This is a genomic window from Plantimonas leprariae, from assembly GCF_008802405.1.
Lineage (GTDB): Bacteria > Pseudomonadota > Alphaproteobacteria > Rhizobiales > Rhizobiaceae > Plantimonas > Plantimonas leprariae.
This window is the reverse complement of record NZ_VZDO01000013.1, coordinates 57,672-163,004: the sequence shown is the minus strand read 5'-3', so window position 1 is coordinate 163,004 and position 105,333 is coordinate 57,672. Positions and strand designations below refer to the sequence as shown.

Sequence of the window (105,333 nt, the reverse complement as noted above, 5' to 3'; positions counted from 1 at the left end):
GGCCGCCGCCGACAGCTGGGAAGAGTTCTGACACGGGCAGCGACAGCACCAAGCCGCGGCCACCCGCCGTCGACACATCACCGCACCCAACCCGCGAAGGCCGGCCCCCAACGCCGGCCTTCGGCGTTTCGGACAGACCCCCCCGCACAGCGGCCTTCCGGCCGTCTTGCGACCGCGCTCGCCTGGCATCCTCGACGGCCGCCCTCCTCGCCTGATACGGGAGAGCCAAGGGGGAGGCACATGCTGATCGGCATCGACTGGGGCGGCACCAAGATCGAGGGCGTCGCGATGGAGCCGGACGGGCGCGAGCTCCTGCGCCGGCGGCGCGACACGCCCCGGCACGACTATCCCGGCTGCATCGCCACGATCGGCGACATGGTGGCGGAGCTCGAAGCCGAGACCGGCCGGACGGGCACGCTCGGGATCGGCATTCCCGGCTCGCTGGAGCCGCGCAGCCGCCTCGCCAAGGGCGCGAGTTCGACCTGGTTGCTCGGACGGCCGGTCGAGACCGACCTTCGCGAAGCGCTCGGCCGCGAGATCCGCGTCGAGAACGACGCCGACTGCTTCGCCGCCTCCGAAGCGCTGGACGGGGCCGGACGCGGCGCGAACGTCGTCTTCGCCGTGATCCTCGGCTCCGGCATCGGCGCAGGGATCGCGGTCGGCGGACGGGCGCATCACGGGCCGAACAACAGCGGCGGCGAATGGGGGCATAACCCCCTGCCCTTTCCAGACATCACCGAGCTTCCCGGCCGCCCCTGCTATTGCGGCCGGCACGGCTGCCTCGAAACCTGGGCGTCTGGCCGCGCCTTCGAGGCGGAATACGAGCGGCACACGGGGAAGATGGCGAAGGCCGCGGAGATCATGGCGCTGAAGCGCGGCGGCGACCGCCTTTGCGGCCTCATCTGGGACCGCTACGTCGATCGCGTCGCGCGGGGCCTCGCAACCGTCGTCAACACGCTCGACCCGGACGTCCTCGTGATGGGCGGCGGCATGTCGAACGTCGACGAGCTCTACGACGATCTGCCGCCGGCGCTGGCGAAGCGGACCTTCTCGCCGGTCTTCCACACGCCGATCCGCCGCGCGGCGCATGGCGATTCCAGCGGCGTTCGCGGCGCGGCCTGGCTTTGGAGGGATGCCTGATGGCGGAAAACGCTTCGACTGACAGAGCCGGGATCGCGCGGCGCTACGAGTTCGGCCTCGCCCTCGTGCGCGAGGCGGGCGAGCTGGCGCTCGGCTATTTCCGCCGGCGAGAGATGCTGACGATCCAGTCCAAGGGACTGCAGGACATGGCGAGCGAGGCCGATCTCGAGACCGAGCGGCTGATCCGCCGCCGGCTGGCGGAGGCCTTCCCCGACGACGCGTTCCTCGGCGAGGAGACCGGCGTCTCCGACCACCGGCCGGGCCAGGGCATCTGGGTCGTCGACCCGATCGACGGGACACAACCCTTCATCTCGGGCCTCTCCAGCTGGTGCGTCTCGATCGCCTTCGTCGCCGACGACGAGGTGCAGTTCGGCACGGTATTCGCGCCGGCGCGCGGCGAGCTCTTCGCCGGCGGCATCGACGTGCCGGCGACGCTGAACGGCCGGCCGATGGAGCGCCATCCCGGCCGCTCGGTGCGCGACGGCATCACGGCGACCGGCCACGCCCCGCGCGTGCCGCCGGAGCGGTTCCTGCCCGCCTTCGAGCGGCTGCTGAAGGCGGGCGGCATGTTCTACCGCGACGGATCGGGGGCGCTGATGCTCTGCGACGTCGCCTGCGGCCGGCTCCTCGGCTACATGGAACAGCACATCCATGCCTGGGACTGCCTCGGCGCTGTCGCCGTGGTCCGCGCCGCCGGCCTCAGGACCAACGACTTCCTCGCCGGCGACGGGCTCCGCAAGGGCAATCCGATCGTCGCCGGCAACGAAAGCGTCTTTCGTGAACTCGAAGCCATCATGCGGGGCTGACCGGCGCCGGCTCACCCCGATCGCCCGTCCGGGAGGGACCGGTTGATGCTCGATCCGACCGCAGAACAGGTTCTGGCGCTCGGCCGCTCGGCCGGCGGGCGGCCCTTCGAGGACGGCACGGCGGAAGAGGCGCGCGCCGCCTACGACGCCGCCTTTCCCGCCCTGCAAGGCCCGCTGGAAGCGGTGTCGGAGACGCGGGAGCTCCGGATCGAGGGACCGGGCGGGCCGATCCCGCTCCGGCTGCACCGTGGTCACGGCGCGCCGGCGGAAGCGGCGCCAGCGATCCTCTACTGTCATGGCGGCGGCTGGGTCATCGGCGGCCTCGATTCCCACGACGACATCTGCCGCTGGTTCGCCAACCTGGCGAAGGCCGTGGTGGTCTGCCCGGACTACCGCCTCGCGCCGGAGCATCCCTTTCCGGCCGGGCTGGAGGACTGCCTCGCGACCTTGCGGGCGCTGGCGGAGCGGCCGGCGGCGTTCGGCATCGACGCCGCGCGCATCGCGGTCGCCGGCGACAGCGCCGGCGGCAACCTCGCCGCCGTCCTCGCCCTCCATGGGCGCGACGGCCGCGCGCCGCACGTCGCGGTGCAGCTGCTGATCTATCCGAACACCGATGCGGGCCAGACCGCCGACAGCTACCGGCGCTTCGCGGACGGCTTCGGGCTGACCGCACGGACCATGCGCTGGTTCCGCGACCAGTACGTGCGAAGCGCCGCCGACATCGAGGACTGGCGCGTATCGCCGCTGCGCGCGGCCAGCCTCGCCGGTTCGCCGCCGGCTTATCTGGCGCTCGCCGGCTGCGACATCCTGCACGACGAGGGCGAAGCCTATGCCGAACGGCTCCACGCCGAGGGCGTGTCGACGCAGATCGGCCGCCGGGCCGGGCAGATTCACGGCTATGTCTCGGCCGGGCGCTTCGTTCCGGCGGCACGCGAGACCGTCGCCGAGGCGGTCGAGGCCTGGCGGCGCTTCGACGGCCGCTAGCCGCCGGGGCTCGCCGGAAGACGCCTCAGCCGCGCCGGCGGCGGAGCTGGTCGAAGTAGACGATCACGATGATCAGCACGCCGGTGATGATGCGCTGCCAGAACGAGTTGACGTTCATGAGGTTCGCGCCGTTGTTGATCGTCGCCAGGATGAAGGCGCCGATCAGCGGCCCCTGGACGGAACCGATCGCGCCGAACAGCGAGGTGCCGCCGATGACGGTCGAGGCGATCGCCTGCAGTTCCCAGCCTTCCGCCTGCGTCGCGTTGCCGACGCCGATGCGGGCGGCGAGAAGCACGCCGACAAAGGCGGCGCAGAGGGCCGACAGCGAATAGGCGAGATAGATCATCCGCGGCACGTTCACGCCGGACAGTCGCGCGGCTTCCGGGTTCGACCCGACCGCGAAGAGGTAGCGGCCGAGGCGGCTCATATGGAGAAAGACGAAGGACGGCACCGCGACGAGGATCACCATCCAGAAGAGGTTCGGGATGCCGAGGAAGCTCTCGCGCGAGAACTGGTTGAAGCCCTGGTTGGTGATCGAGATCGTCGAGCCGTTGGTGATCACGAGCCCGATGCCGCGCAACGCCGTCAGTGTCGCCAGCGTGATGATGAAGGGCGGCAGCCCCATCCGGACGATACCGAAGCCGTGGAAGAGGCCGATCGCGAGCCCCATCACGAGCGTCAGCCCGATCGCGAGCGGCACCGGCACGCCCTGCTGCAGGAGCCAGGCGATCACGGTGGTCGAGAAGCCGACGACCGCGCCGACCGAAAGGTCGATGCCGGCGGTGATGATGACGAAGGTCTGGCCGATCGCGAGGATCGCGATCATCGAGCCCTGCCGGAGGAGGTTCGCGATGTTGTTGCCGGTCGCGAAGGTCGACGTCGCGAAGGCGAGGAACACCCAGAGCGCGACGAGGAGGCCGAGCAGCGTCAGCGCGAACAGGAAGCCAAAGTTGCGCCGGGTGGTCGTGGTCGAAGCGACCGCGTCGGCGTTGGTGCTCCCGATCGTCATGCAGGTTTTCCCTTCACTCCTAGACGCCGATCGCCTGCGCGAGGATGTCCTCGTGCGTCGCCGCGCGGAAGCCCTTCGAATCGACGAGTCGGCCGCCCCGGAACACGTGCAGCGTGTCGGAAAGCTCGTAGACTTCCGGCAGGTAGGACGAGATCAAGAGGATACCGGCGCCGCCCTTCAGGAGCTTGCCGAACAGCCGGTAGATCTCGGCCTTGGTGCCGACGTCGACGCCGACCGTCGGCTCGTCGAAGATGAACAGCTCGGCCCCGTGGTTCAGCCACTTGCCGATCACGATCTTCTGCTGGTTGCCGCCGGACATCGCGGAGGCGAGCGTGCGCCGGCTCGGCGTCTTGATCTGGAGGTCGCGGATCTGCCGGTCGGCGTGCTCGGCCTCGCGGGTGCGCGAGATGGTGAGCCCACGCGTCAGCCGGTCGTAGACGGGCAGGTTGAGGTTCAGCCCGATCGGCAGGTTCAGCGCGAGCCCCTGGTCGCGGCGGCTTTCGGGCGCCAGCGCGATGCCGAGATCGATCGCCCGGCGTTCGCCGTCGATGGAGACCGGCCGGCCCTTCCAGAGGATCTCGCCGGCCGTCTTCGGGTTGCGGCCGAACAGGCTGAGGGCGAACTCGCTGCGGCCGGCGCCGATCAGGCCGTAGAGGCCGACGATCTCGCCGGCCCGGACGCTGAGCGAGACGTCGGCGAAGCCTTCGCCGGAAAGGTTCCGCGCCTCGATCAGCGGCGCGCCGAGCGGGATCGTCTCCTTGTGATAGATCTGCTCCAGCGAGCGGTTGATCATCATCGCGACGAGTTCGGCCTCGTCCGTCTCGCCGATCGGGCGCGTGCCGACGAGAAGGCCGTCGCGCAGCACCGAGACGCGGTCGGCAAGCTCGAACACCTCCTCCATGCGGTGGGAGATGTAGACGACGGTGACGCCTTCCGCCTTCAGCCGCCGGATGAGGGCGAAGAGCTGCGCAGCCTCGGCCCGCGTGAGGTAGGCGGTCGGCTCGTCGAAGATCAGGAAGCGGGTGCCGCGCAGCGAAGCGCGCGCCGTCGCGACGAGCTGCTGCTGCCCGATGGTGAGCGAGCCGAGCATGGCTTCCGCCGGAATCTGGAAGCCGAGGTCGTCCAGGATCGCCTGCGCGGCGCGGTTCATCTCGCGCTTGCGAAGCAGGCCGAACCGCGCGCTCTCGTCGCCGAGGAAGACGTTCGCCGCGACGGACAGGTGGCGGCAGAGCACGACCTCCTGGTGGACGGCGTTGATGCCGTGGTCGATCGCCTCCTGCGGCGTGGCGAGCGCCACCGGCTGCCCGCGCCAGTAGACCTCGCCGCCGGTGCGGCGGACGACCCCGGTGAGGAGCTTGATCAGCGTCGACTTGCCGGCGCCGTTCTCGCCGACGATGGCGTGGATCTCGCCCTCGACGAAGGCGAGGTCCGACGGGCGGAGGGCGAGCACCGGCCCATAGCGCTTCTCGAGATTGCGCAGTTCGAGGATCGGCGCGCCGGTGGCTTCCGGCGGCGGACCGTGCCTGGCGGCAAGCGCGTCGGTGGCGGTTACGGGCATGGTCGAGGGTTCCGAACGGCGGGTCGAACGGCAGCGGCGACAGGCGATGCCCGGCGAAGCGCGTTCGCCGCCGGACCCCGCCGACCTTCGGCTGCGGCCGGTGGCGGGCGCGGTGGTCCGCGCCCGCCGTTTGTCGCCCGAGGCTACTTCACCTTCGGGTTCAGGAGTTCCTGCGAGCGCGGCTCGTTCATGTTGGCGGTGGTGATCAGGTTCGCACCCGTGTCGACGTTTTTCTCGACCGTTTCCTTCTTGGAAGCGGCGAGCGCCGTCTTGATGCCGTCGTAGCCCATCCGGTACGGGTCCTGCACGACCAGCGCCGAGATCACGCCGTCCTTCAGGAAGCCGACGAGGCGGTCGTCGCTGTCGAAGCCGACCAGCGCGACCTTGTCCTTGGCGTTGTTCTCGGCGATCGACTGCCCGGCGCCCTGCGCCATGATCAGGTTCGAGGCGAAGATGCCGACGAGGTTCGGGTTGGCGGTCAGAAGGTCGGTCGTGATGTTGAGGCCGGTCGCGGCCTGGCCGTCGGCGTAGCGGTCGGCGACGAGCTTCAGGTCTGGATACTTGGCGGCGAGCTGCTCGGTGAAGCCCTTCTTGCGCTCCTCCAGCGAGCCGGCGTTCGGCGCGTTGGTGATGAGGGCGACGTCGCCCGCGACCTTGCCGGTCTTCGCCTTGATCGCCTCGGCGAGGCCGTCGGCCGCGATGCGCCCGCCCTGGACGTTGTCGGTGGTCAGGAACGAGGTGAAGGCCGTCGATTCGGCCGAGGAGTCGATGCCGATCACCGGCACCGACTGGGCGGCTTCTGTGATCGGGGCGCCGAGCGCCGTGCGCTCCGTCGGCGCGATGACCACGGCGGCGGGATTGCCGGAGACCGCGTTCTCGAGGATCGAGATCTGGCCGTTGATGTCGGTCTCGGCCTGCGCGCCGAGCTCGGGCACGTTGACGCCGAGGTCCTTGCCGGCCTGCCGCGCGCCGGCGAGCACGATCTGCCAGTAGAAGGACGTCGTGTCCTTGACGATGATCGGGATCGTCGGCTGCTGAGCCGAGGCCGACGCCATTCCGGCTGCCGCCACTCCCATCAGGACGGCCGCGCCGCCCAACATCGCCAGCACGCGACGCCGCGCATGGACCGCATAATTCATGGTCTCTCTCCCAACTCGACACGCACGCCCGGATCGGCGCGAGTCCTCCCGTCGATGGGGTGGAGCTTATGAACACATTCGCGGCTTGGCAAGCCATGCGAGGCCGGCAAAACTCAGCGTTCCTCGACCTCCGGCGCCTGCACGGGCGCGGCGGACGGCAGAGGTCCGGCCGGAGGAAGGCCGGTGGCCCGCCCGGCCGGCCGAACGATGGCACAGCCGAAGCGGCGCGAGCGGAGGGAGGGAGCGGAAAGATGAAGGCGATTCGCCTCGAAGGCTTGGGGAAACTGGCGGTCCGGGATGTGGCGAAGCCGGTGCCGAAGCCGGACGAGATCCTGGTGAAGGTGGCGGCCTGCGGCATCTGCGGGACCGACCGCCATCTCTTTCTCGGCGAGTTCCCGTCGCGGCCGCCGGTGACGCTCGGCCACGAGTTCGCTGGGACGGTCGAGGCCGCGGGCGCCGAGGTGGCCGGCTTCCGGCCGGGCATGAAGGTGACGGGCGATCCGAACATCGCCTGCGGGCGTTGTCCCGAATGCCATCGCGGCCGCGTCAATCTCTGCCGCGACCTCCAGGCGATCGGCATCCACCGCGACGGCGGCTTCGCGGACTACGTCTGCCTGCCCGAAACGCAGGCGCACCGGCTGCCGGACGATCTCGATCTCGTCCACGGCGCGTTCTGCGAACCCCTCGCCTGCTCCATCCACGGCCTGGACATCGCCGGGATCAGGCCGGGCGAGTCCGTCGTCGTGCTCGGCGGCGGCCTGATCGGCCTCCTCGTGGTCCAGCTCGCGCGCCTCGCCGGGGCGTCGCGCGTCGTGCTCGTCACCCGCAGCGCGGGCAAGCGGGCGCTCGGCGAACGGCTCGGAGCCACCGCCACCGTCGATCCCTCCGCCGGCGACGCCCATGCCGCGATCTGCGGCGAGAGCGGCCTCCTGCCCGGCGGCGCGGATAAGGTGATCGAGGCGGCCGGGGTTCGCGAAACCGTCGAACAGGCGCCGAAGCTCGCCTGCCGGGGCGGGACGGTGCTGGTGCTCGGCGTCCTGCCGCAGGGCGCGAGCGTCGCGATCGAGCCCTTCGACCTCCTGTTCCGGGAGGTGCAGCTTCTCAGCTCGTTCATCAATCCGTTCACGCACGCCCGGGCCGCCGACCTGATCGCGAGCGGCACGATCGAGGTCGAGCCGCTGATCACCCGCCGGGTCGACTTCGAGGACGCCGCGGCGGCGATCGCCGCTCCGGCGCCGGCGGGCGAGATCCGGGCGATGCTGGTGCCGCACGGCTGAACGCGGCCGGCGGCACGTGCGGCGTCAGAGCATCGGCATGCCGCCGGTGACGGGGATGAGCGCGCCCGAGATGTAGCTGCCCTCGCCGGACGCGAGCAGCACATAGGCCGGCGCGAGTTCTGCCGGCTGGCCGGCGCGGCCGAGCGGCGTCTTCTCGCCGATGGTCGCGAGTTCCTCCGGCGTCTTCACGATCGGCTGGATCGGCGTCCAGATCGGCCCCGGCGCGACGCAGTTCACCCGGATGCCCTGCGGCGCGAGAAGGTTCGAGAGCGAGATCGTCAGGCTGGCGATCGCGCCCTTCGTGGCGGAATAGATCAGCATCTTCTCGCCGGCGACCTTCGCCTGCACGCTCGTCGTGTTGATGATCGTCGAGCCCGGCTTCATCCGCGCCACCGCGGCCTGCGCGAGGTAGAACATCGCGAAGACGTTCACCCGGAACGAGTTCTCGAGGTCGGCCGCGTTCACGTCGCCCAGTTCGTTGTTGATCACCTGCGCGGCGGCGTTGTTGACGAGGATGTCGATGCCGCCGAGTTCCGCCACCGTCTGCGCGACGAGAGTGCGGCAGTGCCCCTCGTCGGCGAGATCGCCCGGCAGGAGCGCGCAGCGGCGTCCGGCCTGCCGCACCCAGCGCGCCGTTTCCTCGGCATCGGACTGCTCGACGGGCAGGTAGGAGATGGCGACGTCCGCCCCTTCCCGCGCATAGGCGATCGCCACGGCGCGGCCGATGCCGGAATCGCCGCCGGTGATCAGCGCGACGCGGTCGGCGAGGAGGCCCTTGCCGACATAGCTTTCCTCGCCGTGATCGGGCGGCGGCGTCATCTTCGAGGTCAGGCCCGGCTTTTCCTGCTGCTGGTCGCCGGGGAACGGCGGGCGCGGTCCGGCCTCGCGCGGATCGGTCGTCATGGGGCTTCTCCCTGCTGGTCCGGAAGCGAACTAGGCGGCGATCCGCGCCGGCCCAGCGCGGCGAAGCGCGCGGCGCCGGGATATGCCGATGCTGGCTATCCGGGCGAAGCTGCTATGGAGAGCGCTTCCTTGGATCGCATGACCCCGCCGATGACCGCTGCCGCCCTCGAAGTCCTGAAGTCCGTCTACGGCTACGATGCGTTCCGCGGTCCGCAGGCGGGCATCGTCGACCATGTCATCGCCGGCCGCAACGCCTTCGTCTTGATGCCGACGGGCGGCGGCAAGTCGCTCTGCTACCAGATCCCCGCCATCGTCCGGCCCGGCATGGGGCTGGTCGTCTCGCCGCTCCTGGCGCTGATGGCCGATCAGGTCGCGGCCCTCCGGCAGGCGGGCGTCAAGGCGGCGGCGCTGAATTCCGATCTCGACCCCGACGAGCGACGCGCGCTGTGGAGCGCCGTCGAGACCGGAGCGCTCGACCTTCTCTACGTCGCGCCCGAGACGCTGATGCGCCCCGACGTCCTGGAGCGGCTCCGCCGGGCCCGGCTGTCGCTGATCGCCATCGACGAGGCGCACTGCCTGTCGCAGTGGGGACACGACTTCCGCCCCTCCTACCGCCAGCTCGACGGGCTGGTCCGGCAGTTCCCTGCGACGCCGCGGATGGCGCTGACGGCGACGGCGGACGAGCCGACGCGCGCCGAGATCCTCGCCCATCTCGACATCGCGGTGGCCGACAGCTTCGTCGCCGGCTTCGACCGCCCCAACATCCGCTATGCGATCGAGGAAAAAGACAACCCGCGGGCGCAGCTGAAGGAATTCCTCGCCCGCCACGAAGGCGAGAGCGGCATCGTCTACTGCCTGTCGAAGCGCAAGACCGAGGAAACGGCCGCCTGGCTGCGCGGCGAGGGCACCGACGCGCTGAGCTACCACGCCGGCATGGACAAGGCGGCGCGGGAGGCCAGCCAGAGGCGCTTCCAGCGCGGCGAGGCGGTGGTGATGGTCGCGACGATCGCCTTCGGCATGGGCATCGACAAGCCGGACGTCCGCTTCGTCGCCCATGTCGACCTGCCGGGCAGTATCGAGGCCTACTATCAGGAAACCGGCCGCGCCGGACGCGACGGCCTCCCGTCCGACACGCTGATGCTCTACGGCCACGAGGACATCGCGCTGCGCAGCCGCTTCATCGAGGAATCGGACGCGCCGGACGAGCGCAAGCGGATGGAGCGCCAGAAGCTCGACGCGCTGCTGGGGCTGGCCGAGACGGCGAGCTGCCGCCGGCAGGTGCTCCTGTCGTATTTCGGCGACCGGTGCGAGCCGTGCGGCAACTGCGACACCTGCCTCGAACCGCCGAAGCTGTTCGACGGCACCGTCGCGGCGCAGAAGGCGCTGTCCTGCATCTATCGCACCGGCGAGCGCTTCGGGCAGGCCTATGTCGTCGACGTGCTGCTCGGCGCGGAAAACGACCGCATCCGGCAGTTCGGCCACGATCGGGTTTCCACCTTCGGCATCGGCACGGAGCACGACAACCGCGGCTGGCGGGCGATCCTGCGGCAGCTGATCGCGCTGCGCTTCGTCGACGTCGACCTCGCCGGTCACGGCGGCCTCTCGATCGCGCCCGCCGGCCGCGACTTCCTGCGCGACAAGCCGACATTGATGCTGCGCCAGCCGCGGGCCGCCCGCGCGCGGCGGCACAGGCTCGAGCGAGGCACGGCACAGTCGACGGTCCCGGAGGCCGACCGCGACCTGTTCCAGGCCCTGCGGCAGAAGCGGACGGAGATCGCGCGTCTCCAGAACCTGCCGCCCTACGTGATCTTCCACGACAGGACGCTGATCGAGCTCGCGGCGGCGCGCCCCGGGTCGCGGGCCGAGATGGGACGCGTCCCGGGGGTCGGCGAAGCCAAGCTCGACCGCTACGGCCCGGCCTTCCTGGCGGTGATCGCCGAGCACGGATGATGTCGCGGCGGCGGCGGAAAGGCACGTCGAACCACCGAGCATTGCGGACGATGCGGCAGCCGCCTTGCTGCCGTCACGGAACCCCTTCACGAACGAGCGAACGATTCGGGGGAATCCTTGGCATGTTTCACAGCTCGACCGCCCGGCTCGGCTTCATCCTGTCGACGCTTCTCTTCTCGACGCTCGCAGGCCCCGCGCCCGCCGGCATGCCGACGACGCTCGGCTCGATGCGCTTCGAAGCGCCGGACGCGGGCTCGGGCTGGGTCGCCAAGCCGGTGAAGGGCGGCACGCTCTACCAGAAGCAGTTCCCGCCGGACGAGAAGAACCGGCGCAAGGGCGCGGCGATCATCCAGATCCTCGGGCCCTTCGCCGGCACGCCCGCGACCCTCGACAAAGGCTTCGAGACGGTGGCCGCCGGGGTGAAAGGCCTCGAAAAGGAACGGCCCTATCTGAAGTCGGAAGGCGTCACCACCAACGGCCACCGCATCCGCACCGACTACCGCTGCTGCGCCGAGATGCAGGGGCTGTCGGTCGGCCAGCGCACGGTCGGCATCGCGTCGGCCAAGGCGCAGGTCGTCCTGGCGCTGGTCGGTCTCGAACTCCACGACGCGGCGAAGAGGAGCGCCGACGCCGATTTCGAGGCGCTGGTCCGCTCGGTGGCGCTGGAGGCGGGCGACAAGCCGTTCGCGCTGGAGCCGCGCCCGGGCGACGGCGGTCTCGACGGCGTCTACACCCATCTCGACACGGGAGTGCGCCCGAACGCCTTCGGCGGCATGGACTTCTATTCCGACAGCGAGATCACCGTGTTCGGCACGTCGGGCCTCTACGCGACCGAGTTGCCGCAGGACGGCGACCTCGCCGTCCACTGCCGCGCCGAGCCGACCGACTGCGGCCTCTACGCCTTGCAGGGCGGCGGCTTCTTCAGCGGGGCGAGCCGGATCGAGATGCGCGAGGTGTCCGACGCCTTCGGCACCATCGAGACCGAAGCGAAGCCCTTCGCCCGGAAAGGCGACGGTCTGGAGATCGACGGCGGCGCCTACAGCCGCATTCCGCCCTTCGCCGCCGGCACGACGTTCGATGGGACGTGGCGCTACTTCTACGCCGCCGTCGGATCGACCGCCTTCTCGTCGAACAGCGTGTCGTCCGAGCGGCTGCTGACGCTCCGGCGCGACGGGTCGTTCAGGCGGGACGGCTGGTCGGGCGCGAGCGGCACGAACGACACCGGCACCGGGACGGTCGGCTTCACGACGGGCGGCAACCGGCCGGCGGCGAGCGGGCGCTACAAGGTCGAGGGCTACGCGCTGGAACTCGCCGGCGACGACGGCCGGACGGAACGCCTGTCGATCTTCGCTCCCGACAAGGATTCCGACAAGCTTCTCGTCATCGGCGGCTCGAACTACCTCAAACGGGATTGACGGCAGGGTCGCGGAGCGCCGCGGCGACGGAACGGCCCGCGACGGCATCGGTTCGCGTGTCCGGCGCGGATCGACGTGGTTTCCCGGACGGCCGCCCCGTCCCCCGTCACTTGATCCCGGCGGTCGGGCGCATGCCGCCGACGATGTATTTCTGGCCGAGGAGGAAGATCAGGATCATCGGCAACGCCGTCAGGAACGAGGCCGCGAGGATCACGGTGTAGTTCAGGATCGCGCTGGTATCGGCCGACAGGTAGGCGATCGCGACCGGCACCGTCATCGAGGCCGGCGAGTTGGTGATGATCAGCGGCCAGAGGAAGTTGTTCCAGCTGTAGAGCGCGGTCAGCACCGACAGCGTCAGCACCGCCGGACGCGCCAGCGGCACCATCACGTGCCAGAAGATCTGGAAGCTGCCGGCCCCGTCCATGCGCGCGGCGTCCTCCATCTCCTTCGGCAATTCGCGGAAGAACTGCCGAAGGATGAAGATGCCGACGACCCGCGGCAGGCCCGGCAGGACGACGGCGTAGATCGTGTCGACGAGGCCGAAGCCGGACATGATCTCGTAGAGCGACAGGACTTCCAGGATGCCCGGCATCATCATGGTGAGGAGCACGAGCGCGAAGGCGAGATCGCGCCCCGGCCAGCGGAGGCGCCCGAACGCATAGGCGGCGGGGATGTCGAGAAGGAGGATGCCGGCGACCTGCATAGCCATGATGAGCGCGCTGTTCGCCATCGCCTGCGGGATGCTGACGCCGCGCCCGGCATCGGTCAGCGCGGTCACGTAGTTCGACAACGTGTAGCTCGACGGGATCAGCTTGCCGCCGAGGATCTGCGAGGACGGCGCGAAGGAGAACAGCACCAGCGAGACGATCGGCAGGAGCCACAGGCACGCGACCGCGAACAGGACGATCCAGCGCAGCCGGTCCCCACCCTTCATCGCCATAACTCCTATCGCTCGCGGAAGAGGCGGAACTGCACGAGCGAAAGCGCCGCGATCACCATCGTGATGACGACGCCGATCGCCGAGGCCCGGCCCAACGCGAAGTTCCGGAAACCCTCCTCGTAGAGCAGCATCGTCAGGACTTCCGTGCTCTGGAAGGGACCGCCGTCGGTCATGATCAGCACCTCGCCGAAGACCTGGAAAGCCTGGATCAGGCTGAGCACCAGGACGACGAGGAGGACCGGCCGGAGGAGCGGCAGCGTGATGTGGAAGAAGCTCCCGACCGGCGTCGAGCCGTCGAGGGTCGCCGCCTCGTAGAGATCGTCGGGAATGTTCTCGAGCCCGGCGAGGATGATGATCACCATGAAGCCGACATTGATCCACAGCGCGACGAGGCTGACCGCGAACAGCGCCCAGCCGGGCTGCGACAGGAAGGTCTGGTCGGGCAGGTGCAGGAGGCGCAGGAACTGGTTGATCGTCCCGGCCTCCGGCTCGAACAGCCATTTGAACGCGATCGAGGCGACCGCGACGTTCACCACCAGCGGAAAGAAGACGATGGTGCGGAAGGCGGCGATGCCGGGAAGCTTGCGATGCAGAAGCGCCGCCAGCACCGTCGAGATCACCATGATCATCGGCACGTAGATCAGCGCGAAGGCCGCGGTGGTGCGGAACGAGCGCCAGAAACGGCCGTCGCCGAAGAGCGAGAGGTAGTTCTCGGCGCCGACGAAGGCGTTGGGGCCGAAGATGCCCCAGTCGAACAGGCTGATCCAGAAGGCCCGCACGATCGGATAGCCGAGGAACACCGCGAACAGCGCGAGGTAGGGCGCGACGAGGAGATAGGGGAATGCCGAGACGCGGCGGCGCGGGACGGCCGCCTTCCGCCCGGCCGCCGCCGCGCGCCCACGCATGCACGCCTTGCCCGCGATGCTCATGGGTTCAGAGCGCGGAGCCGATGCCGGAGGCGAGCTCTTCGACCGCCTCGTCGACGTCGATGCGTCTGGCGAAGAACTGCTCCAGCACCTGCTGCACGGCCTTATCGACGGCCGGCTGCTTGACGATCGGCGGCGGAAAGCGCGCCGTGTCGATGGCGCCGGTGACGATCTCCTGCTCCGGCAGCGCCTTGTACTCGGCGCTGTCGATCACCGAGCGCTGCGGCGAGACCTTGCCGGTCTTCGCCCAGTCGACGCCGTGGGCGCCGAGCCATTTGATGAAGGTCAGGCCGTCCTTGCGGGCGGCTTCCGACGTGCCGCGCGGGATCAGGAACTCGTGCGCCAGCGCGAAGACGGCCGGCCGCTCCCCGATCTGCGGGAAGCCGGCGATGCCGTACTGCAGGCCCAAATCGCGCGCCGCCGCCTGAAACACCGGCAGGTCGGTGATCTGCATCACCGCCATGCCGATCTTGTTCTGGGCGAAGAGCTTGGTGACGTCCTGACTGACGTCCTTGTCCGGCACGACGCCGGCGTCCATGAACGTCTTGAAGTCGTTGAGGACCTTGGTCGCGGTTTCCTTGAAACCGTCCGACACGTCGCTCATGTCGTCGTTGTAGATGCTGTCGGCGTACTGCCAGTAGACGCTGTAGAAGTTGCGCACCGTGCCGATGCCGGTCGGGCTGAAGAACAGGCCGTAGACGCCGTTCGCCTTGTCGGTGGTCTTCTGCGCGTAGTCGAGCAGTTCCGCCTTCGTCGCCGGCGGCTTCATCGGGTCGAGGCCGGCCTTCTCGAGCAGCGCCTTGTTGAAGTAGAGCGAGCGCGGGAAGATCGAGATCGGGATGCCGTACTGCTTGTCCTTGAAGGTGCCGGCGTTCCAGGCGGCGGGAACGTAGTCGTCCTTGCGGATGCCGGCGGCGGCGAGTTCCTCGTCGGTGAACGGCTCCAAGGTGCCCTGGTTGGCGTAGAGCGCCACCTGATCCGAGTTGACGACGGTCAGCGCCGGCGCCTTGCGCGACGCCATCGCGACGGACAGCTTGGTGTTGAAGTCGTTCCACGGAATGATGAGCAGCTTCACCTGGACGTCGGTTTCCTTGCCGGCGGTCGAGTTGAACTCGTTCACGAGCTTCTCGATCGCCGCCCCGTCCGGACCGCTGAACAGCGTCCAGAAATCCACCGTCCCCGCACGCGCCGGCCCGGAAAGGCCGAGCGCGAGGACGGCGGCCGTCGCCGCGAGGGCGCCGCGGAGCCGTACCGGGAAACTGCGCCGTTGCAAGCCGAAAGCCATCGTTTCCGTCCTCCCATGGCCGCGCTGCGTCCGCGGCTGTCGCGTCACCGCCGTATGGCGTCCGAAGTCAGCGGCAAACCGAAGCCGGGACGCTCGGGCAGCGTGAGGATCCCGTCCTCGAAGCGGTAGGCGCTGGCGTCGATGCCGGTCGTGGTGCCGGGAACGCCCTCGACAATCGAGGCGCTGCCGAGTCCCGCGCCGATCTGCGCGGCGTAAAGCGTCTTCAGCGGCCATCCCCAGGCGTGCGGCGAGATCGCCGCGCCGGCCTCGATCACTGTCGGCATGATCCGCCGCCATGCCGTCAGCCCGTAGTCGAGGACGTCCATCAGGAGGACGTCGATCAGCCCCTGCGCGGCGAACTTCGTCACGACCGGGACGTTGGGTCGATATTCGCCGTCCGCGATCAGCGTCGACGGCGAATGTTCGTCGATCAACCGGCGCAGTTCGAGAAGGTCCTCCAGCCGCTCGGCGAAGGTCTCCTCCATCCAGTAGAGGCCGACGTCGGCGGTGGCCGCGATGTATTCGGCCGCGTCGTGGATCGAATAGCCGTCGTTCGCGTCGACGAGGATGCGGGCGTCGGGATAGCGCTCGCGCGTAAGCCGCGTCACCTCGATGTCGCGGGCGAGCCCTTCCGCGCGCGACATCCAGCGGTAGCCGCGGCCGAGCTTCAGCTTGAAGTCGCGATAGCCGGCGGCCGCATCCAGGGCGAGGTTCCGCTCCACGGCCGAGATCCCGGCCGGGGCCTCGGCGGGGTCGAGGTCGTCGAGATAGATCGCACCCGAATAGACCGGAAGCGCGGTCGAGCCCCTGGCCCCGAGCATCCGATGCACCGGCAGGTCGAGGATCACGCCCGCCAGATCGTGCAGCGCGCAGTCGAGCGGCAGCGCCTCCTCGGCGACGCCGAGGCCCGGATCGATCAGTTCCGCGACCGGGCGCCCGACGAAGCGCCGCGCGTCGCCGACGGGCCCGAGCGGCGGCCCCCAGCCGACATGGCCGCGATCGGTGGTCAGGACGATCACCTCGTGCCGGCCGCCGTTGCCGTGGCTGCCGCGGAACGAGTTGCGGCCGACGGTGCGCGGATAGACGCTCGCGATCGTCGCGGTGCCGACTTCGGCGATACGATGACGCTCTAACGCCGCGGCGTCGATTTTCGGTTCCAAACCCACCCGGCCTCCACCAGACGATGTTGGTATGGTAGATGCGATGCTAGTATGTTAGACCGGTTCGTGCAACAGGTTCGTTGGCGAGCCAAGTGGAAGAAGGCCGGTGAACTCCATCTCCGTCGAGCCGGGCGAGAGCGCCGCGAAGAGGATCGAGCGGGAAATCCGCAAGGCGATCATCACGCTCGAACTGCGCCCCGGCCTGCCGCTCTCGGAAAAGGAGCTGGCGGAACGGTACGGCGTGTCCCGCCAGCCGGTGCGCGAGGCCTTCATCAACCTCGCGCGGGCGGGGCTGGTTGAGATCTTCCCGCGCAGCGGCACGGTGGTCGCCAAGATCTCGATCGAGCGCATGCTGGAAGCGCGCTTCATCCGCGAATCGCTGGAGGTCGCCGTGGTGCGCCGGGCCTGCGAGCGTTTCGATGCGCGCGTGCGCAACCGCATCGACTACCTCCTCGACGTGCAGGAGGTGGCCGCCGAGGGCCGGAGGCACTACGAGTTCCAGCGCGCCGACGAACTGTTCCACTCAGCGCTCGCCGAGGGCGCGGGCTGCCCCTCGGCCTGGACCGTGATCGGCGACATCAAAGCCCATATGGACCGCGTCTGCCACCTGACGCTGCCGGCCGACTCGGCCCTCCCCGGCCTCATCGCGCAGCATCGCGCCATCGTCGCGGCCATCGACCGGCGCGACGCCGAGGCGGCGGAAGCCGAACTGCGCCGGCATCTCGGCGTCATCCTCGCGGCGCTTCCGGCGGTCGAGGCCGCGCACCGCGAGATATTCGCCTGAGCAATCCGAACGGGAAACGGAGAGAGCCGCCTTGCAGACGCACCATGCCGTCCACCCCGAACAGGCCGAAGCGCTCGACACGGCCGGCCTTAGGCGGCACTTCCTGATCGAGCGCGTCTTCGTGCCGGGCACGATCCAGGCGACCTATACGCACTACGACCGGATGATGGTGCTCGGCGTCGCGCCGACCGCCGAGCCGCTGCGCTTCGACTCGGAACTCGCCGCCGCGGCCGGCGTCGAATACCTGCTCGAGCGCCGCGAGCTGGCGGCGATCAACATCGGGCCGGGGGAGGCCGAGGTGGTCGCGGACGGCGAGGCGTTCCGCCTCCGCCCGGACGAGGCGCTCTACCTCGGCCGGGGCACGCGCGACGTTTCCTTCGCCTCGGCCGAGCCGGAGCGGCCGGCGCGGCTCTACGGCGTGTCCGCGCCGGCGCACGCCTCCCACCCATCCCGGAAGGTGACGGCGGCCGAGGCCTCGCCCCAGCCGCTCGGGAGCATCGAGACGTCCAACAAGCGAACGATCAACAAGTACATCCACGACGGCCTCTTGCCGACCTGCCAGCTGATGATGGGGCTCACCCGCCTCGAGGACGGCAGCGTCTGGAACACCATGCCGCCCCACACGCACGACCGCCGCATGGAGGTCTACCTCTACTTCGAGATGCCCGAGGACCGGGCGGTGCTGCACCTGATGGGCCGGCCGGAGGAGACGCGGCACATCGTGGTGCGGAACGAGCAGGCGGTGATCTCGCCGCCCTGGTCGATCCACTCCGGCGCCGGAACCGGCTCCTACGCCTTCATCTGGGCGATGGCCGGCGACAACCAGTCCTTCGCCGACATGGACGCCGTTCCGGTCGGCGCGCTCAGGTGACCGCCGAACCGGCACGCCTGTTCGACCTTTCGGCCAAGGTGGCGCTCGTCACCGGCGCCCGCACGGGGCTCGGGCAGGCGATCGCCCTCACGCTCGCCGCCGCCGGGGCCGACATCGTCGGCCTCGGCTCGGCGCCGATGCCGGAAACGGGCGGGCGCGTCGAAACGCTCGGACGGCGGTTCACCGAAGTCGTCCGCGATCTCGGCCGGTCCGACGGCCTCGCCGAACTCGTTGCCGACATCGAGAGGCACGCCGGCCCGGTCGACATCCTCGTCAACAATGCCGGCATCATCCGGCGCGCGGATGTCCTCGAATTCAGCGAAGCGGACTGGGACGCCGTCGCCAACGTCAACCTGAAGAGCCTGTTCTTCCTGTCCCAAGCCGTCGCACGCTCGCTGATCGGGCGCGGGGTTCCGGGGCGGATCATCAACATCGCCTCGCTGCTGGCGTTCCAGGGCGGCATCCGCGTCGCCTCCTACACGAGCGCGAAGCACGGGGTCGCCGGCCTCACCAAGCTGATGGCCAACGAACTCGGAGCCAAGGGCATCACCGTGAACGCGATCGCCCCCGGCTACATGGCGACCGACAACACCGCGGCGCTGCGCGCCGACCCCGCGCGCCGCCAGCAGATCCTCGACCGCATCCCCGCCGGCCGATGGGGCGAGCCGGAGGATCTTGCGACCGCCGTCCTGTTCCTCGCCTCGCCGGCGTCGGCCTACGTCAACGGCACGATCGTTCCGGTCGACGGTGGCTGGCTGGCGCGCTGAACGGACGGTTCGGCAGCCGGCCTCGGCGAGCGGCCGGCGTCGATCCGATCAGGTCGAGCGGCGCGGTTCCGTTCGGGCCCCGATCTTCACGCGCCGATTTCCGCCAGCCGCCTCGTCTGGCGTTCGAGCAGGCGCTCGACGTCGGCGATGTCGGCCGGCGACAGCGCCGCGCCCGGCTTGCGCAGGTGCGCCGAGGCGATGACGCCGCGCTTCGCCAGCACGTACTTGCGCACCGCCAGCCCGATGCCCTGCTGCTGCTCGTAGCGGGCGAGCGGCAGGTAGGCGTCGAAGATGTCCTGCGCCCGCTCCACCTCGCCCTTCGCATGAGCGTTCACGACGCCGACCATCATCTCCGGAAAGCCGAAGCCGGTCATCGCGCCGTCGGCGCCGCGCGCCATCTCCTCCGGCAGAAACAGCCCGCCGTTGCCGCAGAGGATCGAGATGCGGCGCATGCCGCCCGTCTCGCTCGCCCGGCGCAAGGCCGCGATCTTCGCCAGTCCCGGCCAGTCCTCGTGCTTCAGCATCACGCAAGTCGAAACGTCCCGGACGATCCGCTCGATCGCGGCCGCCGCGATCTGGACGTTGGTGGTCAGCGGGTAGTCCTGCAGCACGAACGGCGTGTCGCCCAGCGCCTCGCCGACGGAGCGGTAGAAGGCGTACACCTGATCGTCGGTCCGCAGCGTCCAGGGCGGCGCGACCATCACGCCCGCCGCGCCCTCTCCCATCACGGCGTCGCTGAGTTCGCGCATCGGCGCGAGCCCCGGCGCCGACACGCCGACCACCACCGGCAGCCGCCCGTCGAGGCGCTTCAGCACCCGCTCCACCACGGTCCGCGACTCCGCCGCCGTCAGTTTCGGCGCTTCGCCGAGTTGGCCGAGCACGGTCAGGCCCGTCGCGCCGGCACCCTCATAGAAGTCCACCATCCGGTCGATGCTGGCGAGATCGAGCCCGCCCGCGTCGGTGAACGGCGTCACCGCGATCACGTAGACGCCCTCCGCATCCTCCGTCAGCCTCGCCATCCGCATGTCTCCCCACGTCGATGCCCGAAGCACAGCGCTTCGACAGCGTCCGGCATCGAATCCAGGCGCTCCGTATGCGGCCGATAGCGGACCCGGAGCAACCTCCCGCGCTCGATCGATCGTCGACGGGAGGCGGCCCGGACACATGGTTCAGGCGGTCGCGGCTTTTTCCGAGCCGGCGATCCCCGCCGCGAAGTCGCGGTAGGCATGCAGCGGGCGGCCGAGAATCGTGGTCAGGCGCTCGGCGTCGCCGGTCTCGGGGATCATGCCGTCGCTTACCCACCGCTCGGCCATCAGGCGCATCTCGTAGGCCTGCCATTTCGGCATGAACGTCGCCATGTTCGCCTCGAACCCGCTCGGATCGTCGCCACCATAGGCGACCGGGCGGCCGAGGACGTCGGTCCAGATCGCGGCGACGTCCGCGCCGGTCAACGTGTCGGGGCCGACGACGTTGATGGTCTCGATCGGCAGCTTGCCCGGCGCCGCGTCGCGGCGGATCAGCTCGATCGCCGCGACTTCGGCGATGTCGCGCGCGTCGACCATGGCGACACCCTTCGAGCCGATCGGCATCGGGTAGACGCCGTGCTGGAGGATGACGTCCTTGATCATCGCCTCGTTGTCGATGAAGTAGCTAGGGCGCAGGATCGTGGCGCTGAAGTCCATCGCTTCCAGCATCCGCTCGGCGCCGAACTTCACCGCGAAGTGCGGCACGTTCACCGCGCGGTCGGCGTCGAACACCGACAGGTAGACGACGCGCTCGACGCCGGCCTTGCGGGCGACGTTCAGCGTGACGAGGCATTGCGTGAATTCGTCGCCCGTCACCGCGTTCAGGAGGAACAGCGTGCGGATGCCGGCGAAGGCTTTCCGCAGCGCGTCGATGTCGAGGAGGTCGCCCTGCACGACGTCGACGCCCGCCGGGAACCCGGCCTTCGAGGGATCGCGGGTCAGCACGCGGACCTTGGCATCGCGCTTGACGAATTGCTCGACGACATGGCGGCCGACACGGCCGGTGGCGCCGGTGACGAGGATGGTCATGGGAAAAACTCCTTCGGATCGAGCCTTTTGGCTGACCCGGAAGTTAGTGATCCACCCGAGCATCGATAGACGTTATGTCTGGACGCCTCGTCTCGCTGGTGGAACGACATGGACCTGCTCGCCCTTGCCGACTTCATCCTCGTCGCCCGCCACGGCGGGTTCGGCAAGGCTGCGCGTGCCGCCGGGCGACCGAAGGCGACCTTGTCGCGACGCGTCGCGGAACTGGAGGCGAGCCTGAAGCTGCGCCTGTTCGAACGCGGTTCGCGCCGGCTGAAGCCGACGGAGGAAGGACGGGCGCTGTTCGAGCGGGCCGGGGCGCTGCTCACCGAACTGGAGGCGACGACCGCGGCGATCGCGTCCGGCGGCGGAGAGGTGCGGGGCCGGCTGCGGATCAGCGCCCCGTTGCTGTTCTCGCAGATCGCGATGGGAAAGCTCGCGGCCGGCTTCGCCCTGAAGCACCCGGAGGTCCGGCTGGAAGTCACGACGGAGGACCGGGCCGTCGACATGATCGAGGAGGGCTTCGACCTGGTGATCCGGGTGAACCCGAAGCCCGACGAAAGCCTGGTCGGCCGCGCGTTCCTCCGCGACCGGCTGGTGGTCGTGGCGAGCCCCGGCCTCGCGCGACCGGCCGATGGCATGGCCGTTCCGGCGGTCGGGCGCGAAATCGGCGAGCGCTCGGCATGGCAGTTGAAGACGCCGGCCGGTCAGGCGACGATCGCGGTCGAGCCGGTTCTCGGCCTCGCGTCGCTCATGATGGTCCGTGACGCGGTACGGGCAGGCGTCGGCGCGGCACGGCTCCCCGTATCGCTGGTCGGCCATGACATCGCCGCCGGCACGCTTGCCCATTGGGGCGACGTCGACGCGCCGGACATCGCGCTCTGGGCCCTCTACCCGACGCGCCGGCTGCTCAGCGCCCGCGTCTCGGCCTTCCTCGACCATCTGAGGGAGGCGTTCCCCAACGGGACGCCGGACGAGCTCGCAGCCTATGTCGCGGGCTGACGGCGAACGCTCCCGTCACAGGGCCGAAGCGGCCGCGGATCGGCCCGGCGAGGTCATTCGCTCCCCTTGGCGGGTCGATGGCCGGAAACGTCGGATCCGGCGTCCGGCGCCAGCGCGAGGAACCGTAGGGCGGAGGCGATGCCGATGACGGCGAGCGCCAGGAACGCGAAGGCGAAGTCGGCGGGCACCGACGCCGTGCCGTTCCGCGCGAAGCGGCAGAGGTTGAGGATCGCGGCGGCGACGGCGACGCCGAGCAGCATCGAAAGCTGCTGCGCCATCGCCGAGATCGTCGAGGCCGACGCGCGCTGCTCGGGTCCGACATCCGCGAAGGCGATCGTATTCAGCGCGGTGAATTCCAGCGAGCGCGACAGGCCGGCGACGAGCAGCAGCGCCGCCAGCGCCGCCTCGCCGGTCGTCGCGGACACGAAGGCGAAGCCGCCGAGCGACGCCGCCGCGACGAGGCCGTTCGCCACGAGGATCGTCCGGAAGCCGAACATTCGGAGGAGCGGCGTCGTCACGACCTTCATGCCGAGGTTCCCGGCGAAATAGACGAGCACGAAGACGCCGGAGCGGACGGCGCTCCAGCCGAAGGCCGTCTGGAACAGGAGCGGCAGAAGGAAGGGCGCGGCGTTGATCGCCGCCCTCGTGCCCGTGCCCGCGCCGAGCGTCGCCAGCCGGAAGGTCGGCAGACGGAAGGCCGACAGGTCGAACAGCGGGTGCGGGGCTCGGCTGAGATGCCGGCGCGACAGGACCATGAGCGCGCCGCCGGCCGCGATCGAAGCCGCCGCGACGACCGGCTGAACCCTCTCACGCCCGACGGATTCGAGGCCGGTGAGCAGCAGGCCGAGCGCGCTCGCCGACAGGAGGAAGCCCGTGACGTCGAAGGGACCGGCCGCTTCCGCCCGCTCGTCCGGCACGAACCTCGACACCAGGAGGAGACCCGCCACGCCGATCGGCAGGTTCAGGAAAAAGTTCCAGCGCCAGTCCGCCCAAGTGACGATCACGCCGCCGACGAGCGGCCCCAGCACCGGCGCGATCAGCGCCGGCCAGGTGATCATCGCGATGGCGCGCACCAGCTCCGATTTCGGCGCGTTGCGCAGGACGATGGTGCGTCCGACCGGCGTCATCAGCGCGCCGCCGAACCCCTGGAGCGCGCGGGCGGCGACGAACTGCGGCAGGTCCGCCGCGAGGCCGCAGAGGAGCGAGGCGAACGTGAACACGGCGATCGCCGCCATGAAGACGCGGCGCGCCCCGAACCGGTCGCCCAGCCAGCCGGACAGCGGGATCAGCACCGCCATGGTCAGCATGTAGACGGTGACGCCGATGCTCATCGCGGCGGACGGCGTATCGAAGGCGAGCGCCATCTGCGGCAGGGACGTCGTGACGATCGTCCCGTCCAGCATCTGCATGAAGAAGGCCACCGCGACGACGAGCGCGACGAGGCGGGGCCTCGCGGCCGGCGCGGCGCCGGCCGCATCGATCGAACGGGATATCGTCATTCGAATGGAGGCGATACCCGTTCGATGCGTCGGCCGGCAACCTTATTGATTGGCGTCGGCCTGCCTTTCGGCGGCGTCGACGAAGCTCCTGTCCACCCACTTGTCGTAGTCGACGGAGCCCTTGAGGAGCTTGGCGTCGGCCATGAACTTCTCCTCGCCCTTCAACGCGGCGAGCGCCTCGTCGGTGATCCGCGGGTCCTGGTGGAAGACGCCGTCGGAATAGGTCCGGCGCACGGCGGCCTCGGACGACTTCGTCTCGGCGACGAAGGTGCGGATCGTCTCGTCCGGATGCGCGTCCGCCCAGCGCGCGATCGCGACGTCCACCTTGAGGAGTCGTCGGAGGATGTCCGGGTGATTGCGGGCGAAGTCGCCGTTCACCGAGATCACGTAGGGCGCCGCCCATTCCGGGTGATCGCGCGCGTCGAGCAGCACTCTCCCCTGCCCCGCCTCGACCAGCTTGGCGGCGGTGTTGTCGCTTTCGACGATCGCGTCGACGTCGCCGCGCGCCAGCGCCGGCCCGGAAGCCTCGAAGGCGAGGTTCAGCGACTCGACGTCGTCCGTGGTGAGCCCCACCGATTTCAGCGCCTTCGCGAAGACCGAATGGCGGACCGTGCCCTTGAGATACGCGACGCGCTTGCCCTTGAGGTCGGCGAGCGTCCTGATCGGCGAATCCTTCGCGACGATGATCGTCGAGCCGTCCGACTTCAGGAAGCTCGACAGGCCGATCATCTTCACGTCCGCGCCGGAGGCCGCGACGCGCAGCGCCGGGTTGTTGCCGGTATAAGTCACGTCGATCGCGCCGGTCGCCAGCGCCGTCGTCGCCTCCGAGCCGCCGTTGGTGAAGGTGACAAGATCGACCTTGATGCCGTCCCTGGCGAATTCCTTCTCGAACCAGCCGTCGTGCCGGGCGAGGATGAACTTCAGGTGCCCGGGCGCGGTGCTGCCGATGCGGATCACGTCCGGCTTGTCGGCCGCGAGGGCCGGCGCTCCGGCGACGAGCGCGAAGGCGGCGAGCGCTGCACCCTTGAGGATGGAACGGCGAGGAACGGTCATGCGGGCATCCTTTGAACGCGAGGGCAGGAAGGGTCAGAAGGAAGCGGCGTCCGCGCCGCGCTTCCAGGACGTCGCCCAGCGCTCGAACCAGACGAGGGCGTAGTTCACGAGGAGGCCGATCGCGGTCATGGTGAGGATGCCGGCATACATGTCCGCCGTTTCCATCATCAGCTGCGCCTGCTGGATCAGGTAGCCGAGGCCGGATTTCGCCGCGAGCATCTCGGCCCCGATCACGGCGAAGATCGAGGACTTCACCGCGAGCCGCGCGCCGGCGACGATGGAGGGCACGCTCGCCGGCAGGATCACCTTGCCAAAGAGGTCGAGGTCGGAGGTCCCCATCGAGCGGGCGGCCTTCAGGAGCACGGGATCGACCGACTTCACGCCGCTGATCGTGTTCACCAGCAGGAAGAACACGGAGGAATAGAAGGTGATCGCCACCTTGGAGGCCTCGCCGATGCCGAGCAGGAGGATGAACACCGGCAGGAGCGCGAACTGCGAGGTGTTGCGCAGCGTCTGGACGAGGAGGTCCGACACCCGCTCGAAACGCGGATAGCGCCCCATCAGCAGGCCGAGCGGGATCGCGACGACGGAAGCCAGCGCGAAGCCGAAGGCGGCGCGCTGCAGGCTGATGCCGATATGGAGGCCGAGCGTTCCGTCCCGGAGCATCGCGATCCATGCCGCGCCGACCTCGCTAAGCGGCGGGAAGAAGATCGGGTTCAGCCAGCCGAGCCGCGGCGCGATCTCCCACAGCGCGAAGAAGGCGACGAGCAGCGGCAACCCCTGCAGCGCACCCGCCAGCGCCGCCGGTGCCGACCATCTCGCGGCCGCGGGCCGCTCGGCCGTCGAAGTGCTGCCCTTCCGCCGGGTGCGAGCCGCCGGACGGCCGACCCGGATTTCGTCGCTGACCAGTGCCATCTCGTGCCTCCCGTTCAGTTGACCGCGGCCGACGCCCAGTCGCGCTGGGCGCGACCGACCTCGTCGCGCAGCGCTTCCCAGACGGCGGCGCGATGCTCGTTGAATTCCGCGCTCGCCCGGATGTCGGCCCCACGCGGGCGGGGCAGGTCGACGTCGATGACGGTCTTCACCCGGCCCGGCCGGGCGGTCATCACCACGACGCGGTCGGCGAGGAAGATCGCCTCGTCGATCGAGTGGGTGACGAAGACGACGGTCGTGTCGATCGTCTCCCAGATGCGCAGGAGCTCGCCCTGCAGGAGCTCGCGCGTCTGCGCGTCGAGCGCCGCGAAGGGCTCGTCCATCAGGAGCACTTCCGGGTCGGTCGACAGCGCTCGCGCGATCGCGACGCGCTGCTGCATGCCGCCGGAAAGCTGGTTCGGGTAGCGGTCCTCGAAGCCGCCGAGGCCGAACAGCGCGAGGAAGTGCCGGGCGCGCTCGCGCCGCTCCTTCGCCCTGACGCCGCGCACCTCGAGGGCGTATTCGACGTTGGCGAGCGCGGTCCGCCATGGAAACAGCGCGTATTGCTGGAAGACGTAGGCGGTGTTCGGATGCGGCTTGATGATCCGCCGCCCGTCAAGGCTGACCGCGCCGTCCGAAGCCTCGGTGAGCCCGCCGATGATGTCGAGCAGCACCGACTTGCCGCTGCCGCTCGGGCCGGCGAGCGTGATGAACTCGCCCTTGCGGATTCGGAGGTCGACGCCGTCCAGCACCAGCACCCGGTCGCTCGGGCGGCCGTCGACCTCGACATGCTGGCCGGGCTTCAACTGGAACACCTTGCGGACGTTCGAGACGTCGATGCGGTCCATGACGGCGTCCTTTCGGTTCATTGGTTCTGCGCGACGCGGATGCGGTGGGTCGGATCGAGCTCCGAGCCGCCCGCCTTGCCGCGCTTCCAGCCGAGCGCGCGGGCATAGGCGCCGAAAGCGCCCCGCCGCTCGACCTCGGCCTCGGTGATTCCGGTCGGGCCGTCCGCCCGCTCCGCGACGAACAGCGCGTCGGTCGGGCAGTAGATCTCGCACAGGAAGCAGGTCTGGCAGTCGTCCTGCCGGGCGATGCGCGGCGCGCCGTCCGTCATGTCGAAGACGTTCGCCGGACAGACCCGCACGCAGATGTCGCACTCGATGCAGCGCCGCTCGGAGACGATCTCGATCACGAGGCGAGCTCCCGCGCGGCGGGTTCGTCGCCGGAAAGACGGACCGCGTCGAGGCCGGAGACGAGGATGCTTCGTGCGAAACCCGGGCCTTGGCCGGGAAAGTCCTCGCGCCGGTGCATGCCGCGGCTTTCGCGACGCTCGAGAGCGCTCGCCAGCGACCAGCGAGCATTCGCCACGATCGATGCCGCCTCGCGGGCCCGCAGCCGATCGGTGCCGGAGGCGGCGAGATGGTCGCGCACCTCGCGCCAGACCGCTTCCACCCGCTCCCGGCTCGCCGCCAGCCGCACGCCCTCGCGGAAATAGTTGCGCTCGAGCGGCGTCACCTCGGCCCGCACCGCTGCCACGATCTCGGCGGGTTCGAGGCCGGCCGCCGATGGTCCGGCCGGACGCAGGCCCGCTCGCCCGAGCGGCCGCGACCGGCTGCGGAACGGCGAGGCGCGGCCGGTGCGCTTGGCGTGGGAGGCCGCGCCGTGCCCGGCCCACCAGCCGCTGGCGAGCGCCCAGGACGAGTTGATCGCGCCGCCGCCGGACGACGAGCCGGCGAGGTGCTCGCGGCTCGCCGCATCGCCGGCGACGAACAGCGCCGGCACGTCGGTACCGCAGGTCTCGGTCGCGACGCGGATGCCGCCGGTGCCGCGCACCGTGCCTTCCGCCTTCAGGGTGACGCGGAAGAGCTCGCGGAACGGATCGATGCCGGCCTTGTCGTAGGGCACGAAGCAGTTCGGTTGGCCGCGCCGGAGCCAGTCGGCGAGCGCGGGTTCCGCCTGGTCGAGCCGCGCATAGACCGGCCCCTCGATCAGCGCCGCGGCGACGTCCCGCTCGGCCGAGCCGATGCCGTTGCGCAGGGGTTCGCCGTCGACGCCGAGGAGCGGCTCGCCGTTCTCGCGGAAGAACGATGCCCAGCGGAACGGCAGGCCCTTGTTCAGCGAGGTGCCGTGCGGCGCCATCGTGTACTTGCCGGTGAACTCCATGCCGGAGAGCGAGGCGCCCGCTTCCGCTGCCATCAGCGCCCCGTCGCCGGTGAGGCCGGTCGCGCCGAGGATGCGCTCGCCGAAGGCGCAGCCGCCGGTCGCCAGCACCACGGCGCGCGCGTCGACGCGCCAGTCGCGGTGCCGTTGCCGGTCGAGCCCGGTCGCGCCCGTCACCGCCTCGCCGTCCGACAGGAGTTCCAGCGCCGGGTGATGATCGAGCACCGTGACGCCGGCGGTGAGCACCCGCCGGCGCATGAAGCGCATGTAGTCGGGGCCGCGGAGGTTGGCGATGTAGAGCCGGCCGTCGTCCTCGCTCGGGAACGGGTAGCCCCATTCGGCGAGTTGCAGAAGGTTTTCGTAGGCCTGATCGACGGTGCGCAGCATCCAGCGCCGGTCGGCGAGCCCGCCGGTGCGCTGCCAGCGCTTTTCCACGACCTCGGCGCGGTTATCGCCGGGCGGCACGCACCAGGTCCCGGTGTTCGACGGAGCGGTCGCGCCGCTGGTGCCGAGATACCCCTTGTCGGCGAGGACGACCCGCGCGCCGCCTTCCGCCGCCGCCAGCGCCGCCCAGGCGGCGGCAGGCCCGCCGCCGAGCACGAGCACGTCGGCTTCGAGATGCAAGGCGTCGGCCGACGCGCTGCCTGCGGTTCGGCGCATGAAACCCAAGCTCAGGCGGCGGTCGAGAAGGCGGCGGGCTCGTTGCCCGGCGTCCACTTGATGTTGCAGCCGATCGACGGGGTCTGCCGCACGCTCGGGACGCCGCCGGACAGCACGGCATCCACCGCGGCGCGCAGGTCCGCACCCGTCACCGGCTTGCCGTTGCCCGGCCGCGCCTCGTCGAACTGCCCGTGATAGGCGAGGCGACGGTCGCGATCGAACAGGAAGAAGTCCGGCGTGCAGGCGGCGCCGTAGGCTTTCGCCGCTTCCTGCCGCTCGTCCTTCAGGTACGGGAAGACGTAGCCGAAACGCTCGGCCTCCTCCGCGAGGCGCGCGGCGTGCTCCTCCGGATGCGCTTCCGCGTCGTTGCTGTTGATGCCGACGACCTGCAGGCCCCGCGCTTCGTACTCCGCCGCGAACGCGGCGAAAGCCTCGCGGATCAGGACGACGAACGGGCAGCGGTTCGACAGGAAGGCGACCAGCAGCGCATCGGGGCCTGCGAGCGAAGCCAGCGCATGCGTGCGCCCGTTACCGTCCGGCAGGGTGAAATCGGCCGCCGGCGTTCCGAGGGCGATCGGGTTCGATTGGGTCTTGGGCATCGACAACCTCCAATGCCCCAATTGTCTATCTATATAGTGTACTATTGAGAGGCATGAATTTGCGTTTGACGGTGGAAATCGGAACGAACGTTTCGGCGGAACCGGCGTCGGATGACGGTCAACTGTAATTGGCGCTACCTACAGCAGCGACGAGGAAAGACGAGTTGCGCCGACGCTCCGTGCCGGCCGCTTCATGTCATCTCGCTGCCCGAAATCGAGGGCGGCGCGGCTTGTGGAAGGCGGCATGACCGCCCCGGCCGTCCAGGCTGAACCATGCGCCATGACCGTCGTCGTAGACGGCTCGCGCGGCCGCCTCCTCGTTGCGGTGTTCGCAACGCCGCGACGAATCCTCGGCCGGCGCGGTGACGAAACGGCCGCGGCGGTTGCGCGCCAGCACGAGCGGACGACCTTTGTGCGGGCCGCGTGTGACCCGCGCAGAAAGAGTAAGCATTTTACCTCCTGGGAACACTCTCCATATGGTGATCGGGCGGCTATTCTTCCAGCACTTTCAGGATTTTACGGCGCATTTCCTGCCGCATCGACAGGCAGTGCGGCACGTTTCGAACGCTCCGCCGCTCAGCGCCATTTTCCACACCGCCGCCGGCGATCCATGGCCATCGCCGAATGCCCGAAAAGCGCGCGCTTCCTGGGCGCCCAGCAAGCGCCAGGGAAGGCTCGCGTGCTAGCTGAACGGTCGTCGCCGGAAATGACGTCCCGAAGCGACGAAACGCATGGCATCGCCGAGGCTTCCATCATGTTCCGTCGCTGTTCGATCGTCGCCGTTCCCCTGCTGCTGGCCGCATCGGCCACAATGGCGGAGGACTACCGCTCCCTCACCGGGGCGGAGATCTCGCAGATGATCTCTGGAAACACCGTGCAGGGCACAATGGCGGCCGCCGGGCCGTACCGCGAATTCTACCTGCCGAACGGGACGCTGCGCGGCTCGAACTACGACGGGCGCTGGAACGTGAAGGGCGACACGCTGTGCTTCAGCTACGATCCTTCGGCACCCGCGGAATGCTGGGGCGCGCGCGTCGCTCGATCCGGTGAGATTTCCTGGATGAAGAACGACGTCGTCGATGGAACCGGCGTGGTTCAGCCGGGAAATCCCGGGAATTTCTGAGGCGAAGTCGCCCGGCCCCCCTAGGCTGCCGCCGGAGCCGAGGGCCGAACGACCGTCGCGACGAGTTCGGTCAGTTGCGCGACGGGCACCGGCCGGCCGAAATGATAGCCCTGCACCTGCTGGCAGCCCTCGCGGCGCAGAAAGCTCGCCTGCTCGGCGGTTTCCACCCCTTCCGCGATGGTCACCATGTCGAGGCTCTGGCCGAGCCCGATCACCGAGCGCACGATGGCGTTCGACTTCTCCGCCGACAGATCGGAGATGAAGGACTTGTCGATCTTGATCTTGTCGAACGGGAAGGAGTTCAGGTAGCCGAGCGACGAATAGCCCGTGCCGAAATCGTCCATCGCGATGCGGACGCCGAGCGCCTTCAGGCGCGTCAGGGTGTCCCGCGCCGCCGCGCCGTCGTGCATCAGAACGCCTTCCGTGATCTCCAGTTCGAGCCTTTCCGGCCGAAGACCCGTTTCCTCGAGGATCTCGCCGACCATGGCGACGAGGTCCCGGTGCTTGAACTGCACCGGCGACAGGTTGACCGCGACCGTCAGCCCCGGCCACTGCATCCCCTGCCGGCATGCGGTGCGCAGGACCCATTCGCCGATGGGCAGGATCAGCCCGGTCTCTTCCGCCAGGGGAATGAAGTCGTTCGGCGGCACCAGGCCGCGGCTCGGATGCCGCCAGCGCACGAGCGCTTCGACGCCGATGATCCGCTCGTCCTCGAGCGCCACCAGCGGCTGGTAGTGCAGTTCGAATTCGCTTCCGGCCAACGCCTGCTTCAGGTCCTGCTCGAGCAGGCGGCGGGCTTCGCGTTCCATTCCCATATGGGCCTCGAAGACGCGCGCCACGCCCCGGCCGTTCTCCTTCGCGCTGTAGAGGGCGATGTCGGCGTTCTTCAGGACGCGGCTCGGCGTTTCGAACCCTTCCTCGACGAAGGCGATGCCGACGCTGGCTCCCAGAAGATTCTCGCGGCCTTCCAGGATGTACGGCGCGGTGAGGTCCGCGATCAGCCGGCGGGCGAGCGCCAGGGCGTCGAGCGGCTGGTTGAAGCCGTTCTGGATCACGGCGAATTCGTCGCCGCCGAGCCGCGCGACCGTGTCGCCCTCGCCGAGGCAGGCCTGCAGGCGTTCCGCCACCTCCAGGAGCAGGGCGTCGCCGGCCGCATGCCCGAGCGTGTCGTTCACTTCCTTGAAGTGGTCGAGATCGATGCTCAGCACCGCGAGGCGGCTCTGGCCGAGGCGGTCCCGCTCGAATGCCTCCTGCAGGCGCGTCTGGAAATGCGCCCGGTTGGGCAGGCCGGTCAGCGGATCATGGAGGGACAGGTGCGCCGCCTGCTCCTGCGCCTCCACCTCGCGGGTGATGTCGGTCGCCGTGCCGCGATAGCCCGTCCAGGCTCCGCCGTCGTCGAATACGGGCCGGGCCGCCAGCCGCGCGATCCGCCGGTGTCCTGCCGCGTCCGTATAGGTGCAGCGGAGCTCGCGGATGGACGCGACCGCCGGGTCGGCGGCATCCGGGCGGGGCCATTCTCCACCGGTCGAGCCGACTTGGAAGAATTCGTCCAGCGCCGTGCCGAGAACGGCCTCCTCGCTGAGGCTGGTCACCTGCGCGAACCGCGCCGAGACGAAGGTCAGCCGCATGGCGCTGTCGGATTCCCAGATCCAGTCCGACGACGCCTCGGCGACGTCGCGGAACCGGGCTTCGCTGCGCTTGAGCGTATCGGCATAGCTGTCGATGGTCCGGGCGGCGGCGTGCAACTCCCGATGCGAACGCCGCGAGGACCGCAGCGCGAAGGCGCCGATCACGCCGAACACGCCGAAGCTCGCAAGCATCGGCGGCAGGAGCGCATGCAGGGTCTGGCTACCGGGTCGTTCCGGGATCCACGTGACCTTGCCGATGAGCTTTGCCGATGGCGAGAAGAGCGGAAGCGCGGCGCCGAGATCGTCGTCGCCGTCCGTCACGAGGCGGAAGCGGTTCAGCAGATAGTCGCTGCCGATCCTCGCCAGGAGGCGCCCGTCGATCCGCTTGGCGAAAAGCAGCATCGCCGGGGACGGCGCCTGCGCGCCGCTCGGTTGGGCGTCGCCCGGGTGGATCGCCCCGGCCGCGACGAGCCAGATGGTGCGCCCGGACCGAAGCATCCCGACAGCTGGAAAAGTCTGCGCGGCGGCGCGCCGGAGGAGTTCGTTCAAGCCGTTGGGGATGATCCCGAAGGCGTTGGCGGCGACGTGCCTGCCGTCGATCATCGCGTATCGCGTCGTCAGGTCCGGCGTCAGGACGAACGCCATCTCGTAGCCGAGGCTGGCGAAGATGTTCGGGCCGAGATTGCCGTCCGCGGCCGCCCAGTCCAGATCGACCCGCTCGCTGAGGTGGGCGCGGATGTCGGCGCGCTCCGAATAGTCCTTCAGGTTGCGCGCGATCTCGCGCTGCTTCACGTCGAGCGCGGTTTCGGCGAGCTTGGTTGATGCCTCGACCGCGAGGCGGTTCTGGCTGCGGGCGTTGTAGAGGGCGAAGACGACGACGAGGACGCCCGCGGCGAGCAGCATCGCGACGAGCGAGCCGACGACGCGCCGCTGCCCACCCTTACCCAGAAACTCGCTGGCCGATTGACGCATGCGGTGCGAAGGCTCCGAAACCTCCGCAACAATCGCACAAGCCTCTGAATCAAAAGCGATCAAACGGCCTGATCGAACGGTTAATCCCGCGCGGTTTCGCGGTCATATCGCCGCGAGGCTACGGCATCCGGCCGTCAGATCGCCGGGCTGTGCTCCTGGAGAATGGCCGGGATCTCGCCCGGCAGCTCGCGGGCGAGGTAGCCGACCTTGCCGACCGTCCGCGCCAGCCGGCGCCCGGCCTCGGCGTGGAGGAAGACGCCCCATTGCGTCGCCAGCAGCGGCGTCGCGCCCCGCGCCAGGAGACCGGCGACGATGCCGGCGAGAACGTCGCCGGAGCCCGACGTCGCCAGGCCGATGCCGCCACCCTCGCAGAGCCAGGGACCTGCATCCGGGTCGCAGACGAAGGTGCTGGTCCCCTTCATCGCGACGACGCTGCCCGTGCTGTCGGCCGCCCGCTGGCCCGCCTCGACGGGGTTGGCGGATACTTCGTCCCGATCGATGCCGAGGAATGTCGCCATCTCCCCGGCATGCGGCGTCATCGCGATCCGTCCCTTGTGGGTCAGGAGCGTCGCCTTGTCGTCCTTGAAGCTCGTCACGGCCGCGGCGTCGAGAACGAACGAGGTTTCAGGCGAACAGGCCAGAAGCGCGAGCACGAGGCGGTGCGCCGACTCCTCGTCCGTCATCCCGGGTCCGACGAGAACGGCCCGCGCCTTCGAGGCATTGTCCTGAAGTTGCGGCGCGCATGCCGGATCGATCTCGCCGTCCGGCGTTTCGGGCAGCGCGAGGACAAGCGCTTCCGGTGCGGCGATCGCCAGATACGGCGCCACCGACCGGACGGCGGCGATCTGCAGCTTGCCGGCGCCGGCCCGCAGCGCCGCGGTCGCGGCCAGGAGCGCCGCCCCCGGAACCTCCGAGCTGCCGGCCACGACCAGCACCGAGCCGCGCGCGTTCTTGTCGTCCGCATCGGCATGGCTCGGCAGCGGCGAGGATCGTAGGAAGGCGTGATCGATCGGAAGGTGCGTCGTCATCGCGCGGCCACGTTCGCGTCGGGCTCGGCGGTCACGGGCGTATCCTGTTCCTCGAGCGGCGCGACGAAGTTGTAGCGCCGGAGAGCGAGACGCTCGATCTCGCCGCTCCGGTCCGCTTCGTATTCGGTGACGGCGCCGTTCGCGACGTCGCCTTCGCGGTCGATCGCGAGGATCCGCTCCTCGTCGAGGGTTTCCACGATGTAGCGCAGGCAGAGCACCACGACCTGGTGGCAGACGATCAGGACGCGCCGGTCGCCATAATGCAGGCCGATCGTGTCCATGAGACTGCGCAGGCGGAGAACCACGTCGCACCAGCTCTCGCCGCCCGGCGGCCGGTGGTAGAACTTGCCGAGCAGCCGGCGGAACTCGGCCTGCTCGGGGTGAAGCTCCAGGATGCCCCTCGTCGTGAGACGATCGAGGATGCCGAACTCCTTCTCGCGCAGCCGCTCGTCGATCGCGACGTCGTGCGGCAGCCCGGCTTGCCCGGCGATCAGTTCCGCGGTCTGGCGGGCGCGCCGGTAGGGCGACGACAGGACGTGCTCCGGCCGCCTATCGGCCGGGAGGGAGGCGAACCATCGGCCGACCGAGCGCGCCTGCTCCTCGCCGAGTGGGCTCAAGGGAACGTCGATGTCGCGCTCGGCGATGTCGATCCGGGCGAGATCGCCGGCCATCGCCGCTTCCCGCGCGACGTTGCCGAGGCTCTCGCCGTGCCTGACGATCCAGAGCCTCGAAGGCCATGCTGATTGCGCCGTCATCGCCGTCCCGCCTTTGATGGGACAAGGAATAGGGCGGCGCCGGGCCTGCTCCACCCCGGATCGTCGGCTTCCGGGCGTCGGGACGCCCCGACGCGTCAGACCGCCACGGCGTATCGCGGCGCCGGAGCGACGCAGTACCGGTTCCGCCCGGCGGCTTTCGCACCGTACATCGCAGCGTCGGCGCAGGAGATCAGTTCGTCGAGACCGTCGGCGCAGTCGGGCGCGACGGCGACCCCGATGCTGGCGCTGACCGGATAGGTGGAGGCCTGAACCTGCAGGCCCTTGGCGAACAGCGCGACGATCTCTCCCGCGAGGACGCTGGCCTCGTCCGCACCCGTCCGGTACAGGATCGCGAACTCGTCGCCCGCAAGCCGCGCCAGAAGCGCCTCCTCGCCGCGATCGCAGCGCTGCCGGATCAACGCACCGGCTTGCGCCGAGAAGGCCTTCAGCACGGCGTCGCCCGCCGCATGGCCGTAGGTGTCGTTGACCTGCTTGAAGTTGTCGAGATCGACGAACAGGAGCGCGAGATCGCCCTCGCCCTGGCGCATCGCGTCGACCCATTGTTCGGCGACCCGGTTGAAATGCGGCCGGTTGCTGATGCCCGTCAGCGGATCGGTCCAGTACATCCGCTGGACGCCGTGCAGCGCGTCGAGCGTCTTGTCGTGCAGCGACTTGATGTTCCGCGCTAGGCCGCCGATCTCGCCGCCCTGGCGAAGCGCCGCCAGCGTCTCGCGGCGGCCCTCGATCACCTCCTTGACCTCCCGTTCGAGCGCCACGATCGGCCCGGTCACGTTGCGACGGATCAGCCAGAGGAGGATCGCGATCGACAGGAGGCTGAGCGCAGCGCTGCCACCGGCGAGGATCAGCGCGAGACGACGGAGCCGGCCGTCGAGATAGGCGTCCGGCATCGAGCCGCTGAGAACGAGGCCGGACGTCAGATCCCGCGTCGCGGTTGCGTCGGCGGAGGCCGTCGGGGCGGTCGACGGCGCGACCTTCACGCGCGTGCCGTAGTCGGCCTCGATCTCCTGCCGGGCGGCGGCGAAGCCGGCCGGCCGCACGGCGGCCTGCAGCACGTAGGCGGCATCCCGCTGCGTCGCGATCGGCGCCTCGAACGTCGTCTTGTCCAGCAGTTGCGAATGAACGACCAGGGCGCCGTCCGCCGCTTCCAGGTAGTCGTCGGAGGTCGACCGGCCGGCCGCCCGTATCGCGTTCGCCAGCGCCAGTTGCTCGGGACGGATCTCGCTGAACGGGTCCTCGCCGTTCTCGAAGTAGTAGGCGACGTCGCCGCCGGGAGCGATGATCGCGAAGGAGACGAGGCGGTCCCGGCTGCCCGAGAAGAAGGCGATGCCGTCCTGCAGCTTCACGCCGATCCCGGCGATCTGGAACTCCGCGTTCGGCTCGCGCAGGTAGCTGCGCGCCGCGCCGCCGCTGATCATCGCGAAAACGAGGTTGCGGGTGAACTCCAGCTCCGACCCGAACGCCGTGGCGAGGGAGTCCATGCGGGTCTCGAAGCGGGTCGCCTCCGAGTCCTCGATCAATCGCTTCTGCGTCGAGTAGACGCCGAGGCCGACAGCCAGATTGCTGAGGAGGACGACCGGGAAGATGACGAGGAGCGCGCGTCTACCGAGCGTCATGGAAGCTGAGAAGCGAATGGAGCATGCGCTTGCGGGTCTGCACCACCGCCGCGCTGTTCTCCTCGTAGAAATGGCTGTTGTCGATCAGCGCCTGTTCCGGGAAGATCGCCGCATCCTCGCGCATGGCGGCGGGCAAGAGCGGCATGGCGGCGGCGTTCGTCGTCGGCATGGTGAGGTCGGCGGCGTTCATCGCCGAGATTTCGGGCCGGTTCAGGAAATCGAGAAAGCGGAGGGCGAGCGCGCGGCGCGGCGATGCGGCGGTGACCGCCATGCAGTCCACCCAGAGAACCGAGCCTTCCTTGGGTAGCGCATAGCGCCAGTCGTGCCCGTCCATGCCCTTCAGCACGAACTGGTCGCCGCTGTAGGCCAGGGCCATGAAGAGTTCGGGGCCGATCGCCTCGTTCTGCAGGGAGGTGACGACGTAATCGTAGGTGCGCACCGCGGGCGCCTGCTTGCGAAGGCTCGCATAGGCGGCCTTGAGATCGGCTTCGCTCTGGGTGTTGACCGACTTGCCCGCAAGGATCAGGGTCGGCGTGAGAAGATCGTCCGAACCGCCCATCATCGCGATGTGGCCGGCAAGCTCGGCGGCGGGCTGCATGAGATCCGCCCAGGACGTCGGAGGCGTCGCCGTCTTGTCCGCTCGGTAGACGATGCCGAGCGTTCCCCAGAAGTAGGGCATGCCGTAGCCCGAGCAGCGCTCGCGCCAGCGGGGCACGGAATAGCCGATCGCGGGAACGCTCGCCGCCGAGATTTCCTGCAGCATGCCCTTGTTGCGGAAAAGCTTCGTCGCGTTCTCGTTCAGGATCGCGAGATCGATCTCGCTGTTGCCGTCGGAAAGGATACGGTCGCGGCCTTCGGCGCTGTCGAAATAGATCTGCCGGATTTCGGAGTCCGTTTCCGTTCGCCAGGCGTCGAGAACGCGCGGCGAGATGTATTTCTCCCAGGTCAGGAGGTTCAGCGTTTCCGCCTTCGCGGCAAGCGGGGAGAGGACGAGAAGAACGATGGCGGAAAGGCGCAGGCGGTCCAGCATGGCGATCCTCGCTCCGGAGCGCCGCCATCTTGCGCATCAGGAATGAAGATTGGTTGAACCGCCCCTCGCCCGGCCTGCCGTCCGCAGCATCATCACCGATCCAGCATCCAAACGTCTGCGCCAGCGCATCGGTTCGCGGCATGGGGATCATTCCATGAGCGCGAGGTGATGCCGTTCGGTCGCCTCGTCCGCGGGGAACATGCATTCCAGGCGCAATTCCTGCGCCGTGACCGTCGTCGGCGTCCCGACGGTCGAGATCATCGAGAAATAGTTGAGGACGAGGCCGTCCCGCTCGAAACTCAGCGGGATCATCGGCAGGCTCTCGCCGCCGGTTTCCGGCCGGCCTTCCGCGGCCACCCCCGGATAGGCCATGAGCGCGTCGACGAGCTCGCGGGTGCGCTCGTCGGCGAAATGGCCGACGGCCTCGCGGCGCACCCGGCCGAGAAGGGCCTTTTCCGCGCGCTTCCAGTCGCGGACGAACGGGCGCATTCCGGCCGGGTCGAACATCAGGTGCAGGATGTTGCGCGGACCGGCCCTCGCAGCCAGATCGACGAACTTGCCGAAGAATTTCGGGGCCGCGTCGTTCGCGGCGACGACGTTCCAGTAGCGGTCCATCAAGACCGCGGGAAAGGGTTCCTGCTGCCTGAGCATGCGACCGACCGCAGCGGTGATGCTGCGCATCTGCGGCTCGTTCCAGCCGTCTTCGGGATAGACGGGTGCGTAGCCGGCGGCGACGAGCAGCGCGTTGCGTTCCCGGAAGGGGACGTCGAGCGCTTCGGCGATGGCCAGCAGCTTCTCGCGTCCCGGCGTGCTCCGGCCGCTTTCGATGAAGCTGACGTGCCGCTGCGAGGTGCCGGCATCGAGGGCGAGGTCGAGTTGGCTCTTGCCGCGAACCGAGCGCCAGTCGCGCAGCATCGCGCCGAGGTTGCCGCTCCCGTTCCCGCGATCCCGACCGACAAGCACAGCACTCCTCCCGCGCCGGAACGACGCCTCGTCATGCACGACCGCAGGCCGCGCGGATTGGCTTATGCAAGCGAGCGCCTCAGGACAATGACTTCCGAGGTAATTGCGATCATTCCCGCTCGGCGGTTCCGTGACCCTGCTCAGCGCTGGGATCGAACCGATCCACCGGCATCACATCGGGATACGGAACATGCACATCTTCCCCATCCATTCGCTCGACACCGCGCCGGAAAAGTCCAGGCCGGCGTTACAGGCCCTGCAATCGGCCTTCGGCTTCGTGCCCAACATAGCGGCGGCGATGTCGACCTCGCCGGTCCTGATCGACAGCCTCGTCGGCCTGTTCGACAACGTCCATGGCGGCAGCTTCAGCGAGCGGGAGATCCAGACGCTGCTTCTCACCAACGCCGTCACCAACCGGGCCGAATGGGCCGTCGCGTTCCACTCGTTCCTCGCGCTGCAGCAGGGCATCGACGCCGACGACGTTGAAGCCATCCGGAGCGGGCGGACGCCGAAGGATCCGAAGCTCGCGGCGCTCTCGCGGCTTGCGAAGACGCTGATCGAGAAGCGCGGCCGCATTTCCGGCGAGGATCGAGGGATGTTCCTGATCGAAGGTTTCGGACCGGAGCATCTTCTCGAGGTCGTCGCGGTGGTGGCGGCTTCCACGATCACGAACTACACCGCCAGCCTGACCGAGCCGCCGCTCGAAGCCGAGTTCCGGCCGCATGCCTGGAGCGCGGGAGGCGCGTGACGCCGGCGCGGCGCGGACGGCCGCGCAAGAACAGGAGCGACCCGGCCGGTCCGTTCCGAAGCGGGCTGGCCGGCTGGCGCCCGGCGGGTGAACGGTGGCAGAAGCGGCAGCCGTGACAGACCTCGGACCGAACGGGATTCGATTCATGCCGAACACGATGCGCCGCGGCGCGCTGGTTCTTCTCGCCTGCCTCGGGCTGTTCGTTGCGGAGCGGCCGGCCGCAGCCGAGCCGAAGCTCGGCGACGCGCTCGCCGGGACGGTCGCGGCGCTGGAGAAGCGGACCGGCGGCCGCCTCGGCGTCAGCGTCGTCGATACCGCGAGCGGCGCCGCCTGGTCGCATCGCGGCGGCGAACGCTTCCCGATCACCAGCACCTTCAAGGCCTTCGCCTGCGCCCACCTTCTCGATCTCGCCGACAAGGGAGAGGTCGACGCGAAGCAGCGCGTGCGCTTCGAGGCGCGCGACCTCGAGGAGTATTCGCCGATCACCAAGACCCGCACCGGCGGCGAAGGCATGTCGCTCCTAGAACTCTGCGACGCGGCGACGGCGACGAGCGACAACAGCGCCGGGAACTTCATTCTGGCGCACACCGGCGGCCCGGCGGCGCTGACCGGTTTCATGCGCCGCATCGGCGACGGGACGACGCGCCTCGACCGCACCGAGCCGGCGCTCAACGATGTCGGCCCCGGCGAAGTGCGCGACACGACGAGCCCGGATGCGGCCGCCGCCAGCCTCCGCAAGCTGATGCTCGGCGACGCGCTGTCGGAGCCCTCGCGACGGCAGCTCGAAACCTGGCTCGTCGCCGACAAGGTCGGCGGGCCGCTCCTGCGCGCCAGCCTGCCGGAAGGCTGGCGCATCGCCGACCGCACCGGTGCCGGCGCATACGGCTCGCGCAGCGTCATCGCGGTCGTCTGGCCGAAAACCGGTGAAGCCGCGACGCGGGGCCCGATCGTCGCCGCGGTCTACCTCACCGACACGACGCTCGACCTCGACGGGCGCAACGCCGTCGTCGCCGAAGTCGGTGCCGCGCTCGTGAAGGACCTGGCACCTTGAGCGGCTCGCACGGGAGTCGCCGCTCTGCCTATGCTGTCATCAGTGCTTAAAGAGTGAGCAGTGGTTCGTCCGAGAAGGGCGCAGGAGCACGTTCGCCGCCCTGCTGGCGATCTGTCGACCGAGCTTCGCCGCGGTTGGCATGAAGTTTGCTGCGATCTGTCCGGGAGCCGCGAGAGGCGGCTCGGCGAGCACGGAAAGGGGCACGGCGATGAAGTGGCGGCATCTCGGGATTCTCGGAGCGGCGGTGCTTTCGTCCATGATGGCGAGCGCGGCTTTCGCCGAGGACGCATCGGGCGACACGATCAAGGTCGGCATCCTTCATTCGCTGTCCGGCACGATGGCGATCTCCGAGACGACGCTGAAGGATGCCATGCTGATGCTCATCGACGAGCAGAACAAGAAGGGCGGTCTTCTCGGCAAGAAGCTCGAAGCCGTCGTGGTCGACCCGGCGTCCGACTGGCCGCTCTTCGCCGAGAAGGCCCGCCAGCTCGTCGCGCAGGACAAGGTCGCCGCCACGTTCGGCTGCTGGACGTCCGTTTCGCGGAAATCCGTCCTGCCCGTCTTCAAGGAGCTGAACTCGATCCTGTTCTACCCCGTCCAGTACGAGGGTGAGGAGTCGGAGCGCAACGTCTTCTACACCGGCGCCGCGCCGAACCAGCAGGCCATCCCGGCGGTCGACTACCTGATGAACGAGGGCGTCCAGCGCTGGGTGCTGGAAGGCACCGACTACGTCTATCCGCGGACCACCAACAAGATCCTCGAAGCGTATCTCAAGTCGAAGGGCGTCGCGGCGGCCGACATCAAGGTCAACTACACGCCGTTCGGATTCTCCGACTGGCAGACCGAGGTCTCCGCCATCAAGGACTTCGGCGCGGCCGGCAAGAAGACCGCCGTCGTCTCGACCGTCAACGGCGACGCCAACGTGCCCTTCTACAAGGAACTCGCCAACCAGGGCGTTTCGGCCGAGGACGTGCCCGTGATGGCCTTCTCGGTCGGCGAGGAGGAGCTGGCCGGCATCGACACCAAGCCGCTCGTCGGCCACCTCGCCGCCTGGAACTACTTCCAGTCGGTCGACACGCCGGAGAACGCGGAGTTCATCAAGACCTGGCACGCTTTCATCAAGAACGACAAGCGCGTCACCAACGACCCGATGGAGGCGCACTACATCGGCTTCAACATGTGGGTGAAGGCGGTCGAGAAGGCCGGCACCACCGATCCGGACGCGGTGATCGACGCGATGGTCGGCGTGTCGGTGCCGAACCTGTCCGGCGGCTATTCCTCGATGGGCGCCAACCACCACATCACCAAGCCCGTCCTGATCGGCGAGATCCAGGACGACGGCCAGTTCCAGACCGTCTACGAGACGCCCGGCCTCGTGCTCGGCGACGAGTGGTCCGACTACCTGCCGGAATCCGCGCCGCTGATCTCGGACTGGAGGAAGCCGATGAACTGCGGCAACTTCAACACGGCGACTGGCAAGTGCGGCGGCGCGGGCGAGAAGGCGGCCTCCTCGAACTGACCCGCGACGCCTGACAGCCATTGCCGCGCCGCCGCTCCTCCCCGGTGCCGGCATAGCGCGGGGCGGCTCCTCCTCCCGGCCGCCCCGCTTCCTTCCGATCGCGACGGAACCCATGCCCTCACGCCTGTCGACGCTTCTCCTGCGGCTTTTCGCCGGCCTGATCCTCCTCGCCGCGACGGCGCCGGCCGCCTTCGCGCAAGGCGGCGATCCGCGCGCGGTCGTCGCGGACTTCGCCGGCAAGAAGAGCTTCGATGAGACCGAGGCGACCGTGAAGGCTCTCGCCGCGACCGGCGACCCCAGCGCCGCGACGACGCTGCGCGCGCTCGCCGATGGCGAGCTCTACTTCCGCAAGACCGATGGGGCGGTGCTGATCGCGCGGGGCTCCGGCTCCGCGCTCCAGACCTTCGATCCGCTGACCGGCGAGGCGGCCGGCACGGAAGCGAAGGCGGCGCTGGAGAAGGTGCGGATCAAGAACTCGATCCGCACGAGCGTCAACGCGGCGCTCGGCAGCCTGACCCTGTCCTCGCCCGATCCCGCGCGCCGGCTGAGCGCCGCGACCGGCCTCTTCGCCAACGCCGCGCCCGAGCAGATCGAGATGCTGGACGGCATGATCGCCAAGGAAGGCGATCCGGCGATCAGGTCGCGTCTGGAAGAGGCCCGCGCCGGCGCGATGCTGAAATCCGACCGGCCGCCGGGCGAGAAGCTCGCGGCCGCGAAGACCGTCGCGGCACGCGGCGACCGGGCGGCGCTGGTCGCCCTCACCGCGCTTGCCGCCTCCCCCGATCCCGCCCTCGCCAAGGCCGCGAATGACGGTGCCGCCGCGATTCAGCAGCGCATCGCGCTGTGGGGTGCGGGCCAGAACGTCTGGTACGGCCTGTCGCTCGGCTCGGTGCTGCTTCTCGCCGCGATCGGCCTCGCGATCACCTTCGGCGTCATGGGCGTCATCAACATGGCGCATGGCGAGATGGTGATGCTCGGCGCCTACACGACCTTCGCGGTGCAGGAGCTGATCCGCACGCACGCCCCGCAGCTCTTCGACTGGTCGCTGGCGATCACGCTGCCACTCGCCTTTCTCGTGGCGGGCTTCGCCGGCCTCGTGATCGAGCGCGGCCTGATCCGCTTCCTCTACGGGCGGCCGCTGGAAACGCTGCTCGCCACCTATGGCGTGTCGCTGATCCTGCAGCAGGCGGTCCGCACCCTGTTTGGCCCGACCAACCGCGAGGTCGGCAACCCGGCCTGGATGAGCGGCGCCTTCGAGGTCGGCATGATGCAGGTGACCTGGAACCGGCTCTGGATCATCGTCTTCGCGCTCGGCCTGTTCGCCGGGCTCCTCGCCGTCCTGAACCGCACCTCGCTCGGCCTCCGCATGCGGGCGGTGACGCAGAACCGGCGGATGGCCGCCGCGATGGGCATCCGCACGCCCTGGGTCGACGCGATGACCTTCGCCCTCGGATCGGGCATCGCCGGCATCGCCGGCGTCGCGCTCAGCCAGATCGACAACGTCTCGCCGGACCTCGGCCAGGGTTACATCATCGACTCATTCATGGTCGTGGTGTTCGGCGGCGTTGGCAACCTCTGGGGCACGCTCGTCGGCGCGATGACGCTCGGCGTCGTCAACAAGTTCCTGGAGCCCTTCGCCGGCGCGGTCATCGGCAAGATCGCCGTGCTCGTCCTCATCATCCTCTTCATCCAGAAGCGGCCGCGCGGCCTCTTCGCCCTGAAAGGGAGGTTCGTCGAGGCATGATCTTCGCGAAGCACCTCGGGCACCGCGTCTGGTGGATCGTCGCCGCGATTCTCCTCGCGGCGGTGCTGGTGCCGTTCCTCAACGGTCTCGATCCCGCCAGCCCGTTCCATCTGCCGGACTATGCGGTGCCGCTCTTCGGCAAGTATCTTGCCTACGCCCTCCTGGCGCTCAGCCTCGACCTCGTCTGGGGCACCATCGGCATCCTCAGCCTCGGCCACGGCGCGTTCTTCGCGCTCGGTGGCTATGCGATGGGCATGTACCTGATGCGCCAGATCGGCGGGCGCGGCGTCTACGGCAATCCGGTGCTGCCGGACTTCATGGTGTTCCTGAACTGGCACGAGCTGCCCTGGTTCTGGCAGGGCCTCGACCGCTTCCCCGTCGCCGCCCTGATGGTGCTCGCCGCGCCCGGCCTGCTCGCGCTGGTCTTCGGCTGGTTCGCGTTCCGCTCCCGCGTCACCGGCGTCTATCTCTCGATCATCACCCAGGCGATGACCTACGCGCTGATGCTCGCCTTCTTCCAGAACGACCTCGGCTTCGGCGGCAACAACGGCCTCACCGACTTCAAGGACATCCTCGGGTTCCCGATCGCCAGCGGCTCGACGCGCCGCGCCCTCTTCGCCGCGACCTGCGTGGCGCTCGCCCTCGGCGTCGTCGTGGTCGGCGCGATCACGCGCTCGCGGCTGGGGCTGTTGATGATCGCGGTGCGCGATGCTGAGAGCCGCACGCGCTTCCTCGGCTGGCGGCCCGAGCACGTGAAGCTCTTCGCCTTCACCGTCTCGGCGATGATGGCGGGCGTCGCCGGGGCGCTCTATGTGCCGCAGGTCGGCATCATCAATCCGGGCGAGTTCGCGCCGGTGAACTCGATCGAGATCGTGATCTGGGCCGCGGTCGGCGGGCGCGGCACGCTGCTCGGCCCGATCGTCGGCGCGCTCGTCGTCAACGCCGGCAAGAGCGTCTTCACGGCCGCCGCGCCGGAATACTGGCTCTTCGCGCTCGGCGCCCTCTTCGTGCTCGTCACCCTGTTCCTGCCGCGCGGCATCGTCGGCACGCTCGGGTACGGCTGGGGCGTGCTTCGCGAGCGGCGCTTCGCGCGAGCCGCCGAGAAGGGCATCGGCGACGGCCCGGGCGCAGCGGCCGCGAACCCGGCGGAGTGAAGGCGGTGCACGGAACGCAAGCCCTCGAACGCCCGATCGTCTCGCCGCACCCTTGGGCGACCGCGATGGCGGAGCGCGAGCGGAACCGCGCGGCGGCCCCCTCCCCGCGGCGCGACACGCTCCTCTACCTCGACGGTGTCACCAAGAGCTTCGACGGGTTCAAGGCGATCGACAATCTCAGCCTCGTCCTCCAGCGCGGCGAGATGCGGGCGATCATCGGCCCGAACGGCGCCGGCAAGACCACGATGATGGACATCATCACCGGCAAGACCCGGCCGGACGCGGGCGAGGTGTATTTCGCCGGCGAGACCGACCTGACGCGCCACGACGAGGCGGCCATCGCCTCGATGGGCATCGGCCGGAAGTTCCAGAAGCCGACGGTCTTCGAGAGCCACACCGTGGAGGACAATCTCCGCCTCGCGCTCGCCGGTTCGCGCAGCGTCTTCGGTGCGCTGTTCCATCGCCGCACCTCGGACGAGCGCCGGCGGCGCGACGACATCCTCACCGCCACGCGCCTCACCCACCGGCGGAACGCGCGAGCCGCCGACCTCAGCCACGGCCAGAAGCAATGGCTGGAGATCGCGATGCTCCTCGCGCAGGACCCGCAGCTCCTCCTGATCGACGAGCCGGTGGCGGGCATGACGGACGCAGAAACCGAAGAGACCGCACGGCTCCTCGGCGAGATCGCCGAGACACGGTCGGTCGTGGTCGTCGAGCACGACATGCATTTCGTCCGCGCGCTCGGCGTCAAGGTGACCTGCCTGCACGAGGGCGCCGTGCTGGCGGAAGGCCCGCTCGACGCGGTCAGCGCCGACCCGCGCGTCGTCGAGGTCTATCTCGGGAGATGAGCCGGTGCTGAACGTCTCGGGAATCGATCTCTTCTACGGCGCGGCGCAGGCGCTGCGCGGCGTCTCGATGGAAACGCGGAAGGGCGAGATCACCTGCGTCCTCGGGCGGAACGGCGTCGGCAAGACCAGCCTGATGCGCGCCGTCGTCGGACAGGCGCCGATCCGCGCCGGCGAGATCGCGCTGGACGGCCGGGCGCTCGGCCGCGAGGCGCCCTATGCGCGCGCCCGGCGCGGCATCGGCTTCGTGCCGCAGGGGCGGGAAATCTTCCCGCTCCTCACCGTCAAGGAGAACCTCCAGACCGGCTTCGCGCCGCTGAAGGCGGCGGACAGGACGATCCCCGACCACGTGTTCGAACTGTTTCCGGTGCTGAGAAACATGCTCGGGCGGCGCGGCGGCGACCTTTCCGGCGGCCAGCAGCAGCAGCTCGCGATCGGCCGCGCCCTCGTCACGCGTCCGCGCCTCCTCGTCCTCGACGAGCCGACCGAGGGCATCCAGCCCTCGATCATCAAGGATATCGGCCGCGCCATCCGCTTCCTGAAGGAGGAGGCCGGCATGGCGATCCTCCTCGTCGAGCAATATCTCGATTTCTGCCGCGAGCTCGCCGACCGGGTCTACGTCATGGACCGCGGCGAGATCGTCTTCTCCGGCGCGGCCGCGGACCTCGACCGGCCGGAGGTGCGCCGCCACCTGACGGTGTGATGGTGCGGCACGCCGGCCCCTGTCGGACCGGGACGCCGACTCCATCTGTCAGGCGAAGGAGACGTCGCCGCCGGCGCACGTGACGAGAAATTGCCGATGCCCGAGAAGACGCTGTTCATCGTCCAGCAGTTCGAGCGGCGCGGCAGGAAGCTGACCGCCGGCCGCTCCGTCGAGTACCGGACGGAAGCCGAGGCGGTGGCGCGGGCCGAACGCGATGCCGAGAAGTTCGCCGGCGTCGTCGCGCTGACCATGGCGGTCGACACCGACACCGGCGAGGTCGTTCAGGAGCCGAAGCTGCTCGCCAGGTTCGGCGAAGTCGGCAAGGAGTTCCAGGACGAGTGACGGGGCGTCCGTCTCGGCCCGGTTCGGGAGACTGCCTCAGCCGGGCCGGTAGACGCGCGACGCTTCCGGATCCTCCTTGCTGAACGGCAGCGCCATCAGCTCGTCCCAGGCTTCCGCCGGTATCTCCGCCTCGGCCCAGGCGTTGGTTTCCGCCACGCGCTCGGGCTTGGTCACGCCGCAGATCGTGCTCGTGACGCGGCTGTCGCGCATCGAGAACTGCAGGGCCGCGGCACCCATCGCGATGCCGTGACGCTCGCAGATCGCCTCGATCCGGCGCACGACCTCCAACTGCGCCTCGCTCGCTTCGTGATAGGCGATGAGCCTGGTCTGGCCGGATCCTTTCGCCAGGATGCCGCTGCTGTAGGGCGCGGCGTTGAACACGGCGGTGCCTTGGCCGTGCGCCTCGTCGAACAGCTCGTCGGCCTCGCGGTTCAGAAGCGTGAAGCGGTTGTGGCTGATGATCGCGTCGAACTCCCAATCGCCGAGGAGCCGGCGCATCAGCGGCACCTTGCCCATCGCCAGACCGATGGCCTCGACGAGACCTTCCTCCTTCATCCGGACGAGGGCCTCCAGCGCCCCGCCCTTGCCCGTCACCTCGCCGAGATCCCAGCAATGTTCCGGATCGTGGAGATGCATGATCTGGATCCGGTCGAGACCGAGCGCCGTCAGGCTTTCCTCGAGCGAGCGCCGGGCCCGCTCGCCGTCGAACCGCCCGGTCTCGAAGTCGCGGTCGAGCTTCGTCGAGATGATGCTTCCCTCTGGCAGGCCGCCGAGCGACTTGATCGCCTTGCCGATCCGCTCCTCGCTCCGGCCCATGCCGTAGATGCGCGACGTGTCGAGGAAGGCGGGCCGCTCGGCGAAGATCGCCGCCAGCGTCGCATCGGCCCGCGCCTCGCCGACCGCGTATCCATAGGTGTCCGGCATGTCGCCGAGACCCGAGGTTCCAAAGCACAAGGCGGGAACCGCGAAGGGCAAGCGGGGCGCCGTCTTCATGGCTGTCATCGGGTCGTCCTGTGGAAACGTGGCTCTGAGGCGGAGCGAGGCGTGCCGGCCCCGGTGAAGTGATAGGGCGCCGGAAACGAACGTCAGCCTCGCCGGACGGAGAAGTGCCGGTTCCGGCACCGCCGAACGGCGGCAGGGGTGCGAGAGGATCGGGCCCGAGCGAACGGGCGTCGTTCAGGAAATTCGAACGCTCATTCGCCGCCGGCCGATGTTATGCGGAAGGGCTCGACGTCGTATCTCCGGGCCAGGCAAGCGGACGAGTTCCGAACGGGAGATGCTCCATGAAGAAGATCGGCTTCCTGTCGTTCGGGCATTGGTCGCCCTCGCGGCGCTCGGGCACCCGCTCGGCGGCGGACGTACTGCTCCAATCGATCGATCTCGCCGTCGCGGCCGAGGAGCTCGGGGCGGACGGCGCCTACTTCCGCGTCCACCATTTCGCCCAGCAGCTCGCCTCGCCGTTTCCGCTGCTGGCCGCGGTCGGCGCGAAGACGGACCGGATCGAGATCGGCACCGGCGTCATCGACATGCGCTACGAGAACCCGCTCTACATGGCCGAGGATGCGGGCGCGGCCGACCTCATCTCGGGCGGGCGGCTGCAGCTCGGCATCAGCCGCGGCTCCCCTGAGCAGGTGATCGAGGGCTGGCGCTATTTCGGCTACGCGCCGGCCGAGGGAGAGTCCGACGCCGACATGGGCCGCCGTCACGCCGAGGTGTTCCTCGACGTCCTCAAGGGCGAGGGCTTCGCGGAGCCGAACCCGCGCCCGATGTTCCCGAACCCGCCGGGCCTGCTTCGCATCGAGCCGCACTCGGAGGGACTTCGGGACCGCATCTGGTGGGGCTCGGCCTCGAACGCCACCGCGGTCTGGGCGGCGAAAGCGGGCATGAACCTGCAGAGCTCGACCTTGAAGGCCGACGAAAGCGGCGAGCCGTTCCATGTCCAGCAGGCGAAGCAGATCCGCGCCTATCGCGACGCGTGGCGGGAGGCCGGCCACGCGAGGGAGCCGCGCGTGTCGGTGTCGCGCTCGATCTTCGCGCTCGTGAACGACGAGGACCGGGCCTATTTCGGCGGCGGCGACGGCGGCGACCAGATCGGGATCATCGACAACATGCGCGCCGTGTTCGGCCGCTCCTACGCCGCCGAGCCCGACCGGCTGGTGGAGCAGCTCAAGGCCGACGAGGCGATCAGGGAAGCCGACACGCTGCTGTTGACGGTGCCGAACCAGCTCGGCGTCGCCTACAACGCCCATGTCATCGACGCCGTCCTGAAACACGTCGCGCCCGCACTCGGCTGGCGGCGCGAAACCGACCGGCAGCTCCCGGCTCGCGGCTAGCCTGCCTCCTTCAGCGGCGCTCCCGACCGTTCCGGCGTCCCGGCTTCGAACGGCGCGCAGCTGTCGCCGACCATCAGGGCGGGCTGGAAGATGACGTTGCGCGGCGGGGCCGACTTGTTGCGCGTGATCCGGTCGACCAAGAGCCGCACGGCCTCGTTCGTCATCTCGGCCGCCGGGTGCTCGGTCCGCGTCAGCCGCGGACGCAGGCCCCCGATGCCGGGAATCGTGTCGGTCGAGACGATCGAGATGTCGGTCGGACATCTGAGACCGAGATCCGCCAGCGCCCGCATGACGCCGAGCGCCATCAGTCCGTTGGCGACGTAGAGGCCGCTCGGCCGATCCGGCGCGCCGAGAAGTTGCAGGGCCGCGGAATAGGCGGCGTCCTCGCGGAACTCGCCCGAGCGCAGCCGGGCGGGATCGAGGGAAAGCCGGCGCGCGCCGAGAGCCTGCCGCATACCTTCCAGCCGTTCCCGCGCGGTCGTCAGGTGGAGCGGCCCGGTGATCGAGCCGATCCGGCGGTGGCCGAGGTCGAGCAGATAGTTCGTGACCTCGCGGCCCGCGGCGAGATTGTCGATCGTCACCGTGTCGAACGTGTCGTCGCTGACGATCCGCCCGAACAGCAGCGTCGGCATCCGCTTGGCGTCGTTCCGCCGCCGCCGGTACTGGCTCGGCTCCCCGACCGGCACCAGGATCATGCCGTCGCAGCCGAGCGCGTGCACGCGCTCGATGATGCGCCGCTCGGCGTCCGGCTTCTCGTCGCTGTTGAAGACGACGAGCGAGAAGCCCCAGGCGGCGACGGCCGCCTCCGCCACGCAGACGATGCGGTGGAAGAAGGGGTTGGCGAGATCGGCGACCACCATCGCGATCAGCTGGCTGCGGCCGCGCTTCAAGCTCTGCGCCGCGGACGAAGGCGCGTATTCGAGCGCTTCGATCGCCGCGACGACGCGGGCGCGCAATTCGTCGCTGACGAAAGCCGAACTGTTGACCACCGCCGACACGGTGGCGGTCGACACGCCGGCCGCCTTTGCGACGTCCCGAATGGTTGTCATGGGTTCGCACCGAACCGATTAGCCGACCGCATCCGACAGAACACCCCCAAACGAGCCGGCAGCGTAGCGCTTTCGTGCTTGCTTTCGCAAACGTTCCGTTCGATGTTGGCGAAACGGTTAGCCGTGTTCGCTGGAGGAAGCGAGCGGGTTTCGGGAGGGTTCGGGATGAATAGGCTGCTCGGTTGCGCTCTCGGCACGGCGCTGCTTGCCGCCGGCGCGGTTCAGGCGCAGGAGAAACCGCTCGTCGGCATCGTGTCGATCTCGGCCAACGAGGCCAACAACGCCCGATACATCAAGGGCGCGGAGAAGGCCGCGGCGGAACTCGGCTGGCAGGTCTCCGTCATCGATGCGGCCGGCAGCGCCGATCAGGCCAATGCCGCCATCCAGAACTTCGCCCAGCGCGATGCGCACGCCATCGTCGACATGGTGTTTCCGTTCTCGTCGATCGGCGCGGGGCTCGAAGCCGCCAAGGCGAAGGACATCCCCGTCGTCACCTGGGGCGGCGGGCTCGGCAGCTCGGTCGCGGCCACCAACGGCTCGGGCGGCCCGATGGCGGTTCCGGTGATCGAGAAGATGATCGCCGACATGGGCGGCAAGGGCAGCCTGCTCGCCCTCACCTACCGAACGGGCGAGGTCTGCCGCAACCGCGAGGTGGCGCTGGACGAGATCGTCGCCAAGCATCCAGAGATCACGGTGACGAAGAACGAGGTGCGGATTCCCGGCTACTTCGAGGACGGCGGCCAGTACGCCAACGCCTGGCTCGCCTCGCACCCGGTCGGCGACGGCAGCCTGGCGATATGGGGCTGCTGGGACGACCCGGCGATCGGCGCGATCGGCTCGCTCCGCTCGCAAGGGCGGGACGACGTCAAGGTCTACGGCGTGAACGGCAACGCGCAGGCGCTGGAGAACATCAGGAACGGCCACATGGATGCGACCGCCTGGCAGGACAGCTTCACCGAAGGCTACAACATGGTGAAGATGCTGAAGGACGTCGCCGACGCCGGCGGCAACTGGCAGCCGAAGGCGGCGGAGGTTCCCGCCGTGCTCGTGACGCATGACAATGTCGAGCAGTTCCTCAAAGACCATCCGGAAGCCGTCCAGTAGCCATGTCCGGTGAGGTGCAGGAGCGCAGAATGCCGGTCGTGACCGATGGTCCGGCCGGCGCGCCGCGCCGCCTTCTCGAAGCCGGAGGCATCGCCAAGTCCTTCGGCGGCGCCCGCGCCCTCGTCGACGCCTCGCTGACGATCGAGGCGGGCGAGGTGCACGGCCTCGTCGGCGCGAACGGCGCCGGCAAGTCCACCCTCATCAAGGTGCTGGCCGGCCTCGTGCGCCCCGACGCCGGCGAGGTGCGCATCGACGGCGAGCCCGTCAGGCTCGACCATCCGAACCGGGCGGCCAAGCTCGGCCTCGGCTTCATCCATCAGGAACTCGCCCTCGTTCCCGACATGACGGTCATGGAGAACGTCATGCTCGGCGCGCCGAAGCCGGCGCGCTTCGGCATCGTCGACTGGCGCGCGGTGGAGCGGACCGTCGCGCCGCTCGCGCACCGCGTCGGCCTGACGGTGCCGCTGCGCTCGGACGTGCGGCGCCTTTCCACCGCCGACCAGTGGCTCGTCTCGATCTGCCGGGCGCTGGTGCGCGACGCCCGGCTGATCGTGATGGACGAGCCGACGGCATCCTTGTCCGCGGCGGAGGCCGAGAAACTCTTCGGCATCGTCCGGAGCCTCGCCGCTTCCGGCGTCGCCGTTCTCTACGTGTCGCATCGCCTCGACGAGATCATGAGCCTCTGCCGCCGCGTGACGACGTTCCGGGACGGCCGGAGCGTCGCGGTCCTCGAAGGCCGGGCTCTGACGAAACCAGCGCTGATCGAGGCGATCGTCGGCCACGCCGTGACGGAGGTCGCGCGGCCGCCGACGCGCGCGAAGCGCGGGGAAGTCGTCCTGTCGGCGGCGGGGCTGGAGCGCCTGCCGCGCGTCCGGTCCGCGAGCTTCGCTCTCCACCGCGGCGAGGTGCTGGGTCTCGGCGGCCTCGTCGGCGCCGGGCGCAGCGAACTGGCGCGTCTCGTCTTCGGCGCGGACCGTGCCCGCGCCGGCCGGATGCTGCTCGGCGGCCGCCCGTTCGCGCCGCGCTCGCCCGCGGACGCCGTCCGGGCCGGAATCGGCTTCGTGCCGGAGGAGCGCCGAGCCGAGGGACTGGTGCTCGGCAAATCGGTCGCCTTCAACCTCGGCCTCGGCGACCTCGCCGGACTGGTGCGCGGCCCCGCGCTGCCGCTCGTCGACCTCAAGCGGCAACGCCGGCGCGCCGCGGATACCGCCGAGCGGCTGTCCGTGAAGATGCAAGGGCCGAACCAGCCGGTCGGGCGCCTCAGCGGCGGCAACCAGCAGAAGGTGCTGATCGGCCGCTGGCTGCAGAAGCGCCGCGACGTCCTCATCCTCGACGAGCCGACGCGCGGCGTCGACATCGGCGCGCGCGGCGAGATCCATCGCCTCGTCCGCGGCCTCGCCGCCGAAGGGCTGGCGGTGCTGGTGATCTCGTCGGAGCCGGACGAACTGCCGGAACTCTGCGACCGCGTCCTGGTGATGAACGAGGGGACGATCATCGCCGAACTCGAAGGCGAGGCGATCTCGCGCGCCGCCATCATCGCGGCGAGCTACCGAACCGGCGAGGCGGCGCCCGAGGCCCGAGGAGAAGCGGCATGAGCGACGCGACGCTGCGTCCGATCTCCGGCATGGATCGCAACAAGGCGATCCTCGCCTTTCTGGCGCGCTACGGCACGATCATCGGCCTTCTCGCGATGGTGCTGGCCTTCTCGTTCCTGTCGCCCCGCGCGTTTCCGACGCTGAACAATTTCACCAACGTCCTGAACCAGGCCTCGCTCTCCATGATCATCGCGGGCGGGCTGACCGTCGCGGTGATCGTCGGCGAGCTCGACCTGTCGATCGGTTTCGCCGCGAGCCTGCACGGCATCCTCGTCGTCGGCCTCGTGGTGCGGTTCGGCCTGCCGGTGCCGCTGGCGATCCTCGCCGTCTGCCTGCTCGGTGCGCTGATCGGCCTCGTCAACGGCTTCATCGTCACCAAGATGAAGGTGAACTCGGTGATCGCGACGCTCGGCGTCGGCACGATCCTGACCGGCCTCGCCTTCGCCTATTCCGCCGGCATGCCGATCGTGTCCGGCGTGCCGGAAGCCTTCCTGCAGGTCTCGCTCGGCCGCTGGCTCTGGGGGGTGCCGAACAACATCGTCATCATGGCGCTGGTGCTCGGCTTCCTCTGGCTCGTCGTGGAGCGCTCGCGCGTCGGCCAGGAGATCCAGGCCGTCGGCGGCAATCCCACCGCCGCCTTCCTCTCCGGCATCGACGTCGACCGCGTGAAGACGCTTGGTTTCGTCGTCTCGGGCGTCTGCGCGGCGCTGACCGGCGTCCTCCTCGCCTCCCGGCTCGGCAGCGGCACGCCGAGCGCGGCGGACGGCTACCTCCTCACCGCTTTCGCCGCGGTGTTCCTCGGATCGGCGACCCTGCGCGACGGCGAGTTCCACGTGTTCGGCACCTTCGTCGGTGCGCTGATCATCGCCGTCTGCTTCAATGGTCTCAACATCTTCGGCGCCCCGACCTTCTCGCAGTACATCCTCCAGGGCGCGATCCTGATCCTGGCGGTCGGGCTGTCGAGCCTCGGCCGCGTGATCGCCGAACGCTAAGGACACTCGAATGGCCGATCCCACCCCCTCCCCCGCCTGGGACGTCTTCGTCATCGAATATGCGCGCTCGCGCGACCAGCCGGTGGTCGATCTCGTCAACGGGGCCTACGGCAAGGGCGTCGTCGACGTGCCCTTCTCCTTCGTGCTCGCCCGGCGCGGCGACGACGTGGTGCTGGTCGACACCGGCTTCATGAACGAGGGCAGCGGCGCCGGCATGAGCGAGCGGTTCGGCATCCCCGAATGGATTTCGCCGCTCCGCATGCTGGCCGAGCTCGGCGTCGCGCCGGACGACGTGACGCACATCCTCCTCAGCCACGCCCACTTCGACCACATGGGCTCGATCGGCGAGTTTCGCCGGGCGAAGCTGTTCATCCAGAAGCGCGAGCTCCTGTCCTGGCACGAGGCGATGGCGCTGCCGGCGCGCTTCGGCTACCTCACCGCCATCATCAATCCCGACGACCTGCGCGCTGCCTTCGACGCCTCGGTCGAGCACCGCCTGACGCTGGTCGACGGCGACCGGAACGACGTCCTGCCGGGCATCCACCTCCGGCTCGGCGAGGGGCATACGATCGGGCAGCAGTTCGTGGTGATCGAGACGGCGCGCGGCCCGACGGTCGTTTCCGGCGACTGCGTCTATTCCTCGACGAACATCCTCGGCCACAACCACGACGGCGTCTACGCGCCGCTCAACAACGCGATCGGCAGCGTCTGGGATCAACTGAAGACCATCGACCGCATCAACGACGCGATCGCGGGCGACCTCACCCGACTGATCATCCTGCACGACACCGAGCACTGGCGGCATTTCACCCTGCACGCGACGGTCGACGGCTTCCGCATCATGCGGGTCTGACATTCGCCGCGTCGAACCGCGGCGTCCTCCGACAGTGACGGTCGAGCCGGCCACGAAAGCGGCCAGGGTGGCCAAGCCGCGCGCCGCGGCGTATTCGCTCCGCATCGGAGTTCATCGGCTCGCTTGCGAAGGATCAACCGCCTTCAGGCGAGCGGCGCTGGGGTGACGAGCATGGACGAGAACGCACCGCGGACGCCGGCCGACGATCAATCGCGGCCGATGCGGGTCTGTTTCTTCTTCAACGCTCAGCGGCACCAGCTCCTGCACGGGATCGCGACCGCCGCGGCGCTCGCCCGCCGCTCCGGTTTCGAGGTTCACGTCCTTTCGCCCAGTCCCGAGCACATCGAGTACGCGAAGCGCGCCGTCGAGCGGTTGGGCGGCGCGCCGATCGTCTTCTCCGTCGCCGCGCCGATGCTCGCCTATGCGATCCGGCAGATGACCGGAGCGGCGGTTCCGCCGAAGGTGCTGAGCCTCGGCCTTCTCGCCCGGCATCTCGATCGGTTCGATGCCATCGCCGTGCCGGAGCGGACCTCGCTCGTTCTGAAGCGCATCGGCGCACCCAGCCCCCGCTACATCCATCTCGATCATGGCGCCGGCGACCGTGCCGCCGGCTTCGATCCGCGCATCGCCCGGTTCGACATAGCGTTGATGGCCGGCCGGAAACACCACGAGCGGCTGCTGCGCCACGGGCTGATCCGCCCCGAGAACTGCGCCATCGTCGGCTATCCGAAGTTCGAGGCCGCCGACGCCGTCCGCGATCCCGACTGGTCGCCGTTCGACGGGACCAGGCCGATCGTGCTCTACAACCCGCACTTCACCCGGCTCGGCTCCTGGCAGGAGTTCGGTTTGCCGCTTCTACGGGCCTTTGCCGAGCAGGACCGTTACGACCTCGTCGTCGCCCCGCACGTGCGGATGCTGGACGGCCGGCGGAAACGCCGGCAGTGGGCCGCGATGACCGAGGAATTCGCCCGGAACCCGCACATCCATCTCGATCCCGGCAGCGACCGCTCCATCGACATGACGTACACGATGCTCGCCGACGTCTATGTCGGCGACGTCTCGAGCCAGATCTACGAGTTCCTGCGCACCCCGAGGCCATGCCTATTCCTCGACCCGCACGCGGTCGCGTGGGAAGCCGACGAGAACTACGCCCATTGGCGGTTCGGCCCGGTGGTTCGCTCGACGCTGGCGCTCGTCGCCGCGGTCGACGAGGCTCGTGCGACCCATCCGGAGTTCGTCGAGGTTCAACAGCGGGGTTTCGACACGACCTTCGAGCGGAGTGGTCTGCCGGCATCCGAGCGGGCCGCCACCGCGATCGCCGAACATCTCGACGACGCGCGTCGGCACCGGGCGGCGCCGTCCCGCGCCGTTCCGGCATGGCGACGCATGCAGCGGGTGGCCGCGATCGTGCTTGCGCTCGGCACGGGCTGGCTCGCGCACGACATCGCCGGCCCGCTGGCCACTCCCGCCAACGCGTCCGATTTCATCGACGACGCGGTGATGTCGCACCGCGCCACGCTGATCCGGGCGGACATGATCTCCCAGCCCGAGGTGACGGACTACGACCGCGCGGAACTGGAGAAGGCGACCGGCGTCGCGATGCCGGGGCTGCCGGCGGATTGGAAAGTGCTGGACGTGCAGGTGTATCCCTCCGACGCCGGCCCGAGCGTTCAGGTTTCCGCCGAAACGACGAAGGGCGAGCGGTTCTCGGTCTTCGGGATGAAGGCGGACACGCCCGGCGGCACGAAACCGAGCCTGGATCGGCGCCAGGCCGACAGCGTGGCCTACTGGGAAGAAGGCGATCTCGCCTTCGCGATCGTGGGTTCGATGGACGCCAAACGCCTGCTGCAACTCGCCGCCGACCTCGATCCCGACGACGCGTCGTAGGCGAGAGGCCATCCGGAACGGCGCTTGGAACTCGCCGCGTCGCGGGACTGCGCCGAGGCCGAAACGACGATCTCCACCTTTCGGAGGAGTTGCCCCGTTCCTAGTCCGATCGACCGAGTCTCGGCGCCATCGCGTCGAACACGTCGTCGCGGCGGACGAGCGCGTGGAACAGCGCCGCGGCGATATGGGCGAGGATCACTGCGAAGAAGACGAAGGCGAGCGCCCGGTGAGCGTTCCAGAGCAGGGTGTGCAATGCGTCGCTCTGCGGCAGGATCGCCGGCAGATGGTAGCCGCCGAAGAGCTCCACCGGATAGGCCGCCGCCGACAGCATGCCCCAGCCGAGCAGCGGCATCGCGATCATCAGGGCGTAGAGCAGCACGTGACTGAGCCTGGCCGCGAGCTTCATCGGCTCCGGCAGGTCGCGCGGCAGGGCCGGCGCGCCGTCCTTGACCCGGAGCGCCAGGCGCAGCACCGCCAGCACCAGGATCGCGATCCCGAGCGGCTTGTGGATCGAGACCAGCGTCAGGTACCTGGCCGTCACCGTCGAGACCATGCCGACGCCGATGAAGAGCATCGCGAGGATCGCCACCGCCATCAGCCAGTGCAGGGCACGCTGCGCCGGCGTGAAGCGGCCGTGGGAAACGTCACCGGCCACGCTCATTTCGAAGCCTCCTCGGGCTCGCGCGGATAATGGTCGGCCTCGGCCGCGCGGCGGTTGAACGACACCGAATAGGCGGCCGAGCGCGCCGCCGGGAACGGATCGTCCGAGGTGCGCATGCCGGCCGGCAGCACGGTCGGGTCGAAGTTGATGTCGCGGCAGGGCCCGTCCGGCTCCGGCACGATCCGATCCACCACGAGCGTGCCCGCATCCACGGTGCGGCGCTCGTCCGGCCACGCCTGGCTGGGATCGGCGGTCGGATCGCCGGCGTCGGCGACGGTGATCGCCAGCGTCCAGCGCTGCGCGCCGGCGGCGACGCGGGCTCCGATCTCCTCTTCCAGGAAGTTGGGCCCCTTCGCCTGCATCTCGTCGGCGGACAGGGCGGTCGGCGGCGCGGCTGGCAACAGCGACCAGCGGACGACGTGGTCGGCGCCCGACGCGTCGGTGAAGACGAAGCTGTCGAGGCTGTTGAAACGCTCCTCGGCGTAGCTTTGCAGGAAGGGCGCCGATTTCGCCCAGGCTCCGAAGGCGGCGATCTCCGGGTGGGCGGCCGCGAAATCCTTCATCGCGTCCGGATCGTCCTTCTTCGCCGAAGCCTGCTGCAGTTCGTAGAAGGCCTGCGGGCTGGCCACCGGGAAGAACGGCGGGTCGATCATGGCGGCGCGCCATTCCTGACCGTCCGGCGTCCGGATCCTGTAGCTGAGCCCACGCACCCGCGCGCTCGCGTCGGCAGCCGTCGGATCCGGCCCGGCAAAGTTGAACCGTCCGACCACCGGATAGCGGCCGCTTGCCAGGACCTGCGCCTTCGAGAGCGCCGCGCCGGCGCCGTTCGCCTCGAACGTACCGGTGAAGCAGATGCCCTTGGCATGGTTGCGGCGATGACCGAGCGCCGGCCCGCCGGGCGGCGCCAGCGTATCGACGAGCCTCGCCGGGGTCAGCCGCTCCGGCGACAACCAGCCCGCCGTATAGGCGAAGGCCGCGGCACCACCACCGACCACGGCCGCAATGACGACGAGCGACCCGACGGCGGAACGCCTTGAAGACGGACGGGACATGGACGCTTCCTCGTTCCTGCCGGCGCGCCGACTGCTCGGGGTTCCGGATACGCTCGGGCGACATTCTGGCATCGGCTTTGGCGGCGTCCAGTGAGGAGTCAGCCTCCTCCCCGCTCGCCTGCCTTGCCGGCACCTGTGGCGTCTAGTTCGTCGCCTTCGCCGCAAAGGTCACAGGGATAGACGGAAAATTGTTCCCCAGCGTCACGCTGGTGCCGTGGCGGTATGCAGCGCAAGGGGACCCATCGGCTGGAATTCAGAGGCAGGGATCGGCGGCCGCCTCCAACCGGCCATCGGCGATCGCCTCGACGAAGCGCGCATGGTCGCTCTCGTTTTGGTCGGCGTAGTGTTCGGCCCAAGCCGTCAGAGCCTCGCCGAGCGTCGTGTTGTGGTTGCCGCCGCAATAGCCGGAGATCGCGGCGGCGTCGCCGGTCCGAGCATGGGCGCGCGCCAGAAGCGCGCCGTAGGCGAACGAGAAGAACTGCAGCGGCTGGCCGCTCATGCAGCTCGCCGGGATGTCGCCCTTCATGTTCTTCATCTGCCGGACGTAGAACGGCCGCTCGTCGATCGTCGTCCAGCCGAGCAGCGGATCGCCCACCGCCTGCAGGAGGCGCTGCCCGTAGATGACGCGCTCGCCCTCGTGCTCGTCGTAGGGCTCGGGCATGCCGGGCAGGTAGGGCGCCAGCGCCGGCGTCACGGCCTCCTTCACCTGCAGGAACAGCACGTCCTGGTCCGAGTTGCCGCAGAGCAGCGCCAGATAGGCGCGCGTCCCGACGCTGCCGACGCCGACGACGCGGTGCGCGACGTCGACGACGTGGTAGCGGTTCAGCATGAAGCGGCGCTCGCGCGGCAACGTGTCCGCGTAGCGCTCCAGCCCGCCCGTGACCGCCAGGCGCGTCGCCTGGTCGACCCGCGTCAGGATCGGCGCGTCGTCCCGGAACCGCCAGCCGCCGTGCACCTGCCGCTCGACCACCTGATCGAGCAGGCTGCGGTTGTTGCGACGGCGCGCCTTCTCGACGGCCTTGGCGACGATCGCCTGCGAGGCGGCATCCATCGAGACGCCGGCGAAGTTCGGATCGGTCGCGAGCGTCGTTCGCCCCCAGACCTCGAGCGAGCCGCAAGGCGCGAGTTCCGTCATGGTGCGCCGGTAGCCGGCGACCGCCGCCTCGACCGCCCTGCGGCGCTCGCCCCTGTGCGATTTCGACGCCCGCGCCGCGACGACGATGCTGGCGACGAGGCGTTTCAGGTCCCATTCCCACGGGCCGATCGTCACCTCGTCGAAGTCGTTGAGGTCGAGCACGACATCACCCTGCGGCGTGCCGAACAGCCCGAAGTTCGCGATATGGGCGTCGCCGTCGAGGACGACGTTGATGCCGGTCGTCGGCATTTGCGCCAGGTCCCACGCCATGACGTGCGCGGCGCCGCGCAGGAAGGCGAAGGGCGAGCTCGCCATCCGGGCGACGCGCAGCGGGATCAGCGCTTCCTGCCGCCCCTTGTGAGCCCGCTGGATCAGCCGGACCGGGTCCGGCCGCCTTTTCGCCGGCTCGGCGGGCGCGTGCGCCGCATGCGGCACCGCCTTGCGCAGGAGCTTGCCGGCGGCGCGGCGCTTGTCCCAGGGCTCGCCGGGCGTACGCAGGTCGATATGCGGAAAGTCGGCCAGCGGGGCGAGAACAAGCGCCTCGGCCGCTTCGAATTCGTCGCTGAGGTCGTTCAATGCCGTTCCCTACGGTGGCCGGCCCGGGCCGGCCGCCCGGTCGGGACCGTACGCCCGGAAGGGTTAAAAGGGGACAGCGCAGGCCGAGGTATTTCGCCTCATCCGCTCGACATGGACACGGCATAGGACTCCTCGGCATAGCGCAGCGACGGAATCGAGAGCAGAAGCCGATCGGCGGATTACCCCTTCGCGATCGACGGCGGAGCGAGGAAGCGGTAGCACGGCGATGGTCGAGGCTTCGCGACGGAGCAGCCGGCAAGCCCGGGCCGCCATCGGCGCAAGGATGCGAAGGGGAACGCGATGGTGGACGCCGAACGCGCCGATGCGGTTTCCGCGGACGCTTCCCCGCGTCTCCGGGAGATGGCGCGCATCGCCCTGGAAGCGGGTTCGATCGCAATGCGCGGGTTGAAGCGGCGCGATGCCGGCGAGCGGCGGGCCAAGGCGCCGCGCGACTACGTCACCGATGCCGATGTCGCGGTCGAGGCAGCGGTGGCGCGGGGGCTGGCGGCCGCGTTCCCGGACGTCGCGATCTCCGGCGAGGAAGGCGCGGCGGACCGCGCAGGCGGACCGGGAGGCCTGCGGTTCCTGATCGACCCGATCGACGGCACCACGAACTACGCCTTCGGCATCCCGCATTTCGGCTTGACGATCGCGCTGTTCGACGCGGACGAGATCCTCGCCGGCATCGTCCTGGATCCGAGCCGGGGCGAGCTTTTCGCGGCCGAGCGCGGCAAGGGCGCCACCCTGAACGGCCGGCCGATCGGGGTGGCGACGACGGATGCCGTCGCGGACACGCTGATCGGCGCGGGCCTGCCGATCCCCGGCCAGGTCCGCTCCGTGTCCGAGGAAACCTATCACCGGGCACTCAGGCGGCTGATGGACGAGACCGCCGGCGTCCGCCGGCTGGGTTCCGCGGCGCTGTCGATCGCCTATGTCGCCTGCGGCAGGCTGGACGGCTTCTTCGAGGACGGGCTTTCGCCGCACGACTATGCCGCCGCGGCGCTGATCGTTCGGGAAGCGGGCGGCGTCACCTCCGGTTTCCGGGGCGGCCCTGTCGGCTCGCACGGCGACGTCCTCGTCGCGGGTCCTGCTCTGCACCCCTGGCTAGTCGAAGGTTTCTGCGCCTAACCGAACCTTGCGGCCAGCCCTTCGGCGTCGTCGGTGGTGATCTGGTCGACGCGGAGTTCGAGGAGACGCGGCACGATCATGTCCGCTGCTCCGTCGGCGGCGGCGACGGTATAGGCGTCCACTTCGCGGCCCGCGGCATGGAACGGCGCCACGAGGTCGAAGCCGTGGTCGGCCGCCAGCAGCACGAGTTCCTTGGCGAGATAGAAGAGCGCGGCATCGGGCGCTTCGGCGAGCGCGCCCGCCGCGAAGCTCGCGAAATCGAGGCTTTCGCGCAGCCGCTCCGATGCGCCGAAATGGCAGGGATCATGGCCGATGGCGAGGCCGGGCACCGCGCCTGCCAGCCGACGCACCGCGCCGGCATCGCCGCCGCTGAGGATCATCCGGCGAGCAGCCGGGCGGGCCGCCGCGGCGAAAGCGGCGACGCGGGCGTCGGAGAGCACGTCCGCGCCGTTCTTCAGGTCGAGCTGCAGCCGTCCCGCGCCGCCGGCCTCTCCGACGATGCGGCAGAGGTCGGAGAACAGGAGCACCGGCAGCTCGGTCGGGCGGCCGTCCGCGTCGCGAAGCCGGCATGCCCGAAGCGCGCCGGCCTCCGCATCCGCGACCGGGCCGCTGCCGGTCGTGGCGTCGTCGAGCCGCTCGTCGTGGAGCACCGCGAAGCCGTCGCCCGCATGGGCGAGCAGATCGATCTCCACCTCGGCGCCGCCGGCGAGGCCCGCCGCGACGTTCGCCGCCCCGAACGGCGTGTCGCCCGGGCGTCGGCGCGCCCGGTGCCACTTCAGCCGGACACGGCGGCCACCCCGATCGAGCGCGACGGGCAGCTCACGCATGGACGGGTGTCGCGACGATGCCCGGCACGGGCGCATCGCCCTCCCCCCGGAACACGAGGCAGCCGGCGACCGCGGGCAGCGCCGCCTCGCCGGCCGCCCATCGCTCGCCGGGCGGCACGGTCGCCTTGAACCGCGTTCCGTCTGCAAGCTCGAGATCGATCGCGAGATGGGTGCCGAAATCCACCGCGCGGTGGACGCGCGCGTGCCCGGGCGCGTCGGAGCGGCGGAGCGTGACGGCTTCCGGGCGGATCGCGAGGCTCGCCGGACCGTCCGGCACCGCCGCCGAAACCGGGAAGTCGGGGCGCTCCGCCCGCCCGTTCCGGAACTCGGCCGGCACGAAGTTCATCTGCCCGATGAAGCCCGCGACGAAGCGGGTCGCCGGCTGCCGGTAGATCCGGTCCGGCCGGTCCACCTGTTCGACCCGGCCGCCTTCGAGGACGACGATGCGGTCGGCGAGCGCCAGCGCCTCGTCCTGCCCGTGCGTAACGAACAGCGTCGTGATGCCGAGGCGCTGCTGGATGTCGCGGACCTCCTCGCGCAGCCGCTCGCGCAGGTGCTGGTCGAGGCTGGCGAAGGGCTCGTCGAGGAGCAGGATTTTCGGCTCGAGCACGAGGGACCTCGCGATGGCGACGCGCTGCTGCTGGCCGCCGCTGAGCTGCCAGACGCGGCGACCGCCGAAGCCGGCGAGCCCGACCAGCGCCAGCGCCACGTCGACGCGCCGCCGGATTTCGGGCTTCGGCAGCCGCCTGAGTTTGAGGCCGAAGGCGACGTTCTCGAACAACGACATGTGCGTCCACAGGGCATGGCTCTGGAAGACCATGCCGGTCGGGCGCCGCTCCGGCGGAACGCCGGTCACGTCCTGGCCGTCGATCAGGATGCGGCCGGCGCTCGGCCGCTCGAACCCGCCGACCATCCGAAGGATCGTCGACTTGCCGGATCCGGATGGCCCGAGCAGGCAGACCAGCTCGCCGTCGGCGACGTCGAGCGAGACATCCCGCACCGCCCAGCCGGTACCGAAGCTCTTGGCCAGCGCCTCGATCGTCAGCCGGGCCATCGGCAACTCCGCTCGGTCGGGTGCGCCGTCGCCGCCGTCATGCGCCGAGACCCCGCGCGAAGGCACCCGACCCGATCGCCCGGCGCGCGAAGACCAGCGCGAGGAAGGACGGCACCCAGAGCATCACGGACAGGACCGCGCCGTATTGCACGACGATCTGGTTGTTGATGAAGCTGATCATCAGCACCGGCATGGTGCGGATCTGCGGCGCGCCGATCAGCCAGGCGCCTTCCGTTTCGTAGAAGGTCGAGACGAAGGTGAGGAGCACGGCCGCGGCGATCGTGGGCGCCGCCTGCGGCAGGCTGATCGACCAGAAGACCCGCAAAGGCCCGGCGCCCGCGTCGCGCGCCGCCTCCTCCATGCGCCGATCCACCGCCTGGAAGGCGGCGACGGGAATCCAGATCATCAGCATCAGCGTGCCGACGAGCTGGATCAGGACGACGCCCCAGAAGGTCGACACCAGACCGAGGCCGAGGAAGATGCCGGCGACCGCGACGAGGAGGCCGAACTTCGGGAAGGCGTGCGAGGCGAGAAACGACAGGAACAGGAGGTTGCGGCCGGGAAAGTCGAGCCGGGCGAAGGCGTAGGCCGCCGGCAGGCAGATCAGCGCCGATAGAGCCGTGACGGTGGTGGCGAGCGTCAGGGACAGGGTCAGGGCGTTCCAGACGTCGGAGCGCGCGAGCGTCGCGCGCCAGAAGCGCAGGCCGAACTGCTGCGGCACGACCGCCGGATAGCGCCAGACTTCCGTGAAGGCCCAGGTCACCACGACGAGAAGCGGCAGGACGATGACGACGGCGAGGATCGCGGCGATCAGCAGTCCCGTCCAGTCGAGCCGGCGCGCCACGCGGGCCGCATGCGGCACCGCGCTGTCGAGGCCGGTCCCCGGTCCGGCGGCGCTCACGACGGCCCCGAGCGGTTGCGGGCGATGGCGCGGACGTAGAACAGGCCGAAGGCGAGACAAAAGCCGAAGGTGATGACCGCCTGCGTCACCGCCATGCGCGGATCGTTGAGATCGGCGAAGGTCCGCTGCATGAACGGCCCCATCATCTCCGGCGAGGCGGGCCCGAGCACGTAGGGCAGCGTGAAGGCGGAGAAGATGCCGAGGACCGAGAAGGACAGCGCGACCAGGATCGAGATGCGGATGCGCGGCAGGATGATATGGCGGAATACCGCCCAGCGGCCGGCGCCGACGTCCCGGGCGGCTTCCACGGCGCTGTCGGACACCGCGCCGAGCCCGGCGGCAAGCATCAGCACCGTCAGCGGCAGGTTGTCCCAGACGAGGCCGATCGTCGGGCCCCAGGGCGTCAGGTAGGGCGTCGGCAGCTTCGGCAGGCCGACGGCGTTGAGCAGGATGTCCACCGTGCCGTTCGGTCCGATCGTGCGGATGAGCGCATAGGCAAGGATCACCGACGGCACGAACAGCGGGAAGATCGCCAGCGCCTGCACAAGCGCCGCGATGCGCGAGCGCGAGAAGCGGAGATACAGCGCGATCGGCAGGCCGATGACGAGGAGCAGACCGGCGCAGGTCGCCGTGACGCGCAGCGTCAGCCAGAGGTTGCGCCGGCTGTAGGGGTCCGAGAAGAACGTCTCGTAGGTGTCGGTGCTGAGGTGGAGCGTTCCGCCGGCGTTGCTGACGACCAGCGTCCGCCAGACCGCGTCGGCGATCGGGTAGAGCACCAGCCAGCCCATCAGGAGCACCGGCAGCGCCACGAGGAGCAGCCCGACGAGGCCCGAGCGGCGGTGCGGGCGTTCGGCTGCCGGAACCGGAACCGCCTCGAGCGTCATCCGCGCTGAACGCCTGGGGCGACCTCGCGATACCAGGCGTCGTTGATCGCCTTTTCCCAGTCTCCCGTGGGGAAGGTCGGAATGCTCTTCGGGATCACCGCCTCGTACTTCTCGCGCAACGCCGGATCGACGTTGTCCCAGGCGACGGCGGGGAAGCCGCCGATCTCGGAGATGATCTGCGACTGCATCTTCTCGGTGAGCAGGAAGTCGGCGAGCTTCAGCGCGACGTCACGATTGGCGCCGTTCGCGAAGACGGTGACGTAGGAGAACCCGCCCGGCAGCGCGAGGTCCTGCAGCTGCACGATGCCCGTCGTATCCGGCAGCACGCCTTGCGCGATCGCCTGCAGCACCTGATCCGACCATGTCGGCACCATCGTCACGACGCCTTGCGCGAGAAGCTGGATCGACTGGGTGTTGCCGGAGGTGTAGGCGCCCTTCTCGTAGAGCGAGGGGGCGAGATCCTTGAGGATGTCCCAGGCGCCCGGCAGCGTCCGTGCGGCGCGCTCGGTCGAATAGTTGTCGACGGTGAAGGCGGCAGGATCGCTGCCGTTCGCCTGGTAGATGGCGCGGCGCACGAAGTTGAGGCCGGAGCCGCCCTTGTCGGGACGGTTGTAGATGAACTGGCCGGGATGGGCCTTGATCCAGCTCGCGAGGTCGTTCCAGGTGCGCGGCGCCTCGTTCTGCGGCAGCTTGGCGGTGTCGAAGGCGAGAACCACCTGCGAGCCGCGATACGGCAGCCCGAAGGGCGACTGGATCGCGGCGGGGTTCAGCTTGGCGTAGTTCGACAGGCCGGCCTTCGTGAAGTCGACCCACAGGCCCGCGTCCCTTCCCCCGGCGGGAAGATTCGGGTCGAAGGCCTCGAACAGGTCGGCCTGCGGATCGGTCTTGGTCCGCATCGCCGCCATGGCTCGCTCGGCGATGGCGCGCAGGCCCGCACTGTCGCCGGCGTCCGTCATGCGCAGCTCGGCGTCCGGCTGCGCTTCCCCGAAGGCCGGGATGACGACGTTGTTCCAGAAGTCGAGGACGTTGCTGTCGGAGTCGGTATAGAGGTTCGTCGGGCCGGCGGCGAAACCGCGGCCGGGGAGCGCAAGCGTGCCGGCAAGGGTGGCGCAGCTCGCGAGGAAGGTCCGTCGTTTCATGAAAGCTCGTCCTTGCGTGCGGAAGGTTCCGGAACCCCTGCGCTAGGCCGACAGCATGACGGCGGCGCGACGACTACTTGAACCTTCCACGACCCGCTTCGAGGAATGATCCCGGCTTGCGATCGGCTGGAACTCGCGGAAAATCCGGAAGGTCGCAGCCGAACGACGAGCCGAGCCTAGCAACCGCGTAGCGGGACGCACAAGCCTTTCGCGGCCGTCGAGACCTCCTTGCCCCCGACGCATCGGCAAGTCTGTTCCCCGGCATCCTCGACGAACCGTCGCCGAAACGGAGCGGCGGCTTCTTCGCCCATGACGGATCGGCGGTCGAATGGCGGGAGCGCGGGCGGTCCGGTGTCAGGCCGCGGGCGCGATCGGCAAGGCGACATTCACGGCAAGTCCGCCGATGTCGCTCCGCCCGAGCGAGATGCCGCCCCCGTAGAGTTCGGCGATCTCGCCGGCGATCGGCAGGCCGAAGCCGAAGCCGGGCATGCCCTCGTCGAGCCGCCGTCCCGGACGCAGCGCTTCCGCGACCCGTTCGTCGGGCAGTCCGGGTCCGTCGTCCTCGACGGCGATCCACGCCTCGCCATCGCGAACCGCCAGTTCCATCCGGACGCGGGACGCCGCGTGCCGGAAGGCGTTGTCGAGGAGGTTGCCGAACAGTTCGTCGCAGTCTTCCGCCTCGCAGGCGACGAAGAGTTCCCGGGGTCCCCGGCGCTCGAAGGCGATCCGCCGATCCGCATGGATCCGGCCGACCACCAGCGCGAGGTCGTCGAGGCGGGGGACGAGGTCGAGCCGCCGGCGCTCCGGCCCTCCAAGCGCGGCCGTTCTGGCGCGCGCGAGGTGATGCCGGATCAGCCGGTCCATCGACCCGACCAGCGAGGCGATCTCGCCGTTCGGGTCGCGGTCCGATTCCTGCAGAAGCACCGACACGGTCGCGAGCGGCGTCTTCAGGCCGTGCGCCAGGTTCGCGACGTGCCGCCGGGCCCGTTCGAGCCCCGCCTCGTTCTTGTCGAGAAGCGCGTTGATCTCCGCGGCCAACGGCGCGACCTCGGCCGGCTGTCGCTCCGCCAGCCTCGCCGCCTCGCCGCGACGGATCGCTTCGACGTCGGCCCGCAGACGGCCGAGCGGCCGGAGGCCCAGCCGTACCTGCAGCACCAGCATGCCGAACAGCACGACCCCGAGAGCCGCCATCGCGGCCATCACCGGCAGGAGGGCATCGAGTAGCGGGCCGACGAAGGCGGCGCGCGGCGCGGTCGCTACGATCCGCACCGGCCGGCCGTCGACGATCCGGTTCGCGATCCGTGCGACCAGCGGTTCGCGCCGCGGACCTTCGAGCTCGGCCGGCCACGGGCGAAGGTAGTCGAGGAGGAAGCGGTCCGGCGGATCGGCGGGGAACCGCAGGCGTTCGCTCCGGAGCGACGGCGAGGCGATGGTGGTGCCGCCCTCGGCGAACGCCTGCCAGTACCAGCCGCGATCGGGGCGATCGAACGGCGGGCCGTCGGCACGCGGCAACGTGACCAGGCGTCCTGCCGGATCGAGGCGCAGGGAGGCGGCGACGACCTCGATCTGCGCGTCGAGGCGGCTGTCGAGCTGCAGGCGGACGAAGTGCCCGAGGATGCCGGCGATGACGATGCCGGCGACCGCCACGGCGAGCAGGACGAAGAGCGCGGCGGCGGCCAGCAGGCGCCCGCCGAGCGAAAGCGGGACGAGCCTCACGCCGAGCCGGCCGTCAGGCGATAGCCGCGTCCCCGCACGGTTTCGATCAGCGAAGCGCCGATCTTGCGGCGCAGGCGCGCGACGATGACCTCGATCGAATTGGAGTCGACGTCGGCGTCGAACTCGTAGACGCGCTCGATCAGTTCGCCCCTGTCCACGACGCTTTCGAGCCTGAGCGCCAGCACCGACAGGACGCGCCATTCGAAGGCGGTCAGCTTCAGCGGCAGGCCGTCGAGCTCGAAGCTGCCGAGCTGCGCGTCGAAGCACAAGGGGCCGCAGACGATGCGGTTGTTCGCATGCCCTGCGGCGCGGCGGACGAGCGCGCGCAGCCGCATCACCACTTCCTCAACCCGGAACGGCTTGGTGAGGTAGTCGTCCGCCCCGGCCTTGAAGCCCTCGACCTTTTCCGACCAGCCGTCGCGGGCGGTGAGAATCAGCACTGGAAGCTGCCGGCCGGCCGCGCGCCAGCCGCGCAGCACCGACACGCCGTCGCGCTTCGGCAGGCCGAGATCGAGGATCGCGGCATCGTAGCGTTCGGTCTCGCCGAGATGGGCGCCGTCCTCGCCGTTCGCCGCGACGTCGACCGCGAAGTTCTCGGTCCTCAGCCGCTTGGCGATGCCCTCGGCAAGCGCCGCGTCGTCCTCGACGAGCAGTATTCGCATGGTTCCGCTTCCCGCCGGATCGATGGCGCTTGCCTGCAGCCCTCCGGGCGTCTCCGAAGATAGGGCGCCGGCCGACGAACCGGCGCCCACGGAATCGGCGCCCGTTACGGGCGCGGCGCGATGCGGTCGAGCATCGCCTGGGCGATGTCGGCGCAGGCCTTCATCGGTTCGTCGTCGGCGCACTTGACGTCGAGGCGGCGGTTCTCGCCGAGGTCGATGCGGAAATGCGCGGCCTTGCTCGGCGGCGGCGGCGGAGGCGGGGCGAACCGGTCGCCGTGCGGGCCGCCGGGGCCGCGGCGCATCTCCTTCGGCCCCATGCCGGGCGGCGGCGGGGGCGGCGCGGCGGACGCGTCCGGTCCGGCATCCGCGGCCGGCGGCGGGGGTGGGGCCGCAGGGTCCTCCTGTGCGATGGCGACACCGCCGAGGATGCCGAGCGCGGCGGCGGTCAGGATGGCGAGTTTCAAGGGGAACACTCCTGTTGGCTCGACGCGCCGGCAACGGAAGCCCGAGGCGGGTCGAAGAAAGGCGGTCGGGCTCCGTCGAGGCGGGACGCCGCTTCGCGGCGGGCGTCCCGATGGAAGGTTGCGTGGTTCAAGGGCGCGGCGGGTGCGGCGGCGGGGGCGGCGCGAGTTCGTCCACCGAGCCGTCGGCCCGCTGCAGCGCGCCGGCGTGGAGGAAGCCGTTCTCGAAGCGGCCCTGCACGGTCACCGTCTCGTTCGCGGCGACGAGCCTGCCGCCTTCGCCGGCCCGCCCGGTTTCCACGAGGGCGCGGCCCGTGCCGTCGTCGACGACGAACCTGTTGCCGAAGATCTCGACGACCTTGCCTGCCAGTTCGGTCTGTGTCCCGTCCGCCAGCTTGGCGATCGGCGTGGTCGGCATGGTGGGGTCGAAGGCCGCCCGATCACGGTGCAGCGCGCCGTAGCCGACCGCACCGGCCCCGGCGCCGACCGCCAGCAGGCAGATGCCGGCGAGCCCGAAGATCAGCGCCCGGTTGCGCCTGCCGCCGTTGTGGAGCGGAACGCTGCCGGCGGGTCGTTCCGGCAGGGGTCGGTTGGTTTGTTGTTCGTCCGTCATGGCCGTCGTCGGCTCCTTTGCGATGTCCGATGACGACCTTCTACGCCGGGGTGCCCCGTTGCTGGCTGAACGGCGCCGTTCAGCTTCGGTTCAACTGCTCGACACCCGCGAAACGCCCCTCCTACAGCGATGCCGCCTGCGACCGGCGAACGCCGCCGATGTCGTCGCGACAGCGCGGATCGGCTGCATAGCTTCCATGCGTCCGCGTCACTCCCGCCAGCGTTCGCGAAACCCCATCTCAACGACATCGAACAGAAACAGCCGGCTTCCACCGACGAGGAGCCGATAGGAAAATCCCAGTGAACATCGCCCGCACCATCCGCACCTGGCGTCGCGTCCGCGAAACCCGGCACGGTCTGAGCCGCCTGCCGAACCGCTTTCTTGCCGACCTCGGCATCACCCGCGCCGATATCCCCGCCGTGGCTCGACGTCTGGCGCGCTGAGGGTTCCGAGGTCCGCTCCCATCGGTCCTTCCCGCCGACGGCCGCTTTTTCCAGCTCGGGCATCACCGGACGTCGTGTCTCGAGCGACAAAAAATTTAGCCGGCCCTGCATCCATTCGTTGTGACGCTCATTCGTCGTTCGGTGTGAATGGCGTGGCAGAGGCAGGCATGGTCAGGGCGGGATTGGCGGACGTGTTTCATCGCCGCGTCTTGATCGTCGAGGACGACGCGGAGACTGCCGACCGGCTGGTCCACTTCGTCCAGAGCAATGGCGGCGAAGCCGTCGGACCGTTCGCTTGCACGAGGGAAGCCCTGGCGGTCGTCCGGGAACACCCGGATGTCGACAGCGTGATGGTCGGAGCGGATCTCCAGGGAGATCTGGCGCTTCCGCTCGTGCGTCAGCTCGAACGTCGGCACGTATCGATCATCTGGATCATCGGCCACGACGGCCGGTTCGTGGCGGCGGATGGAGAGGGCGACGCGCTGGTCTATCGGCTCGCCGGCGATCCCCATAACGTCATGCGGGTCAGCCTGGCGCATTGATCCCGTCGCCCTCCGCAGGCAGCACGTATCCGATGCAGGCACGCTCGTTCGGAATGGTCGTTTCTGTCGTCCTGATCGCGATGGCGGGATGCACCGCGACCGGGCAACAGGCCCCACTGGAAGGCATTGGCCATACCGGTGCGAACACGGCCAAGCGAGGCACGCCCGAATTCTGTCGCTACTATGCCGGTCAGGCTTTCACCGAAAAGTATCGGCAGACGGCGAGCACCGAAGAACCGGACACGACCTCGGCCCGCTCGAGCGGCGACGATGCCTATCGGCGCCGCCTCGCCGGCCGGACGAACTGAAGCGTACGGTTCAAGCTTTCCGTTACCATGCGGCCCGCGCCCTATGGACGCGCGACGGCGATCCGAATAGGCACGACGCAGGCTTGGTCGAGCGCAAGTTCCCAAGCTCCGCGGGGTCGCCTTCTGGGAGGATGGCGGCCCCGCACTTCATCGAGCCGCAAACGGACATCGGCCGACCCTGCACGTTTTTGCGTAGCTGCCATGAGATTTCGGGAATGGCGCTCAGGTCCGCTTGGGCCTAAGTTCTGTGGCAGAGAGTTCGCCAAGCCCATCCTCCTCCCAGGGCAGACGCGAACGCCGACGGCTCCTCCCGCCCGAGGCAACTCTGCATCTTCGGGCTTCCTCCCAGACCCGAAGACCTCATAAGCGCCCACCGGTTCCTCCCCCGGTGGGCGTTTTGCGTTTCAGACGACGCATATCGCCCCACCCGAGCCCCGCCCCTCGCTCTTTCGGGGTTGGTGCAGCGGCGATGACGGCGACCGGTGCCAGCGGACGCTCAATCGAAACCAGGTTCGACCAGCCGGTGGCCGTCCGGGTCTTCGCGGGCTTCCTTCATCCCCCAAACGACGAGGCGGGTCGCCGCGACGCCGTCCGGTGCGGCGACGCCCGAAGACCGGGCCGAAGGGCGCAGATAGCATAGCAGTTCCAGATGCGGCGGCGCCCCGCCGGGCGGGTTCAGCGCCGTGACCTCGACGACCGGCTCACCGCCGACGCCGTCGAGCCGTCCCTGCTCGGCGCCGCGGTTCGTCTGCCGGGCGGCAACGGCGAAGCCGAGCCCCTCGTAGAAGCCGATGCTCGCTTCCGTGTTCGCGACGCCGATCGCCGAATGGTCGATGCCGAGATGGAGGCCGGGACGGGCATCCCAAGGATCGGGTGCCCGGCCCGACGGAAATTGCAGCAGTTCCAGCGGATGCCCCTCGGGCGAGCGGAACTTGAAAGCCGACGCTCCGCCCGAGGCTTCCGGCAGCCGCTCGGGACCTGCCGTCGAGATAGCCGTCCAGCCGGCGACGGCTCGGAGTCGTCGCAAGGCGGCGTCCATGTCCGAGACGATCACCGCGAAATGCTGGAAGCGCGTGTCGTTCGAGACGATGTCGGCCGGATATGGCGCGCCGTCCGCCCGCGCGATCTCGACGAACTCGTCCCCGAGCTGCAGCCGGCCGGGGCCCGCGCCGGCGAAGCCGAGCGCCTCGCGCAGGAACGCCGCCAACCCGGCGGGGTCGCGGGCAAGCAGCCGGATCGCCTCGATCCTCATCCCGGCCATCGCGCCCCCCGCCGGTTCAGGAAGACGGCGTAGAGCGAATGCGACACGCCGATGAAAAGCCGGTTCAGGTGGGGCGAGCCGCCGAAGCAGAGGTTCGACACGAGCGCCGGCGTGCGGATCCTGCCCAGGAACTCGCCTTCCGGCGAGATGCAGTGGACGCCGTCCGCCGCGCTCGACCAGACGTTGCCGTCCACGTCGACCGCCAAGCCGTCCGTATAGCCGGGCGAGACCTTGAAGAAGTCGCGCCCGTTCGAGAGGCGCGTCCCGTCCTCCGACACGTCGAAGACGCGGAGCACCTGCGTCGGGTTCGGATGCCGCTGATCGCCCGTTTCGGCGACGTAGAGCCGGCGCTCGTCCGGCGAGAAGGCGAGACCGTTCGGACCGTCGAAGTCGCGCGACACGACAGACGATTCGCCGCTTCGCGGATCGAAGCGGTAGACCGCGGGCGGCTGCTCGGACACCTGGATGCCGCCCTCGTAGTCGTTGGAAATGCCGTAGACCGGGTCGGTGAACCAGACGGCGCCGTCGGACTTCACCACGACGTCGTTCGGCGCGTTCAGGCGCATGTCGTCGTGCTGGGACACCAGCACCGTCACCCGCCCGTCGTGCTCGATGCGGTGAAGGCAGCGCCGCTGGTGCGAGCCGGCGATCACGCGCCCCTGCCGGTCCCGCGCCTGGCCGTTGGCGTAGCCCGAGGGCTCGCGCCAGACCGAGACGCCCTGCCCTTCCCGCCACATCATCGTGCGGTTGCGGGGGAGGTCCTGGAACAGGAGGCAGTTCCAGTCGCCCATCCAGACGAGGCCCTCGATCCAGCGGAAGCCCGTGCCGAGGCATTCCATCTCCGCATTGCCGAGGATGTAGGAGCAGAAGCGCGGGTCCGCCGCCTCGAACTCCACCTCGGCCGGCGGCGGCAGTTCGCGCATCAGGCGAAGCGGCAGGGCGTCTTCGCGTCCCGCTTCCCGTCGAACTGCACCACCATGAGAACGGCCGGCTGGTTACCCACCGTGCCGGACAGGTGGCCTTTCTTCCCCTCGGCGGTTTCGACGCAGTCCTGATCCTCGCCGAACGAGATCTCGCCGGGGCCCATCTCGACGCGGGTGCCGTCCATCGATTCGACGAACCAGCGGCCCGACAAGGGGATGATCCACTGCGGCGCTGGGTTCTCGTGCCAAGTGCCCGTCCAGCCGACGGGCTGCACCGTCACCATCACCGTCATACCGTCGTGATGCTTGTTCCCCTGCCATTGCGGCGCGGCCGGCGGCTGCATGCTCTTTGATTCGAACTCGGTCATCGCGCAGCGGGTCTGCCGGCTGACGCCGTCGGCGTCCGTATGGAGATGCCAGTAGGGAACGGTGGGTTTCGCGCCGGCATCGTCGCTCATGGGGCAGGCTCCGTCACGGCGTAGGGATGGGTCGAGCCGAGCGGATCGGCGAAGAAGGCATCGACGCTTCGGGCGGTCGTGCCGAAGGCGACGAGGAGGAAGCCGCCGGCGAGCGCGAGGTTCTTCCAGAAATCCCACATCAGTTCGCGACCCTTGCTCGGGCCGGTCAGCGCGAAGTCGCCCTGCACCCAGAACCGCTTCCAGAGCACCGCCGTCACGATGCAGTAGAGCGCGAGGATCATGGTTGCGGCGCGATCGGCGATGCCGGTGAGAACGCCGAGCGACATGAATATCTCGACCCCGAGACCAGCGAGGATCATCAGCCGCGCGAGCGTCCGGTTCGGAAACATCTCGCTCGCCTGACCGACCGCGCCGGAGAAGTTCACGATCTTGTCCATCGCGCTGAAGGGCAGGAACAGGAGTACGAGAAGCAGGCGAACCAGGAACGCGACGACGATCTCCATGCCCGGCAGCTTTCCCCTCTCGTTGTGCAGTGCGAGGAACGCGGCTGCACCGGCTTTCGTTCACGGCGCGGCAGACGCGAGGAATGGAACATGCAGGATGATCGCTGGGACGTCATCGTGATCGGTTCGGGACCCGGCGGCGGCTCGCTGGCGGCGAAGCTCGCGGAGGCCGGCAGGCGCGTCCTTCTCGTCGAGCGCGGCGACTACCTGAAGCGCGAGCGCGAGAACTGGGACACCGACGAGGTCTTCCGGAAGGGCCGCTACCAGGCGAAGGAGACGTGGGTCTCGTCGGCCGGCGAAAGCTTCGCGCCGGGCCTGCACTACTTCATCGGCGGCAATTCCAAGGTCTACGGCGCGGTGCTGTTCCGCCTGCGCGAGGAGGACTTCCACGCCGTCCGGCATCCGGACGGCGTCGCGCCGGAATGGGCGGTCAAGTACGACGAGTTCGAACCCTACTACCAAGCGGCGGAAGAGCTCTTCCGGGTGCGCGGGCAGCGCGGCGAGGACCCGACCGAGCCGTGGTCGAGGAAGGGTTACAGCTACCCCGCCATCCGGCACGAGCCGCGCATCCAGAAACTGTCGGACGACCTCCGGCGCGAGGGGCTCCACCCGTTCCACCTGCCAATGGGGGGGCTCCTCGACCAGGACGAGAACGGCGACGCCACGCCGGATTCGCCGCTGCTGCGCTGCGATCCCTTCGACGGCTATCCGAGCCTCACCAACGGCAAGGCGGATGCGCAGGTGATCGCGGTCGATCCGGCGCTGAAGCGGCATTCGAACCTGACGCTCCTGAAGCGCGCCTACGCCGAGAGACTCCTGACAGACGCTTCGGGCCGCACGGTCACCGGCGTCGAGGTCATGATCGACGGCGCGCGGCACGTCCTGAAGGGCGACATCGTCGTCGCGGCCTGCGGCGCCCTTTCGACCGCCCTCCTGTTCCTGCGCTCCGTCGGCGACACGCATCCGAACGGGCTCGCCAACGGCTCGGGCCAGGTCGGGCGCAACTACATGCGCCACAACAACGCGACCGTGCTCGCGATCTCGAAGGAGCCGAATCCGACTGAGTTCCAGAAGACGCTCGGGCTCAACGACTTCTACTTCGGTCGCGACAGGAGCCCGGCCAACGACTGGGAGTTTCCGCTCGGCCACATCCAGATGGTCGGGAAATCCGACGGGGTGCAGATCGAGGCGGAAGGGCTGCCGAGCTTCCTGCAATGGTTCCCGAACAAGCCGTTCGAGTGGATGGCGAAGCACTCCATCGACTTCTGGCTGACGTCCGAGGACCTGCCGAAACCGGAGAACCGCATCTTCTACCGGGACGGCAAGGTCCACCTCGACCTGACGCCGACCAACATGGAGGGCCACCGGCGGCTCCGGCAGAAGCTGCGCGACATCTGCGACAAGGCCGACATCCACCCGCACCTGATGGATCGCGCGCTCTATCTCGGCAAGGACACGCCGATCGGCGGCACGGCCCACCAGGCCGGCACGCTGCGCTTCGGCGAGGACGCAGGCACGTCCGTGCTCGACCGGAACTGCAAGGCGCACGAGCTCGACAACCTCTACGTCGCGGACGCGAGCTTCTTTCCCTCGATCGGCGCGGTGAACCCGACGCTGACCATCATCGCCAACGCGCTGCGCGTCGCCGACATCGTCGCGGCGCGCCTCGGCTGACGGCCGCGATCGATCCGAACTTCCCGAAGGAGTCGCCATGACCTCGCCCATCGCACCCACCGGCCGTTCCGAAAGCGGCGTCGAGCCGGCGCCCGCCTGCACCCTCGTCATCTTCGGCGCGGGCGGCGATCTGACCAAGCGCCTCTTGATGCCGGCACTCTACAATCTCACCGGCAGCGGCCTTCTGGACGAAGCAACGACCATCCTCGGCATCGATCGCCAGAAGCAGACGAGCGAGGCATGGCGCGCCGGCCTCGGCGAGACGATGCAGTCCTTCACGAAGGACCAGAGCGCCGAGTTCCACGTCCCCTCGATCGATGCCGACGTGTGGAACCGGGTCGCCGAGCGGCTCCACTACGTCGAGGGCGATTTCCTCTCGCCCGACACGCACCGGGCGCTCGCCGGGAGGATCAAGGGCAACGCCCTCTTCTATCTCGCGGTCGCGTCGCGCTTCTTCGCGCCGATCGCGGAAGCGCTCGGCGCGGCCGGCCTTCTGAAGGAGGACGGGAACAGCTTCCGCCGTCTCGTGGTGGAGAAGCCGTTCGGCAGCGACCTCGCCTCGGCCAAGGAACTGAACGCCCGGCTCCTCGCCGTGGCCGCCGAGGAGCAGATCTACCGGATCGACCATTTCCTCGGCAAGGAGACCGTCCAGAGCATCATGGCCGTGCGCTTCGCCAACGGCATGTTCGAGCCGGTCTGGCGGCGCGAGCACGTCGAATACGTCGAGATCACCGCGGCGGAGACGATCGGCGTCGAGGGCCGCGGCGCCTTCTACGAGCCGACCGGGGCGCTCCGCGACATGGTGCCGAACCATCTCTTCCAGTTGCTCTGCATGACGGCGATGGAGCCGCCGGTGTCGTTCGACGCCGAGGCGGTGCGCGACGAGAAGGCCAAGCTCATCGCGGCGATCCGGCCGGTGGAGCCGGGCGACGCGGTGCGCGGCCAGTACGAGGCCGGGTCGCTGGACGGATCGGACCTTCCCGCCTACAGGCATGAGCCGAACGTCGCCGCCGACAGCCGGACCGAAACCTACGCGGCGCTGAAGCTCACGATCGACAACTGGCGCTGGGCCGGAGTTCCCTTCTACCTGCGCACAGGCAAGCGCATGGCGGCGCGGCGGACCGAGATCGCCCTGCATTTCCGTCCCGCGCCGACGCGCATCTTCAAGGACACGCCGGTTTCCGACACCGTGCCGAACGTCTTGCGGCTGCAGATGGACCCCGAACAGGGCATCCGGACCGAGTTCAGCGCGAAGATCCCCGGCCCGGCGATGCGTCTCGGCGCGGTGGCGACGACGTTCCGCTACGGCGACTTCTTCGAGGAGCGGCCCAATGTCGGCTACGAGACGCTGCTCTACGACTGCATGATGGGCGACGCGACGCTGTTCCAGCGCGCCGACGCGATCGAAGGCGCATGGCGCGTGGTCGAGCCGCTGATCGAGAGCTGGGGAGCGGGCGGCGAACCGGACGGTTACGCGGTCGGCAGCCAAGGCCCCGCAGCGGCGGACCGGTTGCTCGGGCGCGACGGCCACGGCTGGTCCCCGCTCGCCGCGAGCTGATCCGCAACGCCGTCTCGCGAGAGGTATTCATGGCATCCACCGGGCCATCGCCGCTGTTCGACACCGCGGAAGGGCGACGGCTCCTCGCGGCCGACCGGGACGGCTGGCGACGCTGGGGACCCTATCTCAGCGAGCGGCAATGGGGCACGGTGCGGGAGGACTACAGCGCCAACGGCGACGCCTGGGAATACTTCCCGCACGACCACGCCCGCTCCCGCGCCTATCGCTGGGGCGAGGACGGGATTGCGGGCTTCTGCGACGACACGCAGCGCTGGTGCCTGTCGCTGGCGCTCTGGAACGGTGCCGATCCGATCCTGAAGGAGCGGATGTTCGGGCTGTCGAACCCGGAAGGCAACCACGGCGAGGACGTCAAGGAGCTCTGGTGGTACCTCGACGGCACTCCGACGCATTCGTACGGGCGCATGCTCTACAGGTACCCGCACGCGGCCTTTCCGTATGACGATCTCGTCGCGGAGAACAGGCGGCGCAAGGGGCGGGACCTGCCGGAATACGAGCTGATCGACACCGGCGTCCTCGACGCGAACCGCTACTTCGACGTCGAAGTCGAGTATGCCAAGGCCGGGCCGGACGACGTGCTGATGCGCGTCGCCGCGACCAATCGCGGCGGCGAGGCCGCGCCGCTCCACATCCTGCCGCAGCTCGCGGCGCGCAACACCTGGAGCTGGACCGAAGGGGCCGAGCGCCCGACGATCGGGCCGGTTTCGGCGAACGCGGCCGAGGCGGCGCGGCACGGCGCGCCGACGCTGCGGTTCGAGGCGCTGCAGCCGGCCGAACTCCTGTTCTGCCGGAACGAGACCAATCCGCGCCGCTTCGGCGGCACCGACGACGGGGGCGCCTTCAAGGACGCGATCAACGACCGGATCGTTGCCGGCGATCCGCGGCCGCTGCCGCCGGAAGGCACCAAATGCGCCGCCGTTTCGCGTCACACGCTGCAACCCGGCGAAACGCTCGTGCTGCGCTACCGCCTGTGCAGGGCGGACGCGGACGCGCTCGACGCGGCGGGTTTCGAGGCCGTCTGCACCGGGCGGCGGCAGGAGGCGGACGAGTTCTACGCCGTCCTGCAGGGAAGCATCGCCGACCCGGACGCGCGCCTCGTGCAGCGGCAGGCGCTGGCCGGGCTCCTCTGGTCGAAACAGTTCTACCGCTACGGCGTGAAGCGCTGGCTCGACGGCGATCCGACGCAGGCTCCTCCGCCGGCCGGGCGGCGGCGGGGGCGCAACGCCGACTGGACCCATCTCGACAATGCCGACATCGTCCTGATGCCGGACAAGTGGGAGTATCCCTGGTACGCCTCCTGGGACCTCGCCTTCCACGCCGTCGCGATGGCGCTGGTCGATCCCGGCTTCGCCAAGGGCCAACTCCTGCTGCTCACCTGCGAATGGTACATGCATCCGAGCGGGCAGTTGCCGGCCTACGAATGGGCGTTCGGCGACGCCAACCCGCCGATCCAGGCCTTCGCGGCGCTCCGCGTCTACCGGATGGACGCGGCGATGAGCGGCACGCCGGACCGCGCCTTCCTGGAGCGCATGTTCCACAAGCTCATGCTGAACTTCACCTGGTGGGTGAACCGCAAGGACGCCAGGGGGCGCAACCTCTACCAGGGCGGCTTCCTCGGCCTCGACAACATCGGCGTCTTCGACCGCTCGCAGCCGGTGCCCGGCGGCGGCACGATCGACCAGGCGGACGGCACCGCCTGGATGGCGATGTACGCGCTGAACCTCATGCGCATGGCGCTGGAACTGGCGGCGGACGATCCGGTCTACGAGGACATCGCGACGAAATTCTTCGAGCACTTCCTCTATATCGCCTCGGCGATGACCCATGTCGGCGGCACGGAAGCCGAAAAGAACGAAGGCGGTGCGGACGGCCGGGGCCTGTGGGACGAGACGGACGGCTTCTTCTACGACGTCCTGGAACTGCCCGACGGCGGCCAGACGACGCTGCGCGTTCGCTCGCTGGTCGGGCTGATCCCGCTCTGCGCGGTGGAGGTGCTGGGCGCCGACCTTTGGACCCGGTTCCCGGATTTCGCCAGGCGGACGCAGTGGATGTTGCGCCACCGCCCGGACCTCACGGAACAGGTGTCGCGCTTCGGCGAGCCGGGAAAGGACGAGCGGCTGCTCCTGTCGCTGCTGCGGCGCTACCGGATGACGGCGCTTCTGGCGCGCATGCTGGACGAGAACGAGTTCCTGTCGCCGCACGGGCTGCGCTCGCTGTCGAAGGCGCATGGGGAGCACCCGTTCGCGTTCGAATGCAACGGCCGGCGCTTCGCGGTCGACTACGAGCCGGGCAATTCGACGTCCGCGATCTTCGGCGGCAACTCGAACTGGCGGGGTCCGGTCTGGATGCCGTTGAACTACATGCTGATCGAGGGGCTTCGCGAGTTCGAGCGCTTCTACGGCGCCGAATTCCGAACCGAATGTCCGACAGGCTCCGGCAAGGCGATGGGGCTGGGGGAGATCGCCGACGAGCTTTCGCGGCGCGCCGCCTCGCTGTTCCTGCGCGATGCGCACGGCCGCCGTCCGGTGTTCGGCGGCGACGCGCGCTTCGACGACGATCCGCTGTTCCGCGACCTCGTGCCGTTCCACGAGTTCTTCGACGGCGAAACCGGCCAGGGTCTCGGCGCCGCCCATCAGACCGGCTGGACGAGCCTCGTCGCGCTCCTGATCGGGGCCGACGCCGAACCGCGCCCTACATCGCGGGAAAGCTGAAACTTGGAGCATGCAGTCGTGGAAGAGGGACCATCGGCATCGTTCCGGACGCCGCGGCAGGACGAACTCGGTCTCCTCCGGCTTGCCAACGGCGGCGGCCTGACCTGCGATCTGCTGCCGAACGGCACCGTCTTCGCGCTCACGCACGAAGCCGAGGGGCGCCGGATCCTCATCGGGCAGGTCCTCGGCTCGCCGCTCGGCTGCGGCCTCGCGCGGATCGTGTTGCGCATCGGCGGTGCCGAACCACGGCAGCTCGACCTTCATGGGTCCCGCGCGCGGGTGCGGTTCGGGGCGGATCGCGACCGGGCCGTCTGGGAGGGCAAGGACGGGGGCGTCTGTCACCGCCTGACCCTGTCGCTCGACCCGTCGGGCGCGCTCTGGCTCTGGCGGGTGGAGATCGAGAACAGCTCGGCGGAGCCCCTCCCCTGCGACGTCGTCCTGATCCAGGACCTCGGCCTCGGCGACCAGGGCTTCCTGATGGGCAACGAGGCCTATGCCTCGCAGTACCTCGACCACCACGTCGCTCGGGGCCAGCGCATCGGGCCGGTTCTGATGACCAGGCAGAACCTCGCGCAAGGCGCGGCCCACCCCTGGGCGGCCCATGGCTGCCTCGACGGCGCGGCGGCGTTCGCCACCGATTTCGCCCAAGTGATGGGACCGGCGTTCCGCGATGCCGACGAACTCGACGCCGGCTTCGGCGCCGACCTGCCCTCCGTCCGGCTGCAGGCCGAGACGGCGTGCGCGGCGCTGCAGTCGAACGCCGAGACCGTGGCGCCCGGGGACAGTGCGGCTTGGACCTTCTTCGGCAGCTACCAGCCCGATCACCCCGCGGCCTCCGGGGATGCGGATCTCGCCGTCGTGACGGCGGCCGAGCGGGCGCGCGCGGCCTTCGTTCCGCGCGACGTCGCGGTCTCGATGCCCGTCCGCAGCCTCGTTCAGGATGCTTCGGCGCTCGTTTCGGAAGCCTTGGATAGCGAAGCCATCGCGGCGCTTTATCCCGAAAGGCGGCACGAGGAGCACCGCGACGGGCGCCTCCTGTCCTTCTTCGTTCCGGGCGACGGTCACAGCCGGCACGTGGTGCTGCGAGACAAGGAGCGCCTGGTGGCGCGGCGGCACGGCGCGATACTGCGCAGCGGGCGCGCCATGTTGCCGGACGACGCCACCCTCAGCGTGACCGCCTGGATGCACGGGGTGTTCGGCGCTCAAGCGACGATCGGCAACACCTCGTTCCACCAGCTCTTCTCGGTCTCGCGCGATCCGTTCAACGTCGTCCGGGACAGCGGGCTGCGGATCATGGTGGAACTGGGCGAAGGCTGGCGCCTGCTGGCAATCCCCTCCGCCTTCGAGATCGGTCTCGGGGACTGCCGGTGGCTCTACCGGCTGCCCGGTCGCACGGTCACGGTCTCGGCCGTGGTGTCGGACGACGAGCCAGCGCTGCAATGGCGCGTCGCCGTCCAAGGGGCGGCGTGCCGCGTCATCGTCCTCGGCCGGCTCGTGCTGGGATCGCGGGAGTTCGCGCAAGGTGGGCGCGTCGCCGTCGACCGGCCGGCCGAGCGCTTCACGTTCCGGCCCGACCCGGAGGATCTGTGGGGCCGCACCTGTCCGGAGGCCAGCTATCATCTGGTCGTCGCCGACCGGACTTGCGTGGAAGCGCTGGGCGGAGACGAGCTGCTGTATCCGGACGGCGTCCGGCGCAGTGGCGGCTATGCAGTGATCCGGACGGTGCCGACGCACGAACTCACCTTCGCCGTCGTGGGCTCGATGACGGACGGGGCGGCGGCGGAAACGCTCGCCGAGCGCTTCGCGCGAGGTCGCGACGAGGCCGCGATGCGCCGCGAGACGGCCGGCTTCTGGCGGCGGCTGACACGTGACCTCCGCCTCGGCGGCGCGCCCGGGAGCGCCGATGTCGAGGCCGTCAACACCGCCTTCCCCTGGCTCGTGCACGACGCGATGGTGCACCTCACCGTGCCGCGTGGACTGGAGCAGTACACCGCGGCCGCCTGGGGCACGCGCGATGTCTGCCAGGGGCCGGTCGAGCTTCTCCTGTCGCTGGAGCACGATAGGCCGGTCAGGGAAATCCTGCGCATGCTCTTCGCCGAGCAGGACGAGGCGGCCGGCGACTGGCCACAATGGTTCATGCTGGAGCCCTACGCCGCCATCCGGGGTCGGGAGGCGCATGGCGACGTCATCGTCTGGCCGCTGAAGGCGCTATGCGACTACATCGAGGCCACGGGCGATCTCACGATCCTGAGCGAGCCCGTCGCCTGGCGGCGCGAGGACGCGACGGTCGGAGCCGCCACGCCCATCGCGGCGCATGTCGAGGCGCTCCTCGCGGCCGTCGAGAAGCGCTTCGTCGCCGGCACGAACCTGATCCGCTACGGCCACGGCGACTGGAACGACTCCCTCCAGCCCGTCGATCCTGCCTTGAGCGACCGGATGGTGAGCAGCTGGACCGTGGCGCTGCTCCACGAGCAGGTCCGGCGCTATGCCGAGATCCAGCGCCGCGCCGGCAACCCGAGCCAGGCGTCGGGCCTCGACGCGCTGGCGGACCGAATGCGCGCCGACTTCGAGCGGTTCCTGATGCGCAGCGGCACCGTGGCGGGTTACGCGGTCTTCTCGCCCGGGGGCGGCGAGCCGGAACTCCTGCTGCATCCGGCCGACCGGCGGACGCGGCTGCATTATTCCCTGCTGCCGATGACGCAAGCCATCATCGGCGGCCTGTTCACGCCGGAACAGGCGCGCCATCATCTCCACCTGATCCGCCGGCACCTCGCTTTTCCGGACGGCGTGCGGCTCATGGAGCGTCCGCTCGCCTATCATGGCGGCCCGGAGACGATCTTCCGGCGCGCCGAGTCCGCGGCCTTCTTCGGCCGGGAGATCGGGCTGATGTATACGCACTCGCACCTGCGCTATGCCGAGGCCATGGCGGTGCTCGGGGAAGGTGAAGCGCTGTGGGATGCGCTGGCGGTGGTCAACCCGGTCTCCGTGACCGACCGGCTGGACCACGCCAGCCTTCGGCAGCGCAACAGCTACTTCTCCTCGAGCGACGCCGCCTTCCCCGACCGCTATCGGGCGAGCGCCGAGTGGGAGCGCGTCCGGGACGGCACGATCGCGGTGGACGGCGGCTGGCGCATCTATTCGAGCGGGCCGGGGCTCTACGTGAACATGCTCGTCCGTCACGCCATCGGCGCTCGCCGGGTGTTCGGGCGGCGCGAGTGGGTGCCATGCCTGCCCTTGTCCCTGCCGGGCCTCAGGCTCGAAGGCGGCCTGTCGCAGCCGACCGCGCCGCCGCCGCCGTGACGAAGGCGGCGTAGCTCCAGGTGAGGTGCTTGGCCGAGGTCTGCTCGCCCGTCGTCTGATCGAACTGTTCGGACAGCGCTCCGCAGGCCGGGGTGAAAGCCCGGACCGTGTGCAGGATGGCATCGCCCCGGCGCAAGGCTGCGGCGGCGCTTGACCGCCGGTCGCGGCCAGCAGGCAGACGGGCGCGGAAGCAAGCGTTCTCAGGGGCGGCGGGCAGTTCCGCGCCGTCGGAGAGCGCCACGGCCAGCCGATAGTAGAACTCCGCCGCGCCGAGCGTCGAGAAATAGTAGGCGCCGCCGCTGTAATAGGTGTCGCCGGCATAGCGGCCGAGCGCCGGCCCCCGGCCGGCCGGCCGGTCGCGGTTGATCGCGTACTCGGCCTCGAACAGGGTTTCGAACGCGGCGAGGCTCGCCTGCACGCGGGGATCGAGAACGCTGTGCGGCCCTGAAGCACGGCCGGCGTGGATCACGGCCAGGAGGTTGGCTGCGTCGAGCGCCTTTCGATCCGAACCATCCGCGACGCCCTGCCGCGAGCGGATGAAGCCGAGCCCGGCATCCCAGAAGCGTTCGAGCCGGGTCGCGAGTTCGCTGGCTCCTGCCGCGCAGGCCTGCGCCTCTTTGCGTCGGTCCAGGCCGGCGAACCACGCCGCGCCCAGTTCCAGCGCCTCCGACTGCACGAGGTAGGTGTAGTAATGGTGGCCGAGTTCCTCTTCCCAGATGTCGAAGGAGGGCTCGGCGCTACGCGCCAAGGTGAAGGCGAGATCGGCCTCGATCACCGCCCGCATGCCACCGTGCAGACCCGCATCCGTTTCGCCCCACCAGCGCAGGAGCGCGATGGCCCGCAGGGCGACGCCATCGGCCTGCGGGCGGTCCCAGCGGGTGAAGTCGGGCGTCGCATCCGGGTTGACGCGCGTCTCGGCGCGAACCCAGTCCGCCGCCCGGCGGCCGATCTCCGCCGCGTCGCGGACGTAGCGCAGGAAGTCCGGGGCGACGTCTGCCCGAAATCGCGCGAGGCCGGAAAGGCCATCGCGATCCATGCGATCGAGGGACAGGGTGAACTCGACGAACTCCGCCAAGCGCTCCGCCGCGACATCGCCCACGAGACCCTCGATCCTCGCCACCCGCAGGGCATCGATGACGATGGCGGAATCGCGGTACCAGTGGAAGAAGTAATCGGGATCGGGGTCGTAGGACGCCGGCACCGGCGAGGCCAGCACCGAACCCGGACAGGGAACGATTGTCTGCCCGAATCCCGGCCTCGTCTTCACGAGATCGGTGGCGGAGATCGCGCCGAGCATCGCCGTCGCGGCGAATGCGGCCTGATCCGCGATCCAACCGTCGAGACCGGTGTCCGGATCGATCACGCCGTCAGCGCCGGGAACTCGAAACCCAGCCGTTTCAGGCCGGTTCGCACTTCTGGAACGCTCATGAACAGGCGCCACATCAGCCCGCTGCGATGGTTCTCGATCATCGTGACGATCGGCCCCTGGTCGATGCCGAGGAACCAGTCCGCCACCCAGCCGTGCTCCTCGCTGAAGGCGTCGAGAAAGCCGTAACGGCCCCAAAGCCGGTCGCCGAGATCGTCGTGGAGATGGCGCAGCACCGCCATCGCCTCCGCCGGCGCGTAGGGCAGGCTCGACAAGGCGGCCGTCGGGCTGACGACGCCGAGATCGTTGTTCGGCGCATGCGCATCGTAGCCCCCGACCGAGTCGCTGGCGGTCAGCCCCCAGCAGTCCGGCCCGTATCCCTTGAAACCCTTGGGATTGCGGATGCAGTAGGCGCGGTTGACGAGCGTATGGCGGACGTTCTGCTGCCAGTAGTCCGCGTAGGTGTCGCTCAAGTCCCGGGGATCGAGGCCGCAGAAGGAGTAGTGCGCAAAGAACAAGGGGCCGCCGCCGTCCGGTCCGAGCGGCAGCTCGATCCCTTCCTGCAGGCGATGGTTCAGGAAGACGCGCCCTTCCGCATAGCCCCGGTGGTAGACCGCCGGCGCGATCGGGTGGGTCGGCGAGGACGCCGCCAGCACGTAGGCGATCAGGCACTCGTTCCAACCCCGCACCGCATGGTCGAGCGCGAAGCCGTTCGTCGGGCTCCAGTGCCAGGTCAGGACGTCGCGGCCTCGCGCGTACCAGTCCCATTCCGCGTCGTTCCACAGGTAGGTGATCGCCCCGCGCAGCCGCCGCTCGCCGTCGCTTTCGCCATGGAAGTAAGCCCGCGCGCAAAGGAGACCCTGGAGCAGGAGCGCCGACTCCACGATGTCGCCGCCGTCGTCCTTGCGCCCGAACGGGACGACGGCGCCGGTGGCCCCGTTCATGAAGTGCGGAAACATCCCGTGGTAGCAGGGGGCCTCGGTCAGGAGGCCGAGCATGCGGCCGATGCGGGCCACCGCCTCGCTCCTCGTCACCCAGCCGCGTTCGCAGGCCACGACGATCGCCATCACGCCGAAGCCGGACGCCCCGATCGCGATCTTGTCGTCGCGGGGATCCTCGTCGCGCCGGATGCGGTCGCGCGCGAGGCCGCTCGCCGGATGGCCGCCCTCCCAGAAATAGCGGAAGGACTGCCGCTGCACGCGGTCGAGCAGTTCTTCGTCCGTCAGCCGGCCGCTTGATGCGGCGCCCGCGCGCTCCGGCGTTCCCGATCGCGGCATGCCGTCTCCCGTCATTGCGCGGGCACCGCCTGCCGCGCCGACCGCTTGGCCTTCCGCTTCGCGGCACTCGCCGCCGCATGGGCGCTGGCGACCGGCTCGAAGCAGGAGCCGGCCGGATTCGCCACAAGGTGCAGGGTCCGCGTGAACAGGCTGCCGGCCGCCGCATCCCCGAGGCTGATGATACCCATGTGCTTCAGCTCATCGCGGAACAACGCCTCGACCCGGGCCCGGGTCTCGTCTTCCAGGGGATCTAGCACGCCGTCGAGCACCAGCCAGTCGGGCCGTTGCAGGATCACCCGGACGAAGGCCAGGCGCTGCCGCTCGTCGTTGCCGAGCTGGTCCCAACGGTCGACGGCATCGAGCGAGTCGAGCCGGCGTTCGAGGCCGAGCGCCTCGAACGCCGCCGCGATCCGGGCCGTGTCGTGGGTCCGGTCGGAATGGGGATAGGCGATCGCCGCAAGGAGCGTGCCGGGCGGCAGGTAGGCCTGCGACGACATGAATATGATCGTCCGGCGCGGGGGGTGGACGACCCGACCGCTCCCCCAGGGCCAGAGGCCGGCCAGGGTGCGGAACAGCAAGGTGTGCTGCTCTCCGGTCTCGCCGACCACCGACACGCGCTCGCCGGGCTTGAGCTCGACCGACGCCTCCTCCAGCCTGCAGCATTCGGGCGCGGCGATGCACAGCTTCTCGAAGCGGAACGACGGCCCGCCTTCCTCGAAGGCGATCTGCTCCTCGGTGCGGCCGAGCGTGTCGATCGCAAGGATCGCGCGCCGGAAGCTCGATACGCGGATCAGCGTGGCGCGCCAGTCGGCGATGACGGAGAAATTGTCGACGAACCAGCGGAGCGACTGCTGCACCTGGTTGAAGGCGCCGACGATCATCATCAGCTCGCCGAAACTCAGGTTGGCCTCTGCGTTGAAGTAGATCGGGGCGGCCACGAGGATCGGAGCGATGATCGTGAACCAGCCGTAGCCCGCCGTCACCCAGGTCAGCCGGGTGACGGCGCCGACGATCCGACGCGAGGCGACGAGCACGGTCTGGAAGATCGTCTCGACCCTCGCCCTCTCGTCCGCCTCCCCCTCATACGCCGCGATGCTTCCGACGCCCTCGTTGATGCGCACGAGAGCGAAGCGCAACTCCGCCTCGCGGGCATAGCGCGCGGCGTTGAGCTCTATCAGCGGCCGCCCGACCGACCAGGAAAGCAGCGACGCCGCGCCGGCGTAGAACAGCGCGCTCCACACCATGTAGCCCGGCGGCAGGGTGAAGCTGTGGCCGCCGATCTGCACGGCCAGGCTGCGCGACAGGGTCCAGAGCACGCCGACGAAACTGAAAAGCAGGAGGGTCGCCTGCAGGAGGCCGATGCCGAGATCGACCGACAGCTCGGTGAGATGCCGGGCATCCTCGTGGATGCGCTGATCGGGGTTGGCGCCGATTTCCCCGGCGTTCGACAAGCGGAAGGCGCGGAGCGGCTTCAGCCACTCGTCGAGAAGATCGTGCACCAGCCCTTCGCGCAAGGAAACCTTGCCCGTCTGGTTGAGCCAGAGCTGCGCGACGTTGAGGGCCAGCAGCACGCCGGCGATGGCCGCGAACACCCCGAGCTGATGCACGAAGGCGCCGAAATCCTTGCGAGCCAAGGCGTCGTAGAAGGGTCGGTTCCAGGCGTTCAGCCAGATCTGGGCGTAGGCCGCCGCCCCGACGACGAGGACCAGCGCCAAGGCGAGCAGAACGATCTTGTTGCGCTGCGGCGATTTCCAGAAGGCGGACACGATCATCGTGGCATGCGTCCGGAAATCTTGCGCGCCGCCGTTCCGGTCATGCGGTTCCTCTCCTTCTCCGGAAGGCCTGCCTCCGGCTACACGAACGACGACGGCCGATGCGCCCCGCGAGCATCAAAGTCTCGATGCAGGTCGATGGCCGGACGGGCAAGGGTCTCGATCCCGACGCACGCATGCGCTCAGAGGCAAGCACGGGGGGTCGACGAGCCCGTCAAGGGCCGGGCGATCGGCAATTGATCGAAACCGCACGCCGATCGGATCGTGGGGAAGCGGCTCGGGCAATCGGGTTCTTCGACCGCGCCGTGGGAGCAGGGCACGCGAAGCGTTCGGTCTCGATCACGAACGGGCATCCTTCCGGTTCCATGAGGCTCAGGACGCCATGCCGTAACCTTAGCGGAGTTGAAGCCGAAGCCAACCATGTCCTCAAGGATGCCCGCGAGGACAGGCGAAGCAACCCTCCTCGATATCGCGACCGGTGCGCCGATCCCTTTAATGACCCGGATGTCTTGCGAGGAAGCGGGCCGACCGGTCGAGCCGTCGATCGCCTTCGCAGCGGACAGTCAGGTTTCCACCCACTTGCATTTGCCGGCATCCAGCGGAAGAACTCGGACGTGAGCCCCCTAATACCAGCCAGGTGCATGCGAGCTGCCGAGCATCTCGTCGTAGACGTCGGTGCGGCGGTCGCGGAGTACCTGGTTAAAGGCGTTTCAGTTCCGCTTGCGCCGCGCGTCGGCGAGGTTGACGCGTGCCACCAGGATTTCCTCGCCGTCCGTCCCGGCGGGGCCGGCGACGGGCCAGCCCGGCGGGCCGACGATCAGGCTCTGGCCGATGAAGGGCTGGCCGCGCTCCGTGCCGACGCGGTCCGCCGCCGCGACGAAGATCGAGTTCGTGTGAGCGGCGGCCATGACCAGGGTGTTGGCCATCGCGGCGCGGGCCGGGTCCTGACCCGGGATCGGCACCCAGTTCGTCGGCACGCAGACGATCTCCGCCCCCTGCAGCGCCGCCAGCCTGTAGCTCTCCGGGAACCAGCCGTCGTAGCAGATACGGACCCCGAGGCGCCCGACCGCCGTCTCGAAGACCGGGAAGCCGAGATTGCCGGGCGCGAAGAACAGCGCCTCGTCGGCCCAAAGGTGCATCTTCCGGTAGCGCCCGACGAGCCCGTCCGGCCCGATGACGACGGCCGAATTGTAGAGGGTGTCGCCCTCCCGCTCCGTGATGCCGACGATATGGAGGTTTCGAGCGGCCACCGCCGCGATCCAGGCGGCGGTCGAGGGACCGGAGGGAACGTCCTCGGCCAACGCCTTCGCCTCGCCCCGCGTTTCGAAGACGTAGCCGGTGTTGCAGAGTTCCGGCAGCACGACGAGCTGCACGCCGCGGTCGGCCGCTGCCTCGATCAGCTCGACCGAGCGCGCGACGTTCCGCTCGGTTTCACCGAACACCGGCTCCATCTGCACGACGCCGATCCCGATCTCCGTTTCTTGCCGTACTATCCCGCAACTCCTGTTTTCCGTCCGGCCGTGACCGGCAGCGTCGCGCAGGCCCGAGCCGGACGCAAGATGCTTGATATCAGTTCAAGTCGCTTGACAGATGAAAATTTCGCCGGCAACTTCCCGTTCGGATCATCTCCATGCCGGTCACCCGACGCGCCGTCGCCTCCGTTCTTGCTGCCACCCTCGCGTTCGGCAGCCTCGCTTTGATCCCGGCCCGCGCCGCCGAACCAACGAAGCTCACCTTCATTCAGGAATGGCCGACGCCAGATGCCTTCTGGATCCCGTGGATTCTCGGAAGCGACAAGGGCTTCTACAAGGACGAGGGGATCGACCTCGACATCGTCACGTCGCCGACCGTGGCCGATACGATGAAGTTCCTCGGCACCGGCCGGGCGGAGGTGGCCTTCACGACGGTGATGGACGTCGTCTTCGCCCGGGACAGGCACCCGTCACCGCGATCGGTCGCTACGGGCGCGGCAACAACTGGGGCGTGCTCGGTTCGGAAGGCGATGCGCAGACCGTTGCCGCGGCCGACGATACGGTCCCGCTGCTCCTGCAGAAGCGCGTCGATGCCATCACCGGCCTCACCAACGCGGAAGGCACCGGCATGCGCGTCACGGGCGAGCAGACGCCGTCCTTTCTGCCTGCCGTCGAGCACGGCGTGCCGAACACGCCGATCTTCATGCTGGCGGCGAATTCCGACTGGCTGAAGAGCAATCCCGAGTTGGCGAAGGCTTTCCTGCGGGCGACGGCGACTTCGTCGACCACTATCCGTCCGCCCTTTCCGGCGGGATGCGGCAGCGCGTAGCGCTGATGCGCACGCTGGCGCTCAATCCCGACGTGATGCTGCTCGACGCGCCGTTCGGCGCCCCGGATTCGCAGACGCGCCTCGCCATGCAGCAGTGGCTCCTCGCCATCTGGGCCGAAGAGAAGCGCACGGTCGTCTTCGCGGCGCACGACATCGACGAGGCGATCCTTCTCGGCGACCGCGTCGTGGTGATGTCGCCGCGGCCCGGTCGGATCGAGCGTATCCTGCCCGTGCCTCTCGCCCGGCCGCAACCGATGAGCGTACTGACCGATCCGGTCTTCAACCGCCTGAAGCGCGAGATCCTCTGTCTGATCTACGGCAGCGTCCCGGCCGACGCCTTGGCGCACCCTCTCGACGGCCCGGCGCTGGAAACGGACGCGGGAAACAGCGGCGGCACCCCCGGCGGGCGCCGCGTCGACGCCGAAAAGCGCCGCATGAGCGCGCCGCTGATCGAGGTCGGCGGCATTTCCGGGCACTCCGGCGCCTGCGGAGACATCGGTCCGCCGACGAGCCTCGGCAAGCGGTCGCGCCGGTTAGAAATGGTGTGCCTGACGGCCGCGGCGACGCTGGCTGCCGGACGATGCGCCACATATGGTTGCAGCGCTCGCCGGCTCGATGCATCACCGGGACGATCCGGCGCAGACCGGCGAGGCGAAGAAACCGGGCCCACCGTCCACCGCGGTCGGCTCGATCGGTATCGAGGCTCGACTTGAGTTCGTTGAACGTTTGGAACGACGCCGGCAGACAGGGGCGCCCCGGCCACGACGCGGGCGCGGCGGGGAAGCTCGGGCTCCGGCTGAAGCACGCCCGCCAGACGCGCGGCATGACCTTGAAGGAAGTCGCGATCGCGGCCGGCTGCTCGGAGAGCCTCCTGTCGAAGATCGAGAACGGCAAGGCCTCGCCCTCGCTGCCGATGCTACATCGCCTCGTCGAGGTGCTGGAAACGAATATCGGGCGGATGTTCGAGGAGGTGGACGGCGAGGAAGGCATCATCTTCCGCGCCGGACAGCGGCCGCTGATCGCGCTCGATCGGCTGCGCCAGGGCGACGGCGTCGCGCTGGAACGGGTGATCCCCTATTCGGCGGGGCATCTCCTTCAGTGCAACATCCATCATATCGGCAAGGGCGGCACGAGCGCCGGCCCGATCAGCCATGCCGGCGAGGAGGTCGGCTACGTGATCGAGGGTACGATCGAACTGACCGTCGACGACGGCGTGTTCGAGCTGAACGCGGGCGACGCCTTCGCCTTCAGGTCCGAACGCCCGCACCATTACCGCAACATCGGCGACGTTCCGGCCAGCATCTTCTGGGTGAACACCCCTCCGACCTTCTGAACTGCCCGGCAAACGCGCGAGGCGAAAACTGCCCGGAGTTTTCGCAAGCGTATTGACAGTAATTCAAGTCTCTTGAATTGTCGTCTCGCGCCGTCCGGGCGCTTTGCCCGATGCCGGGCATCACGAAGGAGAAACGAAAATGCGCCTCTCCCGCCGTCTCGGCCTCGGCATCGCCGCTCTTTCGATATTCGCCGCCCTCGGTGCGACGGCCGCTGAGGCCGACACCTTCGCGCTCGTCACGATCAACCAGCAGGCCTTGTTCTTCAACCAGATCAACGATGGCGCCAAGGCGGCCGCGAAGGCGGCCGGCGCCGATCTGGTGATCTACGACGCCAACAACGTGCCGGCCGCCCAGAACACGGCGATCGAGAACTACGTCACGCAGAAGGTCGACGGCATCATCCTCGTCGCCATCGACGTCAACGGCGTGAAGCCCGCGATCACCGAAGCGAAGAAGGCCGGCATCCCGGTGATCGCCATCGACGCGCAGATCCCGGACGGCGACAACGTCGCCTTCGTCGGCGTCGACAACATGAAGGCCGGCGAGGAGATCGGCCGGTTCTTCGCCGATTACGTGAAGAAGGAGATGAAGGGCGAAGCGTCGGTCGGCGTCATCGGCGCCCTGAACTCCTTCATCCAGAACCAGCGCCTGGACGGCTTCAAGAAGGCGGTGACCGACAGCGGCGCGAAGGTGGAGTTCCTCGACACCGTCGACGGCCAGAACGTCCAGGACGTGGCGCTCGGCGCGGCCGAGAACCTGATGACCGCCAACCCCGCGATGTCGACGCTCTACGCGACCGGCGAGCCGGCGCTGATCGGCGCGGTCTCGGCGGTGGAAAGCCAGGGGCGGCAGAGCGACGTGAAGGTGTTCGGATGGGACCTCACCGCGCAGGCGGTGAAGGGCATCGACGAGGGCTGGGTCGCCGCCGTCGTGCAGCAGGACCCCGCCGGCGAGGGCAAGGCGGCCGTCGAGGCGCTGGCGACGCTGAAGAAGGGCGGCAAGGTCGAGCCGATCATCAACATTCCCGTGACGATCGTCACGAAGGCGAACGTCGACCAGTTCCGGACCATGTTCAAGTAGACGTTCCGACCGACAGGCTTCCGCCTTTCGGAAGGCGTGAAGCCCCGGCGCGGAAGGGCCGCCTCGCCCGAACATCGGACGGCCCTTCCGCCTCCTTTCCTCCCGACGGAACGGATCAGCATGAGCGTCAAGCCACCGGACCGGGTCCGCATGACCGGCATCTCGAAACGCTACGGGCCGATCCAGACGCTGGCCGACGTTTCGCTCCGCCTCGCGCCCGGCGAGGTGCTCGGCCTCGTCGGCGACAACGGCGCCGGCAAGTCGACGCTCTCGAAGGTCCTGTCCGGCGCCGTGGTGCCGGACGCCGGCACGATCGAGATCGACGGACAGGACGTGCGCTTCGCCTCTCCCGCCGACGCGCGGGCCGCGCATGTCGAGATGGTCTATCAGGACCTATCGCTCTGCGACACGGTGGACGTCGCGGGCAACATCTTCCTCGGCCGCGAGCCGGTGAAGCGGCTCGCGGGCGTCCGGCTTCTCGACAAGCGGCGGATGCACGCCGACGCGAAGGCGATGCTGGAGAAGCTCGGCATCGTCATCGCCGACACGCGCCTCAAGGTCGAGAACCTGTCCGGCGGCCAGCGCCAGTCGATCGCGATCGGCCGCGCCGCGTCCTTCGAGCCGAAGGTCCTCATCATGGACGAGCCGACGGCGGCGCTCGCGGTGGCGGAAGTGGAGGCCGTGCTCGATCTCGTCCGCGCCGTCTCGGCGCGCGGCGTCTCTGTGATCCTGATCACGCACCGCCTGCAGGACCTCTTCCTCGTCTGCGACCGCATCCAGGTGATGTACGAGGGGCGCAACGTCGCCGAGCGGCGGATCGAGGACACCGATGTCGAGGAGGTGGTGAACCTCATCGTCGGCCGGAAGTTCGCGGCGCGCTCCGCCCGCCGCTCCCCGGCCGAAGCCGGAGCCGACGCATGACGCCGGCCGGGCTCTCCGAGACCGAGGCCGCCATCCACGCGCCGGCGAGCGCCGCCCGCGTGCGCAAGGCGACGCTGCGCGACCGCTTCGTCGCGAACGGCGCGGTCGGCTCGATCGCGATCTTCTTCGTCGTCGTCTGCCTGTTCTTCGCGCTGACGACGAACGCCTTCCTGTCGACGCCGAACATCCTCAACATCGTCAGGCAGGCGGCCCCCCTCCTCATCGTCGCCGCCGCGATGACCTTCGTGATCACGACGGGGGGCATCGACCTGTCGGTCGGTTCGGTGCTGGCGCTCGTCTGCGCCCTGTCGGCGGCCGCGCTGCAGGTCGGCGTGCCCTGGCCTGTCGTCATTCTCCTGATGCTCGGGCTCGGCGCGCTGGTCGGCGCGTGCCAAGGCTTCTTCATCGCCTACGAGGGCATCCCCGCCTTCATCGTCACCTTGGCCGGGTTGTCGGTGATCCGCGGCATCGCTCTCCTCGTCACCGGCGGCTATTCGATCCCGATCGCGCCGGACAGCGCTTTCGTCGTGATGGGCCGCGGCTGGTTCGGCGGCGTGCCGATCCCGGCCTGGATCGCGCTGGCGAGCCTCCTCGTCGCGGCGCTGGTCTTCAACGCGACGCGGTTCGGCCGCTACGTCACCGGCATCGGCGCGAACCGCGAGGCGGTGCGGCGGGCCGGCGTCGACACGCGGCGAACCCTCATCGCCGTCTACGTCCTGTCCTCGGTCGCAGCCGCGCTGGCCGGCGTCGTGCTCGCCGGCCGCCTCGGCTCCGGCTCGTCGAATTCCGGCCAGGGCTTCGAGCTCGACGTCATCGCGGCGGTGGTCCTCGGCGGCACCTCGCTCTTCGGCGGGCGCGGTACGATGGTCGGCACGATCCTCGGCGCGCTGACCGTCTCGGTGATCGCGAACGGCCTGATCCTGTCGCACACCTCGCCGTTCCTGACGCCGATCGTCACGGGGTGCATCATCCTCGTCGCGATCTGGCTGAACTTCCGCCTGTTCCGCAGCGGCCGGAGGACCTGAGATGCCGCTCGAGTTCCGCGACCCCGCCGCTCGGCATGCCGGCATCGGCATCGGCGTGCGCTCCGGCCACGTGATGACGGTCGACGGGCCCGTGCCGGTCGCCGAGCTCGGCGTGACGCTGATGCACGAGCACATCCTGATCGACGGTTCGAAGGCGTGGCGCTGCCCGTGCCAGCCGCCGGACCCGGTGCTGAACGAGGGGCCGGTCACGATCGAGATCATCGGCGAGCTGCGGATGAACCCCTACATGAACCGGGACAACGTTTCCTTGACCGACGGCGACCTCGCGCTGTCGGAGCTGAAGCTGTTCCAGGCGCTCGGCGGCCACACCGTCGTCGACCCGACCAATATCGGCATCGGCCGCGATCCCGAGAAGCTGCGCCGTATCGCGCGGATGAGCGGTCTCCGGATCGTCATGGGCTCCGGCTTCTATCTCGAATTCAGCCATCCCGAATGGCTGCGGGGGATGGACGTCGAGGAAGTGACCGAGTTCCTGGTTAGGGACGTCGGCGGCGCCGACGAGAAGCCCGAGATCGTCGCCGGCATCATCGGCGAGGTCGGCGTCTCGAAGGATTTCACGCCCGAGGAAAGGAAGTCGCTCCGCGCGTCCGCCCGCGCGTCGGCTCGCACCGGCGTGCCGCTGTCGATCCACCTGCCGGGCTGGGAGCGCCTCGCGCACGAGGTGCTGGACGTCGTGGAGGCGGAAGGGGCGGACCTCCGCCACACCGTTCTCTGCCACATGAACCCGAGCCACGCCGACCTCGCCTACCAGACGAGCCTCGCCGAACGCGGCGCGTTTCTGGAATACGACATGATCGGCATGGACTACTACTACGCCGACCAGGACGCCCAGTCGCCGTCCGACGAGGAGAACGCGCGGGCGATCCGCGCGCTGGTCGACGCGGGCTTCGCCGACCGCATCCTCCTCAGCCAGGACGTGTTCCTGAAGATGATGCTGACCCGCTTCGGCGGCTTCGGCTACGCGCACGTGCTGAAGCACTTCGTCCCGCGCCTCCGCCGTCACGGGATCGAGGACGCCACGATCGACCGGATGATGGTCGACAACCCCCGCGCCGTCTTCTCGGCGGCGGCCTGACACCTTCGCGAGAGACACGATGTCCGACAAGAAAGTCCTTTTGGCCGGCGAGTCCTGGGTTTCCACCGCGACCCATATCAAGGGTTTCGACCAGTTCCCGACCGTCACCTACCACCAGGGCGCGGACGAACTGCTCGCGGCGCTGAAGTCGAGCCCCTTCGCGGTCGAGTTCATGCCCTCGCATCTCGCCCAGCGCGATTTCCCGCAGACGCTGGAAGGCCTGCAGGCCTACGACGCGGTGATCCTCTCCGACATCGGCGCGAACACGCTGCTGCTTCACCCGGACACCTGGATCCATTCGAAGACGACGCCCAACCGGCTGAAGCTCCTGAAGCAGTATGTGGAAGGCGGTGGCGCGCTCTTGATGTTCGGCGGCTACTACTCGTTCCAGGGCATCAACGGCGGGGCGCGCTATCGCCGCACTGCCGTCGAGGAGGTGCTGCCGGTGACGTGCCTGCCGGTCGACGACCGCGTCGAGGTGCCGGAAGGCTTCACGCCGGTGGTGACGGGCGACGCCGCGCATCCGATCCTCGCGGGCCTCGGCGCGGATTGGCCGGTGCTTCTCGGCTACAACGAGGTGGAACTGAAGCCGGGCGCGGAAGTGCTCGCGACGGTATCCAGCGAATACGGCTCGCAGCCGCTCCTCGTCACCGGCACCTACGGTCGCGGGCGCACGGTGGTCTGGACGTCGGATGTCGGCCCGCACTGGCTGCCCGGCGACTTCATCCGCTGGGACGGCTACGCCAAGCTCTTCGCCGGCATGCTGGCCTGGGCCACCGCGAAGGACTGACGCGCCGTGGCCGTCCATGTCGTCGGCAACGTCTGCCTCGACACGACCTTTCGCCTCGATCGCTTTCCGCGCCCCGGCGAGACGGTGAACGCCGGATCCTGCGCGGTGACGCTCGGCGGCAAGGGCGCGAACCAGGCGCTCGCCGCCGCCCGCACCGGCGCGGCAACCACGCTCTGGGCGGCGGTGGGGCAGGACGCGGAAGGCACGGAAATCCGTCGACGGCTGCTCGAAGCCGGCTTGTCGGATCGGGGGCTCGTCGCGGTGAGCGCGCCGAGCGACCGTTCCTGCGTGCTGGTCGACGCGGAAGCGGAGAACCTCGTCGTCAGTGCGGTCGAGGCCGCCCGCGCCTTCGCCGCCGATCGGAGCGGCTGGCGCGAGGCGGCAAAGCCCGGCGACGTGCTCGTGATGCAGAACAACCTCGCACCCGACACGACGGCCGCCTGCCTGCGCGCGGCGGCGACCTCGAACCTCTTCACCCTCTTCAACGCGAGCCCGCTCGGTGCGGAGGAGGCATGTCCGTTCGGGGGCGTCGACCTCGTCGTCGTGAACCGCGACGAAGGCGCGACGGTGACGGGATGCGCCGAGCCGCGGGAGATCGCCGCAACGCTCAGATCGATGGGGGTGGATCGCGCGGTCGTCACCCTCGGTTCGCGCGGCGCGATCCTCGCCGAGGCGGACGGCCTCGTCGCGTTCCCGGCACCCGCGGTCGTGCCCGTCGACACGAGCGGGGCCGGCGACGTCCTCGCCGGCACGCTGGCCGGCTGTCTCGACCGCCGCCGTTCGCTCGCCGCGGCGCTCGAAATCGCGATCCACGCGGCGTCGGTCGCGGTGACGCGACCGGGCACCTTCGGCTCCGGACCGTCGCACGACGAGTTCGCCGACCTCCTTCTGAAGGACACCGCATGACATCCTCATCCCAACCGATCGGACGCGCGGGCGGCGACGCGGTGGCTGGCATATTCGGCCGGTCGAAGGTGGTCATCGGCGTGGTGCACCTGCCGCCGCTGCCGGGAGCCCCGCGCTTCGACGGCGAAGCGGTCGAGTCGATCTACGAGCAAGGCTTGGGCGACGCCCGCGCCTACCTGGAGAACGGCTGCGACGGCGTCATCGTCGAGAACCACGGCGACGTGCCCTTCGCGAAACCGGACGATATCGGGCCGGAGACCGCCGCGCATATGGCGGTCGTCGCCGACCGCATCCGGCGCGAGCTCGGCCGGCCGATCGGCATCAACGTCCTCGCCAACGCCGCCGTGCCGGCCCTCGCGATCGCCAGCGCATCCGGCGCGAAGTTCGTGCGGGTCAACCAGTGGGCCAACGCCTACGTGGCGAACGAGGGCTTCGTCGAAGGCGAGGCGGCGCGCGCCATGCGCTACCGCGCGCGGCTTCGGGCGAAGGGCGTGCGCATCTTCGCCGACGCCCACGTCAAGCACGGGGCGCACGCGATCGTCGCCGACCGCCCGGTCGAGGAGCAGGTGAAGGACCTCGTCTTCTTCGATGCCGACGCGGTGATCGCCACCGGCCAGCGCACCGGCCATGCCGCCGATCTCTCCTACATCCGCATGATCAAGGAGGCCGCCGGCCTGCCGACGCTCGTCGGCAGCGGCGTCACGCCGGACAACGTCGGCGACATCCTCGGCATCGTCGACGGCGTGATCGTCGCGAGTTCCCTGAAGCATGACGGCGTCTGGTGGAACGCCGTCGATCCGGACCGCGTGCGCCGCTTCATGCGCGGCCTGAAGCGGTGAGCCGAACGCCGGCGGTGAACGGCGAGCGGCTGCTCGCCCGCCTCGCCGCCTTCGCGGCGATCGGGGCGACGCCGAAGGGCGGTGTCGACCGCCAAGCCTTGACGGCCGGCGACCGGGAGGCGCGACGCCTGCTGGCGGATCTCGCCGCCGCGCGCGGTTTCGCCGTGCTTCAGGACGAAGCCGCCAACCTCTTCGTCCGGCGCGAGGGGACCGACCCGTCCCTTCCCCCACTCCTCCTCGGCAGCCATCTCGACACGCAGCCGAAGGGTGGTCGCTTCGACGGCACGCTCGGCGTCCTCGCTGCCTTCGAGGTGTTGGAGGCGCTGGAGGATGTCGGCGCGAGGCCGGCCCGTGCCGTGGAAGCCGTCGCCTGGACCAACGAGGAAGGCAGCCGCTTCCAGCCGGGCGCCTTCGGCTCGCAGGCCTTCGCCGGAGGAACGATTCCGTCGGAATGGCGGGAAGCGCAAGACCGTGACGGAATGCGCCTGTCGGACGAGCTGCGGGCCACCCTCGCGGCCCTGCCGCAGGCGAAGTCGAGGCCGCTCGGCATCCCGCTAGCCGCCTATCTCGAACTCCACATCGAGCAGGGCCCGGCGCTGGAAGCGGAGGATGTCGCGATCGGCGCCGTGACCGGCATCCAGGCGACGCGTTGGCTGGAGGTCTCGTTCACCGGCAGGCCCGCGCATGCCGGCACCACCCCGCTCGCGTTTCGCCGCGATCCTCTCGTCGCCGCCGTCGCCGTTCTCGGCGAGTTGCACCGCTCCATCATGCCGGCGGATGGGGACGCGCGCCTCACCGTCGGCCGGATCGCAGCGGAGCCGGGCTCGATCAACGTCGTGCCCGAGCGCGTCGCATTCACGCTCGACCTCCGCCATCCCGACGACGCGCGGCTCGCGGCGATCGACGCGACGGTGCGCGAGATCTGCGCCCGTCACGCTGCGGCGGCGGGTTGCCGGATGGAGGTGACGGTGCTCTCGAACATGCGATCGGCCGCCTTTCCCGAGTCCGTCGTGACGCTGGTGGAGACGGCGGCCGCCCGATCCGGCTTGTCTTGCCGACGCATCGTCTCCGGTGCATTCCACGACGCGCTCTTCCTGTCCCGCGTGGCGGCGAGCGGCATGATATTCGTGCCCTGCCGTGACGGAATCAGCCACAACGAAGCGGAAGACGTCGCCCCGGCCGCTTCCATCGACGGGGCGACGGCGCTGTTGAACGCAGCCGTGGACTATCTCGAACTGGCCGGAGCGCCGGAGCGAAATGCCCGAGCCTGATCATCCCTGCCGGGGCGGCAGCCATTTCTTTTCGATGCGGCAGACGACGGTGTAGGCCGGATCGAAGACGTTGCCGATGTCGTAGCGCACGACCTGTCCCATGAGATGGCTCGCCGCCGCCGGGCCGAGCCCATAGTCGTTTTGCAGCCATTCGAACATGTCGGTGGTGGCGTGCTGCAGCGCCTGGTCGAGCGGCCGGGCGTTGCCGACCGAGAAGATGTCTCGGGCATTCTCGCCGCGCGGCCAGACGAGCCTCCTCCCCTTCTCCACCGTCAGCCGCACCTCGACCTCGTAGGCGGTTTCGATGCCGGTGCCGACGATCTCGCCGTCGCCTTGGGCTGCGTGGCAATCGCCGAGGAAGAACAGGGCGCCGGGCACGGCCACCGGAAACCAGGCGGTGGCGCCGGGGCCGAAGCCCCGGTAGTCCATGTTGCCACCGTTCTCGGCGCTGGTGGCGGTGGAAAAGGCTTGGCCCATGTCCGGCGCCACGCCGAAGCAGCCGATCATCGGCTCTAGCGGCAGGACGAGGTGCTCCAGCCCCGGCACGGGCGGATCGAGGACCGCCGTCGACGCTTGCAGATCGATGCGCCAGTTCGCCTTGTCGCGCGGCGGCAGGGAGCGGACGGTTTCGGGATCGACGACGTTGGCGGCGAGCGAGGCGCGCGTCCAACCGGTGGCGCGGGCCGGCGTCATCCGGACGATTTCGACCTTGAGGGCGTCGCCCGGCTCGGCGCCGACAACGAAGATCGGGCCGTTCATCGGGTTCGGCTCGGCGGCGCGCTTGACGCCGTCCCTGTCGAAACCGCCGGCGTCGAGCGTCTCGGTGACGACCGTGTCGCCGGAAGCCACGGTCAGCGCCGGCGGCAGCGTGCCCAGGACATTGTGCCAGCGGTCGGCAGCGAAGCGGTGCGTCGTCATGGTGGAAGGCGTAGCCGTCCGCCGTACGTGCCACAAGTCGGACGATCAGGATGCTGGTTAGGTGCCCGCCGGGCATCCCTTCCTCGTTGCTATGCTTCGCCGCTCAGACCCTGCTCAGCGTCTATTCGGCTCCATCCGAGGGCCGGCCGCCGCCCGGCATGCCTCGGAAGGTAGCGTCCTAGCGTATTGCATGCTAATCGATAGCACGCTATCTACTCCGCATGATCCTTTCGCAGTCGGTCCGCTTCGACGTGACGAGCAATCTCGATCGCGCTTCGCGCCAATGGCGGCGGCTGGCGCGCGAGATCGTGGAAGCGCATGGCATCTCGCAGGCCTGCGCCATGCCGCTGATCACGATCGGCCGGATGGGAGAAGGGGTTCGCCAAGGCCCGCTCGCCGACGAGATCGGCATCGAAGGACCGTCGCTCGTCCGGTTGCTCGACCAGCTCGCCGCGGCCGAGCTCGTGGAGCGGCGCGACGATCCGAGCGACCGGCGCGCCAAGACTCTTTGGCTGACCGCGAAGGGCCGCGCCGTGACGCGGCACATCGAGGACGACTTGACCCGATTGCGCGCCGCCGTGCTCGGCGGCGTTCCCGAAGCCGACCTGCAGGCCGTGCTGCGGGTCTACGCGGCGCTGGACGCGGCGGTGGAGGCGACCGCCACGACCCGGACCAGGGCCGCATGACCGCCGCCCTTCCGACATGGCGCGACTGGCTGTTCTCCGCCAAGGCCTTCGCGGCATCGATGCTCGCGCTCTACGTGGCGCTGGCGGCCGGTTTGCCGCGCCCCTACTGGGCGATGGCGGCGGTCTACGTCGTCGCCAACCCCTTGTCCGGCGCGACGCGCTCGAAGGCGCTCTACCGCGCGCTCGGCACCTTCATCGGCGCGGCCGGCGCGGTGCTGCTCGTGCCGCCGCTCGTGAACGCACCGGAACTTCTCAGCCTCGCCGTGGCGCTCTGGACCGGCGGGTTCCTGTTCGTGTCGCTGCTCGACCGGACGCCGCGTTCCTACGTCTTCATGCTGGCCGGCTATTCGCTGCCCCTGATCGCGCTCCCCGCCGTCGGCGATCCGGGCAGCGTCTTCGATCTCGCCGTCGCGCGCTCGCTCGAGATCACGCTCGGCATCGTCTGCGCCAGCGTCGTCAACAGCGTGATCCTGCCGACCGCCGTCGGCCCGACCCTCGCCAACCAAGTCGACAAGTGGAGGAACGGCGCGGCGGAATGGACGGCCGGCATCCTCGGCAGCGGCGATCCGGCCGCCGCCGCCGAGGGGCGGCTGCGCCTCGCGGCCGACGTGCGGGGCCTCGAACTCCTGATCGGGCAGATCGCCTACGATCCGGCGGCGCGCCGGACCGCCCGGCACGCTCGCGAGCTCCAGGCCCGGCTGGCGATGCTGCTGCCCATCCTGTCGTCGCTCGGCGACCGGATCGGGGCGGCCCGCGCCGCCGGCGCCGATCCGCAGGGCTTCGACGCCTTGCGGGCGGATGTGCTGCGGTGGATCGAGGACCCTGCCGTCGCCGACCCGGACGGCCTTCGCCGCCGCATCGCCGCGCTCGAAGAGGAAGTCGAGGGACAGGCGGACTGGGGCGCGCTGGTCCTCGCCGGCGCCCTCGCCCGGATGCGCGATCTCGTCGACCTCTGGCAGGACATCGAGGCAGCGCAGCGGCGGATCGTGCTGGGGGAACGGGCGCAAGGACGCGAACCCGCGCCGCGGTTCCGCAACGTCTTCGCGCGGGCGCCGCACTACGATTTCGGCCTCCTCGCCTTTTCCGCCGGCTCCGTCGTCCTCGCGACGCTGCTGGCCTCCTTCGTCTGGATCGAGAGCGGTTGGGTGGAAGGATCCGGCTGCGTGATCATGACGGCCGTCGGCGCCTCGTTCTTCGCCGCGCTCGACGATCCGGTGCCGCAGATCAAGGCCTTCACGATCTGGATGGGCATCTCGATCGCCGTCTCCGGCTTCTACATCTTCGCCGTCCTGCCGCAGGTGCACGGCTTCGAGATGCTGGTCGCGGTGTTCGCCGTGCCGTTCCTCCTGTTCGGCACGCTGGTCGGCCGGCCGCAGTTCACCCTGATCGCCATGCTCCTGGCGGTGAACACCGCCTCCTTCGTCGGAGTGCAGGAAACCTACAGCGCCGACTTCGCGAGCTTCCTGAACGGCAATCTCGCCTCGGTCGCGGGTGGCTTGTTCGGCCTCGCCTGGACCATGGCGACGCGCCCCTTCGGCGCGGCGCTCGCCGCGCGCCGCCTCCTCCGGGCCTCGTGGCGCGACGTGGCGTCGATCGCGCGCGGCGGCAGCCTCCCGGCCGACGGGCGCTTCGCCGGCCGCATGCTGGACCGCAGCGGCCAGCTCGCGCCCCGGCTGGCGGCGCTGCCAGACGGGGAGGCCCCCGACGCGCTCGGCGAGTTGCGCCTCGGCCTCAATCTCATCGAGCTGAAGCGGGTCCGCCGCGACGGCAGGGCCGCTCCCGCCGTCGGCGAACTACTGGCGGCGGTCGGCGATCTGTTCACGGAGCGGGCGCGGACCGGGCGGCGCATCGAGGCGCCGGAACGGATCCGCGTGACGATCGACGCGGCCCTGTCGGAGGCCGCCGTCGATCGGTCGGATGCGGGACGCGCCACCCTCAACGCGCTCGTCGGCATCCGGCGCGCACTGTTTCCGGCAGCCAGGCCGCCGACGCTGCCGCGCCCGGTCGAGGCGTTCGAGCCGCCCGCCTACTCGATCGCGGCGGAGTGAAAGCGTCATGACAGCCGACCTCGACCTCTTCGGCATCTTCGTGCCGCATCTGCTCGTGCTGGCATTCGCCGCGCTTCTCGCCAGCCTCCTGCTCAAGCGCATCCTCGCCGTGGCCGGCGCCTACCGCCTCGTCTGGCATCCGGCCCTCTTCGACCTCGCCGTCTACGTGATCCTGCTCGGCGGCCTCGACCTCGCATTCAGCCGGTACCTGTCGTGAAACGCTTCCTTTCCCTTCTCGCGCGCGTCGCGGTCACGCTCGTCGTCGTCGCGGCCGCCTTCGCGGTCGGCACGAGCCTTTGGGCCTATTACATGCAGGCGCCCTGGACCCGCGACGGCCACGTGCGGGCCGACATCGTCGGCGTCGCGCCGGACGTCTCGGGACTCGTCGGCGAGATGCTGGTCCGCGACAACCAGACGGTGCGCAAGGGCGACGTTCTGTTCCGCGTCGACGCGCAGCGCTTCGCGCTGGCGCTGCGACTGGCGGAAGCCGCGGTGGAAGGGCAGCAGGCGACGCTGGGGCAGGCGAAGCGCGACGCCGAGCGCTACCAGACGCTCAGCCGCAACGTCGCCTCGCAGCAGCAGGTCGAGCAGGCGCTCGCCGCCGAGACGATCGCCGACGCGAACTACCAGCAGGCGCTGGCGAACCGCGACGTCGCGAAGCTGAACCTCCAGCGTTCGGAAGTGCGCGCCGCGACGGACGGCGTCGTCACCAATCTCGCCCTCAACCCCGGCGACTACGTCACGGCCGGCAAGGCGGTGATGGCGCTGGTCGACAGCGACTCGATCCGCGTCGAGGGCTATTTCGAGGAAACCAAGCTGCCGCGCATCCGGGTCGGCGACGCCGTTTCGGTGCGGCTGATGGGCGATGGCCGCGACCTTCCCGGGCACGTGCAGAGCATCGCCGGGGGCATCGAGGATCGCGAGCGCACCAACGGCACGAGCCTTCTCGCCAACGTCACGCCGACCTTCAGCTGGGTGCGCCTCGCGCAGCGCGTTCCCGTCCGCGTCGCGCTGGACGATCCGACGGCAGCACCCCTCGTCGTCGGGCAGACCGCGACCGTCGCCGTGCTTCCGGTTCCGGCCGCCGGCGACCGCCGGCAGGCGAGCCGGCCGGAATGGCTCGATCGGATCGCCGATCTCGTCGGCGGCATCGGCAACTGGGCGTCCTGACAGGCGAGCCGCTCGACCTCCTCCCGCATCCCGCCGGCGGCCGCGCCGGCCGTTCACGAAGGCATGCCATGTCCGTTTCGCTTGCCCCTTCCGCCGAACCGGCCGGCGACGGATCGAAGTGGGTGGTGCTTAGCAACACGACGCTCGGCATGCTGGCGGCCGCGATCAACTCGTCGATCCTCCTGATCAGCCTGCCGGCTGTGTTTCGCGGCATCGGGTTGAAGGCGCTCGATCCCGGCAACATCAACTACCTGCTCTGGGCGATCATCGGCTACATGATCGCGACCGCCGTGCTCGTCGTCTCGTTCGGACGCCTCGGCGACCAGTTCGGCCGGGCCCGGATGTACAATCTCGGCTTCGCGATCTTCACCGCCGCCTCGGTCGCGCTCGGCCTCCTGCCGGGCAAGGGCGACTTCGCCGCGACCTATCTGATCGCGGTCCGCATCGTGCAGGGCGTCGGCGGCGCCCTGATCATGGCGAACTCGACGGCGCTTCTCGTCGACGCCTTTCCCGAGCACGAGCGGGGTCTGGCGCTCGGTATCAACGTCGTGGCGGCGATCGGCGGGCAGTTCGTCGGCCTGCTGATCGGCGGCCTGCTCGCCGACACCAACTGGCGACTTGTGTTCTGGATCAACGTGCCCTTCGGCCTTGTCGGCACGGTCTGGGCCTGCCTGAAGCTGCGCGATGCGCCGAGACGGTCGAGCCATCGGATCGACTGGCTGGGCAACCTGACCTTCGGCCTCGGGCTCGTGGCCATTCTCGCCGCGATCACCTACGGCCTGCAGCCCTACGGCGATCAGACCATGGCTTGGGCGAGCCCGAAGGTCCTCTGGCTGTTGGCGCTCGGCTTCGCTTCGCTCGCCGCCTTCCTCGTGGTGGAGCGTCGGACGGAAAAGCCGATGCTCGATCTCGGCCTGTTCCGCATCCCGGGCTTCGCCTACGGCAACCTCGCCAACCTCGCCTCCGGCATCGCCCGGGGCGGGCTGCAGTTCATGCTGATCGTCTGGCTGCAGGGCATCTGGCTGCCGCTGCACGGCTACTCGTTCGAGGAGACGCCGCTCTGGTCGGCGATCTTCATGCTGCCGCTGACCGCCGGCTTCCTGATCGCCGGCCCGGTGGCGGGGCGACTGTCGGACCGGTTCGGGGGCATGCCCTTCGCCGTCGGCGGCATGGCGGCGGGCGCCGCGAGCTTCGTCGCCCTGATGCTGCTGCCGGCCGACTTCTCCTACGGCGGCTTCGCGGCTCTCCTGTTCCTGAACGGCTTCGGCTCGGGCCTCTTCGTCGCGCCGAACTCGACGCAGATCATGAACGCCGTGCCGGCGAGCGAGCGCGGCCAGGCGTCGGGCATGCGCGCCACCACGACGAATGCCGGCCAGGTGCTTTCGATCGGCCTGTTCTTCAGCCTAATGCTGGCCGGATTGGCGGCGACGTTGCCAGAGGCGATGGAGGCTGGGCTCGTCGCCGAAAACGTGCCGGTGGCCGTGGCGCACCGGATCGCGACCCTCCCGCCGGTGGCGAGCCTGTTCGCCGCCTTTCTCGGCTACAATCCGATGGGCGAACTGATCCCGCCGGACGTTCTGGCCGCGCTGCCGCCGGCGAACGCCGCGGCATTGACCGGCAACCGCTTCTTTCCCAGCCTGATGGCGGAGCCATTCAAGCACGGTCTCATCTTCGCCTTCACCGTTTCCGCGCTGCTTTATCTCGTGGCTGCTTTCGCCTCGTGGCGCGGCACGCGGCGACCGCCTTCCGGCATGCCGCCGTCTCGCGACCGGCCGGCTCCCGAGACAACCTGATCGAGAGCGGACTGCCAGCCGAAACCTGGACGGTGACGGCGTTCGTCCAGGCAGCATCCTCTCGACCATGACGCCTCGGCTCGGCGCGACCGGTTTCCACCAAGGGTGGTGCGCGCGTTTCGAGCACCGGCATCGACACTGTTCATCTTCCGACAGAAGCACGCTACACGTCAGCGTGTGAAACAACATCTTCATAGCGGATCCGAACCGGCGCCAAGCACGCGATCCGTGCGCGACGTGCTGACCGGTTCCGGTCTTCGCCTGACCCCGTCGGAAGAAAAGGTGGTGCAGGCGATCCTGGCGGACTATCCCGTCGCGGCGCTCGGTACGGCGACGAGCCTCGCCCGTCGCGCCGGCGTCAGCGAC

The 105,333-nt window shown here is 69.5% G+C and carries 95 protein-coding genes and 2 pseudogenes (1 of these 97 cut by a window edge); 51 read left to right on the top strand and 46 right to left on the bottom strand.

Features of this window, described 5'->3' with window-relative positions; all coding sequences use genetic code 11:
* The first annotated feature begins 240 nt into the window (after positions 1-240).
* From F6X38_RS16165 to F6X38_RS16155, 3 genes are read left to right on the top strand one after another with little or no spacing between them, the layout of a single operon-like run.
* Positions 241-1,140, top strand: a complete 900-nt coding sequence (locus F6X38_RS16165) for an ROK family protein (RefSeq protein ID WP_150971381.1) — start codon at positions 241-243, stop codon at positions 1,138-1,140.
* The gene (locus tag F6X38_RS16160; protein WP_150971379.1) at positions 1,140-1,946 is read left to right on the top strand and encodes an inositol monophosphatase family protein; all 807 of its coding nucleotides are present in this window, start codon (positions 1,140-1,142) and stop codon (positions 1,944-1,946) included. Before F6X38_RS16165 ends, F6X38_RS16160 begins: the two co-directional genes overlap by 1 nt.
* A gap of 45 nt (positions 1,947-1,991) precedes the next feature.
* A complete protein-coding gene (locus F6X38_RS16155; RefSeq protein WP_161992783.1) occupies positions 1,992-2,930 on the top strand; it encodes an alpha/beta hydrolase in 939 nt (312 codons plus the stop codon).
* Positions 2,931-2,955: 25 nt separating this feature from the next.
* Here F6X38_RS16155 and F6X38_RS16150 read toward each other — a convergent pair whose 3' ends face one another.
* The 3 genes from F6X38_RS16150 to F6X38_RS16140 form a co-directional block, all read right to left on the bottom strand.
* Positions 2,956-3,939, bottom strand: a complete 984-nt coding sequence (locus F6X38_RS16150; RefSeq protein ID WP_150971375.1) for an ABC transporter permease — start codon at positions 3,937-3,939, stop codon at positions 2,956-2,958.
* Between the two features lie 19 nt (positions 3,940-3,958).
* The gene (locus tag F6X38_RS16145) at positions 3,959-5,497 is read right to left on the bottom strand and encodes a sugar ABC transporter ATP-binding protein (RefSeq protein ID WP_150971373.1); all 1,539 of its coding nucleotides are present in this window, start codon (positions 5,495-5,497) and stop codon (positions 3,959-3,961) included.
* Between the two features lie 143 nt (positions 5,498-5,640).
* On the bottom strand, positions 5,641-6,636 hold the full coding sequence (locus F6X38_RS16140; RefSeq protein WP_425482871.1) for an ABC transporter substrate-binding protein: 996 nt from the start codon (positions 6,634-6,636) through the stop codon (positions 5,641-5,643).
* A gap of 251 nt (positions 6,637-6,887) precedes the next feature.
* Here F6X38_RS16140 and F6X38_RS16135 point away from each other — a divergent pair, with 251 nt between their 5' ends.
* Positions 6,888-7,913 carry a zinc-dependent alcohol dehydrogenase family protein gene (locus F6X38_RS16135; RefSeq protein WP_150971371.1) on the top strand — a complete coding sequence of 342 codons (1,026 nt, stop codon included), beginning with the start codon at positions 6,888-6,890 and terminating at the stop codon, positions 7,911-7,913.
* A gap of 24 nt (positions 7,914-7,937) precedes the next feature.
* Here F6X38_RS16135 and F6X38_RS16130 read toward each other — a convergent pair whose 3' ends face one another.
* Positions 7,938-8,816: an SDR family oxidoreductase gene (locus tag F6X38_RS16130; RefSeq protein ID WP_150971369.1), complete on the bottom strand. Its 879-nt coding sequence runs from the start codon at positions 8,814-8,816 to the stop codon at positions 7,938-7,940.
* 150 nt (positions 8,817-8,966) lie between these two features.
* Between F6X38_RS16130 and recQ the strand changes: the two genes are divergently transcribed.
* On the top strand, positions 8,967-10,766 hold the full coding sequence (gene recQ / locus F6X38_RS16125; protein ID WP_150971402.1) for a DNA helicase RecQ: 1,800 nt from the start codon (positions 8,967-8,969) through the stop codon (positions 10,764-10,766).
* 122 nt (positions 10,767-10,888) lie between these two features.
* Entirely contained in the window at positions 10,889-12,181 is a 1,293-nt protein-coding gene (locus tag F6X38_RS16120) for a hypothetical protein (protein ID WP_150971367.1), read from the top strand.
* A gap of 106 nt (positions 12,182-12,287) precedes the next feature.
* On the opposite strand, the gene F6X38_RS16115 is transcribed toward F6X38_RS16120, so the two are convergent.
* From F6X38_RS16115 to F6X38_RS16100, 4 genes are read right to left on the bottom strand one after another with little or no spacing between them, the layout of a single operon-like run.
* Positions 12,288-13,115: a carbohydrate ABC transporter permease gene (locus F6X38_RS16115; protein WP_161992782.1), complete on the bottom strand. Its 828-nt coding sequence runs from the start codon at positions 13,113-13,115 to the stop codon at positions 12,288-12,290.
* Between the two features lie 11 nt (positions 13,116-13,126).
* Positions 13,127-14,050 (bottom strand): carbohydrate ABC transporter permease, encoded by a 924-nt coding sequence (locus F6X38_RS16110; RefSeq protein ID WP_150971363.1) that lies wholly within the window; start codon positions 14,048-14,050, stop codon positions 13,127-13,129.
* 4 nt (positions 14,051-14,054) lie between these two features.
* Positions 14,055-15,332, bottom strand: coding sequence for an extracellular solute-binding protein (locus F6X38_RS16105; RefSeq protein WP_150971361.1), 1,278 nt, complete (start codon positions 15,330-15,332; stop codon positions 14,055-14,057).
* Between the two features lie 44 nt (positions 15,333-15,376).
* Entirely contained in the window at positions 15,377-16,492 is a 1,116-nt protein-coding gene (locus tag F6X38_RS16100) for an enolase C-terminal domain-like protein (RefSeq protein WP_202617997.1), read from the bottom strand.
* A gap of 106 nt (positions 16,493-16,598) precedes the next feature.
* On the opposite strand from F6X38_RS16100, the gene F6X38_RS16095 reads away from it, so the two are divergent.
* The 3 genes from F6X38_RS16095 to kduD are packed head-to-tail and all read left to right on the top strand — an operon-like array spanning position 16,599 to position 18,914.
* Positions 16,599-17,276 (top strand): GntR family transcriptional regulator, encoded by a 678-nt coding sequence (locus F6X38_RS16095; RefSeq protein ID WP_425482870.1) that lies wholly within the window; start codon positions 16,599-16,601, stop codon positions 17,274-17,276.
* Between the two features lie 31 nt (positions 17,277-17,307).
* On the top strand, positions 17,308-18,147 hold the full coding sequence (kduI, locus tag F6X38_RS16090; protein WP_150971359.1) for a 5-dehydro-4-deoxy-D-glucuronate isomerase: 840 nt from the start codon (positions 17,308-17,310) through the stop codon (positions 18,145-18,147).
* Positions 18,144-18,914 carry a 2-dehydro-3-deoxy-D-gluconate 5-dehydrogenase KduD gene (kduD, locus tag F6X38_RS16085; RefSeq protein ID WP_150971357.1) on the top strand — a complete coding sequence of 257 codons (771 nt, stop codon included), beginning with the start codon at positions 18,144-18,146 and terminating at the stop codon, positions 18,912-18,914. The genes kduI and kduD overlap by 4 nt, the downstream gene beginning before the upstream one ends.
* A gap of 86 nt (positions 18,915-19,000) precedes the next feature.
* On the opposite strand, the gene F6X38_RS16080 is transcribed toward kduD, so the two are convergent.
* On the bottom strand, positions 19,001-19,933 hold the full coding sequence (locus tag F6X38_RS16080) for a dihydrodipicolinate synthase family protein (protein WP_150971355.1): 933 nt from the start codon (positions 19,931-19,933) through the stop codon (positions 19,001-19,003).
* Between the two features lie 150 nt (positions 19,934-20,083).
* Positions 20,084-20,968 carry an SDR family oxidoreductase gene (locus F6X38_RS16075; RefSeq protein WP_150971353.1) on the bottom strand — a complete coding sequence of 295 codons (885 nt, stop codon included), beginning with the start codon at positions 20,966-20,968 and terminating at the stop codon, positions 20,084-20,086.
* Positions 20,969-21,076: 108 nt separating this feature from the next.
* Here F6X38_RS16075 and F6X38_RS16070 point away from each other — a divergent pair, with 108 nt between their 5' ends.
* Positions 21,077-21,967 (top strand): LysR family transcriptional regulator, encoded by an 891-nt coding sequence (locus F6X38_RS16070; RefSeq protein ID WP_150971351.1) that lies wholly within the window; start codon positions 21,077-21,079, stop codon positions 21,965-21,967.
* Positions 21,968-22,020: 53 nt separating this feature from the next.
* Here F6X38_RS16070 and F6X38_RS16065 read toward each other — a convergent pair whose 3' ends face one another.
* Genes F6X38_RS16065 through F6X38_RS16035 form a run of 7 tightly spaced genes read right to left on the bottom strand, consistent with a single transcriptional unit; the run spans position 22,021 to position 28,853 of the window.
* Positions 22,021-23,466: an MFS transporter gene (locus tag F6X38_RS16065; protein ID WP_150971349.1), complete on the bottom strand. Its 1,446-nt coding sequence runs from the start codon at positions 23,464-23,466 to the stop codon at positions 22,021-22,023.
* A gap of 42 nt (positions 23,467-23,508) precedes the next feature.
* Positions 23,509-24,519, bottom strand: coding sequence for an aliphatic sulfonate ABC transporter substrate-binding protein (locus F6X38_RS16060; RefSeq protein WP_150971347.1), 1,011 nt, complete (start codon positions 24,517-24,519; stop codon positions 23,509-23,511).
* Between the two features lie 33 nt (positions 24,520-24,552).
* Positions 24,553-25,434 carry an ABC transporter permease gene (locus F6X38_RS16055; protein WP_150971345.1) on the bottom strand — a complete coding sequence of 294 codons (882 nt, stop codon included), beginning with the start codon at positions 25,432-25,434 and terminating at the stop codon, positions 24,553-24,555.
* A gap of 14 nt (positions 25,435-25,448) precedes the next feature.
* Positions 25,449-26,279, bottom strand: coding sequence for an ABC transporter ATP-binding protein (locus F6X38_RS16050; protein WP_150971343.1), 831 nt, complete (start codon positions 26,277-26,279; stop codon positions 25,449-25,451).
* 17 nt (positions 26,280-26,296) lie between these two features.
* Positions 26,297-26,626, bottom strand: a complete 330-nt coding sequence (locus tag F6X38_RS16045) for a 4Fe-4S dicluster domain-containing protein (protein ID WP_150971341.1) — start codon at positions 26,624-26,626, stop codon at positions 26,297-26,299.
* On the bottom strand, positions 26,623-28,254 hold the full coding sequence (locus F6X38_RS16040; RefSeq protein WP_150971339.1) for an FAD-binding protein: 1,632 nt from the start codon (positions 28,252-28,254) through the stop codon (positions 26,623-26,625). The genes F6X38_RS16045 and F6X38_RS16040 overlap by 4 nt, the downstream gene beginning before the upstream one ends.
* Before the next feature lie 11 nt (positions 28,255-28,265).
* Positions 28,266-28,853, bottom strand: a complete 588-nt coding sequence (locus tag F6X38_RS16035; protein WP_150971337.1) for a thioredoxin family protein — start codon at positions 28,851-28,853, stop codon at positions 28,266-28,268.
* 244 nt (positions 28,854-29,097) lie between these two features.
* On the opposite strand from F6X38_RS16035, the gene F6X38_RS16030 reads away from it, so the two are divergent.
* Entirely contained in the window at positions 29,098-29,976 is an 879-nt protein-coding gene (locus tag F6X38_RS16030) for a hypothetical protein (RefSeq protein ID WP_150971335.1), read from the top strand.
* 20 nt (positions 29,977-29,996) lie between these two features.
* On the opposite strand, the gene F6X38_RS16025 is transcribed toward F6X38_RS16030, so the two are convergent.
* The 6 genes from F6X38_RS16025 to F6X38_RS16000 form a co-directional block, all read right to left on the bottom strand.
* Positions 29,997-32,576 carry a bifunctional diguanylate cyclase/phosphodiesterase gene (locus tag F6X38_RS16025; RefSeq protein WP_150971333.1) on the bottom strand — a complete coding sequence of 860 codons (2,580 nt, stop codon included), beginning with the start codon at positions 32,574-32,576 and terminating at the stop codon, positions 29,997-29,999.
* Between the two features lie 134 nt (positions 32,577-32,710).
* The gene (locus F6X38_RS16020; protein WP_150971331.1) at positions 32,711-33,604 is read right to left on the bottom strand and encodes an NAD(P)H-hydrate dehydratase; all 894 of its coding nucleotides are present in this window, start codon (positions 33,602-33,604) and stop codon (positions 32,711-32,713) included.
* Positions 33,601-34,359, bottom strand: coding sequence for a histidine phosphatase family protein (locus F6X38_RS16015; RefSeq protein ID WP_150971329.1), 759 nt, complete (start codon positions 34,357-34,359; stop codon positions 33,601-33,603). The genes F6X38_RS16020 and F6X38_RS16015 overlap by 4 nt, the downstream gene beginning before the upstream one ends.
* Before the next feature lie 95 nt (positions 34,360-34,454).
* Positions 34,455-35,993, bottom strand: a complete 1,539-nt coding sequence (locus F6X38_RS16010; protein ID WP_150971327.1) for a GGDEF domain-containing protein — start codon at positions 35,991-35,993, stop codon at positions 34,455-34,457.
* Positions 35,980-37,023 carry an ABC transporter substrate-binding protein gene (locus tag F6X38_RS16005; protein WP_150971325.1) on the bottom strand — a complete coding sequence of 348 codons (1,044 nt, stop codon included), beginning with the start codon at positions 37,021-37,023 and terminating at the stop codon, positions 35,980-35,982. Before F6X38_RS16005 ends, F6X38_RS16010 begins: the two co-directional genes overlap by 14 nt.
* Before the next feature lie 147 nt (positions 37,024-37,170).
* The gene (locus tag F6X38_RS16000; protein WP_150971396.1) at positions 37,171-37,938 is read right to left on the bottom strand and encodes a helix-turn-helix domain-containing protein; all 768 of its coding nucleotides are present in this window, start codon (positions 37,936-37,938) and stop codon (positions 37,171-37,173) included.
* A 238-nt stretch (positions 37,939-38,176) separates the two neighbouring features.
* On the opposite strand from F6X38_RS16000, the gene F6X38_RS15995 reads away from it, so the two are divergent.
* The 8 genes from F6X38_RS15995 (at position 38,177) to F6X38_RS15960 (ending at position 46,092) form a co-directional block, all read left to right on the top strand.
* Complete coding sequence (locus F6X38_RS15995; protein WP_150971323.1) at positions 38,177-38,734, top strand: carboxymuconolactone decarboxylase family protein; 558 nt, start codon at positions 38,177-38,179, stop codon at positions 38,732-38,734.
* A 145-nt stretch (positions 38,735-38,879) separates the two neighbouring features.
* Entirely contained in the window at positions 38,880-39,785 is a 906-nt protein-coding gene (gene bla, locus F6X38_RS15990; protein WP_150971321.1) for a class A beta-lactamase, read from the top strand.
* Positions 39,786-40,041: 256 nt separating this feature from the next.
* Positions 40,042-41,304 (top strand): urea ABC transporter substrate-binding protein, encoded by a 1,263-nt coding sequence (gene urtA / locus F6X38_RS15985; RefSeq protein ID WP_425482872.1) that lies wholly within the window; start codon positions 40,042-40,044, stop codon positions 41,302-41,304.
* Between the two features lie 112 nt (positions 41,305-41,416).
* Complete coding sequence (gene urtB, locus F6X38_RS15980) at positions 41,417-43,048, top strand: urea ABC transporter permease subunit UrtB (RefSeq protein WP_150971317.1); 1,632 nt, start codon at positions 41,417-41,419, stop codon at positions 43,046-43,048.
* Entirely contained in the window at positions 43,045-44,202 is a 1,158-nt protein-coding gene (urtC, locus tag F6X38_RS15975) for an urea ABC transporter permease subunit UrtC (RefSeq protein WP_150971315.1), read from the top strand. Before urtB ends, urtC begins: the two co-directional genes overlap by 4 nt.
* Positions 44,203-44,267: 65 nt before the next feature.
* Positions 44,268-45,050 carry an urea ABC transporter ATP-binding protein UrtD gene (urtD, locus tag F6X38_RS15970; RefSeq protein WP_150971394.1) on the top strand — a complete coding sequence of 261 codons (783 nt, stop codon included), beginning with the start codon at positions 44,268-44,270 and terminating at the stop codon, positions 45,048-45,050.
* A 4-nt stretch (positions 45,051-45,054) separates the two neighbouring features.
* The gene (urtE, locus tag F6X38_RS15965) at positions 45,055-45,750 is read left to right on the top strand and encodes an urea ABC transporter ATP-binding subunit UrtE (RefSeq protein WP_150971313.1); all 696 of its coding nucleotides are present in this window, start codon (positions 45,055-45,057) and stop codon (positions 45,748-45,750) included.
* A 96-nt stretch (positions 45,751-45,846) separates the two neighbouring features.
* On the top strand, positions 45,847-46,092 hold the full coding sequence (locus tag F6X38_RS15960; protein WP_150971312.1) for a hypothetical protein: 246 nt from the start codon (positions 45,847-45,849) through the stop codon (positions 46,090-46,092).
* Between the two features lie 36 nt (positions 46,093-46,128).
* Here the strand turns inward: F6X38_RS15960 and F6X38_RS15955 are convergent, their stop codons facing one another.
* Positions 46,129-47,094: an aldo/keto reductase gene (locus F6X38_RS15955; RefSeq protein ID WP_150971311.1), complete on the bottom strand. Its 966-nt coding sequence runs from the start codon at positions 47,092-47,094 to the stop codon at positions 46,129-46,131.
* A 281-nt stretch (positions 47,095-47,375) separates the two neighbouring features.
* Between F6X38_RS15955 and F6X38_RS15950 the strand changes: the two genes are divergently transcribed.
* Entirely contained in the window at positions 47,376-48,425 is a 1,050-nt protein-coding gene (locus tag F6X38_RS15950; RefSeq protein ID WP_150971309.1) for an LLM class flavin-dependent oxidoreductase, read from the top strand.
* Here F6X38_RS15950 and F6X38_RS15945 read toward each other — a convergent pair.
* Positions 48,422-49,474, bottom strand: a complete 1,053-nt coding sequence (locus F6X38_RS15945; RefSeq protein ID WP_150971307.1) for a LacI family DNA-binding transcriptional regulator — start codon at positions 49,472-49,474, stop codon at positions 48,422-48,424. The two genes, F6X38_RS15950 and F6X38_RS15945, sit on opposite strands and share 4 nt — an antisense overlap.
* 165 nt (positions 49,475-49,639) lie before the next feature.
* Between F6X38_RS15945 and F6X38_RS15940 the strand changes: the two genes are divergently transcribed.
* The 5 genes from F6X38_RS15940 (at position 49,640) to F6X38_RS15920 (ending at position 55,905) form a co-directional block, all read left to right on the top strand.
* On the top strand, positions 49,640-50,578 hold the full coding sequence (locus F6X38_RS15940; RefSeq protein WP_150971306.1) for a sugar ABC transporter substrate-binding protein: 939 nt from the start codon (positions 49,640-49,642) through the stop codon (positions 50,576-50,578).
* Positions 50,579-50,607: 29 nt separating this feature from the next.
* Positions 50,608-52,173 (top strand): sugar ABC transporter ATP-binding protein, encoded by a 1,566-nt coding sequence (locus F6X38_RS15935; protein WP_150971304.1) that lies wholly within the window; start codon positions 50,608-50,610, stop codon positions 52,171-52,173.
* On the top strand, positions 52,170-53,165 hold the full coding sequence (locus tag F6X38_RS15930; protein WP_150971302.1) for an ABC transporter permease: 996 nt from the start codon (positions 52,170-52,172) through the stop codon (positions 53,163-53,165). Before F6X38_RS15935 ends, F6X38_RS15930 begins: the two co-directional genes overlap by 4 nt.
* A 10-nt stretch (positions 53,166-53,175) precedes the next feature.
* On the top strand, positions 53,176-54,018 hold the full coding sequence (locus F6X38_RS15925; protein WP_150971300.1) for an N-acyl homoserine lactonase family protein: 843 nt from the start codon (positions 53,176-53,178) through the stop codon (positions 54,016-54,018).
* Between the two features lie 171 nt (positions 54,019-54,189).
* Complete coding sequence (locus F6X38_RS15920; RefSeq protein ID WP_150971299.1) at positions 54,190-55,905, top strand: hypothetical protein; 1,716 nt, start codon at positions 54,190-54,192, stop codon at positions 55,903-55,905.
* A gap of 100 nt (positions 55,906-56,005) precedes the next feature.
* On the opposite strand, the gene F6X38_RS15915 is transcribed toward F6X38_RS15920, so the two are convergent.
* The 3 genes from F6X38_RS15915 to F6X38_RS15905 all read right to left on the bottom strand — a co-directional run bounded on the left by F6X38_RS15915 (position 56,006) and on the right by F6X38_RS15905 (position 59,329).
* The gene (locus tag F6X38_RS15915; protein WP_150971297.1) at positions 56,006-56,566 is read right to left on the bottom strand and encodes a cytochrome b; all 561 of its coding nucleotides are present in this window, start codon (positions 56,564-56,566) and stop codon (positions 56,006-56,008) included.
* The gene (locus tag F6X38_RS15910) at positions 56,563-57,618 is read right to left on the bottom strand and encodes a catalase family peroxidase (RefSeq protein ID WP_150971295.1); all 1,056 of its coding nucleotides are present in this window, start codon (positions 57,616-57,618) and stop codon (positions 56,563-56,565) included. Before F6X38_RS15910 ends, F6X38_RS15915 begins: the two co-directional genes overlap by 4 nt.
* A 253-nt stretch (positions 57,619-57,871) precedes the next feature.
* Positions 57,872-59,329 (bottom strand): DUF2252 domain-containing protein, encoded by a 1,458-nt coding sequence (locus tag F6X38_RS15905; RefSeq protein WP_150971293.1) that lies wholly within the window; start codon positions 59,327-59,329, stop codon positions 57,872-57,874.
* A gap of 300 nt (positions 59,330-59,629) precedes the next feature.
* Between F6X38_RS15905 and F6X38_RS15900 the strand changes: the two genes are divergently transcribed.
* Entirely contained in the window at positions 59,630-60,457 is an 828-nt protein-coding gene (locus F6X38_RS15900; RefSeq protein WP_150971291.1) for an inositol monophosphatase family protein, read from the top strand.
* On the opposite strand, the gene F6X38_RS15895 is transcribed toward F6X38_RS15900, so the two are convergent.
* From F6X38_RS15895 to F6X38_RS23950, 9 genes are all read right to left on the bottom strand, one after another.
* Positions 60,454-61,284, bottom strand: coding sequence for a glycerophosphodiester phosphodiesterase (locus F6X38_RS15895; protein WP_150971289.1), 831 nt, complete (start codon positions 61,282-61,284; stop codon positions 60,454-60,456). The two genes, F6X38_RS15900 and F6X38_RS15895, sit on opposite strands and share 4 nt — an antisense overlap.
* A complete protein-coding gene (locus tag F6X38_RS15890; protein WP_150971288.1) occupies positions 61,277-62,338 on the bottom strand; it encodes an ABC transporter ATP-binding protein in 1,062 nt (353 codons plus the stop codon). Before F6X38_RS15890 ends, F6X38_RS15895 begins: the two co-directional genes overlap by 8 nt.
* A gap of 37 nt (positions 62,339-62,375) precedes the next feature.
* Complete coding sequence (locus F6X38_RS15885; protein ID WP_161992784.1) at positions 62,376-63,200, bottom strand: ABC transporter permease; 825 nt, start codon at positions 63,198-63,200, stop codon at positions 62,376-62,378.
* 35 nt (positions 63,201-63,235) lie between these two features.
* Positions 63,236-64,123: an ABC transporter permease gene (locus F6X38_RS15880; RefSeq protein WP_150971286.1), complete on the bottom strand. Its 888-nt coding sequence runs from the start codon at positions 64,121-64,123 to the stop codon at positions 63,236-63,238.
* Positions 64,120-65,262 carry an extracellular solute-binding protein gene (locus tag F6X38_RS15875; RefSeq protein ID WP_150971283.1) on the bottom strand — a complete coding sequence of 381 codons (1,143 nt, stop codon included), beginning with the start codon at positions 65,260-65,262 and terminating at the stop codon, positions 64,120-64,122. Before F6X38_RS15875 ends, F6X38_RS15880 begins: the two co-directional genes overlap by 4 nt.
* A gap of 354 nt (positions 65,263-65,616) precedes the next feature.
* Positions 65,617-66,978, bottom strand: a complete 1,362-nt coding sequence (locus F6X38_RS15870; protein WP_150971281.1) for a sensor histidine kinase — start codon at positions 66,976-66,978, stop codon at positions 65,617-65,619.
* Positions 66,975-67,640 (bottom strand): response regulator, encoded by a 666-nt coding sequence (locus tag F6X38_RS15865; RefSeq protein WP_150971279.1) that lies wholly within the window; start codon positions 67,638-67,640, stop codon positions 66,975-66,977. Before F6X38_RS15865 ends, F6X38_RS15870 begins: the two co-directional genes overlap by 4 nt.
* 104 nt (positions 67,641-67,744) lie before the next feature.
* Positions 67,745-68,113: a hypothetical protein gene (locus F6X38_RS15860; protein ID WP_343033238.1), complete on the bottom strand. Its 369-nt coding sequence runs from the start codon at positions 68,111-68,113 to the stop codon at positions 67,745-67,747.
* Positions 68,114-68,231: 118 nt separating this feature from the next.
* The gene (locus tag F6X38_RS23950; protein ID WP_246191383.1) at positions 68,232-68,714 is read right to left on the bottom strand and encodes a single stranded DNA-binding domain-containing protein; all 483 of its coding nucleotides are present in this window, start codon (positions 68,712-68,714) and stop codon (positions 68,232-68,234) included.
* A 299-nt stretch (positions 68,715-69,013) separates the two neighbouring features.
* Between F6X38_RS23950 and F6X38_RS15850 the strand changes: the two genes are divergently transcribed.
* From F6X38_RS15850 to F6X38_RS15840, 3 genes are all read left to right on the top strand, one after another.
* Positions 69,014-69,157 carry a DUF1127 domain-containing protein gene (locus tag F6X38_RS15850; RefSeq protein ID WP_150971275.1) on the top strand — a complete coding sequence of 48 codons (144 nt, stop codon included), beginning with the start codon at positions 69,014-69,016 and terminating at the stop codon, positions 69,155-69,157.
* A gap of 209 nt (positions 69,158-69,366) precedes the next feature.
* Positions 69,367-69,699, top strand: coding sequence for a response regulator (locus F6X38_RS15845; protein WP_150971273.1), 333 nt, complete (start codon positions 69,367-69,369; stop codon positions 69,697-69,699).
* A gap of 32 nt (positions 69,700-69,731) precedes the next feature.
* Positions 69,732-70,007, top strand: a complete 276-nt coding sequence (locus F6X38_RS15840) for a hypothetical protein (RefSeq protein WP_150971271.1) — start codon at positions 69,732-69,734, stop codon at positions 70,005-70,007.
* A 496-nt stretch (positions 70,008-70,503) separates the two neighbouring features.
* Here the strand turns inward: F6X38_RS15840 and F6X38_RS15835 are convergent, their stop codons facing one another.
* The 4 genes from F6X38_RS15835 to F6X38_RS15820 are packed head-to-tail and all read right to left on the bottom strand — an operon-like array spanning position 70,504 to position 73,113.
* On the bottom strand, positions 70,504-71,268 hold the full coding sequence (locus tag F6X38_RS15835) for a VOC family protein (protein WP_150971269.1): 765 nt from the start codon (positions 71,266-71,268) through the stop codon (positions 70,504-70,506).
* Positions 71,256-72,191 (bottom strand): SMP-30/gluconolactonase/LRE family protein, encoded by a 936-nt coding sequence (locus F6X38_RS15830; protein ID WP_150971267.1) that lies wholly within the window; start codon positions 72,189-72,191, stop codon positions 71,256-71,258. Before F6X38_RS15830 ends, F6X38_RS15835 begins: the two co-directional genes overlap by 13 nt.
* A complete protein-coding gene (locus tag F6X38_RS15825) occupies positions 72,191-72,649 on the bottom strand; it encodes a cupin domain-containing protein (protein ID WP_150971265.1) in 459 nt (152 codons plus the stop codon). The genes F6X38_RS15830 and F6X38_RS15825 overlap by 1 nt, the downstream gene beginning before the upstream one ends.
* Positions 72,646-73,113 carry a DoxX family membrane protein gene (locus F6X38_RS15820; RefSeq protein ID WP_246191382.1) on the bottom strand — a complete coding sequence of 156 codons (468 nt, stop codon included), beginning with the start codon at positions 73,111-73,113 and terminating at the stop codon, positions 72,646-72,648. Before F6X38_RS15820 ends, F6X38_RS15825 begins: the two co-directional genes overlap by 4 nt.
* Before the next feature lie 90 nt (positions 73,114-73,203).
* Here F6X38_RS15820 and F6X38_RS15815 point away from each other — a divergent pair, with 90 nt between their 5' ends.
* Genes F6X38_RS15815 through F6X38_RS15800 form a run of 4 tightly spaced genes read left to right on the top strand, consistent with a single transcriptional unit; the run spans position 73,204 to position 82,374 of the window.
* Complete coding sequence (locus tag F6X38_RS15815) at positions 73,204-74,787, top strand: GMC oxidoreductase (protein ID WP_150971261.1); 1,584 nt, start codon at positions 73,204-73,206, stop codon at positions 74,785-74,787.
* Positions 74,788-74,824: 37 nt separating this feature from the next.
* Positions 74,825-76,345 carry a glucose-6-phosphate dehydrogenase gene (gene zwf, locus F6X38_RS15810; protein ID WP_150971259.1) on the top strand — a complete coding sequence of 507 codons (1,521 nt, stop codon included), beginning with the start codon at positions 74,825-74,827 and terminating at the stop codon, positions 76,343-76,345.
* Positions 76,346-76,374: 29 nt separating this feature from the next.
* Positions 76,375-79,074: an MGH1-like glycoside hydrolase domain-containing protein gene (locus F6X38_RS15805; RefSeq protein WP_150971257.1), complete on the top strand. Its 2,700-nt coding sequence runs from the start codon at positions 76,375-76,377 to the stop codon at positions 79,072-79,074.
* Between the two features lie 3 nt (positions 79,075-79,077).
* Complete coding sequence (locus tag F6X38_RS15800) at positions 79,078-82,374, top strand: GH36-type glycosyl hydrolase domain-containing protein (protein ID WP_246191381.1); 3,297 nt, start codon at positions 79,078-79,080, stop codon at positions 82,372-82,374.
* On the opposite strand, the gene F6X38_RS15795 is transcribed toward F6X38_RS15800, so the two are convergent.
* From F6X38_RS15795 to F6X38_RS15780, 4 genes and pseudogenes are all read right to left on the bottom strand, one after another.
* A complete protein-coding gene (locus F6X38_RS15795; protein ID WP_202617996.1) occupies positions 82,325-83,737 on the bottom strand; it encodes a glycoside hydrolase family 15 protein in 1,413 nt (470 codons plus the stop codon). The two genes, F6X38_RS15800 and F6X38_RS15795, sit on opposite strands and share 50 nt — an antisense overlap.
* Positions 83,734-85,017, bottom strand: a complete 1,284-nt coding sequence (locus F6X38_RS15790; protein ID WP_150971256.1) for a glucoamylase family protein — start codon at positions 85,015-85,017, stop codon at positions 83,734-83,736. Before F6X38_RS15790 ends, F6X38_RS15795 begins: the two co-directional genes overlap by 4 nt.
* 11 nt (positions 85,018-85,028) lie before the next feature.
* A complete protein-coding gene (locus F6X38_RS15785; RefSeq protein ID WP_150971254.1) occupies positions 85,029-86,789 on the bottom strand; it encodes an ABC transporter ATP-binding protein/permease in 1,761 nt (586 codons plus the stop codon).
* A 623-nt stretch (positions 86,790-87,412) separates the two neighbouring features.
* A pseudogene (locus F6X38_RS15780) lies at positions 87,413-88,261 on the bottom strand (nitrilase family protein).
* A gap of 158 nt (positions 88,262-88,419) precedes the next feature.
* Here F6X38_RS15780 and F6X38_RS24305 point away from each other — a divergent pair.
* The 12 genes and pseudogenes from F6X38_RS24305 to F6X38_RS15725 all read left to right on the top strand — a co-directional run.
* Positions 88,420-88,740, top strand: a pseudogene (locus tag F6X38_RS24305) (ABC transporter substrate-binding protein); the annotation flags it as partial.
* A 32-nt stretch (positions 88,741-88,772) separates the two neighbouring features.
* Positions 88,773-89,090 carry an ABC transporter substrate-binding protein gene (locus F6X38_RS23945; protein ID WP_246191380.1) on the top strand — a complete coding sequence of 106 codons (318 nt, stop codon included), beginning with the start codon at positions 88,773-88,775 and terminating at the stop codon, positions 89,088-89,090.
* Positions 89,075-89,803, top strand: a complete 729-nt coding sequence (locus F6X38_RS23940) for an ABC transporter ATP-binding protein (RefSeq protein ID WP_150971252.1) — start codon at positions 89,075-89,077, stop codon at positions 89,801-89,803. Before F6X38_RS23945 ends, F6X38_RS23940 begins: the two co-directional genes overlap by 16 nt.
* A gap of 5 nt (positions 89,804-89,808) precedes the next feature.
* Entirely contained in the window at positions 89,809-90,423 is a 615-nt protein-coding gene (locus F6X38_RS15765) for a cupin domain-containing protein (protein ID WP_246191386.1), read from the top strand.
* A gap of 139 nt (positions 90,424-90,562) precedes the next feature.
* Positions 90,563-91,504 (top strand): ABC transporter substrate-binding protein, encoded by a 942-nt coding sequence (locus F6X38_RS15760; protein ID WP_150971248.1) that lies wholly within the window; start codon positions 90,563-90,565, stop codon positions 91,502-91,504.
* 120 nt (positions 91,505-91,624) lie between these two features.
* Positions 91,625-92,425 carry an ATP-binding cassette domain-containing protein gene (locus F6X38_RS15755; protein ID WP_150971246.1) on the top strand — a complete coding sequence of 267 codons (801 nt, stop codon included), beginning with the start codon at positions 91,625-91,627 and terminating at the stop codon, positions 92,423-92,425.
* Complete coding sequence (locus tag F6X38_RS15750) at positions 92,422-93,450, top strand: ABC transporter permease (protein ID WP_150971244.1); 1,029 nt, start codon at positions 92,422-92,424, stop codon at positions 93,448-93,450. Before F6X38_RS15755 ends, F6X38_RS15750 begins: the two co-directional genes overlap by 4 nt.
* Position 93,451: 1 nt before the next feature.
* Positions 93,452-94,546 carry a phosphotriesterase family protein gene (locus F6X38_RS15745; protein ID WP_150971242.1) on the top strand — a complete coding sequence of 365 codons (1,095 nt, stop codon included), beginning with the start codon at positions 93,452-93,454 and terminating at the stop codon, positions 94,544-94,546.
* A 19-nt stretch (positions 94,547-94,565) separates the two neighbouring features.
* A complete protein-coding gene (locus F6X38_RS15740; protein ID WP_150971240.1) occupies positions 94,566-95,336 on the top strand; it encodes a glutamine amidotransferase in 771 nt (256 codons plus the stop codon).
* 6 nt (positions 95,337-95,342) lie between these two features.
* Positions 95,343-96,242, top strand: a complete 900-nt coding sequence (locus F6X38_RS15735) for a PfkB family carbohydrate kinase (RefSeq protein ID WP_150971238.1) — start codon at positions 95,343-95,345, stop codon at positions 96,240-96,242.
* The gene (locus F6X38_RS15730; protein WP_150971236.1) at positions 96,239-97,081 is read left to right on the top strand and encodes a BtpA/SgcQ family protein; all 843 of its coding nucleotides are present in this window, start codon (positions 96,239-96,241) and stop codon (positions 97,079-97,081) included. Before F6X38_RS15735 ends, F6X38_RS15730 begins: the two co-directional genes overlap by 4 nt.
* Positions 97,078-98,352, top strand: coding sequence for a Zn-dependent hydrolase (locus F6X38_RS15725; protein ID WP_150971234.1), 1,275 nt, complete (start codon positions 97,078-97,080; stop codon positions 98,350-98,352). Before F6X38_RS15730 ends, F6X38_RS15725 begins: the two co-directional genes overlap by 4 nt.
* Here F6X38_RS15725 and F6X38_RS15720 read toward each other — a convergent pair whose 3' ends face one another.
* A complete protein-coding gene (locus tag F6X38_RS15720; protein WP_150971232.1) occupies positions 98,353-99,270 on the bottom strand; it encodes an acetamidase/formamidase family protein in 918 nt (305 codons plus the stop codon).
* Positions 99,271-99,491: 221 nt separating this feature from the next.
* Between F6X38_RS15720 and F6X38_RS15715 the strand changes: the two genes are divergently transcribed.
* The 6 genes from F6X38_RS15715 to F6X38_RS15690 all read left to right on the top strand — a co-directional run.
* Positions 99,492-99,956: a MarR family winged helix-turn-helix transcriptional regulator gene (locus F6X38_RS15715; protein ID WP_150971230.1), complete on the top strand. Its 465-nt coding sequence runs from the start codon at positions 99,492-99,494 to the stop codon at positions 99,954-99,956.
* A complete protein-coding gene (locus F6X38_RS15710; RefSeq protein WP_150971228.1) occupies positions 99,953-102,004 on the top strand; it encodes an FUSC family protein in 2,052 nt (683 codons plus the stop codon). Before F6X38_RS15715 ends, F6X38_RS15710 begins: the two co-directional genes overlap by 4 nt.
* Before the next feature lie 7 nt (positions 102,005-102,011).
* Complete coding sequence (locus F6X38_RS15705) at positions 102,012-102,221, top strand: DUF1656 domain-containing protein (protein WP_150971226.1); 210 nt, start codon at positions 102,012-102,014, stop codon at positions 102,219-102,221.
* On the top strand, positions 102,218-103,174 hold the full coding sequence (locus F6X38_RS15700) for an efflux RND transporter periplasmic adaptor subunit (RefSeq protein ID WP_150971224.1): 957 nt from the start codon (positions 102,218-102,220) through the stop codon (positions 103,172-103,174). Before F6X38_RS15705 ends, F6X38_RS15700 begins: the two co-directional genes overlap by 4 nt.
* A 68-nt stretch (positions 103,175-103,242) precedes the next feature.
* Positions 103,243-104,967 (top strand): MFS transporter, encoded by a 1,725-nt coding sequence (locus tag F6X38_RS15695; protein ID WP_150971222.1) that lies wholly within the window; start codon positions 103,243-103,245, stop codon positions 104,965-104,967.
* Positions 104,968-105,195: 228 nt separating this feature from the next.
* Positions 105,196-105,333: the beginning of a MurR/RpiR family transcriptional regulator gene (locus F6X38_RS15690; RefSeq protein WP_246191378.1), read on the top strand. 750 nt of this gene lie beyond the right edge of the window; 138 of the gene's 888 nt are visible here — the first part of the coding sequence; its start codon is at positions 105,196-105,198; the stop codon falls past the right edge of the window.

Coding starts and splice junctions, on each gene's coding strand:
- F6X38_RS15790 (WP_150971256.1), bottom strand. CDS start 85,017: ATGCCGCGATCGGGAACGCCGGAGCGCGCGGGCGCCGCATCAAGCGGC.
- F6X38_RS16000 (WP_150971396.1), bottom strand. CDS start 37,938: ATGCTGCGCGACTGGCGCTCGGTTCGCGGCAAGAGCCAACTCGACCTC.
- F6X38_RS15925 (WP_150971300.1), top strand. CDS start 53,176: ATGGCCGATCCCACCCCCTCCCCCGCCTGGGACGTCTTCGTCATCGAA.
- F6X38_RS15840 (WP_150971271.1), top strand. CDS start 69,732: ATGCAGGCACGCTCGTTCGGAATGGTCGTTTCTGTCGTCCTGATCGCG.
- F6X38_RS16060 (WP_150971347.1), bottom strand. CDS start 24,519: ATGACCGTTCCTCGCCGTTCCATCCTCAAGGGTGCAGCGCTCGCCGCC.
- F6X38_RS15935 (WP_150971304.1), top strand. CDS start 50,608: ATGCCGGTCGTGACCGATGGTCCGGCCGGCGCGCCGCGCCGCCTTCTC.
- F6X38_RS15940 (WP_150971306.1), top strand. CDS start 49,640: ATGAATAGGCTGCTCGGTTGCGCTCTCGGCACGGCGCTGCTTGCCGCC.
- F6X38_RS15865 (WP_150971279.1), bottom strand. CDS start 67,640: ATGCGAATACTGCTCGTCGAGGACGACGCGGCGCTTGCCGAGGGCATC.
- F6X38_RS15710 (WP_150971228.1), top strand. CDS start 99,953: ATGACCGCCGCCCTTCCGACATGGCGCGACTGGCTGTTCTCCGCCAAG.
- F6X38_RS15995 (WP_150971323.1), top strand. CDS start 38,177: ATGCACATCTTCCCCATCCATTCGCTCGACACCGCGCCGGAAAAGTCC.
- F6X38_RS16030 (WP_150971335.1), top strand. CDS start 29,098: ATGACCGCCCCGGCCGTCCAGGCTGAACCATGCGCCATGACCGTCGTC.
- F6X38_RS15895 (WP_150971289.1), bottom strand. CDS start 61,284: ATGCGTGAGCTGCCCGTCGCGCTCGATCGGGGTGGCCGCCGTGTCCGG.
- F6X38_RS15945 (WP_150971307.1), bottom strand. CDS start 49,474: ATGACAACCATTCGGGACGTCGCAAAGGCGGCCGGCGTGTCGACCGCC.
- F6X38_RS16105 (WP_150971361.1), bottom strand. CDS start 15,332: ATGGCTTTCGGCTTGCAACGGCGCAGTTTCCCGGTACGGCTCCGCGGC.
- F6X38_RS15910 (WP_150971295.1), bottom strand. CDS start 57,618: ATGTCCCGTCCGTCTTCAAGGCGTTCCGCCGTCGGGTCGCTCGTCGTC.
- F6X38_RS15950 (WP_150971309.1), top strand. CDS start 47,376: ATGAAGAAGATCGGCTTCCTGTCGTTCGGGCATTGGTCGCCCTCGCGG.
- F6X38_RS15960 (WP_150971312.1), top strand. CDS start 45,847: ATGCCCGAGAAGACGCTGTTCATCGTCCAGCAGTTCGAGCGGCGCGGC.
- F6X38_RS16130 (WP_150971369.1), bottom strand. CDS start 8,816: ATGACGACCGATCCGCGCGAGGCCGGACCGCGCCCGCCGTTCCCCGGC.
- F6X38_RS15955 (WP_150971311.1), bottom strand. CDS start 47,094: ATGACAGCCATGAAGACGGCGCCCCGCTTGCCCTTCGCGGTTCCCGCC.
- F6X38_RS15915 (WP_150971297.1), bottom strand. CDS start 56,566: ATGAGCGTGGCCGGTGACGTTTCCCACGGCCGCTTCACGCCGGCGCAG.
- F6X38_RS15820 (WP_246191382.1), bottom strand. CDS start 73,113: ATGGAGATCGTCGTCGCGTTCCTGGTTCGCCTGCTTCTCGTACTCCTG.
- F6X38_RS16155 (WP_161992783.1), top strand. CDS start 1,992: ATGCTCGATCCGACCGCAGAACAGGTTCTGGCGCTCGGCCGCTCGGCC.
- F6X38_RS15835 (WP_150971269.1), bottom strand. CDS start 71,268: ATGGCCGGGATGAGGATCGAGGCGATCCGGCTGCTTGCCCGCGACCCC.
- F6X38_RS15900 (WP_150971291.1), top strand. CDS start 59,630: ATGGTGGACGCCGAACGCGCCGATGCGGTTTCCGCGGACGCTTCCCCG.
- F6X38_RS15730 (WP_150971236.1), top strand. CDS start 96,239: ATGACATCCTCATCCCAACCGATCGGACGCGCGGGCGGCGACGCGGTG.
- F6X38_RS23950 (WP_246191383.1), bottom strand. CDS start 68,714: ATGACGGACGAACAACAAACCAACCGACCCCTGCCGGAACGACCCGCC.
- F6X38_RS15705 (WP_150971226.1), top strand. CDS start 102,012: ATGACAGCCGACCTCGACCTCTTCGGCATCTTCGTGCCGCATCTGCTC.
- F6X38_RS15930 (WP_150971302.1), top strand. CDS start 52,170: ATGAGCGACGCGACGCTGCGTCCGATCTCCGGCATGGATCGCAACAAG.
- F6X38_RS15755 (WP_150971246.1), top strand. CDS start 91,625: ATGAGCGTCAAGCCACCGGACCGGGTCCGCATGACCGGCATCTCGAAA.
- F6X38_RS16025 (WP_150971333.1), bottom strand. CDS start 32,576: ATGCGTCAATCGGCCAGCGAGTTTCTGGGTAAGGGTGGGCAGCGGCGC.
- F6X38_RS16150 (WP_150971375.1), bottom strand. CDS start 3,939: ATGACGATCGGGAGCACCAACGCCGACGCGGTCGCTTCGACCACGACC.
- F6X38_RS16035 (WP_150971337.1), bottom strand. CDS start 28,853: ATGCCCAAGACCCAATCGAACCCGATCGCCCTCGGAACGCCGGCGGCC.
- F6X38_RS15815 (WP_150971261.1), top strand. CDS start 73,204: ATGCAGGATGATCGCTGGGACGTCATCGTGATCGGTTCGGGACCCGGC.
- F6X38_RS15715 (WP_150971230.1), top strand. CDS start 99,492: ATGATCCTTTCGCAGTCGGTCCGCTTCGACGTGACGAGCAATCTCGAT.
- F6X38_RS16140 (WP_425482871.1), bottom strand. CDS start 6,636: ATGAATTATGCGGTCCATGCGCGGCGTCGCGTGCTGGCGATGTTGGGC.
- F6X38_RS15880 (WP_150971286.1), bottom strand. CDS start 64,123: ATGACGCTCGAGGCGGTTCCGGTTCCGGCAGCCGAACGCCCGCACCGC.
- F6X38_RS15760 (WP_150971248.1), top strand. CDS start 90,563: ATGCGCCTCTCCCGCCGTCTCGGCCTCGGCATCGCCGCTCTTTCGATA.
- urtA (WP_425482872.1), top strand. CDS start 40,042: ATGATGGCGAGCGCGGCTTTCGCCGAGGACGCATCGGGCGACACGATC.
- F6X38_RS16110 (WP_150971363.1), bottom strand. CDS start 14,050: ATGAGCATCGCGGGCAAGGCGTGCATGCGTGGGCGCGCGGCGGCGGCC.
- F6X38_RS16055 (WP_150971345.1), bottom strand. CDS start 25,434: ATGGCACTGGTCAGCGACGAAATCCGGGTCGGCCGTCCGGCGGCTCGC.
- F6X38_RS16065 (WP_150971349.1), bottom strand. CDS start 23,466: ATGACGATATCCCGTTCGATCGATGCGGCCGGCGCCGCGCCGGCCGCG.
- F6X38_RS15750 (WP_150971244.1), top strand. CDS start 92,422: ATGACGCCGGCCGGGCTCTCCGAGACCGAGGCCGCCATCCACGCGCCG.
- F6X38_RS15740 (WP_150971240.1), top strand. CDS start 94,566: ATGTCCGACAAGAAAGTCCTTTTGGCCGGCGAGTCCTGGGTTTCCACC.
- F6X38_RS15920 (WP_150971299.1), top strand. CDS start 54,190: ATGGACGAGAACGCACCGCGGACGCCGGCCGACGATCAATCGCGGCCG.
- F6X38_RS16070 (WP_150971351.1), top strand. CDS start 21,077: ATGGACCTGCTCGCCCTTGCCGACTTCATCCTCGTCGCCCGCCACGGC.
- F6X38_RS16165 (WP_150971381.1), top strand. CDS start 241: ATGCTGATCGGCATCGACTGGGGCGGCACCAAGATCGAGGGCGTCGCG.
- F6X38_RS16040 (WP_150971339.1), bottom strand. CDS start 28,254: ATGCGCCGAACCGCAGGCAGCGCGTCGGCCGACGCCTTGCATCTCGAA.
- F6X38_RS16005 (WP_150971325.1), bottom strand. CDS start 37,023: ATGCTGGACCGCCTGCGCCTTTCCGCCATCGTTCTTCTCGTCCTCTCC.
- F6X38_RS16050 (WP_150971343.1), bottom strand. CDS start 26,279: ATGGACCGCATCGACGTCTCGAACGTCCGCAAGGTGTTCCAGTTGAAG.
- F6X38_RS15830 (WP_150971267.1), bottom strand. CDS start 72,191: ATGCGCGAACTGCCGCCGCCGGCCGAGGTGGAGTTCGAGGCGGCGGAC.
- F6X38_RS16010 (WP_150971327.1), bottom strand. CDS start 35,993: ATGACGCTCGGTAGACGCGCGCTCCTCGTCATCTTCCCGGTCGTCCTC.
- F6X38_RS16015 (WP_150971329.1), bottom strand. CDS start 34,359: ATGACGGCGCAATCAGCATGGCCTTCGAGGCTCTGGATCGTCAGGCAC.
- recQ (WP_150971402.1), top strand. CDS start 8,967: ATGACCGCTGCCGCCCTCGAAGTCCTGAAGTCCGTCTACGGCTACGAT.
- F6X38_RS15890 (WP_150971288.1), bottom strand. CDS start 62,338: ATGGCCCGGCTGACGATCGAGGCGCTGGCCAAGAGCTTCGGTACCGGC.
- F6X38_RS16115 (WP_161992782.1), bottom strand. CDS start 13,115: ATGAAGGGTGGGGACCGGCTGCGCTGGATCGTCCTGTTCGCGGTCGCG.
- F6X38_RS15720 (WP_150971232.1), bottom strand. CDS start 99,270: ATGACGACGCACCGCTTCGCTGCCGACCGCTGGCACAATGTCCTGGGC.
- F6X38_RS15825 (WP_150971265.1), bottom strand. CDS start 72,649: ATGAGCGACGATGCCGGCGCGAAACCCACCGTTCCCTACTGGCATCTC.
- urtB (WP_150971317.1), top strand. CDS start 41,417: ATGCCCTCACGCCTGTCGACGCTTCTCCTGCGGCTTTTCGCCGGCCTG.
- F6X38_RS15745 (WP_150971242.1), top strand. CDS start 93,452: ATGCCGCTCGAGTTCCGCGACCCCGCCGCTCGGCATGCCGGCATCGGC.
- zwf (WP_150971259.1), top strand. CDS start 74,825: ATGACCTCGCCCATCGCACCCACCGGCCGTTCCGAAAGCGGCGTCGAG.
- F6X38_RS16160 (WP_150971379.1), top strand. CDS start 1,140: ATGGCGGAAAACGCTTCGACTGACAGAGCCGGGATCGCGCGGCGCTAC.
- urtD (WP_150971394.1), top strand. CDS start 44,268: ATGGCGGAGCGCGAGCGGAACCGCGCGGCGGCCCCCTCCCCGCGGCGC.
- F6X38_RS16120 (WP_150971367.1), top strand. CDS start 10,889: ATGTTTCACAGCTCGACCGCCCGGCTCGGCTTCATCCTGTCGACGCTT.
- bla (WP_150971321.1), top strand. CDS start 38,880: ATGCCGAACACGATGCGCCGCGGCGCGCTGGTTCTTCTCGCCTGCCTC.
- F6X38_RS16080 (WP_150971355.1), bottom strand. CDS start 19,933: ATGGCGAGGCTGACGGAGGATGCGGAGGGCGTCTACGTGATCGCGGTG.
- F6X38_RS15785 (WP_150971254.1), bottom strand. CDS start 86,789: ATGATCGTGTCCGCCTTCTGGAAATCGCCGCAGCGCAACAAGATCGTT.
- F6X38_RS16135 (WP_150971371.1), top strand. CDS start 6,888: ATGAAGGCGATTCGCCTCGAAGGCTTGGGGAAACTGGCGGTCCGGGAT.
- F6X38_RS15805 (WP_150971257.1), top strand. CDS start 76,375: ATGGCATCCACCGGGCCATCGCCGCTGTTCGACACCGCGGAAGGGCGA.
- F6X38_RS15695 (WP_150971222.1), top strand. CDS start 103,243: ATGTCCGTTTCGCTTGCCCCTTCCGCCGAACCGGCCGGCGACGGATCG.
- F6X38_RS23940 (WP_150971252.1), top strand. CDS start 89,075: ATGCGGCAGCGCGTAGCGCTGATGCGCACGCTGGCGCTCAATCCCGAC.
- urtC (WP_150971315.1), top strand. CDS start 43,045: ATGATCTTCGCGAAGCACCTCGGGCACCGCGTCTGGTGGATCGTCGCC.
- F6X38_RS16145 (WP_150971373.1), bottom strand. CDS start 5,497: ATGCCCGTAACCGCCACCGACGCGCTTGCCGCCAGGCACGGTCCGCCG.
- F6X38_RS16075 (WP_150971353.1), bottom strand. CDS start 20,968: ATGACCATCCTCGTCACCGGCGCCACCGGCCGTGTCGGCCGCCATGTC.
- F6X38_RS15875 (WP_150971283.1), bottom strand. CDS start 65,262: ATGAAACGACGGACCTTCCTCGCGAGCTGCGCCACCCTTGCCGGCACG.
- F6X38_RS16020 (WP_150971331.1), bottom strand. CDS start 33,604: ATGACGACGCACCTTCCGATCGATCACGCCTTCCTACGATCCTCGCCG.